Annotated in this window: 117 protein-coding genes and 1 riboswitch (2 of these 118 only partly in view); of the genes, 36 read left to right on the top strand and 81 right to left on the bottom strand. The window is 37.4% G+C overall.

All coding sequences use genetic code 11. From position 1 onward, the window contains the following. The 5 genes in view from AC4IFE_RS04905 to AC4IFE_RS04885 are tightly spaced (at most 25 nt apart) and all read left to right on the top strand, a layout consistent with a single transcriptional unit that may run on beyond the window. Positions 1-604, top strand: the 3' end of a protein-coding gene (locus AC4IFE_RS04905; protein ID WP_490755288.1) for a glycoside hydrolase family 3 protein. The gene continues 1,130 nt to the left of window position 1, outside the view; 604 of the gene's 1,734 nt are visible here — the last part of the coding sequence; its start codon lies beyond the left edge, outside the window; it ends in the stop codon at positions 602-604. A 4-nt stretch (positions 605-608) separates the two neighbouring features. Continuing rightward, complete coding sequence (gene bshA / locus AC4IFE_RS04900) at positions 609-1,757, top strand: N-acetyl-alpha-D-glucosaminyl L-malate synthase BshA (protein WP_490755286.1); 1,149 nt, start codon at positions 609-611, stop codon at positions 1,755-1,757. A 25-nt stretch (positions 1,758-1,782) separates the two neighbouring features. Next, positions 1,783-3,054, top strand: a complete 1,272-nt coding sequence (locus tag AC4IFE_RS04895; protein WP_490755285.1) for a DUF2851 family protein — start codon at positions 1,783-1,785, stop codon at positions 3,052-3,054. Continuing rightward, on the top strand, positions 3,047-3,268 hold the full coding sequence (locus tag AC4IFE_RS04890; RefSeq protein WP_034712816.1) for a PspC family transcriptional regulator: 222 nt from the start codon (positions 3,047-3,049) through the stop codon (positions 3,266-3,268). The genes AC4IFE_RS04895 and AC4IFE_RS04890 overlap by 8 nt, the downstream gene beginning before the upstream one ends. Before the next feature lie 2 nt (positions 3,269-3,270). After that, positions 3,271-3,783 (top strand): GNAT family N-acetyltransferase, encoded by a 513-nt coding sequence (locus AC4IFE_RS04885; protein ID WP_490755283.1) that lies wholly within the window; start codon positions 3,271-3,273, stop codon positions 3,781-3,783. A gap of 116 nt (positions 3,784-3,899) precedes the next feature. On the opposite strand, the gene AC4IFE_RS04880 is transcribed toward AC4IFE_RS04885, so the two are convergent. From AC4IFE_RS04880 to AC4IFE_RS04865, 4 genes are all read right to left on the bottom strand, one after another. Beyond that, positions 3,900-4,634: an SIMPL domain-containing protein gene (locus AC4IFE_RS04880; RefSeq protein WP_490755282.1), complete on the bottom strand. Its 735-nt coding sequence runs from the start codon at positions 4,632-4,634 to the stop codon at positions 3,900-3,902. Positions 4,635-4,707: 73 nt separating this feature from the next. After that, positions 4,708-5,523 (bottom strand): carboxypeptidase regulatory-like domain-containing protein, encoded by an 816-nt coding sequence (locus AC4IFE_RS04875; protein ID WP_490755281.1) that lies wholly within the window; start codon positions 5,521-5,523, stop codon positions 4,708-4,710. Between the two features lie 9 nt (positions 5,524-5,532). Beyond that, positions 5,533-6,339 (bottom strand): hypothetical protein, encoded by an 807-nt coding sequence (locus tag AC4IFE_RS04870; protein ID WP_490755279.1) that lies wholly within the window; start codon positions 6,337-6,339, stop codon positions 5,533-5,535. A gap of 6 nt (positions 6,340-6,345) precedes the next feature. Further along, on the bottom strand, positions 6,346-7,092 hold the full coding sequence (locus tag AC4IFE_RS04865) for a carboxypeptidase-like regulatory domain-containing protein (protein WP_490755277.1): 747 nt from the start codon (positions 7,090-7,092) through the stop codon (positions 6,346-6,348). Between the two features lie 168 nt (positions 7,093-7,260). Between AC4IFE_RS04865 and AC4IFE_RS04860 the strand changes: the two genes are divergently transcribed. Further along, positions 7,261-10,416, top strand: coding sequence for a UvrD-helicase domain-containing protein (locus AC4IFE_RS04860; protein WP_490755430.1), 3,156 nt, complete (start codon positions 7,261-7,263; stop codon positions 10,414-10,416). Between the two features lie 229 nt (positions 10,417-10,645). Here the strand turns inward: AC4IFE_RS04860 and AC4IFE_RS04855 are convergent, their stop codons facing one another. From AC4IFE_RS04855 to folE, 8 genes are all read right to left on the bottom strand, one after another. Next, positions 10,646-11,155 (bottom strand): ferritin, encoded by a 510-nt coding sequence (locus AC4IFE_RS04855; protein ID WP_034725863.1) that lies wholly within the window; start codon positions 11,153-11,155, stop codon positions 10,646-10,648. A 126-nt stretch (positions 11,156-11,281) separates the two neighbouring features. Next, the gene (locus tag AC4IFE_RS04850; RefSeq protein ID WP_490755276.1) at positions 11,282-11,734 is read right to left on the bottom strand and encodes a DUF4890 domain-containing protein; all 453 of its coding nucleotides are present in this window, start codon (positions 11,732-11,734) and stop codon (positions 11,282-11,284) included. A 186-nt stretch (positions 11,735-11,920) separates the two neighbouring features. Next, positions 11,921-12,904: a hypothetical protein gene (locus AC4IFE_RS04845; RefSeq protein ID WP_490755275.1), complete on the bottom strand. Its 984-nt coding sequence runs from the start codon at positions 12,902-12,904 to the stop codon at positions 11,921-11,923. 139 nt (positions 12,905-13,043) lie between these two features. Then, positions 13,044-15,698 carry a 4-alpha-glucanotransferase gene (locus AC4IFE_RS04840; protein ID WP_490755273.1) on the bottom strand — a complete coding sequence of 885 codons (2,655 nt, stop codon included), beginning with the start codon at positions 15,696-15,698 and terminating at the stop codon, positions 13,044-13,046. Between the two features lie 149 nt (positions 15,699-15,847). Then, positions 15,848-17,014 carry a T9SS type A sorting domain-containing protein gene (locus AC4IFE_RS04835; RefSeq protein ID WP_490755272.1) on the bottom strand — a complete coding sequence of 389 codons (1,167 nt, stop codon included), beginning with the start codon at positions 17,012-17,014 and terminating at the stop codon, positions 15,848-15,850. 485 nt (positions 17,015-17,499) lie between these two features. Continuing rightward, entirely contained in the window at positions 17,500-18,966 is a 1,467-nt protein-coding gene (gene cysS, locus AC4IFE_RS04830; RefSeq protein ID WP_490755270.1) for a cysteine--tRNA ligase, read from the bottom strand. A 121-nt stretch (positions 18,967-19,087) separates the two neighbouring features. Continuing rightward, complete coding sequence (locus tag AC4IFE_RS04825; RefSeq protein ID WP_490755269.1) at positions 19,088-19,519, bottom strand: DinB family protein; 432 nt, start codon at positions 19,517-19,519, stop codon at positions 19,088-19,090. A gap of 7 nt (positions 19,520-19,526) precedes the next feature. Beyond that, entirely contained in the window at positions 19,527-20,195 is a 669-nt protein-coding gene (gene folE / locus AC4IFE_RS04820) for a GTP cyclohydrolase I FolE (RefSeq protein ID WP_034725871.1), read from the bottom strand. 90 nt (positions 20,196-20,285) lie between these two features. Between folE and AC4IFE_RS04815 the strand changes: the two genes are divergently transcribed. Further along, positions 20,286-21,440: a hypothetical protein gene (locus tag AC4IFE_RS04815; protein WP_490755268.1), complete on the top strand. Its 1,155-nt coding sequence runs from the start codon at positions 20,286-20,288 to the stop codon at positions 21,438-21,440. A gap of 50 nt (positions 21,441-21,490) precedes the next feature. On the opposite strand, the gene metF is transcribed toward AC4IFE_RS04815, so the two are convergent. The 7 genes from metF to AC4IFE_RS04780 all read right to left on the bottom strand — a co-directional run bounded on the left by metF (position 21,491) and on the right by AC4IFE_RS04780 (position 31,162). Then, positions 21,491-22,450 (bottom strand): methylenetetrahydrofolate reductase [NAD(P)H], encoded by a 960-nt coding sequence (metF, locus tag AC4IFE_RS04810; protein ID WP_490755267.1) that lies wholly within the window; start codon positions 22,448-22,450, stop codon positions 21,491-21,493. A 49-nt stretch (positions 22,451-22,499) separates the two neighbouring features. Next, positions 22,500-25,160: a methionine synthase gene (gene metH, locus AC4IFE_RS04805; RefSeq protein WP_490755265.1), complete on the bottom strand. Its 2,661-nt coding sequence runs from the start codon at positions 25,158-25,160 to the stop codon at positions 22,500-22,502. Positions 25,161-25,166: 6 nt separating this feature from the next. After that, positions 25,167-26,192: a fatty acid desaturase family protein gene (locus AC4IFE_RS04800; RefSeq protein WP_490755264.1), complete on the bottom strand. Its 1,026-nt coding sequence runs from the start codon at positions 26,190-26,192 to the stop codon at positions 25,167-25,169. Positions 26,193-26,341: 149 nt separating this feature from the next. Next, complete coding sequence (locus AC4IFE_RS04795) at positions 26,342-27,352, bottom strand: homocysteine S-methyltransferase family protein (RefSeq protein WP_490755262.1); 1,011 nt, start codon at positions 27,350-27,352, stop codon at positions 26,342-26,344. Positions 27,353-27,430: 78 nt separating this feature from the next. Continuing rightward, positions 27,431-28,591, bottom strand: coding sequence for an O-succinylhomoserine sulfhydrylase (locus AC4IFE_RS04790; RefSeq protein WP_490755260.1), 1,161 nt, complete (start codon positions 28,589-28,591; stop codon positions 27,431-27,433). A 92-nt stretch (positions 28,592-28,683) separates the two neighbouring features. Beyond that, positions 28,684-30,222 carry an ACT domain-containing protein gene (locus AC4IFE_RS04785; RefSeq protein ID WP_490755259.1) on the bottom strand — a complete coding sequence of 513 codons (1,539 nt, stop codon included), beginning with the start codon at positions 30,220-30,222 and terminating at the stop codon, positions 28,684-28,686. A 1-nt stretch (position 30,223) separates the two neighbouring features. Further along, positions 30,224-31,162, bottom strand: coding sequence for an alpha/beta fold hydrolase (locus AC4IFE_RS04780; protein WP_490755258.1), 939 nt, complete (start codon positions 31,160-31,162; stop codon positions 30,224-30,226). Positions 31,163-31,220: 58 nt separating this feature from the next. Next, positions 31,221-31,327: riboswitch (SAM riboswitch) on the bottom strand. Positions 31,328-31,514: 187 nt separating this feature from the next. Between AC4IFE_RS04780 and AC4IFE_RS04775 the strand changes: the two genes are divergently transcribed. Then, on the top strand, positions 31,515-34,130 hold the full coding sequence (locus tag AC4IFE_RS04775; RefSeq protein WP_490755257.1) for an MGH1-like glycoside hydrolase domain-containing protein: 2,616 nt from the start codon (positions 31,515-31,517) through the stop codon (positions 34,128-34,130). A 50-nt stretch (positions 34,131-34,180) separates the two neighbouring features. Here AC4IFE_RS04775 and AC4IFE_RS04770 read toward each other — a convergent pair whose 3' ends face one another. The 7 genes from AC4IFE_RS04770 to AC4IFE_RS04740 all read right to left on the bottom strand — a co-directional run bounded on the left by AC4IFE_RS04770 (position 34,181) and on the right by AC4IFE_RS04740 (position 41,124). After that, positions 34,181-34,600: an OsmC family protein gene (locus tag AC4IFE_RS04770; RefSeq protein WP_490755256.1), complete on the bottom strand. Its 420-nt coding sequence runs from the start codon at positions 34,598-34,600 to the stop codon at positions 34,181-34,183. 70 nt (positions 34,601-34,670) lie between these two features. Further along, positions 34,671-35,993: a DUF58 domain-containing protein gene (locus tag AC4IFE_RS04765; protein WP_490755255.1), complete on the bottom strand. Its 1,323-nt coding sequence runs from the start codon at positions 35,991-35,993 to the stop codon at positions 34,671-34,673. 99 nt (positions 35,994-36,092) lie between these two features. Further along, positions 36,093-37,124, bottom strand: coding sequence for an AAA family ATPase (locus AC4IFE_RS04760; RefSeq protein ID WP_490755254.1), 1,032 nt, complete (start codon positions 37,122-37,124; stop codon positions 36,093-36,095). Between the two features lie 108 nt (positions 37,125-37,232). Beyond that, positions 37,233-38,390, bottom strand: coding sequence for a DUF4350 family protein (locus AC4IFE_RS04755; protein WP_490755253.1), 1,158 nt, complete (start codon positions 38,388-38,390; stop codon positions 37,233-37,235). Positions 38,391-38,404: 14 nt separating this feature from the next. Further along, entirely contained in the window at positions 38,405-39,202 is a 798-nt protein-coding gene (locus AC4IFE_RS04750) for a DUF4129 domain-containing protein (protein WP_490755252.1), read from the bottom strand. Next, entirely contained in the window at positions 39,195-40,157 is a 963-nt protein-coding gene (locus tag AC4IFE_RS04745; protein WP_490755250.1) for a DUF4013 domain-containing protein, read from the bottom strand. The genes AC4IFE_RS04750 and AC4IFE_RS04745 overlap by 8 nt, the downstream gene beginning before the upstream one ends. After that, positions 40,141-41,124: a stage II sporulation protein M gene (locus tag AC4IFE_RS04740; protein WP_490755249.1), complete on the bottom strand. Its 984-nt coding sequence runs from the start codon at positions 41,122-41,124 to the stop codon at positions 40,141-40,143. Before AC4IFE_RS04740 ends, AC4IFE_RS04745 begins: the two co-directional genes overlap by 17 nt. Positions 41,125-41,151: 27 nt before the next feature. Between AC4IFE_RS04740 and AC4IFE_RS04735 the strand changes: the two genes are divergently transcribed. Both AC4IFE_RS04735 and AC4IFE_RS04730 read left to right on the top strand, forming a co-directional pair. Then, positions 41,152-41,901, top strand: a complete 750-nt coding sequence (locus AC4IFE_RS04735; protein WP_490755248.1) for an RDD family protein — start codon at positions 41,152-41,154, stop codon at positions 41,899-41,901. Between the two features lie 237 nt (positions 41,902-42,138). Then, positions 42,139-42,429, top strand: a complete 291-nt coding sequence (locus tag AC4IFE_RS04730; protein WP_490755247.1) for a GNAT family N-acetyltransferase — start codon at positions 42,139-42,141, stop codon at positions 42,427-42,429. Here AC4IFE_RS04730 and AC4IFE_RS04725 read toward each other — a convergent pair. From AC4IFE_RS04725 to smpB, 5 genes are all read right to left on the bottom strand, one after another. Then, positions 42,418-43,389: a glycosyltransferase family protein gene (locus tag AC4IFE_RS04725; RefSeq protein ID WP_490755246.1), complete on the bottom strand. Its 972-nt coding sequence runs from the start codon at positions 43,387-43,389 to the stop codon at positions 42,418-42,420. The two genes, AC4IFE_RS04730 and AC4IFE_RS04725, sit on opposite strands and share 12 nt — an antisense overlap. After that, positions 43,390-44,214 carry a UDP-2,3-diacylglucosamine diphosphatase gene (locus AC4IFE_RS04720; RefSeq protein WP_490755245.1) on the bottom strand — a complete coding sequence of 275 codons (825 nt, stop codon included), beginning with the start codon at positions 44,212-44,214 and terminating at the stop codon, positions 43,390-43,392. A 56-nt stretch (positions 44,215-44,270) separates the two neighbouring features. Beyond that, positions 44,271-45,011 carry a YebC/PmpR family DNA-binding transcriptional regulator gene (locus AC4IFE_RS04715; RefSeq protein WP_490755244.1) on the bottom strand — a complete coding sequence of 247 codons (741 nt, stop codon included), beginning with the start codon at positions 45,009-45,011 and terminating at the stop codon, positions 44,271-44,273. A 93-nt stretch (positions 45,012-45,104) separates the two neighbouring features. Then, positions 45,105-46,592: an OmpA family protein gene (locus AC4IFE_RS04710; RefSeq protein WP_490755243.1), complete on the bottom strand. Its 1,488-nt coding sequence runs from the start codon at positions 46,590-46,592 to the stop codon at positions 45,105-45,107. A 77-nt stretch (positions 46,593-46,669) separates the two neighbouring features. Then, positions 46,670-47,128 (bottom strand): SsrA-binding protein SmpB, encoded by a 459-nt coding sequence (smpB, locus tag AC4IFE_RS04705; protein ID WP_111957158.1) that lies wholly within the window; start codon positions 47,126-47,128, stop codon positions 46,670-46,672. 190 nt (positions 47,129-47,318) lie between these two features. On the opposite strand from smpB, the gene AC4IFE_RS04700 reads away from it, so the two are divergent. Continuing rightward, positions 47,319-48,941: an ABC-F family ATP-binding cassette domain-containing protein gene (locus tag AC4IFE_RS04700; RefSeq protein ID WP_111957156.1), complete on the top strand. Its 1,623-nt coding sequence runs from the start codon at positions 47,319-47,321 to the stop codon at positions 48,939-48,941. 88 nt (positions 48,942-49,029) lie between these two features. Here the strand turns inward: AC4IFE_RS04700 and AC4IFE_RS04695 are convergent, their stop codons facing one another. Beyond that, positions 49,030-49,842, bottom strand: a complete 813-nt coding sequence (locus AC4IFE_RS04695) for a M48 family metallopeptidase (protein WP_436807389.1) — start codon at positions 49,840-49,842, stop codon at positions 49,030-49,032. A gap of 108 nt (positions 49,843-49,950) precedes the next feature. Between AC4IFE_RS04695 and recJ the strand changes: the two genes are divergently transcribed. From recJ to AC4IFE_RS04655, 8 genes are all read left to right on the top strand, one after another. After that, the gene (gene recJ, locus AC4IFE_RS04690; protein ID WP_490755241.1) at positions 49,951-51,663 is read left to right on the top strand and encodes a single-stranded-DNA-specific exonuclease RecJ; all 1,713 of its coding nucleotides are present in this window, start codon (positions 49,951-49,953) and stop codon (positions 51,661-51,663) included. 25 nt (positions 51,664-51,688) lie between these two features. Next, entirely contained in the window at positions 51,689-52,054 is a 366-nt protein-coding gene (locus AC4IFE_RS04685; RefSeq protein ID WP_490755239.1) for a four helix bundle protein, read from the top strand. 26 nt (positions 52,055-52,080) lie between these two features. Then, complete coding sequence (gene nadD / locus AC4IFE_RS04680) at positions 52,081-52,665, top strand: nicotinate (nicotinamide) nucleotide adenylyltransferase (protein WP_490755237.1); 585 nt, start codon at positions 52,081-52,083, stop codon at positions 52,663-52,665. A gap of 5 nt (positions 52,666-52,670) precedes the next feature. Next, complete coding sequence (locus AC4IFE_RS04675; protein WP_490755235.1) at positions 52,671-53,474, top strand: hypothetical protein; 804 nt, start codon at positions 52,671-52,673, stop codon at positions 53,472-53,474. 5 nt (positions 53,475-53,479) lie between these two features. Further along, the gene (locus AC4IFE_RS04670; protein WP_490755234.1) at positions 53,480-53,818 is read left to right on the top strand and encodes a DUF3817 domain-containing protein; all 339 of its coding nucleotides are present in this window, start codon (positions 53,480-53,482) and stop codon (positions 53,816-53,818) included. A 246-nt stretch (positions 53,819-54,064) separates the two neighbouring features. Continuing rightward, entirely contained in the window at positions 54,065-56,296 is a 2,232-nt protein-coding gene (locus AC4IFE_RS04665; RefSeq protein WP_490755232.1) for a TonB-dependent receptor domain-containing protein, read from the top strand. Between the two features lie 64 nt (positions 56,297-56,360). Beyond that, entirely contained in the window at positions 56,361-58,661 is a 2,301-nt protein-coding gene (locus AC4IFE_RS04660; RefSeq protein WP_490755231.1) for a TonB-dependent receptor domain-containing protein, read from the top strand. A gap of 78 nt (positions 58,662-58,739) precedes the next feature. After that, positions 58,740-59,618 carry an alpha/beta hydrolase fold domain-containing protein gene (locus tag AC4IFE_RS04655; RefSeq protein ID WP_490755229.1) on the top strand — a complete coding sequence of 293 codons (879 nt, stop codon included), beginning with the start codon at positions 58,740-58,742 and terminating at the stop codon, positions 59,616-59,618. A 31-nt stretch (positions 59,619-59,649) separates the two neighbouring features. On the opposite strand, the gene AC4IFE_RS04650 is transcribed toward AC4IFE_RS04655, so the two are convergent. From AC4IFE_RS04650 to AC4IFE_RS04635, 4 genes are all read right to left on the bottom strand, one after another. Further along, positions 59,650-61,410 carry a discoidin domain-containing protein gene (locus AC4IFE_RS04650; protein WP_490755227.1) on the bottom strand — a complete coding sequence of 587 codons (1,761 nt, stop codon included), beginning with the start codon at positions 61,408-61,410 and terminating at the stop codon, positions 59,650-59,652. 134 nt (positions 61,411-61,544) lie between these two features. Continuing rightward, positions 61,545-62,468, bottom strand: coding sequence for a citrulline utilization hydrolase CtlX (gene ctlX / locus AC4IFE_RS04645; RefSeq protein ID WP_490755225.1), 924 nt, complete (start codon positions 62,466-62,468; stop codon positions 61,545-61,547). A 77-nt stretch (positions 62,469-62,545) separates the two neighbouring features. Continuing rightward, positions 62,546-62,926, bottom strand: coding sequence for a four helix bundle protein (locus AC4IFE_RS04640; RefSeq protein WP_490755224.1), 381 nt, complete (start codon positions 62,924-62,926; stop codon positions 62,546-62,548). A gap of 65 nt (positions 62,927-62,991) precedes the next feature. Further along, positions 62,992-63,906 carry a dimethylarginine dimethylaminohydrolase family protein gene (locus AC4IFE_RS04635; protein ID WP_490755223.1) on the bottom strand — a complete coding sequence of 305 codons (915 nt, stop codon included), beginning with the start codon at positions 63,904-63,906 and terminating at the stop codon, positions 62,992-62,994. 314 nt (positions 63,907-64,220) lie between these two features. Between AC4IFE_RS04635 and AC4IFE_RS04630 the strand changes: the two genes are divergently transcribed. Beyond that, entirely contained in the window at positions 64,221-64,382 is a 162-nt protein-coding gene (locus tag AC4IFE_RS04630; RefSeq protein ID WP_157967949.1) for a hypothetical protein, read from the top strand. Positions 64,383-64,422: 40 nt separating this feature from the next. On the opposite strand, the gene AC4IFE_RS04625 is transcribed toward AC4IFE_RS04630, so the two are convergent. From AC4IFE_RS04625 to AC4IFE_RS04595, 7 genes are all read right to left on the bottom strand, one after another. Continuing rightward, entirely contained in the window at positions 64,423-66,786 is a 2,364-nt protein-coding gene (locus tag AC4IFE_RS04625; RefSeq protein WP_490755221.1) for a TonB-dependent receptor domain-containing protein, read from the bottom strand. An 80-nt stretch (positions 66,787-66,866) separates the two neighbouring features. Further along, positions 66,867-67,928: a helix-turn-helix domain-containing protein gene (locus AC4IFE_RS04620; RefSeq protein WP_490755219.1), complete on the bottom strand. Its 1,062-nt coding sequence runs from the start codon at positions 67,926-67,928 to the stop codon at positions 66,867-66,869. A gap of 181 nt (positions 67,929-68,109) precedes the next feature. Beyond that, positions 68,110-69,396, bottom strand: a complete 1,287-nt coding sequence (locus AC4IFE_RS04615; RefSeq protein ID WP_111957117.1) for a citrate synthase — start codon at positions 69,394-69,396, stop codon at positions 68,110-68,112. Positions 69,397-69,478: 82 nt separating this feature from the next. Then, positions 69,479-70,771 (bottom strand): phosphopyruvate hydratase, encoded by a 1,293-nt coding sequence (gene eno / locus AC4IFE_RS04610; RefSeq protein ID WP_490755217.1) that lies wholly within the window; start codon positions 70,769-70,771, stop codon positions 69,479-69,481. 282 nt (positions 70,772-71,053) lie between these two features. After that, entirely contained in the window at positions 71,054-71,830 is a 777-nt protein-coding gene (locus AC4IFE_RS04605) for a sensor histidine kinase (RefSeq protein WP_490755215.1), read from the bottom strand. 611 nt (positions 71,831-72,441) lie between these two features. Continuing rightward, positions 72,442-73,257 (bottom strand): hypothetical protein, encoded by an 816-nt coding sequence (locus AC4IFE_RS04600; RefSeq protein WP_490755213.1) that lies wholly within the window; start codon positions 73,255-73,257, stop codon positions 72,442-72,444. A gap of 5 nt (positions 73,258-73,262) precedes the next feature. Beyond that, a complete protein-coding gene (locus AC4IFE_RS04595; RefSeq protein WP_490755212.1) occupies positions 73,263-73,895 on the bottom strand; it encodes a response regulator in 633 nt (210 codons plus the stop codon). A gap of 175 nt (positions 73,896-74,070) precedes the next feature. Here AC4IFE_RS04595 and AC4IFE_RS04590 point away from each other — a divergent pair, with 175 nt between their 5' ends. Further along, the gene (locus AC4IFE_RS04590) at positions 74,071-74,505 is read left to right on the top strand and encodes a hypothetical protein (RefSeq protein ID WP_490755210.1); all 435 of its coding nucleotides are present in this window, start codon (positions 74,071-74,073) and stop codon (positions 74,503-74,505) included. Positions 74,506-74,685: 180 nt separating this feature from the next. Here the strand turns inward: AC4IFE_RS04590 and rplQ are convergent, their stop codons facing one another. The 29 genes from rplQ to AC4IFE_RS04445 all read right to left on the bottom strand — a co-directional run bounded on the left by rplQ (position 74,686) and on the right by AC4IFE_RS04445 (position 89,558). Further along, complete coding sequence (gene rplQ, locus AC4IFE_RS04585; RefSeq protein ID WP_490755209.1) at positions 74,686-75,213, bottom strand: 50S ribosomal protein L17; 528 nt, start codon at positions 75,211-75,213, stop codon at positions 74,686-74,688. A gap of 6 nt (positions 75,214-75,219) precedes the next feature. After that, positions 75,220-76,215, bottom strand: coding sequence for a DNA-directed RNA polymerase subunit alpha (locus AC4IFE_RS04580; protein WP_034725969.1), 996 nt, complete (start codon positions 76,213-76,215; stop codon positions 75,220-75,222). A gap of 33 nt (positions 76,216-76,248) precedes the next feature. Then, the gene (gene rpsD, locus AC4IFE_RS04575) at positions 76,249-76,857 is read right to left on the bottom strand and encodes a 30S ribosomal protein S4 (protein ID WP_111957101.1); all 609 of its coding nucleotides are present in this window, start codon (positions 76,855-76,857) and stop codon (positions 76,249-76,251) included. A gap of 19 nt (positions 76,858-76,876) precedes the next feature. Next, positions 76,877-77,266 (bottom strand): 30S ribosomal protein S11, encoded by a 390-nt coding sequence (gene rpsK / locus AC4IFE_RS04570; protein WP_027387198.1) that lies wholly within the window; start codon positions 77,264-77,266, stop codon positions 76,877-76,879. Between the two features lie 12 nt (positions 77,267-77,278). After that, entirely contained in the window at positions 77,279-77,656 is a 378-nt protein-coding gene (rpsM, locus tag AC4IFE_RS04565; RefSeq protein WP_002983260.1) for a 30S ribosomal protein S13, read from the bottom strand. Between the two features lie 9 nt (positions 77,657-77,665). After that, complete coding sequence (gene rpmJ / locus AC4IFE_RS04560; protein ID WP_007839480.1) at positions 77,666-77,782, bottom strand: 50S ribosomal protein L36; 117 nt, start codon at positions 77,780-77,782, stop codon at positions 77,666-77,668. A gap of 109 nt (positions 77,783-77,891) precedes the next feature. Further along, the gene (gene infA / locus AC4IFE_RS04555) at positions 77,892-78,107 is read right to left on the bottom strand and encodes a translation initiation factor IF-1 (RefSeq protein ID WP_027381317.1); all 216 of its coding nucleotides are present in this window, start codon (positions 78,105-78,107) and stop codon (positions 77,892-77,894) included. 3 nt (positions 78,108-78,110) lie between these two features. Then, positions 78,111-79,490, bottom strand: coding sequence for a preprotein translocase subunit SecY (secY, locus tag AC4IFE_RS04550; protein ID WP_034725974.1), 1,380 nt, complete (start codon positions 79,488-79,490; stop codon positions 78,111-78,113). 9 nt (positions 79,491-79,499) lie between these two features. Then, a complete protein-coding gene (rplO, locus tag AC4IFE_RS04545; RefSeq protein ID WP_111957099.1) occupies positions 79,500-79,949 on the bottom strand; it encodes a 50S ribosomal protein L15 in 450 nt (149 codons plus the stop codon). A 21-nt stretch (positions 79,950-79,970) separates the two neighbouring features. After that, the gene (gene rpmD / locus AC4IFE_RS04540; protein WP_007839493.1) at positions 79,971-80,147 is read right to left on the bottom strand and encodes a 50S ribosomal protein L30; all 177 of its coding nucleotides are present in this window, start codon (positions 80,145-80,147) and stop codon (positions 79,971-79,973) included. A 10-nt stretch (positions 80,148-80,157) separates the two neighbouring features. Continuing rightward, positions 80,158-80,679 (bottom strand): 30S ribosomal protein S5, encoded by a 522-nt coding sequence (rpsE, locus tag AC4IFE_RS04535; protein WP_034703137.1) that lies wholly within the window; start codon positions 80,677-80,679, stop codon positions 80,158-80,160. Between the two features lie 19 nt (positions 80,680-80,698). Next, on the bottom strand, positions 80,699-81,052 hold the full coding sequence (gene rplR / locus AC4IFE_RS04530) for a 50S ribosomal protein L18 (RefSeq protein WP_034725976.1): 354 nt from the start codon (positions 81,050-81,052) through the stop codon (positions 80,699-80,701). A gap of 15 nt (positions 81,053-81,067) precedes the next feature. After that, positions 81,068-81,613, bottom strand: coding sequence for a 50S ribosomal protein L6 (gene rplF / locus AC4IFE_RS04525; RefSeq protein ID WP_111957095.1), 546 nt, complete (start codon positions 81,611-81,613; stop codon positions 81,068-81,070). Positions 81,614-81,630: 17 nt separating this feature from the next. Further along, positions 81,631-82,029 (bottom strand): 30S ribosomal protein S8, encoded by a 399-nt coding sequence (gene rpsH / locus AC4IFE_RS04520; RefSeq protein WP_111957093.1) that lies wholly within the window; start codon positions 82,027-82,029, stop codon positions 81,631-81,633. Positions 82,030-82,173: 144 nt separating this feature from the next. Beyond that, on the bottom strand, positions 82,174-82,443 hold the full coding sequence (rpsN, locus tag AC4IFE_RS04515; protein WP_047376574.1) for a 30S ribosomal protein S14: 270 nt from the start codon (positions 82,441-82,443) through the stop codon (positions 82,174-82,176). A 3-nt stretch (positions 82,444-82,446) separates the two neighbouring features. Next, on the bottom strand, positions 82,447-82,998 hold the full coding sequence (gene rplE / locus AC4IFE_RS04510; RefSeq protein WP_034702867.1) for a 50S ribosomal protein L5: 552 nt from the start codon (positions 82,996-82,998) through the stop codon (positions 82,447-82,449). A gap of 13 nt (positions 82,999-83,011) precedes the next feature. Beyond that, complete coding sequence (gene rplX / locus AC4IFE_RS04505; RefSeq protein ID WP_111957089.1) at positions 83,012-83,338, bottom strand: 50S ribosomal protein L24; 327 nt, start codon at positions 83,336-83,338, stop codon at positions 83,012-83,014. Positions 83,339-83,360: 22 nt separating this feature from the next. After that, the gene (gene rplN / locus AC4IFE_RS04500) at positions 83,361-83,729 is read right to left on the bottom strand and encodes a 50S ribosomal protein L14 (RefSeq protein ID WP_007839504.1); all 369 of its coding nucleotides are present in this window, start codon (positions 83,727-83,729) and stop codon (positions 83,361-83,363) included. Between the two features lie 2 nt (positions 83,730-83,731). Beyond that, the gene (gene rpsQ / locus AC4IFE_RS04495) at positions 83,732-83,989 is read right to left on the bottom strand and encodes a 30S ribosomal protein S17 (protein WP_053073319.1); all 258 of its coding nucleotides are present in this window, start codon (positions 83,987-83,989) and stop codon (positions 83,732-83,734) included. An 11-nt stretch (positions 83,990-84,000) separates the two neighbouring features. After that, entirely contained in the window at positions 84,001-84,189 is a 189-nt protein-coding gene (gene rpmC, locus AC4IFE_RS04490; protein ID WP_034725985.1) for a 50S ribosomal protein L29, read from the bottom strand. Between the two features lie 11 nt (positions 84,190-84,200). Further along, positions 84,201-84,626 carry a 50S ribosomal protein L16 gene (rplP, locus tag AC4IFE_RS04485; protein ID WP_034738777.1) on the bottom strand — a complete coding sequence of 142 codons (426 nt, stop codon included), beginning with the start codon at positions 84,624-84,626 and terminating at the stop codon, positions 84,201-84,203. A gap of 98 nt (positions 84,627-84,724) precedes the next feature. Beyond that, positions 84,725-85,471 carry a 30S ribosomal protein S3 gene (gene rpsC / locus AC4IFE_RS04480; protein WP_490755205.1) on the bottom strand — a complete coding sequence of 249 codons (747 nt, stop codon included), beginning with the start codon at positions 85,469-85,471 and terminating at the stop codon, positions 84,725-84,727. A gap of 7 nt (positions 85,472-85,478) precedes the next feature. Continuing rightward, a complete protein-coding gene (gene rplV / locus AC4IFE_RS04475; protein ID WP_111957085.1) occupies positions 85,479-85,877 on the bottom strand; it encodes a 50S ribosomal protein L22 in 399 nt (132 codons plus the stop codon). A gap of 2 nt (positions 85,878-85,879) precedes the next feature. After that, positions 85,880-86,158, bottom strand: coding sequence for a 30S ribosomal protein S19 (gene rpsS, locus AC4IFE_RS04470; RefSeq protein ID WP_034702850.1), 279 nt, complete (start codon positions 86,156-86,158; stop codon positions 85,880-85,882). Positions 86,159-86,160: 2 nt separating this feature from the next. After that, the gene (rplB, locus tag AC4IFE_RS04465; RefSeq protein ID WP_111957083.1) at positions 86,161-86,982 is read right to left on the bottom strand and encodes a 50S ribosomal protein L2; all 822 of its coding nucleotides are present in this window, start codon (positions 86,980-86,982) and stop codon (positions 86,161-86,163) included. Positions 86,983-87,004: 22 nt separating this feature from the next. After that, a complete protein-coding gene (rplW, locus tag AC4IFE_RS04460) occupies positions 87,005-87,295 on the bottom strand; it encodes a 50S ribosomal protein L23 (protein WP_490755203.1) in 291 nt (96 codons plus the stop codon). 3 nt (positions 87,296-87,298) lie between these two features. After that, positions 87,299-87,928: a 50S ribosomal protein L4 gene (gene rplD, locus AC4IFE_RS04455; protein ID WP_111957081.1), complete on the bottom strand. Its 630-nt coding sequence runs from the start codon at positions 87,926-87,928 to the stop codon at positions 87,299-87,301. After that, positions 87,919-88,545, bottom strand: a complete 627-nt coding sequence (gene rplC, locus AC4IFE_RS04450) for a 50S ribosomal protein L3 (protein ID WP_034678007.1) — start codon at positions 88,543-88,545, stop codon at positions 87,919-87,921. The genes rplD and rplC overlap by 10 nt, the downstream gene beginning before the upstream one ends. A gap of 248 nt (positions 88,546-88,793) precedes the next feature. Then, on the bottom strand, positions 88,794-89,558 hold the full coding sequence (locus AC4IFE_RS04445) for a DeoR/GlpR family DNA-binding transcription regulator (RefSeq protein WP_490755201.1): 765 nt from the start codon (positions 89,556-89,558) through the stop codon (positions 88,794-88,796). Between the two features lie 117 nt (positions 89,559-89,675). Here AC4IFE_RS04445 and AC4IFE_RS04440 point away from each other — a divergent pair, with 117 nt between their 5' ends. From AC4IFE_RS04440 to AC4IFE_RS04410, 7 genes are all read left to right on the top strand, one after another. Continuing rightward, entirely contained in the window at positions 89,676-91,274 is a 1,599-nt protein-coding gene (locus AC4IFE_RS04440) for a glycerol-3-phosphate dehydrogenase/oxidase (RefSeq protein ID WP_490755199.1), read from the top strand. 10 nt (positions 91,275-91,284) lie between these two features. Then, the gene (glpK, locus tag AC4IFE_RS04435) at positions 91,285-92,781 is read left to right on the top strand and encodes a glycerol kinase GlpK (protein ID WP_490755198.1); all 1,497 of its coding nucleotides are present in this window, start codon (positions 91,285-91,287) and stop codon (positions 92,779-92,781) included. Between the two features lie 23 nt (positions 92,782-92,804). Continuing rightward, complete coding sequence (locus AC4IFE_RS04430) at positions 92,805-93,536, top strand: MIP/aquaporin family protein (RefSeq protein ID WP_490755197.1); 732 nt, start codon at positions 92,805-92,807, stop codon at positions 93,534-93,536. Between the two features lie 9 nt (positions 93,537-93,545). Beyond that, on the top strand, positions 93,546-94,346 hold the full coding sequence (locus tag AC4IFE_RS04425; RefSeq protein WP_490755196.1) for a hypothetical protein: 801 nt from the start codon (positions 93,546-93,548) through the stop codon (positions 94,344-94,346). Between the two features lie 281 nt (positions 94,347-94,627). Further along, positions 94,628-95,047, top strand: coding sequence for a hypothetical protein (locus AC4IFE_RS04420; RefSeq protein WP_490755194.1), 420 nt, complete (start codon positions 94,628-94,630; stop codon positions 95,045-95,047). After that, complete coding sequence (locus AC4IFE_RS04415) at positions 95,044-96,015, top strand: hypothetical protein (protein ID WP_490755193.1); 972 nt, start codon at positions 95,044-95,046, stop codon at positions 96,013-96,015. The genes AC4IFE_RS04420 and AC4IFE_RS04415 overlap by 4 nt, the downstream gene beginning before the upstream one ends. 121 nt (positions 96,016-96,136) lie before the next feature. Further along, the gene (locus AC4IFE_RS04410; RefSeq protein ID WP_490755191.1) at positions 96,137-98,863 is read left to right on the top strand and encodes a hypothetical protein; all 2,727 of its coding nucleotides are present in this window, start codon (positions 96,137-96,139) and stop codon (positions 98,861-98,863) included. 34 nt (positions 98,864-98,897) lie between these two features. Here the strand turns inward: AC4IFE_RS04410 and AC4IFE_RS04405 are convergent, their stop codons facing one another. The 8 genes from AC4IFE_RS04405 to AC4IFE_RS04370 form a co-directional block, all read right to left on the bottom strand. Next, positions 98,898-99,395, bottom strand: a complete 498-nt coding sequence (locus AC4IFE_RS04405) for a low affinity iron permease family protein (RefSeq protein ID WP_490755189.1) — start codon at positions 99,393-99,395, stop codon at positions 98,898-98,900. Between the two features lie 232 nt (positions 99,396-99,627). Beyond that, positions 99,628-99,906 carry a hypothetical protein gene (locus tag AC4IFE_RS04400; RefSeq protein WP_490755188.1) on the bottom strand — a complete coding sequence of 93 codons (279 nt, stop codon included), beginning with the start codon at positions 99,904-99,906 and terminating at the stop codon, positions 99,628-99,630. Positions 99,907-99,910: 4 nt separating this feature from the next. After that, complete coding sequence (locus AC4IFE_RS04395) at positions 99,911-102,172, bottom strand: TonB-dependent siderophore receptor (protein ID WP_490755187.1); 2,262 nt, start codon at positions 102,170-102,172, stop codon at positions 99,911-99,913. A gap of 327 nt (positions 102,173-102,499) precedes the next feature. Further along, complete coding sequence (gene rpsJ, locus AC4IFE_RS04390) at positions 102,500-102,805, bottom strand: 30S ribosomal protein S10 (protein WP_002661363.1); 306 nt, start codon at positions 102,803-102,805, stop codon at positions 102,500-102,502. Between the two features lie 17 nt (positions 102,806-102,822). Further along, on the bottom strand, positions 102,823-104,940 hold the full coding sequence (gene fusA / locus AC4IFE_RS04385; protein WP_111957054.1) for an elongation factor G: 2,118 nt from the start codon (positions 104,938-104,940) through the stop codon (positions 102,823-102,825). Positions 104,941-104,946: 6 nt separating this feature from the next. Beyond that, positions 104,947-105,423 (bottom strand): 30S ribosomal protein S7, encoded by a 477-nt coding sequence (gene rpsG / locus AC4IFE_RS04380; RefSeq protein ID WP_007839548.1) that lies wholly within the window; start codon positions 105,421-105,423, stop codon positions 104,947-104,949. A gap of 23 nt (positions 105,424-105,446) precedes the next feature. Continuing rightward, complete coding sequence (rpsL, locus tag AC4IFE_RS04375; RefSeq protein ID WP_002983146.1) at positions 105,447-105,860, bottom strand: 30S ribosomal protein S12; 414 nt, start codon at positions 105,858-105,860, stop codon at positions 105,447-105,449. A 109-nt stretch (positions 105,861-105,969) separates the two neighbouring features. Beyond that, positions 105,970-107,493 (bottom strand): DUF8728 domain-containing protein, encoded by a 1,524-nt coding sequence (locus AC4IFE_RS04370; protein WP_490755186.1) that lies wholly within the window; start codon positions 107,491-107,493, stop codon positions 105,970-105,972. A 173-nt stretch (positions 107,494-107,666) separates the two neighbouring features. Here AC4IFE_RS04370 and AC4IFE_RS04365 point away from each other — a divergent pair, with 173 nt between their 5' ends. From AC4IFE_RS04365 to AC4IFE_RS04335, 7 genes are all read left to right on the top strand, one after another. After that, the gene (locus AC4IFE_RS04365) at positions 107,667-108,143 is read left to right on the top strand and encodes a Dps family protein (protein WP_490755185.1); all 477 of its coding nucleotides are present in this window, start codon (positions 107,667-107,669) and stop codon (positions 108,141-108,143) included. A gap of 91 nt (positions 108,144-108,234) precedes the next feature. Continuing rightward, entirely contained in the window at positions 108,235-109,413 is a 1,179-nt protein-coding gene (gene pncB / locus AC4IFE_RS04360) for a nicotinate phosphoribosyltransferase (protein ID WP_490755183.1), read from the top strand. Positions 109,414-109,466: 53 nt separating this feature from the next. Beyond that, positions 109,467-109,937, top strand: coding sequence for a YciI family protein (locus AC4IFE_RS04355; RefSeq protein ID WP_490755182.1), 471 nt, complete (start codon positions 109,467-109,469; stop codon positions 109,935-109,937). A 127-nt stretch (positions 109,938-110,064) separates the two neighbouring features. After that, entirely contained in the window at positions 110,065-110,301 is a 237-nt protein-coding gene (locus AC4IFE_RS04350) for a hypothetical protein (RefSeq protein WP_490755180.1), read from the top strand. Positions 110,302-110,381: 80 nt separating this feature from the next. Continuing rightward, on the top strand, positions 110,382-111,059 hold the full coding sequence (locus tag AC4IFE_RS04345; protein WP_490755179.1) for a hypothetical protein: 678 nt from the start codon (positions 110,382-110,384) through the stop codon (positions 111,057-111,059). A gap of 77 nt (positions 111,060-111,136) precedes the next feature. Beyond that, a complete protein-coding gene (locus AC4IFE_RS04340; RefSeq protein ID WP_490755178.1) occupies positions 111,137-112,669 on the top strand; it encodes a DNA recombination protein RmuC in 1,533 nt (510 codons plus the stop codon). 77 nt (positions 112,670-112,746) lie between these two features. Continuing rightward, positions 112,747-113,514, top strand: a complete 768-nt coding sequence (locus AC4IFE_RS04335; protein WP_490755177.1) for a TrmH family RNA methyltransferase — start codon at positions 112,747-112,749, stop codon at positions 113,512-113,514. A gap of 146 nt (positions 113,515-113,660) precedes the next feature. On the opposite strand, the gene AC4IFE_RS04330 is transcribed toward AC4IFE_RS04335, so the two are convergent. After that, positions 113,661-114,002 carry a hypothetical protein gene (locus tag AC4IFE_RS04330; RefSeq protein ID WP_490755176.1) on the bottom strand — a complete coding sequence of 114 codons (342 nt, stop codon included), beginning with the start codon at positions 114,000-114,002 and terminating at the stop codon, positions 113,661-113,663. A 181-nt stretch (positions 114,003-114,183) separates the two neighbouring features. Between AC4IFE_RS04330 and AC4IFE_RS04325 the strand changes: the two genes are divergently transcribed. Beyond that, a protein-coding gene (locus AC4IFE_RS04325; RefSeq protein WP_490755175.1) for a hypothetical protein crosses the window boundary here: on the top strand, positions 114,184-115,343 show its 5' portion. The gene runs 19 nt beyond the window's last position; the window shows 1,160 of its 1,179 coding nt (coding positions 1-1,160); it begins with the start codon at positions 114,184-114,186; its stop codon lies beyond the right edge, outside the window.

Here is a 115,343-nt window from a genome sequence, read left to right as displayed (position 1 = left end):
AAATCCCGAAAACATCAATAACGACCTGAACAATGATTCTCACAAAACATTGGTGCAGAATCTTTATGCCAATGCACTGACCCTGTTAAAAGATGATCAAAAACTGCTTCCTGTTAGTGGAAAACAGATTTATTACGTTCCTCTGGAAGAAGCTCCTTATCAGACTTTCGCGAATCAGCTGGGATCAAATGTCATAATTAAAAAAGCAAATGAGATCAATACAATTCCTGCAGGTTCTACCGTAATCGTAGGATTCCACAAGGATAATTCAACAGCATACAAACCTTATAAAATTTCGGCAGAGTCTAAGAAAGTTCTTGCTGATCTTACCAAAAATCAAAAAGTTATTTTAAGTGTTTTCGGAAGTGCTTATGCTTTAAAAGACATTGATATTACAAAAGTATCTACCGTTCTTGTCGCTTATGAAAATAATGATGACTCTATGACGGCAGCAGCCAATGCTCTGAACGGAAAGACAAAAATATGGGGCAGACTACCTGTTCTGGTTAATGATCAGCTGAAGGCAGGTATGGGAGTCGACAGTGTTCCGCCATCTGCTTCAAATATGAATACAACAGTTTTTACAACATCAAAACAACAATAATCTAATGAAAATAGGCATACTTTGCTATCCAACATACGGCGGAAGCGGAATTGTAGCAACAGAGTTGGGAATGTCTCTGGCCAATAAAGGCTATGAAGTCCATTTTATAAGTTCTGCACTCCCCGCAAGACTAGACATTACCAACCCGAACATTTTCTTTCACAGAGTGAATGTACAGACCTATCCGCTTTTCCAGTATCAGCCTTATGATATTGCACTAAGCTCGATGATCTATCGTGTAGTAAATCTTTATAAGCTTGACCTGTTACACGCTCATTATGCCATTCCTTATGCCTACGCTGCATTTACAGCCAAACAGATGCTGAAAGAGGATCATAATGACATCCCATTGGTCACTACGCTGCACGGAACAGATATTACCCTTGTAGGACAGCACCCGAGCTATAAACATGCTGTAGAATTTTCCATCAACCAGTCGGACGCGATTACTTCAGTTTCTGAGAGTCTGAAAAAGGATACGCTGCAGTTTTTCAATATCAAAAAGGAAATACAGGTGATTACCAATTTCATCGACAATTCTGAATTTGATGACTGCACAGAATGCCAGAGAACCCAGTTTGCCAATCCTGACGAGAAAATTCTGATCCATGTTTCCAACCTTCGTCCTGTAAAACGTGTAGAGGAAGTATTGCAGATATTCAAGAGTGTTGAGAAAAAGGTAAAATCAAAACTGATCATCATCGGTGAAGGGCCGGATATGGAAAAAGTGAATCAGTTTCTGGAAGAAAATCCTGAGCTTATTTCAAAAATCCGCTTATTAGGAAAAGTCAATGATCTGTACAAGATCCTGCAGCTGTCTGATGTGTTTTTACTTCCATCCGAGCAGGAAAGCTTCGGTCTGGCAGCTCTTGAGGCTATGGCCGCTTATACTCCTGTCATCAGCTCTAATGCAGGCGGAATTCCTGAAGTAAATATCCAGGGAGAAACAGGATTTTTAGCTGAAATTGGAAATGTGGAGGCTATGAGCAATTACACCATCAAGCTGCTAAGCAATGATGAGCTTTTAACCAAAATGAAAAAAAATGCGAAAGATCAGGCTATAAAATTCGATTTAAAAAACATTCTTCCTATATACGAGGAAATGTATAGAACGACTATAGAAAATTTCAAAAAAGAGCCGGCGAAAGTATAATATTTCTATTATATTTATCGTCACTATGACGGAAAAACTGCTTCAATATCTTTGGAACTATAAGGTTTTCAAACATTTTGACTTCAGGGATATTGAAGGGCATTCCGTTGAGATCATCAGCTTTGGGAAGTGGAATACGAATGCAGGCCCTGATTTTCTCGATGCAAAGATTAAAACGAAAGGCCTGGTTATTGCCGGAAATATCGAGCTGCACCTGCGTGCCTCCGACTGGGTATTCCATAACCATTCACAGGATCCTAATTACAACAACATTATCCTTCACGTCGTGTATCAGAATGATGCTGAGATCGACGACCTTGCCTCAAAAAATGTTCCTACTCTGGAACTGAAAGATCATATTGACCAGAATATTCTCTGGAAATATGAAAAAATGATCAACGGAACTCAGTTTATTCCCTGCGAAAATATTTTTGACCCCAATAAAATCCCTCTTAATTTTCACGAAAGCAATGTCCTTAAAAAGCTGGATGAAAAGTCTCAGGAACTGGAAAAAAGCTTAGAAAAACATAAAAACAATTTTGAGGCGGTACTTTTTCACAGTCTGGCCTATTCTTTCGGATTAAAAGTAAATGCCCACATGTTCAGACAGATTGCTGAGTCCATAGATTTCAGTATTGTTAACAAAATCCGCCAGAATGAATCGCAGCTGGAAGCTTTATTATTTGGTATTTCAGGGTGGCTAAACCATCCAAAGGATGAAAGAACAGCAATGTGGAAAAGGGAATTTGAATTCATCAGGAAGAAATTCAGCATCCCGGATCTGACATTGCACCCGAAGTTTTTAAGGCTTCGTCCGCCCAACTTTCCCACCATTCGTCTTTCCCAGTTGGCAGATCTTTATTACAGGCATCAGAATCTGTTTTCAAAGATCATTAAAGCTGATAACATAAACAAACTGTACGAAGTTTTTGAACCGGTAAAAGCTTCAGAATATTGGGATTTTCATTTCAATTTCGGAACCGTTTCAACATTTCAGCCTAAAATATTAAGCAGGAATTTCATTGAACTGGTGATCTTAAATACGGTGCTTCCTTTAAAATATACCTATCACAAATATCATAATGAGGAAATTGCAGATGAGATCCTGGAACTGTATAAAAACATTAGTCCTGAAAAAAATTCCGTAACCTCCGGATGGAACAATCTTGGGCTGAAGGTTAGCAATGCGCTGGAAAGCCAGAGCCTTATTTTTCATCATAAAACCTCGTGTGAAGAAAAAAATTGCTTAAATTGCAGTATTGGATTTAAACTTTTAAAAGAATCTTCAAATGTTTGATAATATCCGCCACAAAATGGAAAGAGAATGGTTTGGTGTTCTTACGAGAATGGGCGCTAAACTGGGAATCCCTGTATCCAAATTAAGGGTTTTCTTCATCTATTCTACTTTTGCAACTGCCGGCTTTTTCTTTCTGATCTATCTGGGGCTTGCATTCACGCTTTGGATCAAAGATATTTTTATCACAAGAAGACCTAGCGTTTTTGATTTATAATTATGGAATTTTTACCGATTACTTCTGCCGAAGACTATAGAGTCCAGGACATCTATACGTCTTATTCCAGCACTTTTCCCGCAGATGAGCAAAGGGACTGGAAACAATTTACTGCTTTATTTTCAAATCCTCATGTCAAAGTAATTTCTGTACTTCATGAATCCCAGGCTATTGGCTATCTTATTATCTGGGAACTGAGTTCTTATGTTTTTGTAGAGCATTTTGAGGTTTTTGAGGCATTCAGAAGCCAGAAACTGGGATCACATATTACAGGATATCTGTTTAAAAATTATCCCAGAATCATTTTGGAAATAGAACCTGATCATTTGGGTGATGATGCCAAAAGACGTTATTCTTTCTATCAGAAAAACGGGTTTACACTGATTGATAAAATGTATGTACAGCCAAGTTATGGTGAAGGAAAAAAACCTCTTGATCTTTGGCTTCTGGCCAATTATACACCTGAAGATCTGAAACGCGTAAAAGACGAAATTTATGATGTTGTGTATCATTAAAATATAAAAACCGCCGGAGATTTTCCGGCGGTTTATTTTTTTGTCCACCCCGTCAGATCTTCGATCTGCCACCCTCCGTAGGAGAGGAATAGATAGACGGCTATTTACAGAGGTTTTTAGTTAACTTCGTATTCCAGTTTTATAGTAATATTGGCTTCTTTTTCTTTGGAAGAAGTATTGAATGTTCCGCCGTAAGAATAATCTTCATTGGAATTGGGTTCTGTAATCTGGATCACTCCCATTGTGGCCTTTTTAAGATTTCCAAGGCTGCTTCCTGAGTTTTCCGCAATTTTCTCTGCCCTTTCTTTAGCATCTTTGGTTGCGCTGGCGATCATTTCCTGTTTGACCGTGGCCAGCTTGGTGTAAAAATAAGATGGTGCCGAAGAAGTAAATTCAATACCGCGGTTAATGATCTCTGTAATGTTTCTGGAAAGATTTTCAATTTTCACAACCTCTTTGCTTTCGATAGATACTTTTTGGGTAAGGTTGTAGCCTGAAAATTCACCCTGAACATAGTTTCCGTTAGCATCATTATAGCTTCTGAACTGCTTTTGAATATCTACAGAGGAAAACACAATCTCGCTCTGTTTGATCCCTTTTGAAACAAGATAATCGTTGATTACTTTTCTGTCTACAGCCAGCTCATCATAAGCTGCTTTTAAATCAGAATTATTTTTGGAAAAACTTCCGGACCAGGTGATCAGATCGGAAGTAAACTGCTTGGTACCCAATCCGGTTACGGAAATGGTATTCTCAGATTTATTTCTGTTTTTAATAGCATTTCCTAAAAAGGTAAGCCCAAGAACGAATCCCAGTGCTCCGACTGCTACCGCCATAATATTTTTATTCATAGAAAATTGTGATTGATTTATTTAAACAAATGGTACATCAATTTCTATTCCGAATTTTAAGAATTTTTTAACATTATTGCTGTATTTTTTTCAGCTTCAATCTTTCAAGGTAAACTGGCATGGTTTCTTCCATTCTCAATAATACTCCGGATAAGTTTTTTGCTTTTACATATGTGCGTACCTGGGGCTTAGCCTCAAAAGAATACTGTATAAATTCTGAGATTCTTTCTTCCGGGATTCCCGCCTGAGTAAAGTATTCATTATCCACTCTATTCCGTACCCATGCAATATGTTCCTGCAGATCATCATACCTGTACTGCCTTTTCTGGCGCCTTGCTTTTCCGCTTATAAGATCATAAGCTCCCTGCACATCCAGGCTTCCTAAAAGTATCGGAAGAAGTACCTGTTTCACTTCCGCCGGCTTTTCCCGCATCTTTCCAACAGGCTGGGGTAAGCCTACAGCCTGTCGTACCATCTCGCCTTTATCCACTTTTGAGGCCAGCCTTGAATCTGTTTCAAGGTCTCCGGTTGGTTTTTTAACCACTTTTACCTCTTCTATTTCTTTTGGTATCGGAATCAGAACAACCAAAAGCTCGGAACTGAATCCGTTAGCCGGAACTATAGCAGAAACCCTTCTGAAATCTGCTTTTACAAACCTCAGCTCATCATTTTGGTAAGCTTCAATAGAGAACTGTCCCATAGCATTGGAATAGGTTCTTTGATCACTGGACATATTGATAATGGTTACTGAACTGAGACTTTCACTACTATCATCGGTAATACGGCCCGTAACCGTCTGCTGTGAGAAGAAACTATTAAAGACAAACACAAGAAGAAACGACACTTTCTTCCAGTTATCAATGTTCATATTTGCAACCCTGAAGTTCATACTGTCGGGTTAAACATTATCCAGTTTATGAGTTTTTTTGTATTCCGCAAAGGCTACTTTTAATTCATACTCTACAATATCTGCCTTAAAGTTTTTTCTGTATTTTTTTGCCATCATTCGGGTATCATTGGCATAGACTAAAAAATAATCTATCTGGTCTTCATTCATACCATATTTCCTCAGGAACTGTAAGTCTATTTCTTCTTTCACTCTTTTGATAAAATCCTGTGTTTCTGTATAATTAGCTTTGGTAATTTTAAGTTCTGTCGCTTTTTTGAACAAACCTACAGCAGCATCCAAAACTCCTAAAATGCTTACCTGCCCGGCATTATAATCCGGTTTAAATGTTTTTGAAACGGTATTATCCGGTAAAGCTTCATTCAGTGGGCTTTTCATATACTCATTCAGCTCTGATCTTAAAGAAACCACTTTTCTGGATTCATTAAGATGGTTGTTGTCCCGTTCCAAATTACCTGTGGGTTTATATGTGATCTTTACTTCAGGAATTTCTATTTCAGTTTTGTCAAGGTTTATCATTAAAGGGGAAGTGAAATCTTCCTTCTTCATCTTTTTATCAAAACGGTAATATCCTTCTTTTACAAATCTAATTTCATCATTTTCCGACGCTTCTATCGTAAAGTTCCCTGCAGTATCACTCAATGTACTTTTCCTGTTGGAAACATTGATAATTAAAACCGGGTTTATATTTTTTTTGCTGTTATCTGTCACTGTTCCGGTTATCTGCTGTTGGGAAAAAATTTCTGCAGAAACAAAAAGAGGAATTACGTAAAGGCTTTGTTTAATATAAGTTCTCATGTATGTTTATCTTTGAGTCTGTGGAGCGCGGTAAGAGGAAATTCTCGTCAGTACAAAACGTTGAAATCTATAAAGATCAGCATCACTGCAGAAACCATATTTCAGAATAGCTTTCCTTTCAAAGCCACCTGCCAGAACATAGCTTATAAAATGATCTATCTGAGACTTTTCAATTTTTAAATCCGTGAAGTATTCCTCACCAAGAGCTGTTTTCAGATAACTGCCGAGATCAATATCATCCCACTTGTTTTTCACTTTCCCAATAGAAAATCCCTGCCCTTTTGGCTGTACAAATTCTCCGGGTTTCGCCGCCAGTATTCTTGGGTCTGATTTCTGTGCAATATACCCGTCAATATCTTTGATCAGCTTTTCTACCTTTTTAGGTCTGTTCAGGTTTTTTGCATCAATTTTAAGATCACCAGTAATTCCCTGCCTGATTTCTACTTCGGGAATCAATATGGTGGCTCTTTCTAAAGTAATATTAATGGGAGATTCTATATTTTCTCTGGAAACTTTTTTAACGAGCCGCTCATAACCTGCCTTTACAAAACGAAGTTCATCACCTACCCTTCCGGAAACCATAAAGTGGCCGTCGCGGTTCGTAACCGTTCTTTCATCAGTTCTGATATTAATTACAGTTACATCCGGAATTTCCGAGCTGTCTTCAGAAGTCACTTTTCCAAAAATGTAATTCTGGGCATGAGCATTAACGAAAAGAAGGGTGGTAAAAAAAAAGAGTAGTTTAAATTTCACGGACAGTTTTTTATTAAGCAAATCTAAAATTATTTTTAAAGTAAATACCAAGTTTAACCACAGTTAACGTGTTTTAGGATTTCTTTTTGATTTTTGCTTGATAAACTGTTAAATCACCACTCTGAATTGTTAAAATTTCACTTAAAAATTAGCTAACTTGCAGTCTCAATTCTAAATTCAGCAATGCAAAATTCTTATACAGTGATCAATGCTTCAGCCGGGTCGGGGAAAACATATGCCCTTGTCCAGAGGCTTCTGATGATCTGTCTCCGCTATCCCAACCAGCAACAGTCGATCCGGAATATTCTCGCGCTTACATTTACGAACAAAGCTGCCAATGAGATGAAGGAGAGAATTTTAACCTGGCTTGGAGATTTTTCAGCGGACAATTTTGCGGAAAACAGTGATCTGAAAAACATTCAGAAATCATTTGAGGCTGATGGTTTGAGAATCACAATCGATGAGCTCCACAGCCGTTCCAAAAAACTGCTGGATTATGTGCTTCACAACTATTCAACACTGAACATCGGAACCATTGACCGTTTTAATTCAAGGCTGGTAAGAAGCTTTTCATACGAATTGGGTCTGGCTAAAAATTTTAACCTTGAAATTGAAGCCGAGCCTTATCTGATCGAAGCTGTGGATAAAATGCTTGACCAGATCGGTGAAAATGAAAGCATCTCGAATTCATTTATGGATTATGTGGATTACAGCCTGGAAAACAATGAGAGAATTAACCTCAATAAGAACCTTTACGATTCTGCAAAAGAGTTTGTAAAAGATATCCACTACGAACATCTGAAAAGCAACAAAAGCTTTGATGACACGAATTACGAGACGATAAAAAATACGCTCAGAAAAGAAATCGTTCAAAATAAAAAACGGTCTGCTGAACTTGCGACCCAATCCATTGAGCTGTTCCGGTCCAGAAATATTGAGATCGAAGATTTTGCCCAGGGAAAAAACGGAATCGGAGGATTTTTCACCAAGGTTCAGGATTTTTACAATCAGAAAAGACCGGGGTTCCCCTTTCCCACAACACTTGAGGAGTCAGTTGTCAGCAATTACAGAAAAGGAGCATCTTCAAAATCCAAGAGCAAGGAACCTGAGATCTTTGAGATCCTGGACCAGCTTCTTGATCACAGAATGCAGCTGATCCTTCTGTATATTGAAACTCAAAAGAAGGAAAAGATTCTGTCTGCACTTCTTCCGTTGAAAGTGAATAAAGACATTCAGGATGAATTAAGAAAAATTGAGGAAGAGAATGATCTCGTTCTCCTATCAAAATTTAATATTCTTATCAATGAAAATCTGAAGAATGAGCCGTCAGCCTTTATTTATGAAAAGGTAGGCTCACAGTTTCAGCATTATTTCTTTGATGAATTTCAGGACACATCGGAACTGCAGTGGCAGAATTTTGTTCCGCTGCGTGATCATAGTGTTTCTACGGAAAATACTTCTTTTACTCTGGTAGGAGATCCGAAACAGAGTATCTACAGATTCCGGGGTGGAGAAAGTAAGCTGATGCTGGATATTATCAACAAGAAGGAATTTTCTCCAAAAGAAGCATCTCTTCTTGTGCTGAAAGATAACTGGCGGAGCGCTAAAAATATTGTGCAGTTCAATAATGAGCTGTACCGGTATCATTCGGAAGGATTGGAAGACGAGCACCGGAATATTTTCGGGGAAGATGCCGAACAAAGCTCTAAATCCCAGATCGAAGGACGTGTAAAAGTAAGCCTGATCGAAAATATGACGAATGAAGATTTTTATAATGATACTTCGGAAAGAATGCGGAAGGACATTCAGGAAAGCCTGGATAATGGCTTTAAATTTTCTGATATTACGATCTTATGCCGTGGCAATTTTGATATTTTCAGCTATTCTCAAAAACTGGGAAATCTGAAAGTGAACTACCGGGGGGAAGAAACCAATATCAAAACAATTTCCGATAAGGGTCTGACGCTGGAACTATCCAATACTTTAAAGGCGGTTATTGAATTTCTTCGATGGGAAATTAACCCTAAGAATAAGCCCAATCTGATCATGATGATGTATTACCTGAATGCTTTGGGAAGGATTCAGATGACAGATTTCACCTTCGAAATGAAGGAAATCCTGGATATAGAAACCCATGAAGAGATTCTTCAGTTCATCGGTAAAACCTATTCCCTGAAGCTGAAACAGGAAAATTTCCCAAGATTCAACCTGTATAATTTTGTGGAATATTACATCAATGAATTTGCTGTGGAAAATAAGGAAACGGATTTTCTTCTGAATTTCCTTGAAATGCTTTTCAACTTTACACAGAATGCCGGAGCCAGCACAAAAGAATTTTTGAAGTACTGGGATGAAGAGGCTTCTGCATATACTATCCAGGCTTCGGAAAATATTGATGCCGTACAGATCATGACCATTCATAAATCGAAAGGACTGGAATTCCCGATTGTATTTATCCCGATGATGAATAAAAACCGGGACAGTGAATTCACTAACTGGTTTGATACGAATAATGACGATGCTTTGAAATCAGTCAACATCAATCAGTTCAGTAAAAACCTTGAAGTTTATGATGAAGAAATAGAGGCATTTAACAAAAAGAATTCCTATAAAAACTTTATCGACAGGCTCTGTCTTCAGTATGTAGCCACTACCCGTCCTGTTGAGCAGCTGTTTTTCTATCTCCAGAAGGCAAATAAAACGGCCAATAATCTTGAGTTGCTGGAATTCTTTAACGAAAAGAACAAAGAGAACGCCGATGAATTCGATCTGTATGAAGTGCATCCGGAAATGCTGAAAAAGCATTCTAAAGACAAAACATCGTTATTTAAGACCAAGGATATTGAGAACCTTAAAAATATTAATGAAAACAGAGCGTCCATAAAGATTGCGACTCCTTCCAAAAATTACCAGGTACGGAATGAAAAGGTAAGGATCGGGCTTTTTGTCCATGAATTACTTTCGAAAATCAATACGGAGAAAGATACGGCCAAGGTTCTTGAAAGCTATGTTCTGGACGGACAGATCACATTGGAAGAGAAAAATGAGATCCAGGAAACTTTAGTTCAGATTATCAGAAAATACGCTGAATTTTTTGACGAAAAATGGGAAGTGATCAATGAAAAGGATATTATGATCTCAGAAAGAGGGCAAAGCCATATTTTCAGACCTGACCGTATCCTGAAGAGTGAAGAAGGCTATGTAATTGTAGATTTTAAAACGGGTGAAGAAACGGAAAAGAATAAGCAACAAATTGAGAATTATAAACGTATTCTGGAAAGTCTGGGAAGAAAAGTGCTAAAGACACAGCTTATTTATCTATAGCGGGAATCTCTACTATCATTTTCCACAAAGTTTTCCACATTAGGATGTTGATAAGTTTAAAACAAGACATCAAAATACTGATTATCAAAAGAGTATAAGAAATTAAAAAAAATAATATTATTCACAATCTAAATTACATCTTTCACATAATTGTGGATAACTTTATAAACTAAAGAAAATCGCCCCGCCGTTCTCCGAACGGCGGGGCGATTTCTACAATATATAGTAATTAAGCTGTTGTCGCAGGTACAAAAACCCTCTGAGACAATTCCTGATCGAAAAGATAGAGTGCAGACGGATTGTCGCACACCATCTTGATTTTTGTAACATATTGTGAAGCGCTAGCCTCTTCTTCTACCTGCTCGTTGATGAACCACTGCATAAAAGATGTTGTTGCAAAATCTCCTTCATCATTAGCATTTTTCACAATATTGAAAATACTTCTGGTTACTTTTTTCTCGTGTTCCAATGCTTTTTCGAAAATATCAGTAGCATTTTCGAATTCATGCGGAGGTTTTGCAATCTCTCCGATAATGATTTCGCCGCCTACGTCATTTAAAAAATCAAACATTTTATCTGCATGCATCAATTCTTCTTTGCTCTGAACTCTGAAGTAATTCGCAATCCCGTCAAGGTCTTTTCCTGAAAACCAGGCAGACATTGAAAGATAATATTGTGCGGCATATTGTTCGTGAGCTATCTGTTCGTTAATTAACGTTGCAATTTTTTCGCTGATCATAAGTATAAATTTATAGTCAAAAATAAGCAATAAAAGCCCGACATCAAAGGTTTTAATGAAAATTAATACAAAAAGGACGGGAGAAAACCCGTCCTTCATACATTAAAAAATCAAAATTATGAACTGTTATTTTGCTTCCTGAACCGCAGTATTCATAGGCTTTTTCATCATTTTCCTATCCTTCATTGTCACTCTTCTCTGCTCCATTTTTGCTTTTCTGTCGGCCTGCCATTTATCATATTGATCAGGCGTCAGAATCTTCTTCATATCTGCATCCATCTGAGCTCTTTTAGCTTTCATATCCTCCATTTTAGCCTGTCTTGTTTCTTTATTTTTGTCAAAGTCGGCTTTCATTTCAGACTTTCTTTTTTCATGAAGGCTTTTAATCTGTGCTACCTGAGACTCGTTCAGATTAAGATCTTTCTGCATCTGATCAAGGTGCTCCTGTTCTCTTTGCTGCATTTTTTGCTGCATCTCTGCTCTTCTGGCCTGTTTGTCCTGTGGAGTTGTTGTGGTCTGTTGTGCCATTGCAAAACCTCCTATTCCGATAAATGCTATTGCTAAAACTAATTTTTTCATCTTAAAAAATATTTAATTAATTGTTATACATCTTTTTGATTATTAGTTAAAACATAAGTTAAATCAAAATATTCATAAAAAATGTTAAATTTTAATATTAAAATAATAAATGAAAAATAAAAAAAAGGACAGATCCTAAAACCTGTCCTTCACACCACTTAAATATAATATATGAAAATTATTATTTTATCTGTTTACCAGTCTCCCTCTGAAACCACCACCCCTGTTTTCACTGCCGCGGTTGTTCTGTGGTCTCGGTGAATTTTCTGATCTGAAACCTCCACTGTTTCCTCTAAATCCTCCACCGTTATTTTCTCTTTGTGGAGCTCTTTCTCTATTCGTTTCATTATTTCCTCTAAAGCCGCCATTACCGCCATTATTTCCAAATCCGCCGCGTGTTCCGTTATTTTCAGAATTCCCTCTGAATCCTCCGTTATTTCTTACTCCATTATTTTCATTGCGGAAACCATTGTTATGATCAGCCTGCTTACGGAAACCTCCGGAATTATCATCTCTGGATCCTCTGAATCCATTATCAGATCTGCTGCTTCTTCTGATCACATTGAAAGTAGGATTATCCATTCTTCGGAAGTGTGATCGGTCTACTCTATATATATTGATATTTACATTCCTGTACCTCGGCATTACTGCATATCTTGGTGCATAATACGTTCTTCTGTAATTCTGGAAGTAAACAATAGGGCTGGCTCCGCGGTAATAATTGTTTTGAAAAACAACAAACACTCTTGGCCCTAAAATCCTCTCCAATGCATAGAATCTGTCATAATACCATCTGTCCGGATTGTATCTGTAAAAATTATTCCATGTAGAAAAATTTACATACAGGTTATTTAAACTTAGGATCTGGTCAATCTGCCAACGGTTCAGCCTGTTATCTCTGAAGAATACATTCCAGTTGATATTTACAATACTGTTCCTGTAATCATTATAGTATCCCTGATAGTAATCGCTTGGATAATAATCCTGAGGATAGTTGTAATAATAATCATCCGGGAAATAATTTCTGTCATCCTCATCATTATAATATCCGTCTCCATTCCCATTCTGATAATATCCGTCATCTCCCCATCCGTTATTGTTATTTGGATACTGCTGGGCGGAAGACAAAGCTGCCAGTCCCAAGGCAAATCCCAAAAATATCTTTTTCATCTCTATAGTCGTTAATTGGTTAATATATAGCAGAATATCTCTATTCTATCTTTTGGATATAAATAAAAAAAAGAAGTTAAATCCTAAGATTAAACTTCTTTTAATTTATAGTTAAATAACTGATAATCAAATGTTAAATTTACGCCCTTCCACTATCTTTTATCCAATAGGCAACTTTTTCATTGAAGGATTTTTTATCTTTTAAATCTTCAAGTTTCAAATGCATCCTGTAACGCCAGTAGTGAGGAAACACCGCCGGATTATTGATTCTTTCGTTATCCATATTCGGATTGGTCAGTTCAGGGTCAGTAGCCAGAAACTCCTGGATTGGGAAAACAGCTAACATTGCCTCAGTGTAAAGGTGCTGCTTCATAATGATCTCAGCAAGATGAGAGTCCATTTGATCCGGAGCTTTTCCATATTGAACCAGCTGTTGGTTAAAATATTTCTGTATCAGTGCCGGGTCCTCTTTCCACCATTGTCTCAGTGTTGAGCTGTCGTGCGAAGAGGCGGTTACCACATTCATATAATCAGCTTTTTTAGGATTATAAAACGGAATATTGTCTGATGGCATCCTCTGTACTTTTAAAGCAATGATAGCCAGCTCATCCATTACAACAGGTACACAGGCAGGAACCATTCCCAGGTCTTCCCCACAAATCAGCATTTTTGTTGCATTAAGAATAACCGGAAGTTTTTCCATCGCTTTCTCATACCACAGATGATCCTGTCTTCTGAAGAAATAATCATGGTACAGGTCATAAATCGCCTTCCTTTCCCATTCTGAAAGATAGGTATAGGAATCGGTATTGTATACATTAAATCTTGGGTGATACACCGTTTCACCGTTTCTTTCTTCGGTAAGGAACAATACATTGGCACATAAAGAGATCAGCTTTTCTTCTATAGAGCCTTTCGGGTTCTTTTTGAAAAATTCCGCCAGCTTTCTCTGGGTATCAAATTCTTCTTTGAATGAGTAGGTACCGTCATTATTGCTGTTAATAAATTCAAAAACTTTACTGCTGTCTTCGCCGAAATATTTCCACAGGATTCTTTCATTGATAAAAGGCTTACAATATCTGTTGAAATCAAAAGGAATATGCCTTGCTTTAAATTCGTCCAGAACAATTGGAACAGCAGGATAAAAGTATCCTAAGATTCCCTGTGTAGCGGAAATCGGCATCCTCCAGATCCTGAAAAACCCTAAAATATGGTCGATTCTCATGGCATCGAAATACTGTTCAAGCGCTTTAAACCTGTTTTTCCACCAGCGGTAATCGTCTTCCTTCATGGCTTCCCAATTGTATGTTGGAAATTCCCAGTTCTGTCCCAGCTCTGTAAACTGATCGGGCGGTGCTCCGGCCTGGAAATCCATTCCGAAAAGCTCAGGTTCCGTCCACGCTTCCACAGAATGCCTGTAAATACCGATCGGAAGATCTCCTTTTAAGGAAACACCCAAACTGTGAATATAATCTACGGCATCTTTGAGTTGTAAATGAAGCTGATACTGCACCCAGGCATGAAGCATGGAAGCATCATAATCTTTACTTTTTGTAGTGAAAAACTGTGAAATTTTTCCTGCAATATATTTCTTGTGGGTTTTCCAGTCGTTGAAATTCGGTGTTTTATATTTATCCCTAAGCACGCAGAAAGCAGCATAAGGAGTCAGCCAGTAATCGTTATCTTTTATAAATTTTTTAAAGTTCCTGTCTTTATAGATTTTCTCTTTCTTCGCATTGAAAACTGCTGTTAAGAATTTCCATTTTCCTGCGATCATTTTTTCATAATCAATCAGATCAAGAGCATTCAATGCCTCTTTTTCAGACTGATATTCAGAAACTAATTCTTCCGGTAAAGCAAAATCAAGATTTTCCAGGGAAATATACTGCGGATGCAGAGCATAAACCGAAACTGCCGCGTAAGGATAGGAATCTGTCCAAGAATAATTGGCGGTAGTATCATTAATCGGAAGAATCTGGATAATACCCAGGTTGGTCTCTTTCGTCCAGTCGGCCAGCTTTTTAAGATCGGAAAATTCTCCCACTCCAAAACCACTTTCACTTCTTAAAGAAAATACGGGAACTGCCACACCCGCATCATGGTACATCTGGTAAGACTTAAATTTAAAATAATGATTTGAAACAATCTGCAGTACATCCTTAAGCGGATTGGCAAGTGTAAATCTGTTTTCACCCGTTTCAACATCAATAATTTTCCCTTCTTTTTTGCTGTAGAGGCAATATTTAAACTGGATAAATTCGTTCTCCGGAATTTCAACGGATGCTTCCCAGATTCCAAAGTCTGTCTGCGAAAGACGGATCGCTTTATCATAATTCCAGTTTCCCAGAGAAGCTGTACTTCCAAAGAGAGCAATTTCCCAGTCCGGATTGTAAACCGGTGCTTCAATTCTGAATAAATGGGTATGCTTTTTTAACACTGCAGCTTTTTCAGGAACAAACTGATTAAGCTTATTATAAAGGATTTTATTGTTTAAATAATTCTCCGGAAAATTCTTATTATTCCATTCATCAAAAATAACAAACTCTTTGTAGTTATGAGGGAAATTAAGATTGTGCAACACAAATTCCTCTCTAAGAATATTTCCCTTTTCATCCGCAAGCTGATATTTATATGAGATTGATTTCGAGAAATAATCCACTTCACATTTCCAGATGCCGTTTTCTGAATAAAACAGGGTATGAGTCTGGACAACAGCACCTTCCTCATCTACAATGAGGAGCTGTAGATTTTGTCCGGCCTTTGCATTATATCCTACATTAAAGTATAGCTTCATCTATATTTTTTTTATAAAAATACATTTTAATATCGAAAAACAAAACTTATTGAAGATCAAATAATCATTAAAAAACCTTTCCAAAATAACTTGAAAAGGCTTTATATTTTATTAGAGTTAAAAGGAATTTATATCAATAATCTAAGCTTTTATTCTGTAACAATAATTTTTTTACTTAATAATACTTTACCGGATTCATTTGCAATGCTTATAATATAACCTCCATTGACTAAACTTTTGAGATAGACCTGCTGATTGAGTGAGCCATCTTTTAGAGAAAGATTCTGTTCCATCACATTTTTCCCGGAAATGTCAAAAACACTAAGCTTCAGATTTCCTTTTACATTTTTATCATTTACATCAACGTTGATAAAGTGATTATTTACTCTGGTCGGATAGATCTCAATATTAGCTGATGTATTTACTGAAGAAATTCTGTCATTGGCAAAATATCGGCTTGCTAGATCATAAATATGTGGTTTTTCTGAACCAGGAAGAGCTTTTGCCTGCAGAGTCAACAGATCTACTTCATATAAATTATCTCCTTTAGCGCTTGCTATAATTACTTTTCCTTTTGCATTAACAGCAGAACCGTTCACAGAATAATTTTCAGGAATACCGGAGATCTTGCCCATAAATTTTGCCTTCAGTTCTTTTGTAGATACCTTAAAAACATTTCCCGAAGCTGAAAAAACATAAAAATTGTTTTCAGCATCCGCTATCATATCGCCTCCGAAACCCGTTTCAATAGCCGTAAATAAATTTTTTCCATTGGAAGCATCATCTTTAATAATCCCAAGGTCACTGACTGTATACTGACTTCCTTTTCTGCTGATCTGAAGCAATTGTGTTCCTGCATTATTAAGAGCGTAAATATTTCCGTCGTATCCTGTAGCCATCCTTGTTATGTGGGAATTGATATCACAGGAAGTTACTTTTGAAACCGTATTTTCTACCAGAGTAATTTCTTTAGTCCTGGCATCCAAAATATAAATATTGGAGGAAAACATCGGCATATACACCAGATTATTGTTGGATGGATCATAAGCCAGAGCCGCCATGGTAACTGCCTGGGAATGACTGTAAGAATTTTTGTCTTCCGACACAATGCCTTTCCTGTCCTGAGAAAATACTTTTGCCGCGGTATCCGCCGAAAACAGTTTTTCTCCGGAAGCACCGTTTGTCGCATCCACAACACGGAAATCACTAAAAACTATGCTGGAAGTATCTTTTCCGGCAATAGCAAAAATATCCTGCTGTGCCTGGACATTAGCACCGAACACCAGCAGGAAAAGAGGGAATAAATGTTTCTTCATACAATGTAGAATTTAGATTCGTGATCATTTTAGTATAACTAAGTTACACAATTTACCAATTGAATCATAAAAAAATAGCAGTATTTACATAACATTTACAATCATTTAACGCAAATGTTAATATTTCGATAAATCATTATTTTTTTAAACACAAATGGAACAAATTTTTTCACAAATATTACTAGTGAAAGACAGCAATATTGTATTATCTGTGAAAAAAGATTAGTGGAATTCGTGTTTTTTTTAAACGCAAAGGTTTATTAATTGAACTGTATAACTTAAAGGAGCAAAGATTGCCCGCACCGCCAACATGAGTAAGGTTTTCGGATTAAATATGCTGTATCTGCTACATCTGCGAGAGATGATAAGAAATTACTACATGAGCATAAAAAAACTCCCACAGATCGCACGGATTACAACAGATTTTTATGATATGTCTGCAGAATCCACACGAGCTGCGGGAGCTGTGTTACTTATTTTAGAGTTTAGTTCAGAACATACGTTGTTCCGTCTCTTCCGTCTTTTAATTCGATGCCTTCAGCAAGCAGCTTGTCTCTGATCTGGTCTGAAAGGTCGAAGTTCTTTGATTTTCTTGCCTGATTTCTCAGCTCTATTAAAACTTTTAAAGTCTGATCAAGCTTCTCGTTATTATTTTCTTCAATATTCTGAAGTCCCAGCACATCAAATATAAAGGCATGTAACGTTGACTTTAAATTTTCAAGATCTTCAGCTGAGATGGTCTCTTTACCATCATTTAAAGCAAAAATATATTTTACAGCTTCAAATAAATGAGCAATCAGGATCGGAGAATTGAAATCATCATTTAAAGCATCATAACATTTCTCTTTCCATTCTCTAAGATTGAATTCAGATTGTTTTTCTTGATCCGGAGTGATAGAGTTCAGTACTTTAACAGCCTCCATTAATCTGATAAAACCTTTTTCACTCGCAATCATCGCATCATTGGAAATATCCAGGACACTTCTGTAATGTGCCTGTAAGAAACAGAAACGTACAATAGTAGGATGGAAAGGTTTTTCAAAGAAGTCGTTTTCTCCTGTAACCAACTGCATCGGAAGGATATAATTCCCTGTAGATTTACTCATACGCTGAGAATTCATCGTCAGCATATTGGCGTGCATCCAGTAATTAACCGGAGCTATATCATTGCAGGCTTTTCCCTGTGCAATTTCACATTCGTGGTGCGGGAATTTCAGGTCCATTCCACCGCCGTGAATATCAAATTTTTCACCTAAATATTTCGTGCTCATGGCAGTACATTCCAGGTGCCATCCCGGGAAACCTTCACCCCAGGGAGAATTCCATCTCATAATGTGTGCAGGGGACGCTTTTTTCCACAGTGCAAAATCCTGTGGGTTTTTCTTTTCGCCCTGTCCGTCAAGATCACGGGTATTGGCAAAAAGCTCTTCGATATTACGTTTTGAAAGTTCACCGTAGTTCAGTCCTCTTCTATTGTATTCCAGAACATCAAAATAGACGGAACCATTGCTTTCATACGCGAAACCTCTTTCGATAAGCTTTTGCGTCAGCTCAATCTGTTCTACAATGTGACCTGTCGCTGTAGGTTCAATATTGGGAGGAAGAAGGTTGAACATTTCCAGCACTTTATGAAAATCTACGGTATATTTCTGTACGATCTCCATAGGCTCCAGCTTTTCCAGACGGGTCTGCTTTACGAACCTGTCGTTCTCTACATTTCCATCGTCTGTAAGGTGTCCTGCATCGGTGATGTTTCTTACGTATCTTACTTTATACCCCAAATGCAGCAGGGTACGGTAGATAAAATCGAAGGAAAGGAAGGTTCTTACATTTCCCAGATGTACATTGCTGTACACGGTAGGTCCGCAGACATACATTCCGATATTTCCCTCTAAAATAGGTTTAAATATTTCTTTCTCTCCTGTAAGGGAGTTATATAGTTTTAATTGCATTTTTTTTAATTAAAAGATTCAATGATTAAAGGAATTAAAAATTAGTTAAAATAATTCTAACCACAACAAATAATTGTTGTGAGAAAAATTTTATTGGAAACTTTTTTAAATATAACCATTATTAAATTGCTTTTAAATGATACTGCAGATGATCAATATAATCCTGAATAATATACTCTAATGTGAAAGTCTGAGGAACTGTTTTTGTGGTATCACAGGTTCTCTGCAAAGCTTCATCAGGAATATTTTCTACAGTATGAACGATCTGAAAATTCAAAGATTTCCAAAGAATAATCACTTCTGAAACCGGAACATTCTGATAATTCTGTGCTTTTACCCAGAAATCCTGATCATAAACAATATTATCGTTCTGCTTATATTGTGTAACCACAAATCTACGGATATTCGTCAGTGCACTGTCGCAAAGATGACCTAAAATTTCTTTTTTAGACCATTTTTCCGGTGAAATTTTATAGGACCATTCTTCTTCTGAAATTGTTTCAAATCTCTGAAGCTCGATATCCACAATGTTTTTTAGAATTTGATAGTCCATTTATTTATTAATAATCTAGTTTCGCATGACTTCCCACATAATGCAGGAATTCCTGTCTGGTGATCGGGTTGGTTCTGAAAATACCGCTCAATTCTGCCGTAATGGTAGAACTTGCTGTATCTTTTATTCCTCTGCAGTTGACGCATAAATGTTTGGCATCGATAATACATGCTACATCTTTTGTACCCAATGCTTCTTTCAGAGCATCTACGATCTGCATCGTCAGCCTTTCCTGAACCTGCGGTCTTTTTGCATAATAATCCACAATTCTGTTGATCTTGGAAAGACCGATCACTTCACCGTTTGAAATGTAGGCAACGTGCGCTCTTCCGATAATCGGCAGAAAATGGTGTTCGCAGAAAGAATATACCGTGATATCCTTTTCCACCAGCATCTGGCGGTATTTATATTTATTGGAGAACGTGGAAATTCCCGGTTTGTTTTCAGGAAGAAGTCCTCCAAAAATTTCATTCACATACATTTTGGCAACACGCTTTGGTGAATCCTTTAAAGAATCATCCGTCATATCCATCCCCAGTGTTTCCATAATTTCACCGAAAAGTTCGGTAATTTTTTCTATTTTTTCCTGTGGCGATTTATCAAAAGCATCTTTCCTAATAGGCGTATGTTCTTTTCCTGTGAAAATATCATCGTCGTTATCGGTAAAATCAACCATTTTTATTTAATTTGCAGCAAAAATACGGATAAAATCTGTTCATTAATTTCATTTTGAACGAAAAACATTATCCTTTCTCAATTTAGCCTTATGATTGTTGTCGAAGAAGTACATAACAAAAACCAGAAAAAGAAATTTTTAGAATTTCCTGCCCATCTTTACCGGCACGACAAAAACTATATAAGGCCCAGAAATCAGGACATTGAAGAGATTTTTGATCCTGAAAAGAATAAGTCTTTTCAGGATGGAGAGTGTGCCCGATTCTTATTTAAAAACAAAGAGAATGAAACGGTAGGAAAAGTAGCCGTGTTCATCTCCAATCTCTATAAGCAGAACCAGCCTACCGGAGGAATCGGTTTTTTCGACTGTATCAATGATCAGAAAACAGCAGATTTTATTTTTGACCACTGTAAAAACTGGCTTCAGGAAAGAGGCATGGAAGCAATGGACGGCCCGATCAATTTCGGGGAACGGGATAAATTCTGGGGACTCCTGACGGAGGGTTTCGATGAACCGCTTTTCGGAATGAATTACAATTTTCCTTATTATAAGGAACTGTTTGAAAACTACGGTTTCAAAATGTATTTTGAACAGCTCTGTTTTTCGAGACCAATTTTCGCGGAAGTTTCAAGGATTTTTACCTTAATGCATACCAAGCACAGCAGAAATCCGGCCATATCCGCAAGGCCCATGAAAAAAAATGACCTTCCCAAATTTGCAAAAGATTTTACTGAAATCTATAATCAGGCATGGGCTGCCCATGGTGAAGGCAAACAGCTGGAAGAAGCAAAGGTCCTCAAAATGTTCAAAACCATGAAGCCGATCATCAATGAGCATATTTCCTGGTTTGTGTATGAGAATGGAAAGCCGATTGCGATGTGGATGAATCTTCCGGATGTGAACCAGTGGTTCAAATATCTGGACGGTAAATTCGGAATTATAGAAAAACTCAGATTTTTGTGGATAAAGCAGTTTAAAAAGAATGAAAAAATGGTGGGACTGGTATTCGGTGTTATTCCGGAATGGCAGAAAAAAGGGATCGACGGCTATATGATCTGGGAAGGAACGCAGCATCTGAGAAAGCATACGGATTTTAAAACCACGGAGCTTCAGTGGATCGGTGATTTTAATCCTAAAATGATAAAGATAGCGGAAAGCCTGGATACTACTGTGACCAGAAAACTGACGACGTACCGGTATTTATTTGACCGCGAAAAAGAGTTTGAAAGGCATCCTATCCTTTAAATAAAAAACCCTGCCATTGAATGACAGGGCTCCTTTCATTTTGAACTCTATTAGAATAGCTCTCCGGCTACTTTTTTAATATTATCGCTTTTCCCCATGGAGTAAAAATGCAGCACAGGAACTCCAAAATCAAGCAATTCCTTGCATTGGGCAATAGCCCACTCTACGCCGATCTGTTTTACCGCTTCATTATTTTTAGCATTTTCCACTTCGTTGATCAGCTCTTCAGGAAGGTCTATTTTGAAAACCTGTGGAAGGATCTTCAGGTGCTTTTTGGTGGCAATAGGCTTAATTCCCGGGATAATTGGAACGGTAATTCCCATCTCTCTGGCTTTCGTCACAAATTCAATAAATCTTTTGTTATCAAAAAACATTTGGGTAACGATATAATCTGCTCCGGCATCTACTTTCTCCTTCAGCCATTTCAGGTCATAATTCATAGAGGGTGCCTCCATATGTTTTTCCGGATAGCCAGCTACTCCTATGCAGAATTTATTAAGTTCATCACAAGCCTTCTCGTCGTTATGAAGGTATTTCCCTCTTCCCAGATCATTAATCTGATGGACGAGATCCATAGCACTGGCATGACCTCCGGGTGTAGGTTCAAAGTACTGATGCCCTTTCATGGCATCTCCTCTTAAAGCCATTATATTGTCTATTCCCAGGTACATACAGTCTACCAGAAGATATTCGGTTTCTTCTTTGGTGAAGCCTCCGCAAAGAAGGTGTGGAACGGTATCTACATTATATTTGTGCTGGATAGCGGCACAAATACCTAAGGTTCCGGGACGCATTCTGGTGATCCGGCGTTCCATCAGCCCATTTCCTTTATCAATATAAATATATTCTTCTCTTGAGGTTGTAACATCTATAAAAGGGGGCTTAAACTCCATAAGCGGATCTATGTTGGTATACAGATCTTCAATCCCGATTCCTTTTTGGGGCGGAATGACTTCTAAGGAGAATAAAGTCTTGCCATTTGCATTTTTAATATGTTCAGTGATCTTCATTTTATAGTTTAGTTATTATTTTAGCTTTAAAGTGCCTGTTGATATATTATTAATCTGCTAGATTGGGTGACAACCACTTTCTTGCTTCCTGGATGCTACAGCCTCTTCTCTCTGCATAATCTTTAAGCTGGTCTTCTGTGATTTTCCCAAGTCCGAAATATTTGGCATGCGGGCTTCCGAAATAATACCCCGAAACGGATGCTGTCGGGAACATCGCCAGACTTTCGGTAAGGAAAACGCCGGTGTTCTCTTCTACTTTTAAAAGATCCCAGATGGTTTTCTTTTCTAGGTGGTCCGGACATGCCGGATATCCCGGTGCGGGGCGGATCCCTTTGTATTTTTCTGCGATCAGATCTTCATTGCTTAAATTTTCCTGGTTGGCATAGCCCCAATATTCTGTTCTTACTTTTTTATGTAAAAATTCCGCAAAAGCTTCTGCGAATCTGTCAGCCAAAGCTTTTACCATGATGGCATTGTAGTCATCATTGGCTTTTTCATATTCTCCTGCAAGCTCGTCTGTTCCAAATCCTGTAGTGACACAGAAAGCGCCTACGTAATCTGTTTTGCCGGAAGCCTGCGGCGCAATAAAGTCACTTAATGCCAGATATTCTTTTCCTTTTGAACGCTGAGCCTGCTGTCTTAAAGTCAGAAACCTGGCTTGCTCTTCATTATTTTCGTTAAAGAGTAAAATATCATCTGTTTCATTGGAATTGGCTTTAAAAATTCCGAAGATGGCTTTTGCTTTCAGCAGTTTTTCATCAAGGATTCTTTTTAAAATGACCTGTGCATCTTTAAACAGTTCTTTAGCCTGGGCTCCTACAACCTCATCTTCTAAAATATTCGGGTATTTCCCGTGAAGATCCCAGCTTCTGAAGAATGGTGACCAGTCAACAAACGGAAGCAGTTCATTCAGGTCCTGATCTTCTATTACGGCTACACCTAAATTATTCGGTGTGAAAATTTCTTCGTTTTCCCAGTCGATGCTGAAATGGCTTTTTCTGGCTTCTTCTATGGAAACATAATCTTTATCGATCTGCCTGTTCAGAAACTTTTCACGGAAGTCGGAATATTCGTCTTTCAGCTCTGAAACATAGTCTTTATTCCTGTCTCCCAATAAGGAACTTACTACGTTTACCGCCCTCGAGGCATCATTAACGTGAACTACCGCATTTTTATATTTTAAATCGATTTTCACAGCGGTATGGGCTTTCGAAGTGGTTGCACCGCCGATCAACAGAGGGAAATTAAGATTTTGTCTTTCCAATTCTGAGGCAATGTATACCATCTCATCCAGACTTGGTGTAATCAGTCCGCTTAACCCGATAACATCAACCTTATGCTCTATGGCAGCCTGAATAATTTTTTCAGCTGGAACCATTACTCCAAGATCAACGATTTCATAATTATTACAGCCCAATACAACACTCACAATATTTTTTCCAATATCATGAACATCACCTTTTACCGTTGCCATCAGAATTTTTCCGTTAGCCGGTCTTGTGCCGTCTTTTTCCGCTTCAATAAAAGGTTGAAGATAAGCCACTGCTCTTTTCATTACCCTTGCAGATTTTACCACCTGAGGCAGGAACATTTTCCCGCTTCCAAACAAATCTCCTACAACACCCATTCCGGTCATAAGATTAATTTCAATAACATGCAGTGGTTTTGCGGCCTGTTTTCTGGCTTCTTCCACATCTTCTTCGATAAAACGGTCAATTCCTTTTACCAAAGAATGCGTAATTCTCTCCTGCAGAGGTCTAGTCCGCCATTCAAGTTCTTCTACTATCTCTTTTTTAACAGATTTATTCTTTTCAGAATATTCCAGAAGTCTTTCTGTAGCATCCTCCCTTTTATCAAGGATTACGTCTTCTACAAGCTCTAGGAGTTCTTTATTGATCTCATCATACACTTCCAGCATGGAAGGGTTCACAATTCCGATATTCATTCCGGCCTGAATGGCATGATAAAGGAATACGGAGTGCATGGCTTCTCTTACGGTATCATTTCCACGGAACGAAAACGAAACATTACTCACACCACCACTCACGGAGGCATAAGGAAGATTCTGTCTTACCCATCTTGTGGCTTCGATGAAATCAATGGCATTTCTTCTGTGCTCTTCCATTCCGGTTGCCACAGGGAAAATATTCAGGTCAAAAATAATGTCTTCAGCAGGGAAGCCAACCTGATTAACCAGGATATCATACGACCGTTTTGAAATCTCAAGTCTGCGATCATAATTGTCTGCCTGACCTGTTTCGTCAAATGCCATTACGATAACAGCAGCACCGTATCTTTTGACCGCTTTAGCCTGCTTGATAAATTCTTCCTCCCCACCCTTGAGGCTGATGGAATTGACAACGCATTTACCCTGCGCCACCTGAAGCCCTGCTTCCAGAATCTCCCATTTCGAAGAGTCTATCATAATGGGAATTCTCGATATATCCGGCTCTGAAGCAATTAAATTCAGAAATTTGATCATGGAAGCTTTTCCATCGATCAATCCGTCATCGAAATTAACATCAAGGATCTGTGCGCCCCCTTCTACCTGATGGCGCGCAATATCGAGTGCTTCAGAGAATTTCTCCTCTTTGATCAGTCTTAAAAATTTTTTGGAACCGGCAACATTGGTTCTCTCACCAACATTGATAAAATTACTTTCCGGCGTTATAATAAGAGGCTCAAGGCCCGATAATCTTAAATATTTCATTAATTTTTATTCTTCTAAAATATAATAGGCATTGTTTGCATTCTGCCGCAGCAGGTCTACATGCTTGCCTAAAGCAGTAAAAATTGGAAATCTTTTATATTCCAAGCCATGTTCTTTTGCAAATTCTTCGATCTCTTCTGTGATCTCGTTATAATACATATAGCTGTAATTCGGAAAAAGATGATGGGCTACATGAAAATTAAAATTTCCTAAAATATTTCTCACCAGCCAGTTATTTTCTTTTAAATCATTGGTTACTTCAAACTGGTGACGGAGCCAGCTGAACGGAAGCCCGTTTTTTGTATCCAGTTTTGGGAAAGCATTATCCGGAAGCGGATGCAAAGGCAATAATACAAACAATGCAAAAATGCTCGCTGCAATGATCTGAAGACCCCATGCTCCCAGAGCCAGGCCTATGGATACTTTAAAGAACAGGATAGGCACTATAATCTGATAAAAGAAATAGAACAGTTTGTAAATAACCATTTTTATTTTTTCAATAAAAGGAATTGCACCCTGTGTCTTTAAAATCACTCTTTCTTTATCAAAAAAGTCTCTGAAATCCCTGATAAACATCCAGTTGAAAAGGTAAAGAGGATACACCATGAAGAAAAATCTGTGTTGATATTTCTGAATCCCTTTGGCCTTAACCCACGGAATAATTAAAAGCAGACCGCTCTGCTCAATATCCGTATCCCATCCGTCCACATTCGGGTAGGCATGATGGCTGGCAATATGTCTTTTTTTCCAGATGTATGAATTGGCTCCTACAAAGTCAAAAATATGCAGTACCAGCGAGTTCAGTCTTTTACTTTTATAAATGTTATTGTGAGCTGCTTCATGGATCAGGTTTAAATAAATCAGCACCAAGGAGATTCCCATTAAAACAAAGCTTCCGATATATATCCATGGTTTGTCGGCATTAAATAAAGCAAAGAAATACAACGCAAAATAGACCAAAGGCAGGATAACCGCTTTGATCTGAATATAAACATCCCTGTTTTCGGGAATTTGTTCTAAACGCTGATTCACTTTTTTTCTTAGTTCATTAAAAAGTCTTATATCCTCTGAATTTTTCAAGTAACTTGGCTTTTCCATAATGTTAAATTTTGTGACTTATTTAAAGATAACATTTATAATCAAGCACTTACTCCTTATTTTAATTAAAAAAATCTATTAAATCAGACAAATTTTTTCAATTTTCTTGGAGCATATTCTGCTACCAGATCTGCAATAGCCCTGATGTGATCCGGCGTTGTTCCGCAGCATCCGCCTATGATATTGATCAATCCTTTCTCTACATATTCTTTGATCTGTCTTGCCATATCTTCCGGTGTCTCATCATATTTTCCAAAAGCATTCGGAAGCCCGGCATTTGGATAGGCCGAAACATAAAATTCTGAATTATGGGCTAATGTTTCCAGATACGGTGTCAGCTGATCCGCACCAAGCGCACAGTTGAAACCTACACTCAGTAAGTTGAGATGTGATACTGAGATCAGGAATGCCTCTGCAGTCTGTCCGCTTAAAGTTCTTCCTGAAGCATCTGTGATGGTCCCTGAAACCATAATGGGAATTTTTATATTTCTTTCTTCCTGAATCTCATCAATAGCAAAAAGAGCTGCTTTTGCATTCAGGGTATCGAAGATGGTTTCTACCAGAAGAATGTCCGAACCACCATCAAGCAAAGCTTCACACTGCTGTTTGTAGGCTAGTCTTAATTCTTCAAAAGTAATTGCTCTGTAGCCCGGATCATTGACATCCGGACTTAAGCTTGCCGTTCTGTTGGTAGGTCCTATGGAACCGGCAACAAACCTGGGTTTCTTCGGGTTTTTAGCTGTAAATTCATCACATGCTTTCCTGGCAATTTTTGCTGACTCATAGTTCAGGTCGTACACCAGATCTTCCATATGATAATCTGCCATTGCAATAGTGGTACCGGAGAATGTATTGGTTTCTATAATGTCTGCTCCTGCCTCCAGGTATTTTTTATGAACCTCTTCAATCGCCTGAGGCTGGGTCAAAGAAAGCAGATCATTATTTCCTTTTACCGGATGTTCCCAGTCTTTGAAACGTTCTCCACGATAATCTTCTTCTTCAAACTTGTAACGCTGAAGCATGGTTCCCATAGCTCCGTCAAGAATTAATATTCTCTCGGATATTGCCTGGTATAGTTGTTCTGAATTTTTCATTTTTAAATTATCTTTTGATCGCTAATTGTTATTAATAGGACTGTCATCCTGTGGCAGGTAAAGCCAGTTCCTGTTGAGTTAATCTAGGGCCTGCTTCAGATCCGCTATCACATCATCTACATGTTCAAGACCTACGGAACAGCGTACCAGCCCTGCGGTAATACCTACTTCATTTCTTTCCTCATCGGTCAGTTTTGAGTGGGTAGTTGATGCGGGATGAGTTACGATGGTTCTTGTATCTCCTAAATTGGCAGAAAGTGAGCACAGTTTTATTTTATCCAGGAAGTTTCTTCCCCCTTCTATTCCTCCTTTAATTTCAAAAGCTACGATATTTCCGCCCAATTTCATCTGTTTTTTAGCAATTTCATAACTAGGGTGGGATTTTAGGAAAGGATATTTTACAAGCTCTACATTGGAGTGGTTTTCTAAAAATTCAGCTACTTTTAAGGCATTTTCACAATGCTTTTCAACACGGATAGCCAATGTTTCAAGACTTTTTGATAATACCCAAGCGTTGAAAGGCGACATTGCAGGTCCTGTATTTCTTGCAAAAAGATAAATCTCTCTGATCAGATCGGCTTTTCCTACGGCTACTCCACCTAATACCCTTCCCTGACCGTCAATAAGTTTCGTTGCAGAATGTACAACAATGTCTGCACCATATTTAATGGGCTGCTGCAGATATGGTGTTGCAAAACAGTTATCTACAATAAAGATAAGGTTATGCTTCTTCGCAATCTGTCCGAAAAACTCAAGATCCAGAATCTCAATAGCCGGATTGGTAGGCGTTTCCAGGTACAGGATCTTTGTATTGGGCTTAATATACTGCTCTACATTTTCCGCATCTCCAGCTTTAAAGTAAGTGGTTTCAATATTCCATTTCGGGAAATATTTTGTAAACAAGGTATGTGTAGATCCGAACACCGACTGGCAGCTGACGATATGATCGCCTGCATCCAATAAAGCCGCAAATGTTGAGTAAATGGCAGCCATTCCCGTTGCAAACGCATATCCCGCCTCTGCACCTTCCATTATTACAATTTTATCCGTGAATTCTGTCACGTTCGGGTTTGAAAAACGGCTGTATAAGTTTTTAGGCTTTTCTTCAGCAAAGCTTGCTCTCATATCTTCTGCATCCTGAAATATAAAGCTGGATGTAAGATATAATGGTGTTGTATGTTCGTCAAACTGCGTTCTTTCAGTTTGTGTTCTTATCGCTGATGTTTCAAAATTCTCCATATAGTTTTAAAATGTAGCAATGTATCAGTTTAACAGTGTAACAATAAGATCATTGGTAAATTAGTACATTGTTAAATTGTTATATTAAATTATTATTTCGTTTCACTTACTCTTAAAATATCTCCGAAAACTCCTCTTGCTGTTACCTGGGCTCCGGCTCCGGCTCCCATGATTACGATTGGGTTCTCACCATAACTTTCGGTATAGATCTCAAAAATAGAATCTGAACCTTTCAGCTGACCTAATGCAGAGGTGCCGGGTACAGAAACCAGTTTCACATCGAGCTGTCCTTTGTCTTTCTGAAGGTCACCATGAAGATCGCCTACATAACGAAGCACATGTCCGGGCTCCTGACCTTCTTTAATTTTCCGGTATTCTTCATCCAGCTCATCCAGCCTTGAGATAAATTCGTTTTTATCTACAGACAGAAGATTTTCAGGAATTAAATTTTGAATATCAATATCCTGGAATTCATTGATCAGATCTAATTCTCTTGCCAGAATGAGAAGTTTTCTTGCCACATCGTTTCCGGAAAGGTCTTCACGCGGATCAGGTTCTGTATACCCTTTTTCCATTGCTTCTCCGATAATCGTTGAGAATTTATCATTTCTTACAGAGAAATTATTAAAGATATAGCTTAATGATCCTGAGAAAACCCCTTTTATTCTGGTAATATTTTCTCCTGAAAGATGGAGTAATTTTATGGTATCAATCAATGGCAAACCTGCTCCCACATTAGTTTCATAGAGATAGCGTCTGTTATTTTTACTCAACGTATATCTTAGTTTACGATATTCCTCTATGGGAAGTGTATTGAAAATTTTATTGGACGAAACCAGGTCAAAACCGTTTTCAGCGAGTGCATGATAGTTTTTTACAAAATCTTTGCTTGCTGTATTGTCTACTACAATCAGGTTTTCCAGCTGATTTTCTTTTGAAAAATTAATCAGCTCTTCAACATTTGAGGGATGATGTGCTGTCAAGACCTCATCATTCCAGTCCGCATTGAAACCTTTTTTATTGAATGCAATCTTTCTTGAATTGGCAACTGCAACCACTTTAAGATCTATCTTTTTACGTCTTCTTATTTCTTCAGACGACTGTAACACCTGCTCTATTAATGTTTTCCCAACGTTTCCGTGACCAATGATCGCCAGGTGAACAGTTTTAGGCTTTTTGAAAATTTCGGATTCAATGATATTTTTCGTTTTCTCATCCTGGGAAGAGGTAACGACAATATTGACTCTTTTTTCGGCCGCCACCTGGTTGAGAAGAAGTGGAAAGACATTATTTCTGGCTAATTCTGCTAGAACTTTATTAAAATCTTCCGCTACAAATCCAAGTACGGAAACATTATTGATGCTGTAAATCTGTGAAACCTTTCCTGATTTTCTTTCTGCTTCAAATTCGTCGATCAGGCAGGTAACTGCTTTTTCTGCATCGGCTTCATTGACCAGAATGGATATTCCGTTTTCAATGGCCTGTTGGGAGATCACTCCTACACTGATGCGCGCCAAAGTAAGCGCCTTAAAAATTCTTCCGTCGATCCCGATTTCACCCAGGAAATCTTCTCCTTCAAACTTGATGATTGATCTGTTTCTTAAAAACTTTATTTCGTTGGCATTTCTCATTCTACAAAATATTTTTTATGATAGTATTTAATTGTTCGTATTCCATTAGGAAGGCATCATGCCCGTGAATTGACTGTATTTCATGATAGAAAACCTCTTTGTTTTTCTCTTTCAGCTGTTCAAAGCACATTCGGATTTCCGAAGCAGGGAAAAATAAATCTGTGTCCACTGCGATAAGGTGCATTCGGGCACCGATTTTTTCCAACTTTTCTTCTTCGGCATTAATATTCATCAGCAGATGGTTCATGAGCTTATATGATTTTAAACTAAATCTTTCGTTCAATGAATTTCCGTGATAAACCAGCCAGTCTTCTGACTTTAACCGCTGTTTTTTATAGTCGTATCTGTTTTGAAATCTGTCATTTAAGGATTGAGGGGTTCTGTAACACAGCATCGCATGGATTCTTGCTTTCTGCAGGGGTTCATCATTTCCATTCAGCAGAAATTTCTGAACCAGGCACTGCGCGTGAAGCCAGTCGTGGGTTTTAAAATCACAGGCAATGGGAATAAAAATCTCTGCCAACTGTGGTTGTTTGGCAAGCATTTCCCACGCAATCCCTCCTCCGAGAGAACCTCCGATAATGGCGTATAATTTTTTGATGTGTAAAGCTTCGAGGCCTTTCAGAAATATTTCAGCAATATCTGATGGCGTGAAGTCTTCGTATTCGTCAATTAAAAAATGATCATATCCGTTTCCGGGAATATTGAAACACAGAACTGTATATTGAGTCGTATCAATAACCTCATTTTCACCGATCAGCTTTTTCCACCATCCTTTTTCTCCGGAAACATTTGAATTTCCGGTTAAGGCATGATTTACCAATATAACAGGTGCTGTAAACAGGTCTTTCCCGAAGACCTGATAAGTCAACGGGATATTGTATTCCTTTTGGGAATGGGTACGATACGAAAGATTAATATAGTTTAGTTCTGTTTTCAATTCTATTATTTTAATACAATTGAAAATGCCACAGGAAATGGCTGAAAAGAACTTCAGTAAGTTATCTGTCCAAAATAAATTGGTAGAACGTAGCACCTTCTCTGCTTGCACAAAGGGTTGCTAAGGTTTCATAGGGTCTAATCCCTCAACCTTTCTTGATAACATTTTCAATATTTGAATGAACGCTCTGCAAAGATAAGTCTTTTCTTTTAAAATTAAAAAGAAAAAATATTTAATATTTAAAAACACTGTAATAATAAGCGTTTCAGGGCTATGTTAATAATTCTTCAGGTGAGAGGAATTGGAATTATTTTTCAAAAAAACTAACTTCGTATTGAAAAAGTGATGAAATATGACTGTTGAGAAAGAAAGATTACAAGATTCTAAATGGAAAAACTGGGGTCCATACGTCAGTAACCGGCAATGGGGAAATGTACGTGAAGACTACAGCCCGAACGGAAATGCCTGGCATTACGCCAACCATAATAATGCAGAAAGTTATGCCTACCGATGGGGGGAAGAAGGGATCGCCGGGATTTCTGATGTAAAGCAGATTTTCTGTTTTGCCTTTTCCTTCTGGAATAAAAAAGATAAAATCGTAAAAGAACGTTTTTTTGGCTTAAGCAATCCTCAGGGTAACCACGGAGAGGATATCAAAGAAATTTTTTACTACTTAGATAATACACCTACCCACAGCTATATGAAAATGGTGTATAAATATCCTATCAATCCGTTTCCTTATGATGATCTTGTTGCCGAAAACGGAAGACGAAGCAAAAAGGAACCTGAATATGAACTATTTGATACCGGAATTTTTAATAATGATGAATATTTTGATATTTTCATTGAATACTGTAAAGCAGACCACAATGATATTCTTGCAAGGGTAACCATCCATAACCGGAGCCTGCAGGATGCTCCCATCGTTATAGCTCCTACTGCATGGTTCCGAAATAACTGGAAATGGGGCTATAATACTTATAAAGCCCAGATGAATGCGTCATATGACGGATGCATTGATATTAATCATGACAGCATTTCGATTAAAAAGCTTTATTCAAGAAATCTGGCTGCTAAAAGTGCTTTCTGCGAAAATGAAACAAATACTCCGAAATTATACGGAGCACCTTATCCTGGAAACACCTATTTTAAAGACGGAATAAATGATCATATCATCTATGGAAGCAATACGGTAAATCCGGAAAAGAGAGGCACCAAAGCCTCCTTCATTATCGATGAAATGATTGGGGCCGGACAATCCAAAACTTTTGATTTCAGGTTGTGCCCTGATGAAACGGATGAACCCTTTGATAAGTTTGACGAAATTTTCAGTACAAGAATTGCCGAAGCAGATGAGTTTTACAATGACATCCAGAGTGAAACAACTAATGAAGACGAAAGGAATGTCCAGCGTCAGGCTTTTGCAGGACTTCTCTGGAATAAACAGTTCTATCATTATAATGTAGGGAAATGGCTGAAAGGTGACCCTAATCATAAGGCTCCCAGAAATTTTAATGAGTATGTAAGAAATACAGAATGGAATCATCTTCACAATAAGGATATCATTTCCATGCCTGATAAATGGGAATATCCATGGTATGCAACGTGGGACCTGGCATTTCACTGCGTTCCTTTTTCTATTATTGACGGTGAATTTGCAAAAGGGCAGCTTCTGCTTTTGACAAAGGAATGGTATATGCATCCGAATGGCCAGCTTCCTGCCTATGAATGGAACCTGAGCGACGTAAATCCACCGGTACACGCATGGTCCTGTTTCCGGGTTTTCAAAATTGATGAAAAGCAAAACGGTAAACCTGATCTTTTATTTCTCGAAAAAGTTTTCCAGAAACTGCTCCTGAACTTTACATGGTGGGTCAACCGAAAGGATAAAAGCGGTAACAATATTTTTGGAGGAGGTTTCCTTGGTCTGGACAATATTGGTGCTTTTGACCGTAATATGGAACTGAAAGACGGACAACACCTTGAACAGGCCGACGGAACAAGCTGGATGGCGATGTACGCTCTTAATATGATGCGGATTGCTATGGAACTTGCCCAATACTACCAGGTTTACGAAGATATGGCGATCAAGTTTTTTGAACATTATCTGTATATCGCTGAAGCCATGGAAAATCTGGGTGACGGTAAGGAAGGTTTATGGAATGAGGAGGATGGATTTTTCTATGATGTACTGCAGCTCGGTAACGGGGACAGTGTTTCCTTGAAATTAAGAAGCATCGTAGGATTGATCCCGATGTTTGCCGTGGAAATTGTAGACCATAAATTACTGGAGAAAATGCCTAATTTCCAGGCAAGAATGGATTGGGTATTAAAAAACAAGCCGGAACTTACAAAGCTTGTTTCTCACTGGGATGAGGAAGGACAGGGAAGAAAACATCTGATGAGCATTTTGCGCAAAAACAGGCTGACAAAGGTTTTGAGAAGGATGCTTGATGAAAACGAATTTCTAAGTTCTTACGGGATCCGCGCCATGTCAAAAGTGTATGAAGAAAACCCGTTTGTATTCTCTGTTCATGGGACAGAAAATATAGTGTATTATACTCCTGCAGAAAGCGACAGCCGGATGTTCGGTGGTAACAGCAACTGGAGAGGCCCTATCTGGTTTCCTATCAACTTCCTGATTGTGGAAAGCTTACAGCGTTTCCATTTTTACTATGGCAACAGCTTAAAGGTAGAATTCCCTACCGGAAGCGGAGAGAAGAAAAACCTGGATGAAGTCGCCCAGAATATCAGCAAAAGATTATGCTCTTTATTTTTAAAGGATGAAGACGGGCAGAGGCCTTTCAACGGAGGCAATGCCAAATTTAATTATGATGAACATTTTAAGGATTATATTACTTTCTTTGAATATTTCCATGGAGACAATGGCCGTGGTGTAGGAGCTTCCCATCAGACAGGATGGACTGCAACGGTTGCCAAGCTTATGAAACCCAGATTAACGATATAAAAGCGGCCGGCCCAAATGGGCCGGCCGCTTTTATATTCAATTAAAAATAACTAAACTACCTCTCCATTCACCAAAACTTCATACCCGATTTCTACATTAGGCTCTAAAGTTTTTGATACGGAACAGTATTTCTCAAAAGACAGTTGGGCTGCTTTCAATGCTTTTTTAGGATCAATATTTCCTTCTAAAAGAAATTTCACTTTGATAGATTTAAATGGCTTTGCATCTTCTACAGGAACTCTTTCCCCTTCTACTTCTGCCCTGAAACCTGTGATTTCCTGACGTTGTTTTTTCAGAATAGCCACCACATCTATTCCACTGCATCCGGCTACGGCCATGAGTACACTTTCCATAGGAGAAACGCCTTTAGCTCCCGGCTGTGAGGTATTGTCCAAAAGGATCGAATTCCCCTGGGAATTGGTACATTCAAATAAAAAATCGTCGTTGAGTCTGTTGAGTGTTATTTTCATTTTTAATTTTTAAAGATTCCTCGACTTCATTCAGAATGACTGAAGCCTTTAGATTTATATTAAAGCAAAATTATAAAATTCCCCGCGCTTTTATTTCCAAATATTTATTGATAACGTCAATATTTAAGTTTTCAGGCAGTGTGTATACGGTGTAAATCCCATATTTCCTCAGTTCCTGAATGATCAGTTTCTTTTCAAATTCAAATTTTTCAGCGATAATCTCGTCATAAATTTCCTGCATGCTTTCTGGATTTTTATGGATAAGGGTCTGTAATTCTGAATTTTTAAAAAATACAACAACCAACAAATGGTTTTTGGCAATACCACGGAGGTATTTCAGTTGCCGGTTTAATCCGTCAAGAGTTTCAAAATTGGTAAAAAGCAAAACAAGGCTCCTCTGGTTCAGAGAATATTTTACATCCTGGTACAGACGATTAAAATCACTCTCAAAAAAATCGGTTTTAATATTGTACAGTGCTTCTGAGATCTTTTTCAGCTGTCCCGATTTGTTTTCGGCCGCAATTTTATTCTCGGTCTTTTTAGAGAAGGTCATCATTCCGGCCCGGTCGCCTTTCTTCAGAATGATGTGGGAAAGAGCCATAGCTGCATTGATTGAATAATCCAGCAAGCTCAACCCATTGAAAGGCATTTTCATTGTCCTTCCTTTATCAATCAGAATAAAGATGCGCTGAGATTTTTCATCCTGAAACTGATTGACCATCAGGCGGTTCGTTTTAGAAGTAGCTTTCCAGTTAATCGTTCTGATATCATCTCCGGGAACATATTCTTTGATCTGTTCAAATTCCATGGTATGCCCCAGTTTTCTGATCTTTTTGATTCCTCCCAACATAAATTCGCTTTGCAGTGCCATCAGTTCATATTTTCTGAGATGAACAAAAGACGGATAGGCAGGCAGCATAGCATCTTTCTGGAAATTAAATCTTCTGGCAACAAATCCTAATGGTGAAGAAGCATAGACATTCAGATTTCCGAAACTGTATTCTCCTCTTTCTTTAGGCTCCAGACTGTACTGAAAATAAGTATTCTTACCTGATTCAATATCTTTTGTAATCAAAAAGTCCCGTTTCTGGAACTGAAAAGGAATTTCATCAATGATCTTTGTGCTGATCTTAAAACCGTAATTATTTTTAATATCGATTTTTACAAAATTTTCATCCCCGTTGGACAGCTTCTCCGGCAGTATTCTTTGGGCAAGCACAGCATTTTTCTGATTAAACAGTAAAAGATAATCTACCATTGCCGCTAGAAAACATAGCAGTAATAGAATATGGGCCGCCCACATCAGAACCGGAAAGAAAAAAGCGAGGACATACACTATCCCTACTCCGATGAGCGAAAAGAAAAATCGTGTATTGATGTATAGGTTTTTCATTTTTTTCAGGGATTAGGGGATAGGTTTTAGGGATTAGGGACTTAACGGCGATTAATAATTACCTGTTAGACCTAATCCCTAAAACCTAATCCCTACAATCTATCTCGGAATTTCTATTCCTTCTAAAATCTGACGTATGATTTCATCTGCGGTAAGACCTTCCATCTCTCTTTCCGGAGAAACGATTACCCTGTGTCTTAATACGGCGTAGCTTGCCTCTTTAATATCTTCAGGTGTTACGAAATCTCTTCCTCTGAGTGCAGCGAAAGATTTGGAAGCCGTAAGAAGAGCCAGTGAAGCTCTTGGAGAAGCTCCCAGATACAGGAACTGGTTCTCTCTTGTATTGACAATAATTTTGGCAATATATTCCATGAGCTGAGATTCTACGATGATCTCTTTTACCAGGTGCTGATAGCTTTTCAGCTGCTCAGCAGTAATAACACGGTTGATGCCATCAGTTTTGTCTTCTTTTTTACTTTCGTGCTGGTTTCTGATAATGGCTATTTCCTGTTCAAGATTCGGATATCCCACATTGATTTTGAACAGAAAACGGTCCAGCTGGGCTTCGGGAAGCCTGTAGGTTCCTTCATGCTCTATAGGGTTCTGGGTAGCCACTACCAGGAATGGCTCATCCATTATATAACGGGTCCCGTCCATGGTGATCTGTCTTTCTTCCATTACCTCGAACAATGCCGCCTGGGTTTTCGCCGGCGATCTGTTGATCTCATCAATTAATATAAAGCTGGAAAAGATAGGCCCTTTTTTAAATTCAAATTCAGAGTTTTTTACACTGAAAACAGAGGTTCCCAGAATATCGGAAGGCATAAGATCGGGCGTAAACTGGATTCTGCTGAAACCTACGTCAATAGTTTTCGCCAGAAGCTTGGCTGTAATGGTTTTTGCCACTCCCGGAACACCTTCAATCAATACATGCCCGTTGGATAAAAGGGCTGCAATAAGATGCTCGACCATGCTTTCCTGTCCAACGATAACTTTGGCTATTTCGGATTTCACTTTATCTAAACTGGCGCGTAACTCAATCATATCAATCCGCGACTGAAACTGATCTTCTTTTTTATTTAGATTGATAGAACTTTGATTCTCTACATTCTGGTTTTCAAAATTTTCCATAATTATATTTTTTCAATATACAATGTAACCGTTTAACAATACAGCACCCGATATTTCTGCTTATCCTCTACTCTCTTGTTACATTATTACATTACTAGATTGTTATATTTATTTAAGTATTTCATCAAGAAGTTTATTCATTCTCACAAGGTCTTCTTTCATCACACTTGCATAAGGATCCTGCCCTTTTCTGATCAAAGCTATAGCTTCATCAATCATTTCCATTGGCTTCCCGGTTTTTAAATGAAGCTTTTTTGCAAATTCTCCATCCAGATTCTGAGTATCAATCAGCAGATCCATTCTTATTTTATTCAGAAAATACTGGGCTTTTTTAGCCATCATATCATGAAAGTTTCCTTCCTGAAGATAGAGATTTCCAATGCTTTTTACAAAATCTACCGAAGTATTTCTCAGTGGTTCCAAAACAGGGACTATCCGCTGTTTTCTTTTTGCATTAAAGAAAATAAACAGTACAAGCCCGCCTAAAAAGATCCACCAGGCATACTTCAATGCAGGATTGGACAAGACGAATCTCATGAAGAAACGTGAAACCTTGGTGTCGTTATCCACAAACCAGATGGTTTCCCTATCCTGAAGATACGAAAAAACATCCTGTGTATATTTTAAGCTTCCAGGTTTTAAAAGATAATAATTGGTCAGAAAAAGCGGTTCACTATGCACATAGATCGTTCCTTTTCCAAAGCTGGTCTTAATAAAATTTGCCTGGTCCGAATTGTTCTTTTCCACTGTTTTACCCAGGACTTCCACCTTAGGTTTAATATATGAAAATCCTCTGCCCGACGGAAACTTATCTAATTTAATAAAATCATTCTGATATTTTGTATCTGTAAGTTTCAGTACATTTTCTTCTTCAAAAGAAATATCTGAGCTATGATAGCCAATACTGTCTGAAATATCTTTTGAAATCCGGCTCATCAGAATCATCGCATCTGAACCGTTTGATACCTGGTCCAGAATTTTTTTCCAGGATTCTGTATCCAGATCTTTTTCTATGACAATGATATTATGCGGGGCTTTTTTTCTCTGGTTATAGTAATCGTAAGGGGTTTCTTCTGTCCTCTTTAGGTTATTCTTAAACAAAGCTTTGGCTTCATTATTAAAAACAAATAGGCCGAACGGAGATTTTTCGTTGATGTTAAAATTTTTACGCCAGTCTGTTGTTTCTTTTTTATTGACTTCAAGCAACGCCAGAATAAGCATCACAACGATGAATATCACAGCATATATTTTGAAGGTTTTTTTCATGGTTAATGGTTTAATTACGGTTTAAATGCCTGGTATTGATCTTTAAATTTCAGGTAAGCGTGTTCATCAATGGTGAACTCACCATACCAAACATAATCAAAGATATAAGACAGTCCGGAAAAATCATTTTTCAGATATTCTGTTTTAAGCTCCATCAGATAATCTTTATTGGTCTTTTCAGGATTCCAGTTTATATGCTTTTTATCACTCAGCTTTTTCAGGGTAAACAGAAACTGGTAACGAACCGCTGAACGGTAATCACCTTCCCTTTCAAATTTTGCAATACTTTCAGGAAAATTGATCTCATGGATATTCTCATGAAGCTCTTGTGCATTAATATCCACTTTTTTATTTTTTTTGCCGAAGAAAAAGTTTCCGTCTTTGCCCATTAAATATTTAATGATAAAATAAAGTAAAAATCCTACCAGAATAATTGCAAAAAGACGGATAAGAATGGTGGTTATTTTTGCAGAATTGGTAAAAACAGTTTCTCCAAAAATACTTTGCAGAATCTTATCTATTTTCCTCATCAGTTTCTGGAAGAAAGATTCTTTTGGCTTCGAAACCGAATAATCAAATTCTTTTCCTTTATATCTTGACTGAATATTCTCTTTGAACTTCTTTGGGTAAATCTGGTTCTCTGAAACTGGTTTTCTGATGAGTACAGAATCTGCCCGGAGCATATTTCTGTAATGCCCGGTTCCCAGAGAATCTACCATATAGTCTTCTACCGTTGCAGGTTCATGGTCATCCTGTGCATGAACAGGACCAATGGAGAAAAAAAGCAGCAGAAAAAAAAGAAATTTATTCATTAATGCCTATGGTTTCTATTTCTTCAAGTTCAACTTTCTGGTGAAGATCCGTTCTGCTGTCATAATACATCAGTCCGGCATTGATATACATCAGATTGGAAAGGAGTAACGATACAAGCATTGAAATTCCATAGAATATAAAGAAAATGATTCCTACTGCTCCTGTAAAGGGATTTTCTTCAAAATTTCCATTTGGAGCGGATGTCAGAAGTGATCCGTAAACAAAGAACATCGGAATAAATGTAAATACAGAAGTTATCATGTACATGATAATGAACATGATAATGGATGCTCCCCAATATTTCCAGTATGGGGATTTTTCGTTTCCGTTAGGGTAAGAAAACTGAGATCTTATGGAATAACTCAAACTTTCTATAAAGCCTCTTTTCGTATTAAAATAATCATACATCAGAAATGCTGAAACATTGAATGCGGTAGGATAAACAAGCAGCATCAGGAAAAAGCCAATGATAATCAGCATCAATACATAAGAGAACCCTACCAGGATCATCATTATGGGAAGCACAATAAAGAGCATTCCTATGCACATTTTAACAATTCTTCCCGCATTTTGTTTAAAATCGCCCAGGATTTCGTCTGTTTTTATCTTTTGGGCTCCTTCAGTAATCCTTTTCAGGTAGAAAACCGGATACAGATAATTAACGATTCCCAAAAGGACAAAAAGTATAAAAACCAGTATTCCGGCAATGATCAGCATTCCGGCATTTTCCGAAAAATACCTTTCAAAATAGTAACTTTCTCCACTGATATTGGACCCTACAAGCTGTCCGAAAATTTCTCTAAAGCCAAAAATTACCACTGCAACTGTTAAGATTAGCAGCAGTCCGTTGATCAGGATATAGTTTTTGAAATAGTTTTTTCCATATACTTTGAAAAAATTAAAGCTGTCACTGATGAAAGCTCCAAATTCTCTTTTTTTATAAAATTGCATCATGGGTGTGATTATTAATTTTTTTATAAACTACCGAAGGATAAACAAAGTAGTAAAATCCTATAATAGCAAGTGAACTGATTATTATGGTAAGGTTTACCGCCAGCGGCATTTTCAAAGCATGTCTGGTTACATAACCTTCGATAATTCCTGCACAAATGGTAAACGGAATGGTACTGAGAAAGATCTTAAAAGAATCTTTAAATCCTTTTTTAAAGGAATTGAATCTTGAAAATGTTCTCGGGAACAGAATGCTCGCTCCCAGAATCAGTCCACACATGGCTTCTACAACCATTGCAAAGATCTCGAAAACACCGTGAAGCCAGATTCCTCTCGCACTGTCTTTCAAAGCACCGTAATCATAGAAAAAATATTGAAAAGATCCCAGCATAACACTGTTGGAAAGCAGAGCAAACAATGTCCCTACTCCTCCCGCAATGCCATAAATATATAATTTCGCCCCTACTCCGATGTTGTTGAAAATGATCCCAATGGTGCTTCCCCAGGTAGAACCACTCTGGTAAACCCCTACAGCATTTCCTTTTTTAATATTTTCTATGGTCTCATTAACATAATTTTCTCCAAGAATGATATTCGCAAAGTCTTTATCATACGCTCCTGAAAGTACACCGATTGAGGTAAACAGAATAAAAAACAGAAAAGCATACATAAGGTATCTTCTGTAATGGTGTACCAGCAGGGGAACTTCTGTCCTGAAGAAATAGATGAATCTGTTCTCTTCTACCCTTTTGGTTTTATAGATTTTCTGGAATATCTGCGAAGACAGATGATTCAGATATACTGTGGTATTGCTTTTAGGATAATAGGTCTGTGCAAATGAAAGATCATTGATCAGGTTGATATACAGCGAAGACAGGTCATCAGGATTTTTTTTTATTTTCCCTTGAATAACCTGTTCAATTCCCAACCATTTTTCTTTATTTTGTTTAATGAAATAAACTTCTCTCATAATTGTAAGGCTAAAATAATAAAAATTATGTCTCAAATTGCGATAAATACCTCACAAAATGTAAATATTAATTTTAATATTGCCAGTGTTGGAGAAAGAATGCTTGCCTTCATTATCGATCTTTTGATAAAGGTTGCTTATGTCGTTATTGTATTCTATCTTTTCTTCAATGTTTTTGATCTAGGGTATTTATTGGCAGGACTGGATCAATGGTCTGTTATGGCGGTTTATATTGTTCTTACATTTCCTGTTTATATTTATCCCGTTGTTTTAGAAAGCCTGATGGAAGGACAGACTCCCGGGAAAAAACTGATGAAAATCCGGGTAGTAAAAATCGACGGTTACCAGGCGAGCTTTGGTGATTATCTGATCCGCTGGGTTTTCAGACTGATCGATACTTCAGCGGCCGGTGTTGTAGGCCTGATCTCCATGATTGTTTCTAAAAATAACCAACGCCTGGGTGATATTGCTTCCGGCACTGCCGTGATCTCTTTAAAGAATACTATCAATATTTCCCATACTATCTTAGAAAATATTCATGAAGACTATGTACCCTCATTTCCTCAGGTCATTGCATTAAGCGATAATGATATGCGGATCATTAAAGATAATTATACCAAAGCCCTGAAAGTAGATGACCGCCAAATCATCAGCCGGCTTTCTGATAAGATCAAAAGCATTTTAAAACTGGAAATAGATCCGAAGAAGATGACGGAGAGACAGTTTATTAATGTGGTGATCAAGGACTATAATTACTATACGGGAAAGGATAATTGATGATGAAAATGTCAATGGTCAATTTGCTTCGCAAGTAAATAGTCAATTTTTAAACGCAGAAAATAAATTATTTGGCGAATTGATGATAAAAATATGATTGGTTTTTATACAGGTTAAATTGACTGCGAAGCACATTAACGATTGACTGTTCACAATCAACCATTACCAATTACTTATCATTCAGTCATAATATTTCGTCGGTGCAATTTTTGCATCTTTAAAACAAAGATTTGAATTATGAAATTTGAAAATAACAAATCAGGAAACGGTGGCGTTCTAACGCTGAACAATGAAATAAAAGAAGTCGGAAGACTTACGTATACTATTTTCCCGGAAGAAAGTAAATTTATAATTTCTTTCGTATTGGTACATCCTGAATTTGAAGGTCGCGGAATGGGAAAATATCTGGTAGAGGAAGCAATAAAATTTGCCAGAGAAAACAGCTGGAAAGTATACCCTCACTGTTCCTATGCAAGAGCTGTAATGACAAGAATGAGCGATGTGGATGATGTCTTTTTAAAGAACTAAAACTTCATTGACCAGAATCTCCTCAATATCATCCGGATAATCTACTTTTAAGTGATGATCTGCAGCTACCCATTCCATAATCTCCTGAAGATTTAGAACTTTAGAATTAGAGATTCCCATAAGATGTAAAGCACTGGCATTACATTCCTGTTCGTATTGGTTATGAATAGGAATCACAAACAGTTTTTTATCCAGGAAAAGTGCTTCTGCCGGAGTTTCAAAACCTGCATTACATAAGATACCATCGCAGCTTTCAAAGTATTTCAGATACTGAACTTCATCAATAGGGAAAACTTCTATATTTTTTATTTTAACCTGTGCTTTGCTGTATTTAGAAAATACTTTCCATTGTACCGGAATCTGTTTTAAAACCCTGATGATATTTTCATCTGCAAAGCTGGGAAGATAAACAAGATAATATCCTTTTTTGTCAGGATTGAGATTCCGAATTTTATGCCTGATTACCGGTTTTTTTATTTGAGGATGGTAATTTTCAAAATGAAAACCTATTTTTCTTTCACTGGGAACGTAATATTTCAGGATCAGTTCACCCAGAAAATCTTTCTTTTCAGGTTTTGGTGTTTCAGCGAAACTCATGGAAGCCTGATGACTCAGTTCAATCATTGGAAGCTTCTTCAGTTTACTGGCCCAACCAGTCAGGGGCTCGTAATCATTAATGATCAGATCGTATTGAGAAAGGTCCAGTTCCCGGATTGTTTTTACGGCTTCAAGAAATTTATTTTCAGTAAACGTTTTGCGATAGGATAAACCGCCTGTTTTGTTATAAAGCAGGGAAATGCCCTTATGCTTAAAGTTAACGTCAAAATCAGCCTTTAGCTGAGACTGATGACCACTGATCAATGTATCAACTGAAGCATATTTTTTGAGAATGGGAATTATTTCCTGAGCTCTGGCAATATGTCCGTTCCCTGTTCCTTGAAATGCATACAGTACTTTCATTTAAGAAAAATTAGTTACTATTTTCAGAAGCTCGGAACTGTCCATATCCTGGATTTCTTCTACTTCGTCGTCTTTAAGCGAATCTTTATGGTCGTCATAATAAAATATTTTCCATTCTTTATCATGATATTCAAGTGCGGAGAGATTTTCGATCCAGTCTCCGGAGTTAAGATAAGTACACGCTCCTTTTTTAGTAATGACTTCACGGATCTGAGGCTGATGGATATGTCCACAGATCACATAATCATAATGATTGTCAATGGCCAGTTCGGAAGCAGTCAATTCAAAGTCACCAATATATTTAACTGCTTTTTTTACATTATTTTTGATCTTCTTGGAAAACGAATATTTCTCTCTGCCCATTTTCTCTAAAAACCAGTTGATAATATTATTGATGACAATCAGGAGATCATAGCCTTTTCCGCCAAGCTTCGCGATCCATTTGGAATGCTGAACAGAGGCATCAAAAACATCTCCGTGAAAAATCCAGGTCTTCTTCTGATCAATATCAAGACAAATTTTGTTACAAACCTTTAGTTTTCCCAATTCAAAATCGGTAAACTTACGGAACATCTCATCATGGTTGCCTGTAATATAGTAGACCTGTGTATTTTTAGTAGCCAATGAAAGGATCTTTTTGATCACTTTCAAATGGGGTTTAGGGAAGTAAGACTTTTTAAACTGCCAGATATCAATGATATCACCATTCAAAACTAACGTTTTAGGCTGGATAGAATTCAGATAACGCAACAGTTCTTTAGCCTTACATCCATAAGTTCCCAAATGAACATCCGATATGACAACTAGCTCAACGTTTCTTTTCATAGTTTTATACAAAGAAACTAATTGAAAGTTAACTGTATATGAATGCTATATTATTTTTACAGTGAGTTCATCAGATCATCTGTGATTTCCATATTATGGTAAACGTTCTGCACATCATCATCATCTTCGAAGCGCTCAAGCATTTTCATATTGGCCTTGAACTGCTCTTCATTCACTTCTTTGGTATTGTTCGGAATTCTCTGAAGTTCCGCACTTTTTGCTTCGATCCCCAATTCGTCTAATTTATGTGACAATGAACCGAAATCTTCAAATGCTGTAGTAATCATCACTTCATCCTCATCTTTTTCTACATCTTCGGCACCTCCATCAATCATTTCCATTTCAAAATCGTCCCAATCCATCTTAATCTGAGCAAGATCCAGACTGAAAATTCCTTTTCTGTCGAAGATAAATGCTAATTCTCCATTCTTACCCAGGTTACCATCAAACTTGTTGAAAATTGCCCTTACATTGGCAACAGTTCTGGTTGTATTGTTGGTCGTGCATTCAACAAAGAAAGCAACGCCACCCTGTCCGTATCCTTCGTAAGTAACTTCTTCGTAGTTTTCAGCATCAGCACCACTCGCTTTTTTGATGGCTCTTTCTACGTTATCTTTGGGCATATTTGCACCCTTCGCATTCTGGATACATCTTCTTAAAGCAGGGTTGGCTTCAGGATCTGTTCCTCCGGCTTTTACTGCCAGTGCAATATCTTTACCGATCTTAGAGAATGTTTTGGCCATTTTATCCCATCTGGCCATTTTAGAAGCTTTTCTATATTCAAATGCTCTTCCCATTTTAATTTTTAAATTTCAACAAAATTAACTAAAAGTCAACAAAAAAAAAATACCCCCAAAAAATTGGAGGTATTTATTATTTAGAAAAATTAATTATTTTTTCTTTTTAACTACTTTTTTCTTAGTAGTTTTTTTCTTAGCTACCGCTTTTTTCACTGGAGCATCTTCGTAATCTTTCTTAGAGATTGCATTCCACTCGTTAGCATCTTCGATAGCAGTTACAATAACTTTTCTATCAGCTTGTCTTTCAGCATCAGAAGCTTTTTCAGAAACTGTAGCTTTAGTTTCACCAACTCCGATTGATTTAAGAGCTGCAGTATCTACTCCTCTAGCTTCTAAAGCAGAAACTACTGAAGCAGCTCTTTGTCTAGAAAGTTTCAAGTTGTATTCAGCAGCACCTTTAGCATCAGTTTGACCTTCAACTAGGTAGTTACCACCGTCAGTTTTGATGATTTTAGCAGCATTATCTAGTTTAGCGCTAGATTCTGGTCTGATAGTCGCTTTATTGAAGTCAAAGAAGATACCTTTAAGAGCTTCTGTAGTTTCAATAGCAGTTTGTTTCTTAGGCTTAGGACATCCGTTGTATTCTGGAAGACCTGGAACTGTAGGACAAGCGTCATCTTTATCCAAGATTCCGTCATTGTCAGTATCTGGCCAAGGACAACCGTTGTTTTCAGCAGGACCTGCTACTGTAGGACAAGCATCATCTTTATCGATAACACCGTCACCATCTGTATCTGGCCAAGGACAACCGTTGTTTTCAACTGGACCAGCTACTTCTGGACATTGATCGTCTTTATCTGGAACTCCGTCACCGTCAGTATCAGGACATCCTTGGAATTCTGGTAAACCAGGAGTATCTGGACAAAGATCATCTTTATCTAGGATACCATCCTTATCTCTATCTCTGTTACCAAATCTGAATAAGATTGATGCAGAAGCTTGCCAGAAGTTAGCAACTGTAGATTTATCACCTGGAGTTGATACATAATCACCCTGAACACCAAGACCGAAGTTCTTAGTTACCCAGAAGTTAGCACCAGCACCTGTAGAAACTGTAAAGTGGTTAGCTTTACCGTTTTCGTTACCACCATCTCCGTTAGAAACAGCTTCACCTTTGTAATCGTTTCTTGGGAAAGTAAGAGCAGTATAATCATGTCTCAGGTAGTTAGCACCAACTCTCAAATATGGATCGAACCAAGATTCTTCATTCCATAGAAGACCCGCTGCTTTAGCCTGGAAACCAAGACCTGTCATTAGGAAAAATTCTTTTCCCATGTTAAATCTCTTGTTATCTACATTACCTACAGAAGTCTGCCAGTCGATAACTAAACCTTTACCGATGTTTCTAGCAACTGTCAATTTAGATAATGGAGGTGTAATAGAGAAGTTGTTCATATTGAACATCGTCTTCGTTAAATTATTAGCAGAGAACGTATTACTGAATTTTGACTGTGCTGCCTTATGGTTTTCCGCATGAGCACCAACTCCGATTAACCACGGATTATTGGTAGTCTGGGCAAAGACAGTAGAGGCAACAGTAAGCGCCAATGCTGAAATTCCTAATTTTAGATTTTTCATAGAATTAAATGATTAAATAATTGATAATGCAAAATAAATATAATTTTTCTTTATATACAAAGTTTTTTGAATGATTTTTAACTTTTCTTTAATATTCTGTCCAGGTTACGTTTATTTTCTCTATCTTTTATCGCCTCCCTTTTATCAAAGAGTTTTTTCCCTCTAGCAAGCGCAATGAGCACCTTTGCTTTACCCTTGTCTGTGATATATAGCTTAAGAGGTATAATTGTGTTACCAGCATCCTTTAACTTTTTTTCAAGTTTCTGCAATTCTTTTTTGTGCAAGAGCAATTTCCGTTCCCTTTTTGTTTTGTGATTGTAAAAAGTTCCCAATTTATACTCATCAATCATCATATTGATAATGTATAACTCCCCATCAATAAACTGACAGAAAGATTCTGTAATGGATGCTTTGGATGAGCGTAAAGATTTTATTTCCGTACCCGTAAGCACCATCCCTGCTTCAAATTCTTCAAGGATTTCATACTCAAAACGGGCTCGTCTGTTTAATATGCTTACTGTTTTTTCGATCTTCATTATAAAAAATTCGTGATTATACTGATTGGGTTCGTTCAATCTTTCATTAAATCGCCCCTTCGGGACTTCCCTCTGTTTATTTCGTTAGTGAAATATAGAAAAAATACGCCATATTTAAAAACTTGACTATTACATTATTACGAAATACCCAAATTCTTTTCGTAATTTTGCGCCAAATTTACAAAACTATATGTTAACAGTATCTAACTTATCTTTACAATTCGGGAAAAGAGTTCTTTTTGACGAGGTAAATATTATGTTTACCAAAGGAAACTGCTACGGGATTATCGGAGCAAACGGTGCGGGGAAATCTACATTCCTTAAAATATTAACAGGAAAGCAGGATCCTACTACAGGGCATGTATCTTTGGAGCCGGGGAAAAGAATGTCAGTTTTGGAGCAGGATCACTTTGCTTATGATCAGTTTACTGTTCTTGAGGCTGTTTTAAGAGGAAATAAGAAATTATACGAAATAAAAGAAGAAATGGATTCTTTATATGCTAAAGAAGACTTTTCTGATGAAGACGGAATCAAAGCAGGTGAACTGGGTGTAATATACGATGAAATGGGAGGATGGACTGCAGAGTCTGATGCACAGACCATGCTTTCAAATGTTGGGATTAAAGATGATATGCACTGGCAGATGATGAGCGAACTTGAGAACAAGGACAAGGTAAAGGTTCTTTTGGCTCAGGCTCTTTTTGGAAATCCGGATGTACTGATCCTGGATGAACCTACGAATGACCTTGACATTGATACGATCTCTTGGTTGGAAGATTTCCTTGCTGATTATGAAAACACGGTAATCGTTGTTTCTCACGACCGTCACTTCCTGGATACAGTTTGTACGCACATCGGAGATTTGGATTATGCAAAACTTAACCTTTATACAGGTAACTATACTTTCTGGTACCAGGCTTCTCAGCTTGCCACAAGACAAAGAGCTCAGGCTAATAAGAAAGCAGAAGAAAAGAAGAAAGAACTTCAGGACTTCATCGCAAGATTCAGCTCGAACGTTGCAAAGGCAAAACAGGCTACAGCCAGAAAGAAAATGATTGATAAACTGAACATCGATGATATCAAACCTTCTTCAAGAAGATACCCGGCCATTATTTTCGAAATGGAAAGAGAGGCAGGAGATCAGATTCTAGATGTAAAAGGTCTTGAAAAAACAAAAGACGGAGAACTTTTATTCTCAAACATTGATTTAAACCTTAAGAAAGGTGATAAAGTTGCTGTGTTGTCTAAAAACTCTTTAGCGATCACAGAATTTTTTGAGATCCTGGCAGGAAATGTTCAGGCAGATAAAGGAACAGTAGCCTGGGGAGTTACCACAAACCAGTCTCACATGCCTTTAGATAACACTAATTTCTTCCAGGAAGATTTAAGCCTGGTTGACTGGTTAAGACAATTCACCAAAAATGATGAAGAGCGTCATGAAGAATTTGTAAGAGGATTCTTGGGAAGAATGCTCTTCTCCGGTGATGAAGCTTTAAAATCCTGTAAAGTACTTTCAGGAGGTGAAAAAATGAGATGCATGTTCAGCAGAATGATGCTTCAGAAAGCCAATGTTTTATTATTGGACGAACCTACCAACCACCTGGATCTTGAAAGTATCACAACTTTGAACAACTCATTGTCCAACTTCAAAGGAAACCTTTTATTAGCGTCTCATGACCACGAAATGCTTCAAACAGTTTGTAACCGAATCATTGAACTGACCCCATCAGGAATCATTGACAGAGAAATGACTTACGATGAATATCTTGCAGACAAAAAAGTAAAAGAAATCAGAGAAAAAATGTATTCTTAATTTTTCAGGACACATTAAAACTGAATACAAGTAAAATTCCTCAAAGATAACTTTGAGGAATTTTTATTTTAAATGAAGATTGAATTAATTATTTGGTCAGCTTCGTTTTAGGAATAGCAATCGTTCCCGGATCTTTCCACAAACCATCCTTCTCAGCTCTCTTCTTAATTGCCTGCGCTCTTTTTTCACTGTCAGGGTGAGAGTTGAACATTTTTTGAAAACCAGTCTGAGTGCTTCCTTCCGAAAGCAAGGCCAGCTTTTTGAATGCAGAATACGCCCCTACTACGTTATAGTTATTAGCTTTCATAAAATCATAAGAGTAAGTATCTGCCTCTGATTCCTGTTTTTTGCTGTGTGAAGCATCCAGAAAAGCATTAGCCATCTGCCCTATCTGACTATCATTTAACGTTGCTACAGCTCCTGATGCTGATGATGCCGCATCCAGTGCCGCTGCCTTCAGGTAAGCAGATTTAATGGCGTCTTTGGTGTCCTGATTCTTTACGTGCCCGATTTCATGCCCGATTACTGCTAATAATTCATCATCCGTCATGATATCCATTAATGAAGAAAATACCCGAACGCTTCCGTCTGCACATGCAAAAGCATTAATATCCTTCACTTTATAAACTTTATAGTTCAAAGCAAGCCCGTCCTGAGATTTGTGTTTGCCGAAAAGTTTGTTCAGTCTTACTGTATAAGGATCTTTAGGTCCTGCGACAGGATTGTTCTTGTCCATCCAGTCAACAGATTCTTTTGACAGTTTCACAGCATCTTCATTGGTAAAAGTAAGGGCTTTTGCTCCTTTAGAAACAACGCCTGCAGCTTTTCCAAGATTAATTTTCTGTGCCGATACAGCATTCATAGCGCCTAAGAATAAAAGGCAGAGTGTAATTTTTTTCATGATTATTTTAATTTGGACCGCGAAGATAGATATTTTTTTCAACAACCGGTCAGTTAAGTTCAACCTGAATCATTTCAAAATGCTATTTTTTTTCCTTATTTTTGTGAAATGAGTCAGAAATGGATTTACAAGCCCGAACCCGATGAGGAAGTTGTGGACAGATTAAGTTCGTCACTTGGTTTTGGTACTTTTGAATCTAAGCTCCTCGTTCTAAGGGGAATTGACAATTATCAAAAGGCCAGAGAATTCTTTAAACCCAACCTCACCGATATACACAGCCCGTTTTTAATGGCAGATATGCAGAAAGCCGTAGAACGTATCGCAACTGCAATTGAAAATGGCGAGAAAATACTGGTTTATGGAGATTACGATGTAGACGGAACTACAGCTGTTGCTTTGATGTACCTTTACCTCAGCAAAATTGTTGAGAAAAAATATTTAGATTATTATATTCCCGACAGGAATTCTGAAGGATACGGAATTTCTACCGAAGGGATTGATTTTGCCAAAGAAAACGGTTTTTCGCTGATCATTGCTCTAGACTGCGGGATAAAGGCGACCGACATGGTACAATATGCCCAGGACAAGGGTATTGATTTTATTATCTGCGACCATCACCTTCCGGGTGAAGAGATTCCTAATGCGGTAGCTGTTCTGGATCCGAAAAGAAACGACTGCAGATATCCTTTTAAAGAACTTTCAGGATGTGGTGTAGGCTTTAAGCTCTGCCAGGGACTGAATACCATCTATAAAATCCCTGAAGCCGAATTGTTTGAGCTGACTGATCTTCTGGCTATTTCCATAGCAGCAGATATTGTCTCAATGACCGGAGAAAACAGGGTTTTGGCTAAAATGGGATTAAAAGTTCTCAGAAAAACAAGAAATCTTGGATTAAGATTATTAATTCCTGAAGATAAACTTTCTCATTTCGAAATTTCAAATATTGTTTTTGAAATTGCTCCAAAAATAAATGCTGCAGGAAGAATTTCCCAGGGAAAGGCTGCAGTAGAGCTCATGGTTTCTGATAACCTGAAACACGCCAACCAGATCGTCAGCGATATTATGGATCTTAATGACGAAAGACGGGAGCTTGATATGAATTCCACGCTTTCTGCGTTGAATCAGATTGTTGAATCCCAGCAGCAAACAAAGTATTCTACCATTGTTTATCATCCTGAATGGAATAAAGGTGTGATTGGTATTGTAGCATCAAGACTTATTGAGACTTATTACAAGCCGACTCTGGTATTTACTGACGGCAATAACGGGGAAATGGTGGCTTCTGCGAGATCGGTTTCTGATTTTGATGTGCATGAGGCACTTGATATGTGCTCTGAATATTTCCTTAAATTCGGCGGGCATCATGCAGCTGCAGGACTTTCGATGGAAAAGGATAAATTTGAGGCTTTCAAAATAAAATTTGAGAAAATAGTTTCTGAAAAGATTCAGGAACACCAGCAGGAACCTTCTATCACGATTGATTCTGAGATTAAAGTGGATGAAATTAATAGAGAATTTATCAATTTCCATAGAAAGCTGGCTCCATTCGGTCCTCATAATATGAAACCTATTCTTACCCTGACTGACCAAAAACTGTCCGGTTATGTAAAAACAATGGGCAAAGACAACAATCACCTGAAGTTTTACATTAAGCAGGAATCTACGGGCAGAAATATAGAATGTGTAGGCTTTAAGCTTGGGCAATATGTGGAAGATTTTAAAAATAAAAAGTTTGATCTTGCCTTTACCTTAGAAGAAAACCACTGGAAAGGAAATGTAACCCATTATTTGAATATAAAGGATGTAAAATTCAGGGACTAGGAATCAGTAAATAGGTATTAGGCTAATGGGGAATTATAAAGAATTATTGGTATGGCAAAAATCAGTACATCTTGTAACTGAAATTTATACCTGCACCAAAGTTTTTCCCAAAGAAGAAATTTATGCTCTTACCAGCCAGATCCGACGGTCTCCGGTTTCTATACCATCCAATATCGCAGAGGGGCATTCACGAAGATCAACCCTGGATTATATCCAATTTTTAAAAATTGCCCGGGGAAGCTGTGCAGAGCTGGAGACGCAGCTCATTATTTCAAGAAACTTAAATTACTTAAGGCTTGAAGATTTTCAAAAATTAAGTGAAATAACATCTGAAATAGCAAAAATGCTCAACGCTATTATTACAAAATTACAATCCATCCCTAATCCCTAATCCCTTAAACCTAGGCCCTGGCACCTATGAAAAAAATCGGCTTATTTTTTGGTTCTTTTAATCCGATCCATATCGGACATTTAATTCTGGCTAATTATATTCTGGAAAATTCCGACATGGATGAACTGTGGTTTGTTGTAAGTCCACAGAACCCTTTTAAAGATAAAAAATCTCTACTGAAAGATCATAACAGACTGGATATGGTACAGCTTGCCGTAAAAAGCTATCCTAAAATGAGAGCTTCAAATGTAGAGTTTTCACTTCCTAAGCCAAGTTATACTATTGATACGCTTACCTATCTTCATGAAAAGTATCCTGATTATTCCTTCAGCCTGATTATGGGAGAAGATAATCTGGACAGTCTTCATAAATGGAAAAATTCCGATATTTTGATTAAGAATCACCATATTATCGTGTATCCGCGGGTTTTCGAAGGGGAAAAGAAAGATTCTGAATATCTTCAGCATGAAAATATTTCTGTTATTAAGGCTCCGGTCATTGAGCTTTCGGCCACAGAAATCAGAAAGATGATTAAGGACGGAAAAAATGTACGTCCGATGCTTCCGCCGGAAGTCTTTGAATATTTGGACGGAAGCAGTTTTTATAAATAATTAAGATGAAGTTCTATTTATTTATACTTTTTTTCTTTTTCCAAGCTTTTGCTTTGGGGCAAGCTACCTCTAATGAAGATTCTATCAGTAAGCAAAAAAACTTGGAAGAGCGAATAAGAATTTCTAAAGAATCTATGAAAATCTATAATGAACTTTGTCATCAAGATTCTCTTAGAGCTAGCATTGATTCTAAAATACAAAATAAATATTTTCTTTATAATATAGCTCCCGTCGGAAGTGATTTCCCTGCGAAAGAAGAGTTTAAAACTATTTTAGAAAAACATAATATTATTTGGGGAGGAATGGGTATGAGTAGTGATATACCCCATATTTATACTCCTGATAAATGTTATAATATTTTCATGAACACTTTTACAGAACAGAAGTTTGGTGAAAATTTCATGCAAAATCTTGTACAAAAATCTCTTATAGAATACATTTATAAAAATCCCGCAATTATTTTTGAGCACAATGATCATCTTGATTGGATTTATGAAAATAACGATGCTATTGCAGATTCATTAATTAATAAGCTTTTCTTTAAAAGCTTTACTTATCCAACAGGTTATAAAACTTTAGCTCAAACAGAACAATCTTTTACTGAAGTAAATTTAGAATTAAATGAAACAACATACATTCTAAAACTTGAAAGTTTTAAGCATCGTATTAATAATAATCATAACGAAAAATTCATCCCTTATTTTGAAAAAGAGATCAGTAAATTTATTAAATCTCATAACTTTGTACTCTCAAAAAGAGAGGTTTTACACAATGGTGTAAAAACGTCCTTTAAAATATACTATAAATAATTGTAATGAATTTCATCGAAAAATTTTTCTCAAAATATCCTCAGGAAAAAGTCATCAAATGGTTTAAGCAAATCTGTTTGGCTGAAGCTGTTTCGTGGTTTTTGCTGTTCATAGCAATGACCTGGATTCGCATGGATCCGGAAGGTATTTTCCCTATTGTATATATTAGTACTATTGGTAGCATCCACGGATTATTCTTTACACTTTACCTCATCTTTCTACCTGCCATCAGAAAAATATACATTTGGGATGATGAAGACAGTGTCTTCGCTTTAATTGCTGCGTTTTTCCCTTTTGCAACCATTTGGGTCGATAAAAAGCTGGCCCGATTCGACCGGGAATAATATTATTTTTTTATAAATTTTCTGTTTTGCTGTAACAAAATTCTTGTTACAGTTGTCTTATTGTGTAGAAACTCAAAAGTATCTGAAATTTAATTTAAAATTTTTAACCCTGTAAATCAGCATGTTAAATTCATATTAAAAATATTTTAAGTACTTTGTATTGCATGATACTATTTTTATTATATATCTTTGCTATGTTAAATAATAACAGATACAAGCTATTAAACCACAAAAAAAATAATGACCATGAAAACTCATATTCTAATTGCCGCCTTATTCTTCAGCGGACTGGCAGCTGCCCAGCAGTCAAAGGATACCCTGAAAGTAAAAAACATTGAAGCTGTCAATATCAAGAAGCAGGTTTTCAAAAAACAAAGTGACCGTTTCGTATATGATGTAGCTTCCTCTCCTATTGCAAAGGGAACCAATACATTCAATCTTCTGAAACAAACTCCGATGATCTCAAGCATTGACGGAAAATCTCTTAAGATTATGGGAAAATCTGATGTGGTGATCTACATCAACAATAAAAAATCCAATATGGATGCTGAGGCTCTGATCGAAATGCTGAAGGGAACTCCATCTGAAGATATTCAGAAAATTGAAGTGATCACAACTCCCGGAAGTGAATTTCAGGTAGAATCGAATGAAGGGGTGATCAATATTGTGATGAAAAAGAAAAAAAATGACGGCTACAACGGAACCTTGAAGATGAATAACGAACAGGCTTATTATAATAATCCTTCTGCAGGTGCTTCATTCAATTTCAGAAAAAACAAATGGTCTGTGAATTCAAACTTCAATGTGGGAAGCTGGACTGACAGAGAAAGATATACGCTATCTAACGGGGATTCCACTTTCAGAAATGAATCTTTGGGATACAATGATGATCCCAATAAGAATGTGGGAGGAAGTCTGAATATCGATTATGAGCTCAATAAGAATCACAGTTTAGGGTTTACCTACAACATGAGATACAATAAAAGTTTCAATTCAATTCTTGATGTGACGAACTGGCAAAACGGCACACTTGTCAACAGAACCGTTAATAATGAGAACGCACAGACGAGAAATCATTCTTTCAATCTGAATTATGAAATAAAAACAGATTCTATCGGAAGTAAGCTTACCTCTAATATTTCTTATTTATGGTTCAACAGGGATAAAATGAGTATGAATGAAAGCTTTCCGCTCAATACTGATAAGAAAAATATATACAGTGCACTGCAGCAGTCGGTTCCTCAGATCATTAATAATTATGCCGCGAACATCGATTATCTGAAAAAAACGGCTAAAGGCAGTACATGGCTGATGGGACTAAGCTATAACCACACGAATACGGATAATGACACAAGACAGGATGATATTGAAAATGGAGTGATCATCAATAATGTGAATCAGACCAATCATTTCATTTATAAAGAAAGAATCCTGGGTGCCTATCTTACGTATGAAAGAAAGCTAAGCGAAAAATTATCAGGAAAAATAGGAACCCGTTATGAAATGACCCGAAGTAGCGGCGAGATTATTGGTAAAACAAGTTTTGACAGGAACTACAACAACCTGCTTCCTTATCTTAATTTAAATTATGCCATCAGTTCAGATCATAATCTTACCTATAGTTTTTCGAGCAGGATCAGAAGGCCAAGGTTTTGGGAACTGAATCCATCAAGAACGTATTTTACACCTAATAATTATACACAGAACAATCCTTTCGTACTGGCTTCTAAATTTTACAATCAGGAACTCAGCTATATGTACAAAAATGCTTTTTTTGCCAACCTGAGCTTCAATTATGTAAAAGATGCTTCCAACCAAATACCACTACAGGGAACTGTAACCGGGCCTGAAAAGGATGAAAATGGAAACACGGTAGTTGTTACGAAAAGGTTTCTAAGATATATAAGAACGAACTATGGGGACAACAAACAGTTTGGACTGACTTTAGGAATGAACAAATCCTGGTTCCAGGAAATCTGGACAACCAATTATTCAGTGAACCTGGGATATAACATCTATAAAGGCTCGGTAACGGAAGATCCTACCTCGGTTCCGGTTGCAGGCCAGACAGAAGTTGTTGAACCTTATGTAATCAATTTCAAGAACTTCAACATATCCGGTAATATCAATAATACGGTGCGTCTTTCTTCGAATAAAGACTGGTTCCTGGGAGTTAATTATTACTACGGCAGCAAAGTAAAAATTGAAAGCGGAACATTAGGCGTAAGACAGAGCTTTGATGTGAGCTTAAAAAAGATCATGGGCAACTGGACCTTTGTAGCGGAAGTGTATGATCTGTTTAACCAAAACTATAACAGCATACAGGGAATACAGCCTAACGGAAGCTATAATAATGTTGTCAATTTCGAATATCCAAGAATCCTGAATATCGGGGTGACCTACAACTTCGGAAATCAGAAGCTGAAAAAGGCAAGAGAAATGAAATCGGCCAACGATGCTATAAAATCAAGAACTTAAGTTTTATAAAAATTACAACCACCACAACTACTCCCTATCACAACGTCATCTAAATAGAAGAATCATGAACAAGATCATTATACTGGCAGCAGCTATCTCAGGAAGCGTAGTTTTTGCGCAGGAAAAAAAATCCGACACGGTAAAAACAAAGTCCATAGAAGGCATTACACTTACGAAACAGGTCTTTAAAAAACAGAGCGACCGTTTTGTGTATGATGTTGCAGCATCTCCGGTTGCCAAAGGAAACACCACTTTTGATCTATTGAAGCAGACTCCGCTTCTGTCGTCAACGGATGATAAAACATTAAAGATCGCAGGAAAAAATAATGCGCTGATCTATATCAACGGCAGAAAAACGAATATGGATGCTGAATCTCTGGTACAGTTTCTGAAAAATACACCGGCTGAAAATATTCAGAAAATAGAAGTGATTACTGTTCCCGGAAGTGAATTTCAGGTGGAATCTTCAGACGGAATCATCAATATCGTTTTAAAGAAAAAAATGAGCGACGGCTTGAGCGGAAATATGAGGATGGCCAATTCACAAAATAAATACAATGCAAGCTCAGCAGCCTTTTCCATAAATTATAGGAAAGATAAACTGGGAATCAGCGCCAACCTTAACGGCGGTGAAAATATAGAGACTCAAACCTATACTTTAAGAAACGGAAACAGCCTTTCTTCCAACGAATCTAAAGGAGACATCAATGATCCGAATAAAAATTTAGGCGGTTACCTCAACATGGATTATCAGCTTACAGAAAACAGCAATCTGGCACTAACATGGAATACCTGGGCCAACAGAAGCTATAATTCTACTGTAAATCTGTACAATACCGTTCGCTCCTATGATGCAGACAGCAAAGATTATATTTTTAATTACAGCAATTCAAAAAATAACGAGAATGCCCGTTCTTATAACAATTCATTAAATCTGAACTATGAGCTTAAAACAGATTCTTTGGGAAGTAAGTTAAACCTTAATGCAGCCTATCTGAATTACAAGAGATTCCAGTATACTGATAACAGGACTCTTCTTCCAGATGCTTCCGGAAATTATTCTTTGCCGAGCAAGCAGGTGATCCAGGATCTGCCTCAGATTATTAATAACTTTTCGGGAATGGCCGATTATATTCAAAAGTTCAAAAATGATTTCACTGTATCTGTGGGAGGAAATTATAACAAAACCAAAACAGACAACGATACTAAAAATTATACCTACGAATTCGATAAAAAAGGTCAGCTGGTAAAACAAAAACCTGAACCGAATCATTTTATCTATGATGAAAGTATTTACGGGGTTTATCTGACACTTGAAAAAAAGTTCTCTGATAAGTTTTCGGGAAAAGTAGGAACCAGATATGAAATCACACACAGTTTAGGAACTTCTGATAATGCTCCTACTGCCGATCTGCAAAGAATTGAGAGAAACTACAACAACCTTTTACCTTATCTGAGCCTGAATTATGCCATCAATGATAAAAACAATATTTCCTATGCATTTTCAAGCAGAATGAGAAGACCGAGCTTCTGGGAAATAAACCCGGTAAGGAATATTTTGACTGATGATAATTATACACAGAACAATCCTTTTGTAAAAGCCTCTTCCACTTACAACCAGGAACTTACGTATATGTATAAAAATTCATACTTTCTGATTTTAAATCATTCCTTCTTTAAAGATGTGATTACACAGGTTCCTTTGCAAAGAGACATTCTGAAACCGAGGATTGATGCACAGGGAAATCCTGTCCCTGGTCCAGATGGACAGCCCATTATGGATCCCCACACTCAATTGAGGTACATCCGTACCAATTTTGGAGACAAGCAGGAGATGTCTGCAATGGTAGGAATACAAAAATCCCTTTTCAAACAATACTGGACGACCAATTTTAATATTGGCGTACAGCATAATATTAACAACGGAAGTTTAAGTATAGATCCTACTTCGGGAGATGTTTTTCCAACTTATGAAAACAAAAGAAGGTCAACGAGCATTGTTATCCAAACCAACAACACCATCCGTCTGGATAAAAAGAAAACATGGTTTGCCGGAGTTAATTATTTCTTTGTAGACAAGCAGCAGATCGAGCTTGGAGTATTGCGAAATCTTATGAGCCTGGATTTGAGCCTTAAAAAAATCTGGAACGACTGGACATTTGCCCTGAATGTAAATGATGTCTTAAAAACAAATATCATTGAAATTGAAGATTACCAGGACAACGGAAACTATAACTATATCCACCAGAACAGATACAACAGAGGCATGACGCTAAGTATAACTTACAATTTCGGAAATCAGAAAGTGAAAAAAGTAAGGGACATAGAGGGCGCATCAGATGCCATCAAGAGCAGAACAAGATAAAGACATCTTTCTTCATATTCAATTATTTTTGTGGTAAGACCCGTCGGAAATTCCGGCGGGTTTTCTATCTTTATGAGTATGAATAAAAGTATTGTAACATTTCTATACTTTCTTTTAACATGCTCCCTCTGGACAGGGTGTAAAGAAAAAACCGTCAATCTTGGAGAAAATGTTTCTTTTGATTTAGAGGAAAACGTTTCCTACGGAAATAATGCTGAACAAAAAATGGATCTTTATACTCCTAAAAACAGAGATTCAATAAAAGGAATCTTTGTGATCATTCATGGAGGAGGCTGGAGAGGCGGTGACAAATCGAATCTGACGTTTTTTGCGCTTTCAATAATGAAGAAGTTTCCTGATTATGTTTTTGCCAATATGAATTACAGGCTGGCAACTGATCATTCTTTTATTCTTCCCAATCAGACCAATGACATTGACAGTGCTTTAGATGTATTGGTTAAAAAATCTGCAGAAATGAAGTTCAAACCTGAATTTATTTTGCTTGGAAACAGTGCCGGCGCACATTTATCAATGTTATACGGATACAACAGAATTTTTGACGGTAAACACAGAACAAAGGTAAAGGCAATTGTAAATATTGTAGGACCTGCAGATTTAAACAGCAGTGATTTCAGGAAATATTCCGACTATTCTTTTGTTGAAAAACATATGATTGATTCCTCAAAACCAACTCCGACAGACATTACAAATCTGGATATCCCTAATCCTGTTTTCTGGATCAGTGAAACCTCTCCACCTACCATTTCTTATTATGGGAACAGAGATCAGGTTATTCCTTTATCCCAAATGAAAAAGCTGGATTCTACCTTGATTCAGAATAAAGTTAAGCACGAAACGTATGAATTCAACGGCGGTCATCTGGATTGGGATAAAGCCCCGAATGATGAGTTCCTGATCAATAAAATTGCCGCTTTCCTTCAAGCTGATAAAAAATAAACGCTTTGAAATTCTCAAAGCGTTTTATTTTCTATTCAGATTTTACAATCTCCGTTCTTTCCGAAACTCCATTCGCATTGAAAGCTTCAATCTGGAAATAATAAGAATCAGTCCGGTCGGCGCCGGTGAAGAAATATTCATTCTTTCCATACACCATGATGCTTCCGTATAATTTATCCGGAGTTTTTCCCCAATAGATCACATATCCGTCTGCGTCCTGGTTTTGCTGCCATTTCATCCAGATGCTTCTCCTTTCACCGTATTTTTTAGGGTCGGCTCTTAAAGGGACAAATCCTTCCACTTTCTTTGGCTTTTCTCCATCTCCTTTTCCAAATACCCTGAAACCGCTCAAAGCAAATTTCCCGGTAGGCATTTTCAGATTTTCCATTTTCAGGAACCTTGCCCTTACAGGTTTTTCAAGCTCTACATAATCGTGGGGAACATCCTTGATATTTTTACTTTTATCTACAACAACATTCCACTTCTTTCCGTCATTTGAGCCGTAGATCTTATATTGATGCATTTTTCCAAGCGTTTTCCCCAAAAATTCGACATCCTGATCCGCATAATTGATCTGGATCGCAGTGATTGTTGATACCTCGCCAAGGTCTGTCTGGAACCATTCTCCGGAATTGCCTGTTTTTGCACTCCAGTAGGTCTTAATATCTTCATCTACCGCTGCATTCGGCTGATAACCTCCCAAAGTAGAGGAAACCTGGACAGGTTTGTTATAATTGAGCAGCATCCAGCCCGCAAAAAGACCTTTTGAAAAATCCTTTCCCTGTGCATATTGCGGAAGATAAGTAGGATAATCTCCGTAAGCGGTATTGGTGTACATCACATCATCCTTGTCAAATCCTGCCGGCCAGATTCCCAGCCTTCTTTCAAAATTATTTTTAGTGGAAATAAAGATTGTTGATACATGCCACCAGTTTTTGTAATTGTCTTCAAAAGTGGCTCCGTGTCCTGCTCCTCTTGCAAAACCTCCGGGTTTATAGGAAAAAGGATTGTGCTGTTGGTATTCAAAACCTTCCAGAGGATTCTTGCTGACATAAACTCCATCAGAATATCCGCTGAATTCTGTGGCCGGAGCTCCGTACTGCATATAATATTTTCCGTTGTGCCTGGTCATCCATGCGCCCTCCACAAAAGGCTGAAGGAAAACATTGTCATTATATTCCCCAAACCTTTCCCAACCGTGATCTTCAGGCTTCAGCTTTATAATAGGTTTTACAAAGCCTTCCGACTGCAGATTTTTAACCTTCACTTCGGTTCCCAGAAGTGGCCATTCATTGCTGGATCCCCAGTAGAGGTACAGCTTATTTTTATCCTCATCGTAATGGAATGCAGGATCCCAGGCCCCCACTTTTAAAGTATCCACCGCAATTTTCCAGTCGTCTTTGGTAGGATTGGTACTTTTCCAGATCGGGAAATCCTGTTCCCAGGTAGACCCGTAAACGTAAAGGGTATCTTTCATTGCCCAAACTGCCGGAGCATTCAGGTCATGAATATATTTATTATCTCTCAGAAATTTTCTCTTCACAAACTTCCAGTCCAGCATATCATCGCTGTACCAGTATCCCTCCTGGTTGGTAGAAAAAAGGAATAACTTATTCTTGAAATTAACGATTACCGGATCGGCGGTAGCACGGTGTTTTCCCTGTTTTGAAAAAGCTTCGAACGGTGTATAGCCATAATCAATGTTAATCGGGTTACAGAATGTTTTCTGCTGGGCACCAACAAATATTCCCAACAAAACAGCGAATGATAAAAAGTACTGCTGTATCTTCATAGTTTTTTGCTTAAAGAACAAATTTAGGTAACTTTTTTGTCTTTTGTCTCAAATTGAAAGAATGAAACCGATCAAAAAAATTCCGGCCCTGAAACAAGCCGGAAGAATATTTAAATAAAATCTTATTAAAACTGTTATTTTTTCGGAAGGAAAACCTCAGCAAGCATACATCTCGCACTTCCTCCTCCATTTACTTCGATGGTATTCAAATCTGAATAAATGATCTCACAGTATTTTTCTATGGCAGCCACCTGTTCAGATGTTAAGGACTGATAGGCGGTCTGGCTCATCACTAAAAATTTCTGCCCGTCTTTATTCTGAACCTGAAGCATATTCCCTGCAAACTGCTGCATCTGCTCTTCTGAAATTTCTACAATTTCTTTTCCTGAATTTTTGATCGTTTCAATTACCTTTTCTCTTTCCAGTTCATCATCGATGCAGTCAAGACAGATTACTACAAATTGATCTGCCACACACATCATAACATTGGTATGGTAAATTGGAAGTCTCTCCGTTCCTACAGTCTGGTAAGAATGGAAAATAATGGGTGTAAAGCCGTACTTTTCACAGAATTCTCTGAATAAGTTTTCGTCAAGTCTTAGAGAAACCGAGCCATAGGCGATTTTATTATCGTGATCAAAGATCATACTTCCGGTTCCTTCCAGGAAGTGACCCTGTGTTTCAGGAAATGACCAGTCATCGATTTCAGCAACTTCAAATCCCTGATTTTCGATGCTTTCAATAATATCCTCCCTTCTTTCCACTCTTCTGTTCGAAGCGAACATTGGGTATAAGACTACTTTTCCGTCTTTATGGAAACTTACCCAGTTATTCGGGAAAATAGAATCCGGAGTATGTGGATCCAAGGTATCTTTTATTGTGATCACATTCACGCCTTTGCTTCTCAGTTTTCCAACAAAAGTGTTGAATTCTGCCAAAGCTTTAGACTGAATATCAGAACCTTTCTGTTCTACCTGAAAGTAATTGTTTTCTGCGGTCTCTGCGTTATAGCCGAATGCAATCGGCTCTATCATTAATACTGTATCTGTTGTTTGCATTTTATCTGAGTTTTTTGAGTTGGAGCGTTTGAGAGTCGGAGTGTATTTGAGTTTAAGAGTTTCTCTGATATGTTTTCCTAAGAAAATGTACACCACATTTCCGACTGATTTATCATATTCACCAACATTCCTATTATTTGATTGTATTGACTATTTAAATTATTAAACTGCTCTTCACTAATATATTGACAGGCAAAAGCAAATTGAAGCCATGTCTGGGTTTCTCTTGCCTCACCTTCAGAATCAGTTAATTTTGCTATAAAAGATTTCTCATATTTTCTTTTTCCCCAGCCTTCGCTGATATTAGCAGAAACTGATCTTGATGATCTTCTGATTTGATCTGTAAGAGAATAGAGTTCTTCTTTAGGAAAGAATTTTGAGAGCTCATAAATCTGCATAGCCATTTCAAAAGACTTTTGAAAAACTTTTAAATCCTGATGAAACTTAACTGTTGGCATAAGTATAATTTATTTTTAAGTAAACAAAACTCCCACGCTCCTACTCTAAGACTCTAAAAACACTCTTACTCTCTCACCAATGGCATTGTAGAGCAACGTAAAAGCCCCCCCATTTTGGAGATCTCTCTGTAAGGAATTTCTTCTACGGTCATTCCCCACACGTTTCTCAGATGATTGTTCATTCTTGTGAATGTTTTGTCTGACACAACTACTTCGGGAGAGATGGAAAAGATATTCGGGAACATTTCAAACATTTCTTCATCATTGAGATGGAAACAGTTTTCCTCTCCGAAAATATCAATGATCAGGCGGTAATCGCTTTCGTCTACAAATCCTTTTTTATAGATAAGACATTTATCTTTTCCAACCGGATTGAATGTGCAGTCCAAGTGCAAAATCCCTTCAAAGGGAACTTTATCATTTTTCTTTAATTCCAGGTCGATGATTCTTTTCTTGGGAAAATATTCTTTCAGAATTTCAATAGCATATTCGTTGGTTCTTGCTGTTTTATAGTTTCTGTAATCTTCGCTGAAACATGTTCCTATAAAAAGAAAATCGTCCCAGACAATAACATCACCACCTTCTATATGGGCAGTTTCCGGAAGATTGATGATCTTTCTCCACGCTACTTTTTCAAAAACTTTCTTGTAAGCGTCCTGCTCGTCGGCTCTGTCAGCGATCACGTTTGAGATGATCATTTTATCGTCAATCACAAAAGCCACATCTCTTGCGAAAACCTGGTTATAATCTTTGATAATGCTTGGGCGAAGTACTTCCACATCATATTTTTTCAATACGGCTTCAAAAGCATTCATTTCGCTGATAATATCCTCTTCTTTAGGATACATATTATGTTCGATGGAGTAATATGACTTGGCGTCATAACTTTCCTCCAGTGTGGGAACGGGTCCCATTGAATTAGGCTGTCCTAGAACAACTGATTTCAGCCTGCCCGTTTCGTTTTTAATGTTTAGTTTCATAAAGATTTATGCAATACTACAAATATAAGTAAAGGTCTCTATCTGGAAAACTTTTGATTTGTTTTATGCATCAAATTTGATCTTATTGATGCCTATCTTCAAGAATATACCTTTATATTTCATTCTTATTGGGTTTACTTTTCAAGGCATCACATTAAATCTAATGCCATAATAAATCTACAACTGACTATTTTTCATCTACATAAGAAATAAAAAATAAGATATTTTATAAAATAAATTCATATCTTAGTGATATAATTTCAATGGAGTTATAAAATTAAAACTTAACTATTAACATCAAAAAAATCAAGATCATGAACAAGAAAAACCCGGTGCTTAAAAATGCACAAAAATTAGGAAGAAACGAGCAGAAATTAATTACAGGAGGGGGAATAAACAGACCCAGATACTGCTGTGAGTGGGACGACAACGGAAACTGTACCATTTGGACGTGTGGTAACTGTGTTTGTCCATAATTAAAATAACAAACCTGCTTTTGATAAGCAGGTTTTCTTTTTATCTTGCTCTATTTTCTTCTTCTGTTTTCTGAAGTTCTTTGGCTTGATATTTTGAGCTTCCGAAGCTATATCCTATAGAAAGGATCAGGCGGCTGGTATCCCACCAATGTGTAAAACGGTTGTCCATGATCTGTTTATGCCTGAATTCCAGACGCTGATCATAAGAATCAAAAATATTATTGTAGCTGATCTTTGTATTCAACATGTTATCAAACCATGATTTCTGCACAGACAGGTCAACTGTATATCTTGGTTTGATAATGTACAGGCTGTTTCCGGTTCTGGATTCATAATTTACAAAGAGATTAACGGTATATCCTTTAGGCAAAGTAAAAACCTGGTTTACCCGTATTTCATAATTATACACTTTCAAAGCATACACCTCTCCCAGGTACGGTCTGAACTCATCGTTATAGTATCCGGCGATCTGGCCAGTAATGGTCCACCATTTTGTCATTTTAACGGGAAAACTGGTTTCGACAGAGGCAAATTTCCGGTATGGAAGATTGGTCCCAAGATATTCCAGGACATTGGTTTTGGGATTGTAAAGGGGATAGCGGGTCATTACATCTTTTTCCTTTCCCGCTATAAAGCTGGTCACCCAATTTTTATAACGATACGTAAGTTTGATCTGGCTGGTGAAAGAGGGCTGGAGATAAGGATTCCCGATCCAGTAATTCAGCGGGCTGAAATAAACACGGAACGGATTAAGCTGGGAAAATACTGGTCGCGTTATTTTTCTGCTATACGAAAGTGATAGTTCACTGGATTTACTGAACATATAGGTTGTACTGAAAGACGGCAGCCATTCGAGATAATTTCTTGAGACTACAGAATCTCTGGTAACAGCATCCGAAATACTCTGCGTATTTTCAAACCTCAGTCCTGCATTCATCTGAAGCTTTCCAAACTTCTGCCTGTATGAAATATAACCTGCCCATATTTTCTCTTTGTACGAAAACATATTGCTGCGCTCCGGATCAAAGATAAAAAGGTCATTTACAGACAGGGTATCATATCGGATATTATTATGGGTATCGGAATGGCTGTATTTCATTCCCGCCTCCAGGTCTGCATTCCCTATCTTTTGAGAAATATCGATTTGCGCGGTCTGGATATCAATTTTATTAAGCAGGTCAGACTTCCAGTAGGATAAGAGTTGAGAGGTAGATTTATCTTTATTGATAAAATCATCCTTCTGCCTATTTTTGACGGAAAGATAGTTGCCTAAAAAATTCAGTTTAAAATTTTTATTTTGAAGCGAATAATCCGCAGTTATCCCATAATTTTCCTGAGTATAATCTGTTGGGTTTTCACTTTCGGTGTTAAAGATCAGCTGTGAACCTTCTTTATTGGTGGTATACAGTGAACCCAAGCGAATCCTGTCACTGGTTCTGAAATTCCCTCTTAAACCGATGCCTAATCTGTTCTTATCATTGATCCTGAAATCTGCCCCGGTCTGAATGCCGTACACCTTCCCCTCATCCTCCTGGTACGTATTGGTTCGCATGACATTGGTATTGGCAAGTTTCTGTAGTGCATTATAGCGATAAGTAGAAATACCGTTATTATAACTGGCCTGCAAGCTGTATGCTGTCTTTTCTGTATTATAAGAAAGGTTTAAAGAGTTTTCCCTGTAGCTGAACTTATTGGCATAGGTATTTCCGCTATAATTCCCTTTCCAGCCGAGGTTTCCGTTTCTTTTCAGCTTGATATCGATAATTCCTTTAAACTCTGCATCAAATTTGGAAGAAGGATTGGCATTCACTTCAACAGATTCTACCATTTCCGGCGGTAACGAACGAAGATAGGCCTGCAGTTCCTGGCTGCTCATGGTAACTGGTTTCCCGTCAATAAATATGGCAGGAGTAATTCTTCCGCCAATAAAAATGCCGCCTTCCTGGTCTATGGAAACGCCCGGTGTCTTTCTTAAAACCTCAAGAAGATTCGCAGAGGTTTTGAAATCTTTATTTCCGGAAACACTCATTACCACGTTTCCGTCATTGAGCCTGATATTTCTGGTCGCTGAACGGATCACTACTTCAGAAATATTTTCAGGAGCAGGCTTCAATTCGATCAAAGAAAGATCTTCTACAGCATTAAATTCTTTTGTTTCATATTTATTTTTCCGGACTACAAAGTAAGCATCAGGAACTATATTATCCAGCTGGAAAAAACCTGAGGAATCCGTCTGAACTTTTTGAATGATGCTCCGGTCTGATTTATTTAACATAGAAACTTCAGCCTGAGAAACCACTGTCCTGGTTTCTGAATCCAAAATTTTTCCCCGTATTGTTTCCTGAGCTTTTCCAAAGAAGGAAAGGAATAGTAGCAACAGAAAAAACCATAATCTGATATTCATAAATTTTAATTTTTATGAAATCAAAAGTAGCAGGCTACAGAAAAAATAAGGTTTTGAAGTTTAAATTCCGCAGTACGAAATTATAATTCTGAACTCTGAAACCTGGCTTCAGAAGGGATTTGCGACTGCTTGTACAAAAGCGGTGTAGTATTTTTAATTTTTTTGAATGTGGAAAAGAAGGTAGATTTAGAATTAAACCCTACTTCATAGCCAATCTCTTCGATCTTGAGGAAGGAACCGCTTTCTATTTTCTCACAGGCTTCGCTGATCCTGTATTCATTGATGTATGTTGAAAAGCTTTTACCGAGATTATCATTCAGCAATTGGGAAAGCTGATGGGCAGACATGTTCATCTTTGCTGCCAGATCACTTAATTTCAGATTTGGATTTTTGTATAATTCTTCTGAATTCATCAGCCGTTCAAGTTTTGAAACAAAACTGTCTGCAAGTTCTTCTGAAATCTTTTTATTGGTGTATTTAGGACTCTCTTTTGCAGGATCTTCATTATTCTTTTTACTGAAGAGAATTAAAAAATTCGCGTACAGCACAAATGAAAATACCAGACTTCCGCCCGCACAATACACCTGTACCCATCCTGTAGAAATTAACTGATACGCCAGGAAAATGATCACATTGCTAATGAGTACCGGAAGAATAAATTTATTGGGATTTCTCACCGCCTGTCGTGTAAAAGTATAATACTGATACACCGCAAGCAGGACAAACACTGACCAAACTGTATAAATAAAGGTTCCGAAATATTTGTCCCATGTAACCGGAAAGAACAAATACAGCAACCCGACACCTCCAAGAACCAATGTTAACACTCCGAAAAATGATCTGCATTGCTTTAAATCAAATTCTTCTCTCTGGAATGATGATCTGATGTAATAATATAAGGCCGGCCCTGTGAAAAACAGCGCCGACATCCCGAGGTGCGGAATGATTCGCGGCCAGTCCGGATAGAAATAGATGCAAACCGAAATCCCGACTCTGATGCTTAAAGTCAATAAAATCAGGCCTAAAAAGAGATCCGGAATGTTTTTAAGTTTTTTGACAAACAGAAGATAGATTCCGAGCAGCAACCCATTAAAGGCCCCTACCGCACTGAAGAAAAATAACATCTGCTGTCCGAAAGTCATTGTATTGATTTTTTTAATAAAGTCCTTTCATTGCTGTTTAAACCAAACCAATTGAAAGTGATTACTTTATGAAGGTAAATTTAATAAAATTATCCATCCCAATTTTATAAAAAATGCAACTCCTTAAAATAAAAAATCCCAAAGCAAGCTTTGGGATTTTGTTTATGATAAAAACAGAGGTTTATCTGTTTGTAATATCGATGTAATCTCTTTTTTGAGCACCCTGGTAAACCTGTCTCGGTCTTCCGATAGGATCTCCTTTCAGCCTCATTTCTTTCCACTGAGAAATCCATCCCGGAAGTCTTCCCAAAGCAAACATTACCGTGAACATTTCTGTAGGGATTCCCAATGCTCTGTAGATAATACCTGAATAGAAGTCTACGTTCGGATATAGTTTTCTTTCTACGAAGTACTCATCTTCAAGAGCTACTTTTTCTAACTGCATCGCAATGTCAAGAGCTTTATCCTGAATACCTAATGCATTAAGGATGTCATCAGCAGCTTTTTTAATGATTTTTGCTCTTGGATCAAAGTTTTTGTACACTCTGTGTCCAAAGCCCATTAGACGGAAGCTGTCATTTTTATCTTTTGCTTTTGCTACCCACTTATTAACATCACCACCATCTTTGTCGATCAGCTCAAGCATTTCGATAACCGCCTGGTTAGCCCCTCCGTGAAGAGGTCCCCAAAGTGCAGAAACTCCTGCAGAAATAGAAGCGAAAAGACCTGTATGAGCGGAACCTACCATTCTTACTGTAGAAGTGGAGCAGTTTTGTTCGTGGTCAGCGTGAAGGATTAATAATTTATCAAGCGCGTCAACAATTACCGGATTTACTTCAAATTCTTCGTTAGGTAATCTGAACGCCATTTTGTAGAAGTTTTCTACATAGTTCAGGCTGTTATCTCCGTGGTTAAGCGGAAGACCCTGAGTTTTTCTGTAGGTCCATGCGCAAAGGTGAGAGAATTTAGCAATCATCAGTTCTGCGGCGTGGTCCATTTCTTCTTTAGAGTTTACGTTAACGGCTTTAGGATTAAAAGCTGTCAAAGCGGAAGTTAAAGAAGATAAAACTCCCATAGGGTGAGCAGAACGAGGAAAAACATCAATGATCTTTTTCATTTCATCTGCTATAAAGTTATATTTTTTAATATTATTGTTGAAGGAAACAAATTGGTCCTGAGTAGGTAATTCACCATGTAATAAAAGGTACATTACCTCTGAAAAGTTAGATTTCTCAGCAATCTGCTCGATTGGATAACCTCTGTAGAATAATTCTCCTTTATCTCCGTCTAAGTAAGTGATGTCGCTAATGGTAGCTCCTGTATTTTTGTACCCTAAATCCAGAGTGATTAAACCTGTCTGGTCTCTTAATTTTGAAATATCAATTCCTCTGTCTCCGATAGTACTATCCACAATTGGATATTCATATGAATTACCGTCATAATTCAATATTACTTTGTTGTCTGACATTTATTTATTTTTTTTTAAATATACTACTTATTACAAAATACGGCAAACAAAAATTATCGCTTGCCGTTATTTATAAATTCAATTATCTTTTAATTTTAAATGCGTCTAAACCTGGGAAAAAAGCTGTATCGCCCAATGCTTCTTCAATTCTTAAAAGCTGATTATACTTCGCCATTCTGTCTGATCTTGAAGCAGATCCGGTTTTGATCTGTCCGCAGTTCATAGCTACTGCCAAATCAGCAATTGTGGAATCTTCTGTTTCTCCTGATCTGTGAGACATTACTGAAGTGAATTTGTTATTCTGAGCCATTTGTACAGCATCCATTGTTTCGGAAAGAGAACCGATCTGGTTTACTTTTACAAGGATTGAGTTGGCAATACCTTCTTTTACTCCTCTTGACAATCTTTCTACGTTGGTTACGAATAAATCGTCACCTACCAGCTGTACTCTGTCCCCGATCTTATCGGTAAGCATTTTCCATCCTTCCCAGTCATTTTCCTGCATTCCGTCTTCGATGGAGATGATAGGATATTTAGCTGCTAATTCAGCAAGGTAAGAAACCTGCTCGCTGCTGGAGAACTGAGCGGCATCCGGAGTCTGGAATTTTCTGTAGTCGTAAATTCCGTCTTTGTAAAATTCTGAAGCGGCGCAGTCAAGTGCTAACATGATGTCGTCACCTGGCTTATAACCTGCTTTTTCGATAGCCTGAAGTAATGTATCCAAAGCATCTTCAGTTCCTTTGAACGTAGGTGCAAAACCTCCTTCGTCCCCTACTGCTGTAGAAAGACCTCTTGAATGAAGAATGGATTTCAGGTTGTGGAAAATTTCAGTTCCTTTTCTCAAAGCGTGAGAGAAAGAGTCTGCTTTTACCGGCATTACCATAAATTCTTGGAACGCGATAGGAGCATCGGAGTGTGATCCTCCATTGATGACATTCATCATCGGAACAGGAAGTGTATTGGCATTAACACCGCCTACATATTTGTATAAAGGTATTCTTAATTCAGCGGCAGCAGCCCTGGCTACGGCTAAAGAAACGCCTAAAATTGCATTCGCTCCAAGGTTTCCCTTGTTTGGAGTTCCGTCAAGATCGATCATAATCTGATCAATAAAGTTCTGCTCAAAAACCGGCTGCCCGATTAAGTTTTCTGCAATTACTTCTTTTACATTTTCAACAGCTTTCAGGACTCCCTTACCCATATAATCTGAACCACCGTCACGTAATTCCACTGCTTCATGTTCACCTGTAGATGCTCCGGATGGTACTGCAGCACGCCCCATGGCCCCGCTTTCCGTAAATACATCTACTTCAATGGTAGGATTACCTCTGGAATCCAAAATTTGTCTCGCTTCTATGAAAGAAATTGCACTCATATTGTTTAGTTTTAAACCATCCGCAAAAGCTTCAAGTTGTTTATTATTAAAATTATACTTGATCACAAATTTAATGAAAAAACTAACCTGATGAAAAAAGTAAGCTTTAATATTTAGCAATACATAAAAATTCTCCAGTGTTTTTTATGACATTGAAGAATTATGGTTTAATTTTCCATTTAAATAAGATTTTACTTGCCTGATAATGTCTTTTCTTTATGCCGTAAGGAAATATTTTTTTGCTTTTTTGAAGGCGTAACTCTATAAATATTTTCCGGGGTATTATACTGTAGTTCTAAAAAGTATCTGTGTCCCTGATCCTTCAGATAAAATCTGACATTCGCCGTTCTGTTCCTGCATCCGCCGTTTCATATTCCTCAGCCCGTTTCCCTCCGTATTTTCATGAATGATCCCGACTCCGTTATCAGAGATTTTCATGATGAATTCTTTATCTTTTTGAATAAAAGAAAGTTTCAGCTGATCGGACTGGCTGTGTTTATAAGCGTTATTCAGAGCCTCTTTTAAGCATAAAAACATATTCCGCCTCAGTTCTGTGGAAATAGGCGTTTCTGATATGATATCTTCGCTTTCTGACATAAGTTTAATTTTTGTTCTTTTCAGAAAGTTGCCGGTATATTGTATGGAATAATCTATAAAACTTCCCAGAGTATCATTTCCTGAGTTCAGGCTCCAGAGCATTTCGCGCATGGAAAGATTCATTTCTTCTGAGGTTTTCAGCAGCTCATCGATATCATTCTGCAGATCTCCGTCTTCCGCTTTCTGCTTGAGGAATTCTGCCTGAAGCTTCAATGCTGAAATCCCGGCTCCGAGATCGTCGTGCATATCATGGGAAATACGTTCCCGCTCCTGTTCTATGGATTTTTGCTTTTCAAGCTCCTTTTGAAGAAGCTGATTTTGATATTCTGCTTCTTTAAGCTGTTGTTCTTTAAGGTACAAAAGCTGTTTTTTATTATACATTAAAACAACGAAAATAATGAAAGCAATGAATAGCATTATTACAATAACTGCAATAATGTAAGTGAGTTTTATTCTATCCAAATCATTCATTTTCTATCTTAATTAAATGCTGAACGCTTATTTTCTGCAAAAAATACCTCTCAGGAATAATACATAGCAAAAAATAGTAATTCCCTGATAAAAATAATTTATACCTTGAAAAAAAACACTGTCTTTTTCGGCAAAAAATAATGACGGGATTATTCGCATTAAAAAAACAGTACTCCACAATAAAAGTCCGGCACAAAACCAGAATTTCTGTTTATTGTAGATCGAAATTTCATTAGGGTTTTTAATTTGCCACATCATCCATTCCAAGCTAAGAAAAACATAGACAGAACTTTGTATTACCGGCAATAAATTTTCATCTCCAATACTATGTTTTATAAGCAGGCAGCTACTGACTATCAATAAAAGAATATATCTATTATAATGTAATGTAAAAAGTTCTTTAAAATAAAATATAAAAAAAAGAATATAAAAAATCTTAGTGTACTTATAAATGCCACCATCAAATATTCCCATGAAGATCAGAATTTCTGATAAAAAAACAATCAAAAAATATAAATACAGGAATCTTTGTCTTGCTTCTTTATTTATAACTGAAAAAGCAAGACAAAGAAAGGTCAGAATTAAATAGAATATATACATATTTAACAGCCTGGCGGCTTTAAGCAAAAGTCATCAGAAAAAACTATTGGAGGATTTCTAAGAGCTTTGGTAGGACTTAATTCCATCAAGCACATGATTAATGTTAAATGATGCATTTTACTTTTATTTTTACTGTTAACGGTGTTATTCGTTAATACCCCTGGTAAAAAAGATAAAGTATGTTTTGTTGGCTCATATTGGCTAAAGTCAGCATACGGTATTAATATTTCAGTAGTATTACCATACGTTTTATCACCTGAATGTTCGGAGTCTACCAAACTTGTCTTAGCTTTTGTCATTTCATCATAAATACCGGTTTTAAAGACATTATCCATTTCTTTAAATGCTTTCTCATCAACCTGCTTGATAGCATCTTCTGTAATAATGTATTTATTATTATTTGAGTCGGCAAAAAGAATTTCCAAATGATTTTCTCTTGTGGTAAGGATTAGCCGTATCGAGTCATTATTTTTCACCATCTTTTTCATTTCCTCTCCTACACTTGGAGCTATATCAAAAGAATATGGATATTTTTTCCCCAATCCTAGATGTGGTTTATATGTAGCTGAATACTTCCCATAATACTTATCTACATCCGTATCCGGTATTGTTGTTAATATAGTATATAAGCTTAAATAATCATATTTCTTTATATAGATACTGTCTCCATTAGAATCAACAGGAGCAGCATTAGCTTTATGTTCCGCCCGGTCCAAAGTGCCATTTTTTATTTCTCCGGTCTTATCCTTCCTGCAGCTTATCAAAAACAACATTAAAGTTATCAGATAAATAATTCTCAGTAGTTTAATTGTTCTCATGTCTCTTAGTTTTTAAAATGGTTAAATTTATTTATTGCTTCTACTTTATTGCTTACGTGCAGCTTCCTGTAGATATTTCCTACATGTTTTTTCACAGTGTCTATACTGATGAACTTTCTGTCGGCAATTTCTTTGTAAAGGAGTCCCTGAGAAAGGAGCCCGAGAATTTCTTTTTCACGTTCTGTGAGGTCATCGTAATCTTTAATTTCGGGAAGTTTTTTTTCAAAATGGCTCAAAACTCTCCGGGCGATGGACAGGCTCATGGGTGCGCCGCCATTATACACATCGCGGATGGAAGAAAGGATTTTGTCCATGCTTTCCCCTTTGATGAGATATCCCATAGCACCTGCTTTTAATGAATTAAAGATCTTTTCATCATCTTCAAAACTGGTACACATGATGAACTGCGTCTTTGTCATTTCTTTTCTGAGCTTTTCAATGATTTCAATACCCAGCATATCCTGCAGCTGGATATCCATCATAACAACATCCGGAGAAATAGCGGGAAGATTTTTCAGGGCTTCCTTTCCATTAAAGAACTGGGCAGTTACCTGCATATCCTTCTGGTAATTGATGACCTTCTTCAACGCGTTGTTGTAGTTCTTTTCGTCTTCTACTATGGCGATAGAAATGCTCATTGTTTTTTGTTTAAGACAAATTTCGTAAGAAAACAAGGCGGAAACAATTACACTTTTGTGTAATTTAGTGACTTGAGTTCAGGGTTATTGGTTTGTTTTTTGTTTCTATTAAATTTAGTTAAAATTTCTATTACAATAGAAAAACAATTACCCTACACATTAAAAAATAAATATCATGAGAAAAAGCCTTTTAATAGCAGCTTCAGCTGTGGCATTATTATTCACCAGCTGCAAGAAAAGTGAAAGCGGAAACAAAAGCGTAATCAAAACTGACAGTTCAGAAACGGTGATCACCGACAACAATGGAAAAATTGATTCTGTAACCCAAAGTTCTTCAACAACTGAAGTGAACGGTCAGAAGACAGAGAAAACAGATTTCGTTTACAAGGCTACGGACGGAACATTAGTAAAAGTAGTATTCAAAAATGATCCCAAGGAAAGTAATGTAGCGATCACCAGCAACAAAAAGACATTTACATTACCAAAAACAGACACAAAAGACGGTGAGGTTATCTACAAAAAAGATGATATGACTGCCAGGGTAAAAGGTGATAGCCTTCATCTGGAACAAGGTAAGAATGTGATTGAATTGAAGAGAACGAAAATTTAATCGGGATAAATTTCGGAACCGAAATTTTAAAAATAATGGTGAATGTGAATACTGAATTGTCAATAGTGAATTCTGAATTCACTTCATTGGTGAAGTAAAATTTACGGTTCTTCGCAAAAGCCGGCCAATAAAAAAGCCATCCAGATTCTGGATGGCTTTTCAATTATATCTGAATGAATATTATTCTTCAGTTTTCTCTTCTGCAGAGTCAGCTGCTTCAGCCTTAGGCTCTTCAACTTTCTCCTCTGCTTTTGGAGCTTCAGCTACTACAGCTTCAGCTTTTTTTGCAGTTGCAGATCTTCTGCTTCTTCTTGTAGCTTTTTTCTCCTCAGCATTAGGATTGTAAAGTTCGTTGAAATCAACAAGCTCGATAAGAGCCATGTCAGCAGCATCACCTTGTCTGAAACCAGTCTTGATGATTCTTGTGTACCCGCCGTTTCTTTCTGCGATTTTAGGAGCTACTGATCTGAAAAGTTCAGTAACTGCCTCTTTACTTTGAAGATATGAAAAAACAATTCTTCTATTGTGTGTAGTATCTTCTTTTGCCTTTGTTAATAGAGGTTCAACATATACTCTTAAAGCTTTTGCTTTAGCTACAGTAGTGTTGATTCTTTTATGCTCAATTAGAGAACAAGCCATATTAGAAAGTAAAGCACTTCTATGAGAAGCTGTTCTTCCTAAGTGATTGAATTTTTTACCGTGTCTCATTATTAATTATTTATCAGCGTCTAACTTATATTTTGCAACGTCGAAACCGAAGTTAAGACCTTTTGAATGCACTAATTCTTCTAGTTCTGTCAAAGATTTTTTACCAAAATTTCTGAATTTCATCAAATCAGACTTACTGTAAGAAACCAGTTCTCCAAGAGTTTCTACTTCAGCTGCTTTCAGACAGTTAAGGGCTCTTACAGAAAGATCCATATCTGCTAATTTAGACTTAAGTAATTGTCTTGTATGAAGTGTTTCTTCGTCATATTGGATAGATGCTTTCACAGCTTCTGTTTCAAGGGTGATTCTCTCATCAGAGAACAACATGAAGTGATAAATTAATATCTTAGAAGCTTCAGTTAAAGCATTTTGAGGACTGATGGAACCATCAGTTTCTATATCTAATACAAGTTTTTCGTAGTCTGTTTTTTGCTCTACACGATAATTTTCAATGCTGTATTGTACTTTCTTAATTGGCGTGAAAATAGAGTCAATAGCAATAGTACCTACCGGTGCATTGTTTGACTTATTCTGTTCTGAAGGAACATACCCTCTTCCTTTTTCTATATTGAAAGTAATTTCGAAAGTTACATCACTGTTTAGGTTGCAGATCAAAAGATCCGGGTTCAGCACCTCAAATCCGTTGATAGACTTCCCTAAATCACCAGCAGTAATAACTGTTTGACCTGAAACTTTAGCAATTACCTGCTCGTTGGCCTGGCCTTCTGCTGAAGCTTTTAATCTTACCTGCTTAAGGTTAAGAATAATTTCGGTAACGTCTTCGATTACTCCTGGAATAGTTGAAAATTCGTGCTCTACACCTTCTATTTTGATAGATGAAATAGCATATCCTTCCAGAGAAGAAAGCAACACTCTTCTCAAAGCATTACCGATTGTAAGCCCGAAACCTGGTTCTAATGGTCTGAATTCGAATTGACCTTTAAATTCATCAGAGTTAAGTAAAATTACTTTATCGGGTTTTATGAATTGTAAAATTGCCATATTATTGGGTTGAGCAAAAATTTGATTAAAAAATTATTTAGAGTAAAGTTCGACGATAAGCTGTTCCTTGATGTCCTCCGGAATCTGGATTCTTTCAGGAGCAGAAACGAAAGTACCTTCTTTCTTCTCATCGTTGAATTGTAACCACTCATAATTAGCTTTAGAAGCTAATGAATCAGTAACAACCTCAAGAGATTTAGATTTCTCTCTTACAGCGATCACATCACCTGCTTTTACTAAATAAGAAGGAATGTTAAGGATTTCCCCATTCACAGTGATGTGTCTGTGAGAAGTTAACTGTCTAGCAGCAGATCTTGTTTTAGCAAAACCTAATCTGAATACTACGTTATCCAATCTTGATTCACAAAGCTGTAATAGAACTTCACCTGTTACACCTTTACTTCTGTGTGCTTTTTCAAATAAGTTAGCAAACTGCTTTTCTAAAATACCGTAAGTATATTTAGCTTTTTGCTTTTCAGCCAGCTGAATTGCATATTCAGATTTTTTAGCACCTCTTCTTTTGTTAGGACCGTGTTGTCCTGGCGGTTGGTTTTTTCTTCTTTCGAAGTTTTTGTCATCTCCGTAGATTGCAGCACCAAACTTTCTAGCAATCTTAGTTTTAGGTCCAATATATCTTGCCATAATGGGTAAATTCTAAAAATTAAACTCTTCTTCTTTTCGGTGGTCTACATCCATTGTGCGGCATAGGAGTCACATCAATGATTTCGCTAACTTCAATACCTGAATTGTGGATAGTTCTGATTGCAGATTCTCTACCTGCACCAGGACCTTTCACATACACCTTTACTCTTCTTAGTCCAGCTTCGTGAGCAACATTAGAGCAATTTTCAGCCGCCATTTGAGCAGCAAATGGAGTATTCTTTTTAGAACCTCTGAAACCCATTTTACCGGCAGAAGCCCAAGAGATAACTTCTCCGCTTTTATTTGTTAAAGAAATGATGATGTTATTGAAAGAAGCCTGAATGTGCGCTTCACCAATAGCTTCAACTTTTACTTTTCTTTTTTTAACTACTTTAGTTTGTTTTGCCATAATTCCTAACGATTATTTACTTGCTTTTTTCTTGTTAGCAACTGTTTTTCTCTTTCCTTTACGGGTTCTAGAGTTGTTTTTCGTTCTCTGGCCTCTTAAAGGTAGTCCTAGTCTGTGACGTATTCCTCGTTGGCATCCTATGTCCATCAATCTCTTGATGTTCAATTGCACTTCAGATCTTAATTCTCCTTCTACTTTTACGTTTTCAGAGATATATGTTCTGATTGCAGCCAATTCATCGTCATTCCATTCGTTGACTTTCTTGTCTTCGCTGATACCGGCAGCTTTAAGGATTTCGGAAGAAGTACTTCTTCCAACTCCGTAGATGTAAGTTAAACCGATAACACCTCTTTTGTTTTTTGGTAAATCAATACCTGCAATTCTCGCCATAATTTAATGTTAGCCTTGTCTTTGTTTAAATTTTGGGTTCTTCTTGTTGATTACGAACAGTACACCTTTTCTGCGTACGATTTTGCAATCAGCACTTCTTTTTTTAATTGATGCTCTAACTTTCATTTGAAATATTTATTTTTTTTACTGACCAATGGAAACTTGCGATTTCATTTTGATAGTATTCATTTTCAACAAGAGCCAAATGGAACATACATTCCATTTGGCGTTTGTATTAATATCTAAATGTGATTCTCCCTTTAGATAAATCATAGGGAGACATTTCTAGTTTTACCTTGTCTCCAGGTAAAAGTTTAATATAATGCATTCTCATTTTACCGGAAATATGAGCGATAAGTATATGCCCATTCTCCAGCTCTACACGGAACTGGGCGTTCGAAAGTGCTTCCGTGATAACGCCGTCTTGTTCAATATGTTTTTGTTTTGCCATAAATTAATATCCAGTCGTTCTTGACAATTTAGACTGCATTAAGCCATCATAATGATGGTTCAGCAGATATGTATTAATCTGTTGAACGGTATCTAAAATAACTCCAACCATAATCAATAGTGATGTTCCCCCGAAAAATAGGGCGAACGCATCTGTCTGAACAAAGCTTCCATGCACTATTGCCGGAAGGACTGCAAAGATAGACAAAAATATTGCACCTGGCAAGGTAATTTTTGATAAAATATCATCTAAATAATCAGCTGTTTCTTTACCGGGTCTTACTTTCGGTACTAAACCTCCATTTCTCTTCAAATCATCAGCCATTTGGTTTACCGGAATTGTAATTGCAGTATAGAAGAATGAGAAGATAATAATTAATAGCGCGAACAATACATTGTACTGCCAGCTAAAAACATTCTTGAAACCTGCAAGAAAGGTATTGGACTCATCGAACTTAGTCAATAATCCTGGTACGAACATCAATGCCTGAGCAAAGATAATCGGCATTACACCAGCAGCATTTACTTTCAATGGGATCCACTGTCTTGCTCCCTGCATAAGATTTCTGTTTACACCTCCTCTTGCTTGAGCTCTGCTTACATACTGAATTGGAATTTTTCTGACAGCAACAGATAATACTACTGCTAAAAGAACTACCAGCATCCAGAATATTACTTCTATAAGGATCATGATAGATCCCATTCCTCCTTTTCCGTTCTGCACGGCCATTTCCTGTACGAATGCTTCAGGTAATCTGGATAGGATCCCCACCATAATAAGGATGGAAATACCGTTTCCGATACCTTTGTCGGTGATTTTCTCACCTAACCACATTGCGAATACTGAACCGGCAACCAAAATAACAATACTTGGTAACCAGAACATGATAGAATTTGGCTCTACATAATATGCAGAAGAGAACTGAGCATACGGTAAGAATAATTGAGTAATAGACGTTAAATAAGAAGGGGCCTGTACAAGACAAACACCAATCGTTAACCATCTAGTAATTTGATTCAATGTATTTCTACCAGACTCTCCATCCTTCTGAAGTTTCTGAAGATAAGGAATAGCCATTCCCATCAACTGAACAATAATAGAAGCAGAAATATAAGGCATGATTCCCAACGCCATTACGGAAGCGTGGCTGAAAGCTCCCCCCGTAAACGACGAAAGCAAGCCAAGGAGACCTGCTCCTTGCTTGTTACCGCCTTGATTTTTATAATGCTCTAAGAGATCTCCCACTTCTGCAAGGTTAATTGCGGGAAGCGAGATATAAGATGCGAATCTATACACAAGGATAATACCTAACGTAAAGAGAATTTTATCTCTTAATTCCTTTAGGCTCCAGATATTTTTAAGGGTTTGTATAAATTCTTTCATTAGTAAGTATTATAAGGTAATTGCTTTTCCACCTGCTTTAGCAATAAGCTCTTCAGCAGATTTAGTGAACTTGTCAGCAGAGATTGAAACCGCAGATTTCAATTCTCCTCTACCCATAATTTTCACTAATTCGTTTTTAGAAACTAAACCGTTTTCAACTAAAACTTCTTTCGTGATATCTCCAGTGATGGATTTGTTCTCGATTAAAATTTGGATAGTATCAAGGTTTACTCCTCTAAACTCTTTTCTGTTTACGTTTTTGAAACCGAATTTAGGTAATCTCCTTTGTAAAGGCATCTGTCCACCTTCGAAACCGATTTTCTGAGAATACCCAGCTCTAGCTTTCTGACCTTTATGACCTTTCGTAGCAGTACCTCCTTTTCCTGTACCCTGACCTCTACCAATTCTTTTTGAATTGAAAGTAGATCCTGCAGCAGGTTTTATGTTATTTAAATTCATTTTAATTTCTTTTGTTAAAAATTATTTTTGAACTTCAAGTAAATGACTAACTGCAGCTATCATTCCTAAGATAGAAGGAGTAGCTTCGTGTTCTACAACTTGGTGAAGTTTCTTAAATCCTAATGCTTCAAGCGTTCTCTTTTGGGTTTTTGTTCTTCCAATAGCGCTTCTTACTTGCTTTACTTTGATTGTTGCCATTGTTCTAATATTAACCGTTAAACACTTTACTTAGAGAAACTCCTCTCATTCTAGCGATCTCTTCAGGTCTTCTGATATCCAATAACGCTTTGAAAGTAGCTTTCACCACGTTGTGAGGGTTAGAAGATCCTTTAGATTTTGAAAGGATATCGTGAATACCAGCAGACTCCAATACTGCTCTTACCGCACCACCGGCGATAAGTCCTGTACCGTGAGAAGCAGGTCTTAAGAAGATATCTGCACCACCGTATCTGGCAGTAGTCTGGTGAGGAATTGTGTGGTTCATTACAGGAACTTTCACAAGGTTTTTCTTAGCATCTTCAACAGCTTTAGCAATTGCAGAAGCTACTTCTTTAGATTTTCCAAGACCATGACCGATTACTCCGTCTTCATTTCCTACTACAACGATAGCAGAAAATCCGAAAGCTCTACCTCCTTTGGTTACTTTTGTTACTCTGTTAACAGCTACGAGACGATCTTTTAATTCTAATCCTCCCGGTTTTACTCTTTCTATATTATCTAGTCCTAACATATTTTCCGAAATTTTATGATTAGAATTTAAGTCCTCCTTCTCTCGCTCCATCAGCAAGAGCTTTCACTCTTCCGTGGTAAACGAAACCGTTTCTGTCAAATACAATACTTTCGATTCCTGCAGCGATAGCTTTGGCAGCGATAGCTTTACCAACAGCAGCAGAAACTTCAGTCTTAGTACCATTAGCGTCAACACCTTTCTCTCTTGAAGAAGCGGAAACTAAAGTTGTACCATTTTTATCATCGATTAACTGAGCGTAAATTTCCTTATTACTTTTATATACAGATAATCTTGGCAATTCAGAAGATCCAGAGATTTTCCCTCTTACTCTTCTTTTGATTCTTATTCTTTTTTCTAATTTACTTAATGCCATAATACTTATAATTTATTAAGCAGATTTACCAGCTTTACGTCTAACAATTTCTCCAAGGAATCTTACACCTTTTCCTTTGTAAGGCTCAGGCTTTCTGAAAGAACGGATCTTTGCAGCTACCATTCCTAGAAGTTGGTTGTCATGAGACGCTAAAGTAATAATTGGGTTTTTACCTTTTTCAGTCAATGTATCTACTTTTACTTCGCTTGGAAGCTCTAATACGATACCGTGAGAGAATCCTAAAGCTAACTCAAGTTTTTGACCTGTGTGTGAAGCTCTATATCCTACCCCTACTAGTTCCAGTTTCTTTTCGAAACCTGTATTAACACCAGTGATCATGTTGTTGATCAACGCTCTGTATAGACCGTGAAGTGCTTTATGTTGTTTAGACTCAGATGGTCTGTTAACGTTAAGTTCACCATCTTTCTGTTCTAAAGTAATTCCTGCTGTAAGCTCCTGGGAAAGTTCTCCTTTAGGACCTTTAACTGTTACAACACCGTTATTTTCAGTGACAGTAACTCCAGCTGGAATTGTTATAATTGCTTTACCAATTCTTGACATTTTCCTCTGATTAAAAATTAATAAACATAGCAGATTACTTCACCGCCTACTTTTTCTTCTCTAGCCTTCTTGTCAGTCATTACTCCTTTAGAAGTAGAGATAACAGCTATACCCAAACCGTTCAGTACTCTTGGAAGTTCAGTAGAACCTTTGTACTGTCTTAAACCTGGTCTAGAAGCTCTCTGAATAGACTTGATAGCCGGTTTGTTAGTTTGCTTGTCATACTTTAAAGCGATTTTGATCACTCCTTGAACAGCGTTATCTTCAAACTTGTAGTTTAAGATATACCCTTGGTCAAATAAGATCTTAGTAATCTCCTTTTTGATTTTCGATGCAGGAATTTCCACCACTTTGTGGCCTGCGCTTTGTGCGTTCCTTACTCTTGTTAGGAAATCTGAAATTGGATCTGTTACCATTTTTCTATTTTAAATTATTGGTTAAAGACAATCAGTATTGAAAGGACTTGAAGATTAAAATATCAGACTTCAGAAAATCTTGGGTCTGATATTTTTATTCTTTAGTATCCAGACAACTTAATTGTCCCGATTAATTAGTAATTATTACCAACTGGCTTTTCTTACTCCCGGGATAAGACCGTTGTTTGCCATTTCTCTGAAAGTTACTCTGGAAATACCAAACGTTCTCATGTATCCTCTAGGTCTACCTGTTAGTTTACATCTGTTGTGTAATCTTACAGGAGAAGCATTTTTAGGTAATTTCTGAAGTCCTTCATAATCACCAGCTTCTTTTAAAGCTTTTCTTTTGTCAGCGTATTTAGCAACTAGTGCTTCTCTTTTGCGCTCACGCGCTTTCATTGATTCTTTAGCCATTTCTTAGTTCTTTTTAAATGGTAAACCGAAGTGAGTTAATAAAGCTTTCGCTTCTTTATCCGTTTTCGCAGTTGTAACGAAAGTGATGTCCATTCCCTGGATTTTTTTCACTTTGTCAATTACGATTTCAGGGAAGATAATCTGCTCAGTAATACCTAAGTTGTAATTACCTCTACCATCGAACCCGTCTGCCTTGATACCAGAGAAATCTCTGATACGTGGTAAAGCAGAAGAAGTAAGTCTGTCTAAGAATTCATACATTTTATGAGCTCTCAATGTTACCTTAGCACCTACAGGCATACCTTTTCTCAATTTGAAAGCCGCTTCGTCTTTCTTAGAGATAGTACCTACTGCTTTCTGGCCAGTAATCATTGTTAATTCTTCTACAGCATAATCAATGATTTTCTTGTCTGCAGTGGCATCACCTAATCCTTGAGACAGGATGATTTTTTCCAATCTAGGTACCTGCATTACAGATTTGTACCCAAATTCTTCCATCATTGCAGGAACAATTTTCTCTCTGTATATATTTTTGGGTCTTGCTATAAATTCCATGTGTTAATTCAAATTATAAAGTTTCACCCGTTTTTCTATCGATTCTTACTTTCTTATCTCCATCGATTTTATAACCGATTTTGATAGCTTTTCCGTCTTTACCAACTAGGGCTACGTTTGAGATATGAATAGAAGCTTCCTTTTCAGTAATCCCACCTTGAGGGTTAGAAGCTGAAGGCTTAACGTGTTTTTTAACGATGTTAAGTCCTGCAACGATTACTCTAGGGTCTTTTCCTTCTTTCTTGATCACTTCAATAACTTCACCAGTCTTACCTTTGATATCTTTCTTACCAGTAGTAATGATGACGTTATCTCCTCTTTTTATTTTTAACTTTGACATTTTCTTTTAAAAATTTTAAAAATTAAAGTACTTCAGGAGCTAATGAAATGATTTTCATATATTCTTTGTCTCTCAACTCACGAGCAACCGGTCCGAAAACACGTGTTCCTCTCATTTCTCCCGCTGCGTTTAGTAATACACAAGCATTGTCTTCGAATTTGATGTATGAACCATCTTTTCTTCTCACTGCTTTTTTAGTTCTTACTACTACAGCTTTAGATACCTGACCTTTTTTAGCGTTTCCTGATGGTGTAGAATCCTTGATAGTAACAACGATTTTATCACCAACTGAAGCATATCTTCTTCTGGTTCCTCCCAGAACTCTGATAACTAGTACTTCTTTTGCACCTGTGTTATCAGCAACTTTTAATCTTGATTCTGTTTGTAACATTATTACTTAGCTTTTTCAATGATTCTTACTAATCTCCATCTCTTGCTCTTGCTCAAAGGTCTAGTTTCCTGGATAAGAACTGTATCACCTTCTGTGCATTCGTTGTTTTCGTCGTGTGCAGTATATTTTTTCGTTTTTAATACGAATTTACCGTACATCGGGTGTTTCACTCTCGTAGTCTCACTTACAACAATGGTCTTTTCCATTTTATTGCTGGAAACTATTCCGATTCTTTCTTTTCTTAAGTTTCTTTCCATAATGTATGAAAATCTTATTGTTGTTTAGTGGTTAACTCAGTGTTTAGTCTAGCGATCGATCTTCTCAAATCTCTGATTTGAATCGGGTTTTCAATTGGACTGATCTTGTGAGCCAATTTCAGTTTTGAATATTGAGTTTTCAATTCAGCAAGTTTTGCTTGAATATCACCCGCGCTTAAATTTTTAATATCAGCTTGTTTCATTGTATCAAAGATTATAGAGGTTTAACAAAATCGTTAGCAACTACGAATTTAGTAACTACCGGTAATTTCTGTGCAGCAAGTCTTAAAGCTTCCTTAGCGATTTCGTAAGATACTCCTCCGATTTCGAACATAATTTTACCTGGTTTTACTACAGCTACCCAATATTCCACGGCACCTTTACCTTTACCCATACGAACTTCGGCTGGTTTTTTAGTAATTGGTTTATCCGGGAAGATTTTGATCCATAGCTGACCTTCTCTCTTCATATATCTTGTCGCAGCGATACGAGCAGCTTCGATTTGTCTTGCAGTAATCCAAGCACCTTCTATAGCTTTGATTCCAAAAGTTCCGTAAGCCAGTTGATTACCTCTTTGAGCAATCCCCTTCATCTTCATCTTATGAACTCTACGGAATTTGGTTCTTTTTGGTTGTAACATAATTTCTAAATTTTAGATTTTAGATTTTAGATTTTAGATTTTTTATATTTTAAAAAAGTAACGGTAATTTAAAATTCAAAATTTCTAACCTAAAATTTTTAATTATTATTGTTATTATTGTTATTTTTTCTAGGTCTTCTGTTGTCTCTGTCTCCTCTGTTTCCGCCTCCTGAAGGACCTCCTTTTTTCTGTTGTCCCACTAGTGGAGAAAGATCTCTCTTACCGTAAACCTCCCCTTTCATGATCCAAACTTTCACTCCTAATCTACCATAAGTAGTATGAGCTTCAGCCCAGTGATAATCGATATCAGCTCTGAAAGTAGACAAAGGGATTCTTCCTTCTTTGAAAGATTCGCTTCTTGCCATTTCAGCTCCGTTCAATCTACCAGAGATTTGAACTTTGATACCTTCAGCACCCATTCTCATTGTACTGGCCATTGCCATTTTAACAGCTCTTCTGTAAGAAATTCTGTTTTCAATCTGCTTAGAGATGCTGTCAGCCACTAATACTGCATCAAGTTCAGGTCTTTTGATTTCGAAAATATTGATTTGAATATCCTTACCTGTAAGTTTCTTCAATTCTTCTTTCAATTTATCAACTTCCTGACCTCCTTTACCGATGATAAGTCCCGGTCTAGCAGTAGTGATTGTCACTGTTACTAATTTTAGTGTTCTTTCAATATAAATTTTTGAAATACCACCTTTAGATAATCTAGCCTCAAGGTATCTTCTGATTTTGTAGTCTTCCGCGATTCTGTCTCCATAATCGTTTCCGCCAAACCAGTTAGAATCCCATCCTCTGATGATACCTAATCTGTTACCAATTGGATTTGTCTTCTGTCCCATACCTTGATTAATTTTCTTTATTACCTAAGATTAATGTAACGTGGTTAGATCTTTTTCTGATTCTATACCCTCTACCTTGCGGCGCTGGTCTTAGTCTCTTCAATTGTCTTGCACTATCCACGAAGATTTCTTTAATGATAAGGTTTGCTTCTTCAATATCAGCACCTTCATTTTTAGTCTGCCAGTTTGCCATAGCAGAAAGAAGTAATTTCTCTAATTTGTTAGAGGCTTCTTTTTTAGAATATTTTAGGATATAAAGAGCTTTATCTACCTGCTCTCCTCTAATGATATCAGCAACTAATCTCATTTTTCTTGGAGATGATGGGCAGTCATTTAATGAAGCTTTTACAACGTCTTTGTTAGCTTCTTTTCTTGCGATTGAACTATCTTGTTTTCTTGATCCCATGATTATCTGCTTCCTTTATTTTTGTTACCACCATGACCTCTGAAAGATCTTGTTGGAGAAAATTCGCCTAACTTGTGACCTACCATGTTTTCTGTAACATAAACAGGGATAAAAGATTTCCCGTTGTGTACTGCAATAGTTTGTCCTACGAAGTCCGGAGAGATCATCGATGCTCTAGACCAAGTTTTAATAACTGTCTTCTTACCAGACTCTATGTTTGTCTGAACCTTCTTATCTAAAGTATGATGAATGAATGGTCCTTTTTTAAGTGATCTTGCCATAATTATTTTCTTTTAGATATGATATGACGGTTAGACGCTTTGTTTTTCTTTCTGGTTTTGTAACCTTTAGCCGGCATACCGTTTCTAGATCTTGGGTGACCTCCAGAAGAACGTCCTTCACCACCTCCCATTGGGTGATCTACAGGGTTCATTACTACCGGTCTAGTTCTAGGTCTTCTACCTAACCATCTGCTTCTACCAGCCTTACCTGAAACAGTTAACTGATGATCCGAGTTAGAAACAGATCCAATCATTGCATAACATTCAGTAAGGATCATTCTAGATTCTCCTGAAGGCAATTTGATGATTGCATATTTTCCGTCTCTTGAAGTTAATTGAGCTGAAGAACCAGCACTTCTTGCTAAAATAGCACCTTGACCAGGCTTCATTTCAACACAAGAAATTACAGTACCCAATGGAATGTTTTTCAATTTCATTGCGTTACCTACGTTTGGTTCAACGCTTTCTCCTGAAACTACTTTCTGATCTACTTTGATACCGTTTGGAGCGATGATGTATCTCTTCTCTCCATCTGCGTATTCTAATAAAGCAATAAATGCAGTTCTGTTTGGATCATATTCTACAGTTTTTACCGTTGCTTCAACATCATGCTTGTTTCTTTTGAAGTCGATAATTCTGTATTTCTTTTTGTGTCCACCTCCGGTGTAACGCATGGTCATTTTACCAGTTTGGTTACGTCCACCTGACTTACTAATACCAACTGTTAGAGATTTCTCTGGTTTGTTGGTAGTAATTTCCTCAAAATTGTTTACAATTCTGAATCTCTGTCCTGGGGTGATAGGTTTTAATTTTCTAACAGACATTACTATTATTTATAATTAATAATTAATTTACAGCAAAAATATCGATAACGTCACCTTCAACAAGCTTGATTACCGCCTTTTTCAATTTGTTTGTCTTTCCTACTTGAAGACCTTTTTTAGTGTATTTTGAAGAAACCTTCGGAGCATAAATCATTGTGTTAACGTCTGCTACTTTTACACCGTAAGCTGCTTCAACAGCTTTTTTAATCTGGATCTTATTAGCCTTAGGATCTACTAAGAAAGAATAAGAACCTCTTAAATCTGTAAGGTAATTAGCCTTTTCTGAGATAACTGGTTTAATAATAAGTGACATGATTTATTTCTTTAAATTTTCCTGGAATTTTTCAACTGCACCTTCTAAGAATACGATCTCACCTGCATTCATCAAGTCATATGAACTAATTTCGTTGAAGTTCATTACTTTAGTTTTAGGTAAGTTTCTTGAAGATAAATACACATTCTTGTTAGCTTCAGGAAGAACAAATAGAGATTTCTTATCGTTCAATGCCAATGCATTTAGGATAGTGATGAAATCTTTAGTTTTAGGAGCGTTTAAGCTCATATCCTCCATTACTCTGATGCTGTTGTCTCTCATTTTCTGAGATAAAACAGATTTTTTTGCTAATCTCTTAAGAGCTTTGTTCAATTTGAATCTGTAGTCTCTTGGTTTTGGTCCGAATACTCTACCTCCACCTCTGAAAGTTGGAGATTTGATATCACCATATCTAGCAGAACCAGATCCTTTTTGCTTCTTAAGTTTTTTAGTAGAAGCAGTAATTTCGCTTCTTTCTTTTGATTTATGAGTCCCTTGTCTCTGTGCTGCAAGGTACTGTTTAACTTCTAAGTAAACCGCGTGCTGATTTGGCTCAATTCCGAATACTGATTCGTCTAGAGTTACTTTTCTTCCGGTCTCTTTTCCTGATGTATTTAATACTACTAGTTCCATTTTCTGATAATTACATAAGAATTTTTAGCTCCCGGAACAGCACCTTTTACTACTAAAAGATTTTGTTCTTGATCCACTTTTAATACCTGAAGGTTTTGTACAGTTACCTGTTTACCTCCCATTCTACCCGCCATTCTCATTCCTTTGAATACTCTTGAAGGATCCGATCCAGCACCGATAGAACCTGGAGCTCTAAGTCTGTTGTGCTGACCATGAGTAGCTTGCATTACACCTCCAAAGCCATGTCTTTTAACAACACCCTGGAAACCTTTACCTTTTGAAGTTCCTGTTACGTCAACATACTCTCCTTCAGAGAATAAATCAACTTTTACTTCTTCTCCTACTTTTACTTCGTCTACGAATTCTCTGTAGAATTCTACCAACTTAGCTTTTGGAGCAGAACCAGCCTTTTTGAAATGGCCAGCTAACGCTTTACCTACGTTCTTTTCACTCTTGTCATCGAAACCTAACTGAACTGACTTATAGCCGTCCTTTTCTATGGTTCTGACCTGTAAAACCGAGCATGGACCAGCCTGAATAACTGTACAAGGAATATTCTTTCCTTCTTCGTTAAACAAAGACGTCATACCGATTTTTTTACCAATAATACCTGACATTGTTTATATTAAATAAAATTTATCTTTCTAATTTCCACATTTTTAGGAGGTCTGAAGCAATTTCTACTTTTGATATAGGCATACTACGCCCCTAAAATGGAGTGTGCAAATTTATGAATATTTTTATAACTGACAAATATTTAAGGTAAAATATTTTGATTTTTAATCAATTAGGTAATTTTGAAAAAATCCGGATGGATTTTCAGTGAAATTATTTTGGATTTTTTAAAAAATAATTTAGAAGAAGCTTATTTTACAATAACCGTAACCCCTATTTCTTCCAATGCCACTTTATCTTCGGCACAGATACCATTATCTGTGATCAGATAATCAACCTTATCCAGAGGAGCAATCTTACCGAACCCTTTTTTATTCAGCTTCGAAGAATCACCAAGAATGACCACTTTTTCGGAACATTCTATCATAAGCTGATTCAGATGAGCTTCTGCAGCGTTTGAAGTACTGATTCCAAAATCGATGTCAATTCCATCCACTCCCAGAAAAAGTTTATTACAGGAAAACTGCTTGAGAATCCCTTCAGAAATGGAACCTACAATGGAGGTCGAACTTTTCCGGACTTCGCCACCCAACTGTATAATATTAATATTAGGATTATTACACAGCTCAATAGCCACCCTTAAAGAAGAGGTTAAAACCGTAAGAGGTCCAAAGTTGACCAGCATTCTCGCCAAATAATGCATCGTAGTCCCTGAAGCTAAAATAACACAGTCATTTTCCTGAATAAGCTGCAAAGCTGCTTTAGCAATATTCTGCTTGGCTTCTACATTGATGTTTTCTTTTTCGTCTACATTCCTTTCGTAAGCATAGCGTACATGCTTGCTTGCCCCTCCATGGTTTCGGAAAAGCAATCCTAAGCTTTCGAGATAATTCAGATCCTTTCGGACCGTAACCGACGAAACATTGAACTTCTCGCACAGATCCTGTACAAGAACATGTCCTTTTTCATCCAGTTCCTTTAATATATCATCGTGCCTTGGTATTAACTTTTCCATTCTGATTCTTTCATCAAAAATACCATTTTTTTTCGAGACCAATAAAATTTCATTTATTTTCTTTTTAGTTTCATTTTTAATTTATACATTTGAAAACGAAACATAAACGAAACATTTATGAAACGAAACGAAGAAATTAATAAATTATCCAGTGTTCAGGAATGGGACTTCATCATCATCGGAGGTGGAGCCAGCGGATTGGGTTCAGCATTGGATGCAACCAGCAGAGGATTCAAAACCCTGCTCCTTGAATCGCACGATTTTGCCAAAGCAACATCCAGCCGAAGCACCAAGCTGGTGCATGGCGGCGTAAGATATCTTGCACAAGGAGATGTAGGACTTGTAAAAGAAGCCCTGAAAGAAAGAGGGCTTTTAGCCCAAAACGCGGCACACGTAGTCAAAAACCAGTCATTTATTATTCCTAACTACACCTGGTGGGGAGGTATTTACTATAAAATAGGATTGTCTATCTATGATTTCCTTGCAGGTAAGCTAAGTCTTGGAAAAACAAAATACATCAGCAAAGCTAAAACCATCGAAAAGCTGCCAACCATTGAACAGCATAACCTGGCAAGCGGTGTGGTATATCAGGACGGACAGTTTGATGATGCAAGACTAGCAATCAATTTAACCCAGACTCTTATCGAAAAAGGAGGAAGCGCTGTTAATTACATGAAAGTAACCGGTCTTTTGAAAAATGATTCCGGAAAAATAAACGGAGTCAAAGCAGAAGATCAGTTTTCAAACCAGCAGTATGAGCTTCGTGCGAAAGCGGTCATTAATGCCACAGGGGTCTTCACGAATGACATTCTGAATATGAACAACCCTAAGCACGGTAAATTTGTTGTGCCGAGCCAGGGTATCCATTTGGTATTGGATAAATCTTTCCTGAAAAGTGATGATGCCATCATGATCCCTAAAACATCAGACGGCAGGGTTCTTTTTGTTGTTCCATGGCATGACAGGGCATTGGTGGGAACTACAGATACGCTTCTGGAAAGCCCGAGCTTTGAGCCCCATGCTTTGGAATCTGAAATTAATTTTGTTTTAAATACTGCCAGACAATATTTAGCCAAGAAGCCTACCAGAGAAGATGTAAAATCTATGTTCGCCGGATTAAGACCTCTTGCCGCTCCAAAAGAAGGAGGCAAAAGCACCAAGGAAGTTTCCCGCAGCCACAAAGTCATTGCTTCCGATACTGGATTGGTCTCCATCATCGGTGGAAAATGGACCACTTACCGTAAGATGGCGGAAGATACTATTGATAAGGCTGTAGAGATACTACACCTAAACGGAGGACCTTCTCAAACAGAAAATATGTCTATTCATGGTAATATGGAAGCAGAACTGGTTGACCGTACCAGCCATCTGTATGTATACGGATCAGATATTCCAGCCATAAAATCATTGCAGAGCAGTGATCCTCAATATTCACAAAAGATCCATCCTGACCATGCTTTTACTATGGCAGAAGCAGTTTGGGCCATAAGATATGAAATGGCAGAAACCATTGAAGATATTCTCGCCAGAAGAGTACGTCTTTTATTTTTAGATGCAAGAGCCGCGATTGACAGCGCACATACTATTGCACAGCTTATTGCCAAAGAAAAAGGACATTCCCAGGAATGGGCCACTGAACAGGAAAAAGAATTCATTGAATTAGCAAAAGGATATTTATTAACACCTTACTCTCCCAAAACTATTACTCATAATTAAACTTTGAAGTATGAAGGAAAAACTGATTCTCGCTCTGGACCAGGGGACAACATCCTCCAGAGCCATTTTATTCAACCACAGCGGAGCTATAGAATACATCTCCCAGAAAAATTTCGAACAGATCTACCCTACTCCGGGATGGGTAGAGCATGATCCCAACGAAATATGGTCATCCCAGATATCTGTTGCCGCAGAAATCATTGCCAAAGCAGGCATTTCCGGACTGGAAGTAGCTGCAATTGGTATCACCAACCAACGTGAAACTACTGTTGTTTGGGATAAGGAAACCGGTGAACCTATTTATAATGCTATCGTATGGCAGGACAGAAGAACCTCCAAATACTGCGATGAATTAAAGGAACAGGGCCATGCCGAAGTTATTAAAGAAAAAACAGGACTTGTCCTGGATGCTTACTTTTCAGCAACCAAACTCAAATGGATCCTTGATAACGTAGAAGGAGCAAGAGAAAAAGCAGCAGAAGGAAAATTATGCTTTGGAACCGTTGATACCTGGCTCGTCTGGAAACTTACCCGTGGAAAAATGTTCATCACCGATGTTTCCAATGCCAGCAGAACGATGCTTCTGAACATTCATACTTTGGAATGGGACCAGGATCTTCTGGATTTATTTGACATTCCAAGATCTGTTCTTCCTGAGGTAAAGCAGAGCAGTGAAATCTACGGAGAAACTGCAACTACTCTATTTTCCACGAAAATACCAATTGCAGGAATTGCCGGAGACCAGCAGGCCGCTTTATTCGGACAGATGTGTATTACTCCCGGAATGGTAAAGAATACATATGGAACAGGATGCTTCCTATTAATGAATACAGGAAAAGAAGCCGTTTCTTCTAAAAACAATCTGCTAACTACAGTGGCATGGAAGATCAATGGGGAAGTAAATTATGCACTGGAAGGAAGTGTATTTGTAGGCGGAGCAGCCATACAGTGGCTGAGAGACGGATTGAAACTCATCCATTCATCAGAAGAGGTGAATGATCTTGCAGCAAGCGTTGAAGATAACGGAGGGGTTTATTTTGTTCCTGCACTGACAGGATTGGGCGCACCTTACTGGGATCAGTATGCCCGTGGAACGATTGTAGGGGTAACCCGAGGAACAACCAACGGCCATATTGCCAGAGCAACTCTGGAAGGAATAGCATTCCAGGTGTATGATATTGTAAAATCTATGGAAGCGGATTCAGGAAGACCGAGCCTTGAACTTAGAGTAGACGGGGGCGCTTCTGCAAGCGATCTTCTGATGCAGATACAGTCTGACCTTTTCGGCTTTAAGATCACCAGACCAAAAACACTTGAAACAACTGCTTTAGGAGCAGCCTATCTTGCAGGTTTAGCAGTAGGATACTGGAAAGACATCAACGAGATCCAATCCCAATGGGTGGTGGACGAAGATTTCCATCCTAAAGTGGACAAAGAAAAAGCAGATCATATGATCCACTTCTGGAACAAAGCAGTGAAGCGTTCTCAAAGCTGGATTGAAGATTAATCCTTAATATAAAAAAACTACTCATGACCCCATTTACCGCAGAACTTGTAGGAACAATGCTTCTTATATTATTAGGCAACGGCGTTGTAGCCAATGTTGTCTTAAAGGATACCAAAGGAAATAACTCAGGGTGGATTGTCATTACGACAGCCTGGGCGCTGGCAGTTTTCGTGGGTGTTACCGTTGCAGGACCTGCAAGCGGTGCCCATCTGAACCCGGCCGTAACGATTGGGCTAGCTGTTGCAGGAAAATTCTCCTGGGACCTTGTTCCCACTTATATTGCAGCACAGATGCTTGGCGGAATGCTTGGCGCTTTCCTGGTCTGGCTGTTTAATAAAGATCATTTCGCTATTACAGAGGATGAAGGTGGCAAACTTGCCTGTTTCAGTACCGGACCGGCCATCAGGAATACTTTTTCAAATCTCATCAGTGAGATCATCGGAACTTTTGTACTGGTATTTGTTATTTTTCATTTTTCAGATCCAAGCATTTCTCTGAATGCTGATCCAAGCGCTAAAGTAGGACTCGGTTCTGTAGGAGCACTTCCTGTTACCTTACTCGTTTGGGCAATAGGCTTATCATTAGGCGGAACCACAGGTTATGCCATCAATCCTGCAAGAGATTTAGCCCCAAGGATTATGCATGCTGTACTTCCCGTAAAAGGCAGCAGTGACTGGGGATATGCCTGGATTCCGGTTGCAGGCCCCATCCTGGGCGCTGTTATCGCGGCCGTTCTTTTTGGAATAATACATTAAAAATACCCGATGAAAATTTTAAAAATTGCATGCCTGATTATTTTAGGCACAGGAAAACTCTTCTCTCAGGAGAACGAAGAAGCAGTCAAAAGCAACAGACTGGATTTTACTGCCAATATTCAAAACAACCATTTGTGGAGAGGATTGATTATTACAGACAAGCCGGTTGTAATGGGAAATCTCTCTTATGCCTTAGATTCGGAAAAAAAATGGAAAATTGGTATTTGGGGCGCTTCGGCATTAGCTGATGATAAAGATGGCACCCATTATAAGGAGATCAACTATTACATCCAATACTCTCATAACCGTTTTTATATTGGATTGTGGGACTTGTATAATTCCAGAAACATTAATACTACTGTAGCTGCAGACGACATTTTCAGTTACTCACAAAGAAGAACTGCCCATATTATTGATCTTAGAACCAATTATACTTTCGGACCTTCATTCCCACTGAATATTGAAGCGGACATTATGTTGTACGGAGGAGCCAATGCGGGAGAAGTGGTTCTGGAATCTGATGGAAGCTATAAAAAGAATAAGTATTCTACCTATATTCAGGCGAGCTATCCGGTCATCGCCGGAGAGAAGGTAAATCTGGATGCTTTTGTTGGTGCCGGATTTGCCCTCAACGACAAGCATTTCCTTTATGGCAATGGTAAAAACAGTTTTGACATTGTTAATGTAGGTGTAAAAGCAGGCAAAACCATTAAAATTACCGAGCATTACAGTCTTCCGGTTTCTATGATGGCCATGTGGAATCCTTCCAATAAATATGCAAGAATACAACTGGCAGCAACTGTTTTCTAATCTGAATTTTAAATCAATTATAAAACCATTCCTATTTGGAGTGGTTTTTCTGTTTACTGATGAAAATTAAACCACAAAGGCCATAAAAGATTTTGATTCATTTATCCACTTAAGTGTATTTTATATACACAATGTATGTAACTTTAAAATAACTAAAGTATTTAAAAAACTTTTGTGCCTTTTGTGGTTAAAAAAAATTCATAACCGCCTCCACCAAGCAATCACCGGGTTTTTACGGTTTCATTTTTGCTTAAATATTTTTACTTTTGAAAAAAAAATATATGAAAAAGATTTTCAGCTTAGTGATCTTATGCATCAGCATTTTATCGTTTGCCCAGACAAAAGCACCATTTGTCGGGTACAGAAGTTTTAATATCATTGAAGGATTCAGCGGATCGGGAACGCCATCTTATTACCTGGATGTGAAGAAAAACGGCGACGTTTATTTCGGGTTTGTTCAGGTTAATCAGGCGGACAACACTGAAACTACCGAGGAAGTGAATGCAGGAAAATACAATCCAAAGGTAATGAAGGTAGATTTCAAAACATATGGTGAAAACTTTTATGTGAAATTCGATAAGGATACCATATACCTGACGGATAAAGAAGGAAATATCAGAAAATCCGAAGACTGCTGTTCAAGCATGGAAAGCGCAACACAGGATATCTGCACCTGCGAAAGCAAACTGTATAAACGATGAAAGTACTAAAGGCCCTCCTTGCCCTTTTTCTCATTGTTTCATGTAGCGGAAAAAAGAACCACCCCTATACTTTTTATTACTGGAAGACGCATCTTAAACTGGGCCAGGAAGAGAAAAAAGCATTGGATCAGGCTACAGTTCCTTATGTATACACAAGATTTTTCGATATAGACAAATCTGCCGGAAAGTTTCAGCCGGTTGCTGTGATAACCAAAGACGACAGTTTCCAGATAAACAGGCAGATTGTTCCTACCGTTTTTATCACGAACCAGTCGATGTACCGTATTTCAGCGGAAGAGATAAGCTTTCTTGCCAAAAACATTCACGAGCTGATTCAGAAAAAAGCCCAGGAATATAGTTTAAAAGTTAACAATGAAATTCAGATCGACTGTGACTGGACAGCCGGGACAAGAAATGATTATTTTAAATTTTTAAAGGAGCTGAAAAAGATTTCCGGAAAAGAGATCACCTGTACCCTGCGCCTTCATCAGGTTAAAGATAAAGGCCAGACCGGAGTACCACCCGTAGAAAAAGTCTACCTGATGTGCTACTCTACTTCTTCGCCACTGGAGAACTCCAATAAAAACTCTATCCTGGATGTGACGGTATTAAAGAGCTATCTTTCAAAACTGGAAGACTATCCCGTTAAAAAAATTGAAGTTGCACTGCCTATCTATTCCTGGGGAATTGTTACCAATCATCTTGAAAAGCATAAATTAATTAATGCCTTATCCATAAAAGATCTTGAAAACCCTGCGTTTAAAAAGATTTCGGATCATGAAGTTGAAATTATCAAAGACGGTTTCTATTTCGGAAGTTTCCTGAGCAAAGGCTTCAGGATAAAGGTCGAAGAAATATCAGAAGATCAGCTGCAGGATGTCATCCGTTTTCTGGAGAAAAAAATACCTGATTTTAATATAATTTATTATCAATTAGATAGTAAATTTGTAAATAACCGAACTTTTTAAAGTTTTTCATCTCATACAGATTAAGCCATTAAACAGATTTTAAAATCTTGCTAAAAATGAATGAAGGCTGTTAAGCCTTTTGAATTGTTTTGATCTTAAAAAAATAAACACCATCAACTATATGAAAAAGTATATTCTTTCACTGGCGGTTCTATCGCTTTTTTATACTAAATCTGACGCCTGCGCGTGGTCAGACCCCGATTATGAATATTTCAATCTGTTTACGCAGAGCATTATAAAGGATAAATCTTATCTTCCTTTCCTGCTTACCTATTCTAACAGATTCTATGGTGATTATAAAGGTATTCAGATTCCTGACGATAATATTGAGACCTGGAAAAAGTTTTTCAATAATCAGCTGAACTACGCAGAAACGGAAAACCTGGTATACAAGATCAGCATGAATGATCTTAATGCTTTGAAAAACGGAACACCCACCAATCCGCTGCTGCAGAAACTGGGAACCGGATTCTACCAAAAGTACCGGGAAGGAATTGATTATTTAATTGAAGCCAAATATCTGGAGCCTTATATGAGCATCAATTACGTTGAAAGCCCCGATTCTTTTTACAGCTATGGTCCTTCAAAAAAGGAAAATGCCACTTCTATTGATTATGCCAAAACAGTGAATGCACTGACTTCTTTATACAACGCTACCAGAAATCCGGAGATCAAGCAGCGTTACGGATATCAGCTGGTACGTTTTAATCATTACACCAGAAACTATGATGCTGCGCTGGAGGCTTTCAAAACTTATATAGAACCCATCAAGCAGAAAGGCACTGTATATTTTATGGCCCTTGACCAGCTTGCCGGTGCCCAGAGAGGAAAGGAAATGAACGCGGATGCGAACTGGAATTTCTTCCAGGTTTTCATGAACAGCAAAGACCGTAAGGAATCTGCTTTTGTCTCGATGAAACTTTCGGATACGGCTTCTTTCAGCAATATTATGAAGAGGGCGGGTACCAATGATGAAAAGAATATGGCTTACTTCTTATTGGGCTACGAAGGCTTTACGAATCCCATTCCTATCATGGAAAAGATGTATGACATTAATCCGGATTCTGAGATCCTGAAAGTAATGGCGGTAAGAAGCATCAACGAGCTGGAAAGAAGCTATCTGCCGATCTATTACTATACTTCGGATGCTTCTGACAATGTATACATGCAGAAAGGAAATGCTGATGATCATGCCACTACTACCAAGGATACCAAGGCTGATCCTGCTAAAGTAAAAAAAGAAGAAAAGCTTTCGTTCTGGCAGAAGATCGTAAGATTCTTTAAAAATCTTTTCGGAGGATCAAAATCTGACAGCGTGACCGGAGAAAAAAATGATCAGAGTGATGATGAACTGCTGAACAATCCGGACAGAATTCCTTTCTACACTAAATCCGGCTACGGCTATGATGAAAAAACGAAAGATTACCTGAACGATCTGGAAAAATTCACAGAGAAAACCAAGAAAGTATCTAAGGATGAATACTGGCAGATTGCGGATGCCTATCTTAAGTTTCTGAAAAAAGATTACGAAGGCAGCTCTGAGATTCTGGAGGAGATCAAAACAACAAATCCGGAATATCTTGAAGAAATAAAAAGAATGAAGGTTCTGAATGATATTGTTTCGCATCCAAAGATCGATGCGGAATTCGAAGATCACCTGATGAAAGACTATGCTGATTATTTCGTAAAAAAAGAAGTAAAAAAAGACACTGCCGCAGTTGCAGATTATGATTATTACGGTGAGACGCCATCTACGGCGGACTTCCTGAAAGATGTTCTTGCCAACCGCTACTTTCTGCAGGGGGAAGACGGAAAATCGTTCCTGATGAGCAATAAACTTTCGGATCTTCAGTATAACCCGAATTCCAGTCTGGTGAAAAGTGTTGAAGACTTTTACAAAAAACCGAATAAGACGCAGTTTGAGCAGCAGATCATCGCCAAAAACATGGACAATGTAGGCAATATAGATGCTTTCTTCAGCATGATCTACGGGGACAGAGCCATGAAGCAGGCAGATTTTGAAAAGGCTAAATCTTATTATGAAAAAGCCCAGGGATTTGCAGGAATTCCAAGAATGAATTACGACTGGACGGATAAAGGTGAAAAAATCACCCAAAAGCAATATGCAGCCGGCGAATATAATGGCTTCAGGGATATTTCGAGTCTTGTTTTCGGGCACAATGTATGGGAAAGTTTCGGAAGTCCTGAAACTGAAAGCATGGAAACCGAAGATTATTCTGCCTTCCCTTTCATTAAAGCCAGCATGAATAAACTGGAACTTGCCGATGCGCTGATCCAGCTTAAAAAGATTGGTAACGGGACAGATGAAAAGGCATCGAAAGCGAACCAGCTTATCGGGAACCTACTGTACAATACTTCCAGCTTAGGATATTACCGCCAGCTTTTTGTGATGGACATCGACAACACCAACGGTGGAAAGTATGATTTCTGGAATACGGACAGAAAGAATCCTTATAAGTATTATTATAAGAACTTCCTTTATACCACCTATGTGGAACCTGATAATTTTGATCTCGCAATCAATTATTACCAAAAGACCCTGAAACTGTCGAAAGACAAGGAACAAAGAGCAAGAGTCCTTTTCCAGATGGCCAGCGCAGAACAAGGGAAGTATTATCAGTATGAGGCGAAAAATGCAGCGAACATCAGCTATTCGGATCCTCAGTATTCTGAAAAGGAACAGGCACACCAGGCTGAACTCGATAATATCAGGAACCAGAAATACAGAACGTATTTTGCACAGCTGAAGTCCCAGTATGCAGATTCGGAAACCATGAAAGGACTTGCAGGCAGCTGCAGCTATTTCGGATATTTCCTGAAAAGATAATTTTTAACGTATACAAAAAAGAAAAAAGGAATCATTACGATTCCTTTTTTTCTTGCTGTTTCTGAAGCCATTCTTCATGCTTTGTTTTAAAGATATCATGCTTGTAATTCTGATTTCTTTTAGCTGCATCTATTGAGTGCGAGGTATGGATATCGTTATCTTCTTCCGCAAAATCGGCTAACTTTTCATAATAGCAGTGGAGCTGGTCCAGTTCTTTTTCCGTAAGGTCTTCTATATCCACAATTCTGTTGCTGGCTTTTTCATTAGCCGCAAGAAGCTCATTAAGCTTAATTTGTATGGCTTTGGAATCTTTATTCTGTGCTTTCTGAATTAAAAAGACCATTAAGAAAGTGATAATGGTAGTTCCGGTATTAATGACCAGCTGCCAGGTTTCAGAATAATCAAAAATAGGTCCTGAAGCTGCCCATACTATAACAATAAGTACGGCTCCGATAAATGCATATGAACTTCCTGTAAATTTGGTTGCCCAATCTGAAAACTTCTCAAAGAGATTATTGTTCTTATGACTCATAATATCAATTCTTTTAAATAATAAATTTATAGAATTAACTTGAATCGGAAGTAAAGAAAGTTGAGAAACAGTGGAAAAGAATGAAAAATTTAACCGGATTATTATCCTGCTTTACTTTTATTCTTTCCGGTGCCTTAAAAATAAGATGGAATGGCTTCATAAAGCAAAAACATTAAGACAGATGGACTGCCTTAATGTTTTCTAATTAAAATTTGATATGAATGAATGTTTATTATTTTTTTCCGAAAAGTATTTCTTCAGATGGATCAACTGTTTTTGTACTGCCTGAAGGCAAATCGTTTCCGAAGCGGGTCTTCTTTACACCAGGCATTCCATTATTCCAGGTGTTTTGCTGCCAGCTATTATTCATATGATTGGATTGATAAAAATCCCTGAATCCTTTTTCATTGATGTATTTAAGCTCCTCGTCGGAAAGCTCTGCTTCGGAACGGCATGATACGAATAATGTTCCTATAGCAAAGGCTAAAAATATTTTTTGTGTACTTTTCATAAGATTAGAATTTATAGTTTACCTGTACAGCAAAGTTTCTTGGCTGGATCTGATCAATATAACCACCTCTGAAGTACGAACTGTATCCTACAGAATCGAAAATGTTATTGAAGAATACTCTTAGTCCCAAACCGTTTTTAAGAGTGTATCCTGCCTGGGCATCTACTGTAGTATATTCCGGCATATCAAAAGGCTTATCCCCGGCTCTTACGCTGTTAAGATGACCTGCTGTAAATGTCTTCTGAGTCCACTCATCCACCGGTCTTTTCCCTACATAATAGATTCCCGCTCCCACATCAAGACCCGTTAACGCTCCTGTAATAAATTTGTAGTTCAACCACCCGTTTGCTGTATGCTTCGGAGCATTCATGGGCGCAGAACCGTTGATGTAAGCAGGACTCTCCTGATACTGTGCATCCAGATATGCCCATCCGGACATTACCTGCAGGTTGGGCAGAATTCTTCCGATCAGCTCAACCTCCATTCCTTTTCTTCTCAGATTACCGGCAAGCCCGTAAAGGATATTATTTTTATCATCTTTTATTGGCTGGTAGTTTTTATCAAGGATCTGGAATGAAAGATTATCTGTGTTAATATCGAATAAGGTAACATTAAATCTCAATCTTTCATTAAACCAGTCAGATTTAATGCCGGCTTCCCATTGTTTTGTATGCGAAGCTCCTACCCTTCCACCTGCCTGAAGGATATTATTAGAAGCCCTTAAAGAGGTAGTCGTGGTGTAGGATCCGAAAATATTGATATTCTGAATCGGTGAAACGATCAGTCCAAAAGACGGGTTCCAGGTATCTACAGTTTCATTGGAAGAGCCATTGAGCCTGCTGTACCTGATTCCCAGATGAGCTTTTACATACCCGCCGATTGACATTACATCCTGTGCCATAGCACCAATGCTTGGCGTGAGGACAGGGTTTGAACGTCCCAGGTTTTTATAAATTACATTGACAGGAACCTGGTTTGGTATTGTCCCGTTGACCACATCAAAAATATCGAGAGGATTGGCATCATACGTTATCGCTCCGATTTTTGTCGGGCGGGCAGTAATTAAGTCTTCAGGAGCAATGGAATTTTTATATGCCTCATAGGTAACAGCAGATGTTTCTGTTTCCCTCCAGTCAAATCCAACCTGGAATGTATGGTTAATAAAGCCTGTTTTTATCTGCTCCCCAATGAAATCCAGCTGCAGGACTTTATTGATATCTTCTCCCTGAGATTTACCAATGGTATGCTGCCTGATATTATAGTTCGTTTCGTTGGTCGGTAATGATATGGAAGAGGCTTCACTGTCTGAACTGCTTGTGGAATTGATAAAAGCGGCTCTTATCTTTAATTTATTATTAAGCTTACGAACCACTGTTGTGGCAAAATTGAAGGTCTCTGTTTTTGAATAGTCAGAAGTATATCCTAAGAATTTCCCTTTTGGCATATGGTATAGTGCTTCCACATCACCAGGTGCTGTATTAATAGTTCCTCTGTCAGGAGTACGGTTATCATGAAGATAATCCATCTCTACATTGATCTCCGTTTTATCGTCCGGGCGGTAAGACACGGATGGGTTGATATAAATTCTCTCTCCTTCTACATGAGACCTGAAAGAATTATTCTTCTGATAAGCCCCGTTGAATCTTACAGCTACTTTCCCCTGAGAATCCAAAACCCTCTGAAAATCTACCGTAGGCCTGTAAAAATCCCAGCTTCCGTAACGGAATCCCACATGGGTCTGGTCAATGAACTGTGGTCTTTTGGTCACCACATTTATCACACCTCCTGCTGAACCTAAACCATTCCCTATTCCCTGGCTCACAGCTGCAGATCCTTTAATCACCTGAATGTTTTCAACTCCCTGCATATCTGTGATCATTCCTGCCGTTCGGAAATCGGAATCCATCTGAACTCCGTTTTTCAATACCGGTACTCCACGATACCCTCTGATAGACATACTTTCGCTTCCTCCGCCGTAGCTCGAAAACAGAGTGACGCCCGGTACATTTTTCGCAACATCCGTTACTGTAAGAGCCCCAAGCTCTTCAATGGCCTTATGGGAGATCACGGAAATACTCTGGATCTGGTCTCTGGTTTTCAAGGGAAGCCTTGTAATAGCTTCTAAGCCTACAGGCTGTTTCTTTTTTTCACCAAATAATTCTACTTCATCAATCTCTTTTGATTTTTTAATAGAATCATTCACTTGCTGTGCGTTTACAAAAACCCCACCCAGTACAAGCAAAGAAAAGGATACTACTTTATTCATCTGATAATTTTTTACGAAATTATTATTTTTATTAATTCTAAATAAATAAATCAAGCTGACATATCTCATTGGACTTGAACTAAGCATTATCAGATTATAAATGAGCCTGTAGCTGTTATGGGGATATTTTAAGGATCCCGGAGCATCGTTAAAAGGTACATGGAAAAAGCAGACTTATCTCTATGAGAAGCGAAATGATAAAAAAGATGAATTTTGATGATCTGAATATAAGGTAAACGGTATTACATTTTACATTCGGTTTTTAAAATAAAAAAATCCGTTCCTAAAAAGGAACGGATTCTATAATCATTGCAAAGTATGCAATTATCACACTTTAATTTCAACGTCTACACCGCTTGGTAACTCTAATTTCATTAGAGCATCTACAGTTTTAGAAGAAGAAGAGTAGATATCCATCAGTCTCTTGTGAGCTGATAATTGGAACTGCTCTCTTGCTTTCTTGTTTACGTGTGGAGATCTCAACACCGTGAAGATTCTCTTATTTGTTGGCAATGGAATTGGCCCGTTTACAACAGCACCAGTAGCCTTTACCGTTTTTACGATTTTCTCAGCAGACTTGTCTACCAAGTTGTAATCGTAAGATTTTAGTTTTATTCTGATTCTTTGTGACATTTCTTTAGTTTAAAAAATTAACCTTTTGCTTTAGCAATGATTTCTTCAGCAACGTTTTGTGGAGTAGCCTGGTATTTCTCTAATTCCATAGAAGAAGTAGCTCTTCCTGATGAAAGTGTTCTTAGAGTAGTTACATATCCAAACATTTCAGAAAGTGGAACAGAACCTTTGATTACAACAGCTCCGTTTTTCTCTTCCTGACCACTGATGGTACCTCTTCTCTTGTTAAGGTCACCAATGATATTACCCATATATTCTTCCGGAGTTACAACCTCCAGTTTCATAATAGGCTCCATGATTACTGGCTTAGCAGCACGTCCCGCTTCTTTAAATCCTAATTTAGCAGCCATTTCAAAAGAAAGTGCATCAGAATCCACTGCGTGGAAAGATCCGTCTTTAAGAACTACTTTAATACCTTCAACTTCGAAACCAGCCAAAGGACCGTTTTTCATTGCAGCTTTAAAGCCTTTTTCAATAGCAGGAACAAATTCTCTAGGAACGTTACCACCTTTGATCTCGTTAATAAATTCTAAACCTATTTTACCTTCGTCAGCTGGTCCTAATTCAAATACGATATCCGCAAATTTACCTTTACCACCAGATTGTTTTTTGTAAACTTCTCTGTGCTGAGCAACTTTTGTAAGATTTTCTTTGTATTCTACCTGCGGCTGACCTTGGTTTACTTCTACTTTGAACTCTCTTCTCATACGATCTACGATGATATCAAGGTGAAGCTCACCCATACCAGAGATAATCGTTTGTCCTGAAGCCTCATCTGTTCTAACCGTAAATGTTGGATCCTCTTCAGCTAATTTAGCCAGAGCGTTACCCATTTTATCCTGGTCAGCTTTAGTTTTAGGCTCAACAGCGATACCAATTACCGGATCAGGGAAAACCATCGATTCAAGAACGATTGGGTTTTTCTCGTCACACATTGTATCACCTGTTTTGATAGATTTGAAACCTACTGCTGCACCAATATCTCCTGCTTCAATATATTCTACAGGATTTTGCTTGTTAGCGTGCATCTGATAGATTCTTGAGATTCTTTCTTTATCTCCTGAACGGGTGTTCAAGATATAAGAACCTGCATCCAGTCTTCCAGAGTATGCTCTGAAGAATGCTAATCTTCCCACGAACGGGTCAGTAGCAATCTTAAATGCTAAAGCCGAGAACGGCTCGTTTACGTCTGGTTTTCTTGTAATTTCAGCGTCAGTTCTAGGGTCAGTACCTTTGATATCATCTTTATCCAATGGAGAAGGCAGGTATTTACATACTGCATCCAACATAAACTGTACTCCTTTATTCTTGAATGAAGAACCACAAGTCATTGGGATAATAGATAAATCAATAGTAGCTTTTCTTAGAGCTTCGTTGATTTCGTCTTCAGAGATTGAATCCGGATCTTCGAAGAATTTCTCCATCAAAGTCTCATCGTAGTCAGCAACAGCTTCTACTAATTTCTCTCTGTATTCAAGAACTTCATCTTTCATGTCTTCCGGAATTGGAACTACCTCGAAAGTAGCACCTTGTCCAGCTTCATCCCAGATGATCGCTCTGTTTTTAATTAAGTCTACAACACCTTTGAAATCTTCTTCAGCACCGATTGGTAAAACGATTGGAACTGCATTAGATCCTAACATTTCTTTTACTTGTTTTACAACGTTCAAGAAGTCAGCACCCTGTCTGTCCATTTTGTTTACGAATCCCATTCTCGCTACTTTGTAGTTGTCAGCAAGTCTCCAGTTTGTTTCAGACTGAGGCTCTACTCCATCTACTGCAGAGAATAAGAATACCAATCCATCCAATACTCTCAAAGATCTGTTTACTTCTACAGTGAAGTCAACGTGTCCCGGTGTATCGATAATGTTGAAGTGGTAAGGTTTAGTTTCAGCTACAGGCTTCCCCTGATCAGTTGGAAAGTTCCAAGAACAAGTAGTTGCAGCAGAAGTAATGGTAATACCTCTTTCTGCTTCCTGCTCCATCCAGTCCATTGTAGAAGCACCATCGTGAACTTCACCAATTTTGTGGTTTACCCCTGTATAGAATAAAATCCTTTCTGTAGTGGTAGTTTTACCTGCATCAATGTGTGCGGCAATACCAATATTTCTTGTAAATTTAAGATCTCTACTCATTTCTAATTAGAATTTAAAGTGTGAGAAAGCCTTGTTAGCTTCCGCCATTTTGTGAGTATCAGATTTCTTTTTGTAAGCAGCACCTTCTTCTCTTGAAGCAGCTACTACTTCATTAGCCAATTTCAAAGCCATAGACTTATCATTTCTAGCTTTTGAATATTTGATTAACCATTTCATTGCCATAGAAATTTTTCTATCAGCTCTGATTGGCATAGGGATTTGGAAGTTAGCTCCACCTACTCTTCTAGAACGTACTTCTACGTGAGGCATTACATTAGTAAGTGCATCTTTCCAGATTTCAAGTGCAGTTTTTTCGTTATCTCCTTTTTTAGTTTCTACGATATCTAATGCATCATAGAAAATTTTGAATGCAATTGACTTTTTACCGTCAAGCATTAGGTTGTTTACGAATCTAGTTACCAATTGATCATTAAACTTCGGATCTGGTAACAACGGTCTTTTTTTCGCTTTTGTCTTTCTCATTGCTTCTGTACCTTATTTAATGATTATTTTTTCTTTCCTTTTGCTGGTGCAGCAGCTGCCTGACCTGGCTTAGGTCTCTTAGCTCCATACTTCGATCTTCTCTGTGTTCTTCCATTTACACCTGCAGTGTCTAAAGCACCTCTTACGATGTGGTAACGTACTCCCGGTAGGTCTTTCACCCTTCCGCCTCTTACCAATACTATCGAGTGCTCTTGAAGATTATGTCCTTCGCCCGGGATGTAGGCGTTGACTTCTTTCCCGTTAGAAAGTCTTACCCTTGCAACTTTTCTAAGTGCAGAGTTAGGTTTCTTAGGAGTGGTAGTATATACTCTCGTACATACACCTCGTCTTTGTGGACAAGAATCAAGGGCAGCCGATTTGCTCTTCTTGGCAAGCGTGGCTCTTCCTTTTCTTACTAATTGTTGAATAGTAGGCATTTAATTGCTTTTTATTTTAGGGTGCAAAAATAGGAATATTTTTTTAATTAACAAACACTTGAGTATAAATAAAAGATCTTACTAAAAATTAATTAACAGCTAGTTACGTTTAATCCTTTAATACAACCGTTACATTCTTATCCCAGTTGTAATTCCTTATATTTTGCTGTAGCTGCTGAAAATTATCTCCATTAATAGAATATATAGATACCTGCAGCCTGGCCACAGTTACCTTGTTTTTAATCTTCAGCACGGCTGCTTTTTTCCAATTTTGGGGAATATGCCCCTGAAGCCATTCATCATATACTATTGCTATATCATATTTGTTTTCCAGACAGTAACGGGTAAGAAAACCTTCAAAATTAGGATCAAAAAATTTTCTGTTTTCATTAAAAACAATTGTCTCCTCAGAGCCCAAACCGACAATATCCAACAAATGAATATCTGTATAGTAACTAATCGCACCAATGTCATTAGCCACTATTTTAGAGCTGTTATAATAGGTATGTAAAAATCTCGCGGACTGTATCTGCTGTTCATAAATATTTTTCCCTCCATTATCAATTACCTTATGAGCGATCCAGCTTTTATAGGCCAGAAGGAGAACATTCATGACAGTCAGTATGCTGATGAGCATTTCTTTCCTGCCATACTTTTTAAAATCTGAGAAAAAATCTTTAACCTTTGGAATAAGCGCCATTGAAAATCCCACAAGAAGATAAGCTTCATAGCGAAAGAGTCCTCTAAAATCTGCAAACATGGAATGACAGATCGTCGTTAAAGAAAACACAATAAGAAAGAAATTATTCCCAACAGCCTCCCGGAACGTTTTACTTTTTAAATCTCTGCCGATAAAGATGGCACACAATAAAAGAGGAAACAGCCCTATTTTATAAAAGCTGATATTCAACAAAAAGTTATCGAATACAATAGTTTTAAGCTGGATCAGGAAATGTGAATCGAAACTCAGTTTTGTTCCTTTCACCACTACAGAATTGGGGAAGAAGTAGCCGGACTGCTGATTATTAAAGTAACAAAAAATAATAATCGGGATAAAGCCAGCCAGCAGTACCCCAACAGCGTCCTTCCATTTTTTAAGTAAGATCAGAACAAAAGCCATCACTGTAAAATAAAACATACTTTCAAAACGCGTAAGCCCCATCAGGAAAATGGTACCATAAAATCCAGCAAGTGCCCATTTATTTTTATCCCGTCTGTAAAAACAAAAAATATTTACTGCAAAAAGAAATACCTGAAAGATGTGCTCCATCCCGGCAAGCAGCTGTAAATGAAGAACAGCGAAGAATAATGTAAAGAGTACTGCTGAAACCGTCTTCTTTACATCATTAAAAATGTCTCCATAATATTGGGTAAGAAAATAAATAATCCCGACACTGAAAACAGCATTAAAATACAACGGAATCTGATCATTATTCCCAATTATTTTAATTAAAACACTGATGATAAATGTAAATAATGGTGAAGAAGAAGCAGAAGAAAATTTATATTCCGTAATTCCCCAGATATTGTGGAGCGCGAAATTTTTCGCCACAGCTAAATGAATATACGCATCATCCAGAAGATAAATATAATGGCCTCCTGTTTTTGAAACTGAGTTGATATAGTATAACAAGCACACCGTAAAAAAAACAGCAAACGAGATAAAAAAATTTCTTAGCCCCAAATTTCGGAATGACTGCATTTTTTAAGATCAATTATAAAAATATCAAAGATAAGTATCATCAATCGTAAACCTGTGTTTTCGGCATAATATTTTCTAAATTTGTTAGCATAAAAAATAAACATATGAAAAATGCAAGCATTATCGGCCTGAAAGAAGCTGACTGTAAGAATATTTCAGAAAAACTAAATGTTCTTCTAGCCAATTATTCAATATTTTATCAAAACACAAGAGGTTCACACTGGAATATAAAAGGAGACCAGTTCTTTACCCTCCATCCTAAATTTGAGGAACTGTACAACAGCCTTGTATTGAAGATCGATGAGATCGCAGAAAGAATCCTTACACTAGGTGCCACCCCTGCCCACAACTATTCAGACTATTTAAAAGTAGCTACCATCAAAGAAAGCAAGGAAGTAACGGATGCCAATAAAAGCGTTGAGCTTATCCTGAACTCTTTCAAAGTTGTCATCGATCTGCAGAGAGAACTTCTGGACATTACAGATGCCGCAGGAGATGAAGGAACCAATTCTCAGATGAGTGACTATATTACTGAACAGGAAAAAGAAGTATGGATGTACAATTCCTATTTAGGGAAGTAACTGACAAAAATCAACTGATTAAAAAAAATCGTCTTACATTTAGGCGATTTTTATTTTAAATAACTATATTTGCGTTAAAATTACACATATTATGTACGACGTTCGATTAAACTCTATTCTGGATAACGATTTCTATAAAATAACGATGCAAAATGCAGTGGTAAAATTATTCCCAAGCTCCATTGTAAAATATGAATTCATCAACAGAGGAAAACATCAGTTTCCGGAAGGTTTTGATGTTGCCTTAAAAGAAGCGGTCAATAAAATGGCAGAATTAAAGCTGACCAAGGAGGAAAAAAAATTCATGGCAAGAACCTGTCCATATATAGATCTTCCCTATCTGGATTTCTTAGAAGGCTATCATTATGATCCGTCTGAAGTAAAAATACGCCAGGAAGGCAGTGAGCTTTCCGTAACCGTTGAAGGGCTCTGGTACAGAACCATTCTTTGGGAAGTTCCCCTTCTTGCCCTGATCAGCGAGCTTCATTACGAAATGAATCATATGGAAAGAGATTCCAATGAGGTCGTTATGAACAGAACACTGGAAAAAGCGGACTCACTGGCGAGATTAGGGGTGAATTTTGCAGAATTCGGGACCAGAAGAAGACATTCTTATAAAGTACAGAATCTGGTTATGGAAGCTTTAACCCACAATAAAAAATCAACTTTTATCGGAAGCTCCAATGTTCATTTTGCCATGAAATATGGTGTAAAACCAATTGGTACCCACGCACACGAATGGTTTATGTTCCATGCTGCAGAATATGGATTTAAAATGGCCAATGAAATGGCTCTGGAGCATTGGGTAGATGTTTACAGAGGCGATCTTGGAGTTGCGCTTTCAGATACTTATACTACCGATGTTTTCTTTCAGCAGTTCGATAAAAAATTTGCCAAACTTTTTGACGGCGTACGTCATGACAGTGGTGATCCGTTGGAATTTGCAGATAAAACAATAGCCCACTATACCAATAACGGAATCAATCCTCTATTTAAATACATCATCTTTTCTGATGCTTTGAATCTGGAAAAAGTAGAAGAAATCACCAATTACTGCAGAGGAAAGATAGGCGTATCCTTCGGGATCGGAACCAATCTTACCAATGATGTAGGTTTAAAACCAATGAATATCGTCATGAAACTGATCGGAGTACAGGCACCAAACAAGGAATGGATTGCCACAGTAAAGCTTTCCGACGAGCACGGAAAATATACCGGTGATCCTAAAATGATTGAACTCGCCAAAGAGTTTTTAAGAATAAAAGATTAGTAGTAGATTTCAGACATCAGACGTCAGACATTAGACTTTTAAAAATAGATGATATGAGATTAAAAATTTATTTATCCCTTACCCTCTTGGCGGGAATTTTATCCTTTGCCCAGGAAAAGAAAGCAGAAAAACCAAAATTCAACCAGGAGCTGGCAACATCTCTCGGTGCTGATAAGTATGGAATGAAGCCCTATACGATCGTGATGCTCACTTCAGGCAGCACAAAAATCGATGATAAAGCCAAAATGGGCGAACTGATGAAAGGCCATATGGCAAACATCGGAAAGCTGGCTGACGAAGGAAAGATTGTGGTGGCCGGACCTTTCCTTGAACAAAACAAAGAAAACTACCGCGGTATGTTCATTTTCAATACAAAATCCAAAGAGGAAGCTGAACAATGGGTTAAAACCGATCCTGCGGTACAGGCCGGAGTCTTCAGCTATGAAATCTTCCCCTGGTACGGATCCGCTGCATTGCCTTTGTATTTAAAACATCACGGAGAAATATCTAAAGAGAATCCATAGAAAACATTCTTCCTTAAATATCAATCTAAAATAAATCATTATGTAACTTCATAGTGATTTATTTTTTTATTACCTTAGAGGTTCATTTTCAGATTCATACAAACTAAACCATCAAAAAATTAATTCCATGAAAAAAATGAACGTAACAAAACTTTCGAGAACAGAGCTGAAAAATGTATTCGGCGGAAATTTATATCCGGCACAATGCCCAGGAGGATGCCCTGGTGAAGCCATGATCAGATGCCCTGACGGCACCACCACTATGACAAATTATATATGTATGGGCGGAAGATGTGAAGTGGCCGCCATGTGCAAACCATTGGTTCTTGAACCTTTTCCAGATCCGATTACCATCACTCCATAATCTGATCAACAAATATAAAGTGAGTCTTCCGGCTCACTTTTTTATCATATTTAATAAGCAGAAACATTCTATCTCTCAAAATGAAAAGGAACCTTAGCATCTTGTTTTTATTTTATCTAAGTATTTTTTGTACAGCTCAAAATAAAAAATACCCTGAAATCATTAATTCAGGATATAAGGGAAAAATACGTTCAATTACAATCAAAATATACAGCGATTCCATAAAAGATAAACCTGCAGATTCCTTAATATCTGTGAAAACCCGTTATTATAATGAAGATGGAAATGCTACAAAAGAATCATATCAAAGCAATAAAGACCGGCAAATAACCGAGTATGAATTTAAAAACGGATTGAGAACAGGATATTCCCTAAGCAGAGATGGAGAAGTCAGGCTCAGAGCAAAAATTACTCATCAAAAGGGCGGATATCTCATCGACCTGTATGACTTACAGAACAGGCTGGTATCAAAAGATAAATATAGGTATAATGAACTTTTAAGAATAAAAAGCAACGAACGCATGATTTATGACAATCAGAGCGGTCAACTTAAAAGCCATTCATTTGTCGATTATTATTACAATGAAGAAGGATTTATTTCAGGGTATGATGTAAAAGATCTATTGACTGCCCAAACCATTGCTTACAGATTTCAGACATCTCATAAAGACAAGCACAAAAATCCCGATAAATTAATCTTATTAAAAAATAATCTGCCTTTCCAGATTCATATGATAGATATTGAATATTATAAATAATAACTACCACCCCATTCTACAAAATTTTAACGGTTTCCCGTAAAAGAAATCAATTTTTCTTTTTGTAATTTTGAAACATGGAGATGACATATTTAATTATTGGGTTTATTGCCGGCGGAATTCTGGGCGCCGTTATTTTGTATTTCGCGTTAAAATCGTCTACGGTTTCAAGAAATTCTTATGACGAACTGAATAATCTGCATATTAAAAATCATTCGGATCTTGAAAATCTTAATCTGAAAGTTCAGGAACTGGGCCAAAATATCAGCCAGGAAAAAGAACTGAACCAACAGCAGACCGATCTCCTGCATGATCTGAAAAATGAGTATGCAAAAATTTCTGCAGAACATGCCTCTTTAAATGCTCAATTTTTAGAACAGAAACAGCTTAACTCAAAACAAACTGCCCAAATAGAAAACCTTATCTCTGAGAAGCAGCATTTTTTTGCTAAAAACTCGGAGCTTACTGCTAAAAATGAAAGTCTGCAGCGGTCTCTTGATACTCAGAAAGAAGAAATCATTAAGATTCAGGAAGAATCTAAACTGCAGTTTGAAAACCTTGCCAATAAAATTTTAGAAGAAAAGTCAGAGAAATTTACAGAGCAAAATCAACTCAATATAAAAAACCTCTTAAATCCGCTTCAAGAGAAAATAAATAATTTTGAAAAAAAGGTAGAATCTACTCACAAAGAGAGTATTGACTATCATGCCGCTTTAAGAGAACAAATTATTGGATTAAAGGATTTGAATATCCAAATGAGTAAGGAAACCTTAAACTTAACTAAGGCATTGAAAGGAGATAGTAAGATACAAGGAAACTGGGGAGAATTGGTTCTGGAAAGAGTTTTAGAAAAATCGGGACTTGAAAAAGGACGCGAATATGAAATTCAAAAAAGCCATTTGACTGAAGAAGGAAATCGTGTCCTTCCAGACGTAATCATAAATCTTCCCGATGGAAAAAAAATGATAATAGATTCAAAAGTTTCTTTAGTTTCTTATGAAAAATATGTGAATGAAGAAAATGATGTAATAAAAATTCAATTTTTAAAAGAACATATTTCTTCGTTAAAAAGACACATTGAACAATTAGGAACAAAAAATTATCATAATCTATATGAAATGGAAAGTCCCGATTTCGTCCTGCTGTTTATTCCTATAGAACCAGCTTTTGCGATAGCATTGAATGATGACAATCAATTATATAATAGAGCTTTTGAAAAAAATATAGTTATTGTAACCCCCTCCACATTATTAGCAACTCTAAGAACCATTGACAGCATGTGGACCAATCAAAAGCAGCAGGATAATGCTATAGAAATAGCACGTCAGGCAGGGGCTTTATACGATAAGTTTGATGGTTTCGTCACTAATCTGCTTAAAGTCGGAAAAAAAATGGAAGAGGCAAAATCTGAATATGAAGGAGCAATGAATAAACTCATAGATGGACGAGGAAATCTGGTCGTAACGGTACAAAAGTTAAAATTAATGGGCGCAAGAGCAACAAAATCGCTTCCTGAAAATCTAGTTACACGAGCAAAAACAAATGAAGAAATTTCGACATTAAACATTATTGATGATTCACAAATAACACTTGAAACCCCAGAAGAATAATTAATTCGACGAGTCTCGGATTAGCTTTGGGACTTCTCATTTAATATTTAAAAATAAATTTTGCATAATTTTGCAGCATGTTGATAGAAAGTTTTCAAAACGATAAAATAAAAAACGTCACCAAACTTCTGGCTGACAACAGGTTCCGTAAAAAATCAAAGGTTTTTGTGGTTGAAGGGCAACAGGAAAATGAAAGAGCTTTACAATATGATTTTGAACCTAATGAATTTTTTATCTGCGAAAATATCTTTAAGGGAAAGCTTCCGGAAGGTAAAATCCATTTTGTAAGTGAAAAAGTATATGAAAAAATAGCCTACAGAGGAAGCTCTGAAGGAATTATAGGAATTTATAAAACCAAAGAAAATTTCCTTTCATCATTTATTCCCAAAGAAAATTCTACCATCATCATTGTAGAAGGTGTAGAAAAGCCCGGTAATCTGGGTGCTATCCTGAGAAGCTGCGAGGCTTTCGGAATTGATGCCCTTATTGTAGCGGACGGAAAAGCTGACTTCTATAACCCTAATGTGATACGGTCAAGTGTCGGATGCCTCTTCGGCATGGAAGTTTATGATGCTGAAAATGAAGAAACTTTTGAATTTCTTCAGAAAAACAATTTCAACATTTATACGACTCTTATGGATGAGACTGCTGAAGATCTTTATAAAAGAGATTTCAAACAGCGCTCTGCCGTATTGTTCGGAACCGAGCATTCAGGATTAAGTGATTTCTGGGTTGGAAAAGGAAAAAATACGCTGATTCCTATGGCAGGAAGTATTGACTCTTTGAACCTGAGCAATGCCGTAGCCATTACCTGCTATGAGTCTTTAAGGCAAAAGAAGGGATAAGGGAATCTGGACTTTGTTATTTAGCCCGATGAGATTGCTTCGCCTTTGGTTCGCAATGACAGAGAGGTTAAGGTCTAAAGTTTAAAGCATAAAAAAACCGTCTCACAGGGTGAAACGGTTCTTTTATTGTTAAGCTAATGCTAGAATTATTTCTTAGCAGCGTCTTTAACTTCTTTAGCAGCATCTTTTGCAGCACCTTTAGCAGCATCAGCAGCACCTTTAGCAGCGTCAGCAGCAGCTTCAGTTGTAGCTTTAGCAGCATCAGCACCAGCAGCAGTTGTAGCAGCAGCAGCATCTTTAGTAGCATCAACAGCAACGTTAGCAGCTGAATCAATTACTTTAGCAGCAGAATCAGTAACTACAGCAGCAGAATCAGCTACGTTAGCAGCAGCAGAATCAGCAGCACCTTCAGTAGAAGTAGCTTCAGTTTTTTTACAAGCAACTAGAGAGATTGCAGCGATAGCAGCTACGAATAACGACTTTTTCATAATAAATTAAATTTAATTTTGTTAATATTGTTTTTTATAAATTTCTTCTGTTCTGTTATTTGAACAAGACAAAGGTAGACCAGATACAAAAGTTGTTTATGAAAAATAATTGTAATACCTTTGTAAAATAGTTTTACAAAAAAACAATACTGATAATCAACAATTTAATTATTTAATAAAATTGACAGATTTAGATCTATTACATTTTGAACAGCTGAAAAAAGATGTTCAGACTGAATTTTTAAAAGAATCCAACTCTTCCCATGATGATATTTCAAAATGGAAAGGGATAGATATCATATATTTCCAGGAAGACCTTCGCAAAAAAGCCAAAGGCAACATCAGTGAAAAGTCATTTTACACTTATTTCAAAACTTCGCCGGTCACCAAATTACCCAGGATTGACATGCTCAATTTACTGAGTATTTATGCGGGATACGACTCATGGTACGACTTCAAGAAACAACATCTTTTTGCAGGAGAATTACTGCAGGAAAATGATGATCTTGAGCAGGAGGAAATCTTAGAATTAGAAAAAACAGTCTCTTCGGCTCCTGAACTTCCCAAAACAGAAATTCAGCCTCAAAAAACAGAACAAAAAATCCAGGAAAACGTTGATTTACAAAAATCAACATATGATAATCAATTAATTACAATAAATACAGCAACAGCCAAGCAAGCAGAAATACAACCTTCCCCCGTAAGAAAAAATCTGCTTAAAAAAAATGCGTGGGCTATTGTTACCTCTGTTTTAATTGCCATTACCGGAGTTCTTGGATTTAAGGATCAGATTTTCTCTAAAACTTACAAATACTGTTTTATTGATAAAGACCGTGGCGTTTCTGTCATCAACACTCTTGAAATAAGAATAATCAAAACCAATGAATCTCCCCTTCTTTATAAATTGAAGCCCGGAGAATGTTTTTACTATTCCACCAAGGATAAGAACATCAAAATGCAGATTACGGCACCTTTCTATGAATATCTGGAAGTCAACAGAAATCTGGAAAATGCCCCGGATGAAGAAATAATCGAGTTGAAACCGGATGATTACAAAATGGCAGCTTATTACTTCTCCATTAAAGATGTAAAAGGCGGCAATTCACAGGAACAGGTAGCCCTCATTAAGCAGAAAAGAAACGAACTGGAAAACCTGATCAGCAACAGTGCCGTTATTTACCAAGTGTATGATAATAATACTTATGGCATAGAAAGGCTTGACAAGCAAAAATACATTACACTGGTAACAACACCTACCACATCCCTGAAAAACCTAAGTGTAATTGAAATGAAAAAAGATAAGGGAAAAATAGTATCTATTAAATTTAAAATCGCATCCAC

It is taken from the genome of Chryseobacterium sp. UF-81, assembly GCF_058245105.1.
This window is presented reverse-complemented; position numbering and strand designations above follow the sequence as displayed.

Bases quoted from the DNA above. Each gene is read 5' to 3' on its own strand.
- bshA (WP_490755286.1), top strand. From the start codon at position 609: ATGAAAATAGGCATACTTTGCTATCCAACATACGGCGGAAGCGGAATT.
- AC4IFE_RS04895 (WP_490755285.1), top strand. From the start codon at position 1,783: ATGACGGAAAAACTGCTTCAATATCTTTGGAACTATAAGGTTTTCAAA.
- AC4IFE_RS04890 (WP_034712816.1), top strand. From the start codon at position 3,047: ATGTTTGATAATATCCGCCACAAAATGGAAAGAGAATGGTTTGGTGTT.
- AC4IFE_RS04885 (WP_490755283.1), top strand. From the start codon at position 3,271: ATGGAATTTTTACCGATTACTTCTGCCGAAGACTATAGAGTCCAGGAC.
- AC4IFE_RS04880 (WP_490755282.1), bottom strand. From the start codon at position 4,634: ATGAATAAAAATATTATGGCGGTAGCAGTCGGAGCACTGGGATTCGTT.
- AC4IFE_RS04875 (WP_490755281.1), bottom strand. From the start codon at position 5,523: ATGAACTTCAGGGTTGCAAATATGAACATTGATAACTGGAAGAAAGTG.
- AC4IFE_RS04870 (WP_490755279.1), bottom strand. From the start codon at position 6,339: ATGAGAACTTATATTAAACAAAGCCTTTACGTAATTCCTCTTTTTGTT.
- AC4IFE_RS04855 (WP_034725863.1), bottom strand. From the start codon at position 11,155: ATGATCAGCGAAAAAATTGCAACGTTAATTAACGAACAGATAGCTCAC.
- AC4IFE_RS04850 (WP_490755276.1), bottom strand. From the start codon at position 11,734: ATGAAAAAATTAGTTTTAGCAATAGCATTTATCGGAATAGGAGGTTTT.
- AC4IFE_RS04845 (WP_490755275.1), bottom strand. From the start codon at position 12,904: ATGAAAAAGATATTTTTGGGATTTGCCTTGGGACTGGCAGCTTTGTCT.
- AC4IFE_RS04840 (WP_490755273.1), bottom strand. From the start codon at position 15,698: ATGAAGCTATACTTTAATGTAGGATATAATGCAAAGGCCGGACAAAAT.
- AC4IFE_RS04835 (WP_490755272.1), bottom strand. From the start codon at position 17,014: ATGAAGAAACATTTATTCCCTCTTTTCCTGCTGGTGTTCGGTGCTAAT.
- cysS (WP_490755270.1), bottom strand. From the start codon at position 18,966: ATGCAATTAAAACTATATAACTCCCTTACAGGAGAGAAAGAAATATTT.
- AC4IFE_RS04825 (WP_490755269.1), bottom strand. From the start codon at position 19,519: ATGGACTATCAAATTCTAAAAAACATTGTGGATATCGAGCTTCAGAGA.
- folE (WP_034725871.1), bottom strand. From the start codon at position 20,195: ATGGTTGATTTTACCGATAACGACGATGATATTTTCACAGGAAAAGAA.
- AC4IFE_RS04815 (WP_490755268.1), top strand. From the start codon at position 20,286: ATGATTGTTGTCGAAGAAGTACATAACAAAAACCAGAAAAAGAAATTT.
- metF (WP_490755267.1), bottom strand. From the start codon at position 22,450: ATGAAGATCACTGAACATATTAAAAATGCAAATGGCAAGACTTTATTC.
- metH (WP_490755265.1), bottom strand. From the start codon at position 25,160: ATGAAATATTTAAGATTATCGGGCCTTGAGCCTCTTATTATAACGCCG.
- AC4IFE_RS04795 (WP_490755262.1), bottom strand. From the start codon at position 27,352: ATGAAAAATTCAGAACAACTATACCAGGCAATATCCGAGAGAATATTA.
- AC4IFE_RS04790 (WP_490755260.1), bottom strand. From the start codon at position 28,591: ATGGAGAATTTTGAAACATCAGCGATAAGAACACAAACTGAAAGAACG.
- AC4IFE_RS04785 (WP_490755259.1), bottom strand. From the start codon at position 30,222: ATGAGAAATGCCAACGAAATAAAGTTTTTAAGAAACAGATCAATCATC.
- AC4IFE_RS04775 (WP_490755257.1), top strand. From the start codon at position 31,515: ATGACTGTTGAGAAAGAAAGATTACAAGATTCTAAATGGAAAAACTGG.
- AC4IFE_RS04770 (WP_490755256.1), bottom strand. From the start codon at position 34,600: ATGAAAATAACACTCAACAGACTCAACGACGATTTTTTATTTGAATGT.
- AC4IFE_RS04765 (WP_490755255.1), bottom strand. From the start codon at position 35,993: ATGAAAAACCTATACATCAATACACGATTTTTCTTTTCGCTCATCGGA.
- AC4IFE_RS04760 (WP_490755254.1), bottom strand. From the start codon at position 37,124: ATGGAAAATTTTGAAAACCAGAATGTAGAGAATCAAAGTTCTATCAAT.
- AC4IFE_RS04755 (WP_490755253.1), bottom strand. From the start codon at position 38,390: ATGAAAAAAACCTTCAAAATATATGCTGTGATATTCATCGTTGTGATG.
- AC4IFE_RS04750 (WP_490755252.1), bottom strand. From the start codon at position 39,202: ATGAATAAATTTCTTTTTTTTCTGCTGCTTTTTTTCTCCATTGGTCCT.
- AC4IFE_RS04745 (WP_490755250.1), bottom strand. From the start codon at position 40,157: ATGATGCAATTTTATAAAAAAAGAGAATTTGGAGCTTTCATCAGTGAC.
- AC4IFE_RS04740 (WP_490755249.1), bottom strand. From the start codon at position 41,124: ATGAGAGAAGTTTATTTCATTAAACAAAATAAAGAAAAATGGTTGGGA.
- AC4IFE_RS04735 (WP_490755248.1), top strand. From the start codon at position 41,152: ATGTCTCAAATTGCGATAAATACCTCACAAAATGTAAATATTAATTTT.
- AC4IFE_RS04730 (WP_490755247.1), top strand. From the start codon at position 42,139: ATGAAATTTGAAAATAACAAATCAGGAAACGGTGGCGTTCTAACGCTG.
- AC4IFE_RS04725 (WP_490755246.1), bottom strand. From the start codon at position 43,389: ATGAAAGTACTGTATGCATTTCAAGGAACAGGGAACGGACATATTGCC.
- AC4IFE_RS04720 (WP_490755245.1), bottom strand. From the start codon at position 44,214: ATGAAAAGAAACGTTGAGCTAGTTGTCATATCGGATGTTCATTTGGGA.
- AC4IFE_RS04715 (WP_490755244.1), bottom strand. From the start codon at position 45,011: ATGGGAAGAGCATTTGAATATAGAAAAGCTTCTAAAATGGCCAGATGG.
- AC4IFE_RS04710 (WP_490755243.1), bottom strand. From the start codon at position 46,592: ATGAAAAATCTAAAATTAGGAATTTCAGCATTGGCGCTTACTGTTGCC.
- smpB (WP_111957158.1), bottom strand. From the start codon at position 47,128: ATGAAGATCGAAAAAACAGTAAGCATATTAAACAGACGAGCCCGTTTT.
- AC4IFE_RS04700 (WP_111957156.1), top strand. From the start codon at position 47,319: ATGTTAACAGTATCTAACTTATCTTTACAATTCGGGAAAAGAGTTCTT.
- AC4IFE_RS04695 (WP_436807389.1), bottom strand. From the start codon at position 49,842: ATGAAAAAAATTACACTCTGCCTTTTATTCTTAGGCGCTATGAATGCT.
- recJ (WP_490755241.1), top strand. From the start codon at position 49,951: ATGAGTCAGAAATGGATTTACAAGCCCGAACCCGATGAGGAAGTTGTG.
- AC4IFE_RS04685 (WP_490755239.1), top strand. From the start codon at position 51,689: ATGGGGAATTATAAAGAATTATTGGTATGGCAAAAATCAGTACATCTT.
- nadD (WP_490755237.1), top strand. From the start codon at position 52,081: ATGAAAAAAATCGGCTTATTTTTTGGTTCTTTTAATCCGATCCATATC.
- AC4IFE_RS04675 (WP_490755235.1), top strand. From the start codon at position 52,671: ATGAAGTTCTATTTATTTATACTTTTTTTCTTTTTCCAAGCTTTTGCT.
- AC4IFE_RS04670 (WP_490755234.1), top strand. From the start codon at position 53,480: ATGAATTTCATCGAAAAATTTTTCTCAAAATATCCTCAGGAAAAAGTC.
- AC4IFE_RS04665 (WP_490755232.1), top strand. From the start codon at position 54,065: ATGAAAACTCATATTCTAATTGCCGCCTTATTCTTCAGCGGACTGGCA.
- AC4IFE_RS04660 (WP_490755231.1), top strand. From the start codon at position 56,361: ATGAACAAGATCATTATACTGGCAGCAGCTATCTCAGGAAGCGTAGTT.
- AC4IFE_RS04655 (WP_490755229.1), top strand. From the start codon at position 58,740: ATGAATAAAAGTATTGTAACATTTCTATACTTTCTTTTAACATGCTCC.
- AC4IFE_RS04650 (WP_490755227.1), bottom strand. From the start codon at position 61,410: ATGAAGATACAGCAGTACTTTTTATCATTCGCTGTTTTGTTGGGAATA.
- ctlX (WP_490755225.1), bottom strand. From the start codon at position 62,468: ATGCAAACAACAGATACAGTATTAATGATAGAGCCGATTGCATTCGGC.
- AC4IFE_RS04640 (WP_490755224.1), bottom strand. From the start codon at position 62,926: ATGCCAACAGTTAAGTTTCATCAGGATTTAAAAGTTTTTCAAAAGTCT.
- AC4IFE_RS04635 (WP_490755223.1), bottom strand. From the start codon at position 63,906: ATGAAACTAAACATTAAAAACGAAACGGGCAGGCTGAAATCAGTTGTT.
- AC4IFE_RS04630 (WP_157967949.1), top strand. From the start codon at position 64,221: ATGAACAAGAAAAACCCGGTGCTTAAAAATGCACAAAAATTAGGAAGA.
- AC4IFE_RS04625 (WP_490755221.1), bottom strand. From the start codon at position 66,786: ATGAATATCAGATTATGGTTTTTTCTGTTGCTACTATTCCTTTCCTTC.
- AC4IFE_RS04620 (WP_490755219.1), bottom strand. From the start codon at position 67,928: ATGACTTTCGGACAGCAGATGTTATTTTTCTTCAGTGCGGTAGGGGCC.
- AC4IFE_RS04615 (WP_111957117.1), bottom strand. From the start codon at position 69,396: ATGTCAGACAACAAAGTAATATTGAATTATGACGGTAATTCATATGAA.
- eno (WP_490755217.1), bottom strand. From the start codon at position 70,771: ATGAGTGCAATTTCTTTCATAGAAGCGAGACAAATTTTGGATTCCAGA.
- AC4IFE_RS04600 (WP_490755213.1), bottom strand. From the start codon at position 73,257: ATGAGAACAATTAAACTACTGAGAATTATTTATCTGATAACTTTAATG.
- AC4IFE_RS04595 (WP_490755212.1), bottom strand. From the start codon at position 73,895: ATGAGCATTTCTATCGCCATAGTAGAAGACGAAAAGAACTACAACAAC.
- AC4IFE_RS04590 (WP_490755210.1), top strand. From the start codon at position 74,071: ATGAGAAAAAGCCTTTTAATAGCAGCTTCAGCTGTGGCATTATTATTC.
- rplQ (WP_490755209.1), bottom strand. From the start codon at position 75,213: ATGAGACACGGTAAAAAATTCAATCACTTAGGAAGAACAGCTTCTCAT.
- AC4IFE_RS04580 (WP_034725969.1), bottom strand. From the start codon at position 76,215: ATGGCAATTTTACAATTCATAAAACCCGATAAAGTAATTTTACTTAAC.
- rpsD (WP_111957101.1), bottom strand. From the start codon at position 76,857: ATGGCAAGATATATTGGACCTAAAACTAAGATTGCTAGAAAGTTTGGT.
- rpsK (WP_027387198.1), bottom strand. From the start codon at position 77,266: ATGGCAAAACAAACTAAAGTAGTTAAAAAAAGAAAAGTAAAAGTTGAA.
- rpsM (WP_002983260.1), bottom strand. From the start codon at position 77,656: ATGGCGAGAATTGCAGGTATTGATTTACCAAAAAACAAAAGAGGTGTT.
- rpmJ (WP_007839480.1), bottom strand. From the start codon at position 77,782: ATGAAAGTTAGAGCATCAATTAAAAAAAGAAGTGCTGATTGCAAAATC.
- infA (WP_027381317.1), bottom strand. From the start codon at position 78,107: ATGGCAAAACAAAAACATATTGAACAAGACGGCGTTATCACGGAAGCA.
- secY (WP_034725974.1), bottom strand. From the start codon at position 79,490: ATGAAAGAATTTATACAAACCCTTAAAAATATCTGGAGCCTAAAGGAA.
- rplO (WP_111957099.1), bottom strand. From the start codon at position 79,949: ATGAATTTAAATAACATAAAACCTGCTGCAGGATCTACTTTCAATTCA.
- rpmD (WP_007839493.1), bottom strand. From the start codon at position 80,147: ATGGCAACAATCAAAGTAAAGCAAGTAAGAAGCGCTATTGGAAGAACA.
- rpsE (WP_034703137.1), bottom strand. From the start codon at position 80,679: ATGTTAGGACTAGATAATATAGAAAGAGTAAAACCGGGAGGATTAGAA.
- rplR (WP_034725976.1), bottom strand. From the start codon at position 81,052: ATGGCATTAAGTAAATTAGAAAAAAGAATAAGAATCAAAAGAAGAGTA.
- rplF (WP_111957095.1), bottom strand. From the start codon at position 81,613: ATGTCAAGAATTGGTAAAGCAATTATAACAATTCCAGCTGGAGTTACT.
- rpsH (WP_111957093.1), bottom strand. From the start codon at position 82,029: ATGGTAACAGATCCAATTTCAGATTTCCTAACAAGAGTAAGGAACGCA.
- rpsN (WP_047376574.1), bottom strand. From the start codon at position 82,443: ATGGCTAAAGAATCAATGAAAGCGCGTGAGCGCAAAAGAGAAGCACTA.
- rplE (WP_034702867.1), bottom strand. From the start codon at position 82,998: ATGGAATTTATAGCAAGACCCAAAAATATATACAGAGAGAAAATTGTT.
- rplX (WP_111957089.1), bottom strand. From the start codon at position 83,338: ATGTCAAAGTTAAAAATAAAAAGAGGAGATAACGTCATCATTACTACT.
- rplN (WP_007839504.1), bottom strand. From the start codon at position 83,729: ATGTTACAAACAGAATCAAGATTAAAAGTTGCTGATAACACAGGTGCA.
- rpmC (WP_034725985.1), bottom strand. From the start codon at position 84,189: ATGAAACAAGCTGATATTAAAAATTTAAGCGCGGGTGATATTCAAGCA.
- rplP (WP_034738777.1), bottom strand. From the start codon at position 84,626: ATGTTACAACCAAAAAGAACCAAATTCCGTAGAGTTCATAAGATGAAG.
- rpsC (WP_490755205.1), bottom strand. From the start codon at position 85,471: ATGGGACAGAAGACAAATCCAATTGGTAACAGATTAGGTATCATCAGA.
- rplV (WP_111957085.1), bottom strand. From the start codon at position 85,877: ATGGGATCAAGAAAACAAGATAGTTCAATCGCAAGAAAAGAAGCTAAC.
- rpsS (WP_034702850.1), bottom strand. From the start codon at position 86,158: ATGGCAAGATCACTTAAAAAAGGACCATTCATTCATCATACTTTAGAT.
- rplB (WP_111957083.1), bottom strand. From the start codon at position 86,982: ATGTCTGTTAGAAAATTAAAACCTATCACCCCAGGACAGAGATTCAGA.
- rplW (WP_490755203.1), bottom strand. From the start codon at position 87,295: ATGTCACTTATTATTAAACCAGTTATCTCAGAAAAGGCTAATTACCTT.
- rplD (WP_111957081.1), bottom strand. From the start codon at position 87,928: ATGGAACTAGTAGTATTAAATACATCAGGAAAAGAGACCGGAAGAAAA.
- rplC (WP_034678007.1), bottom strand. From the start codon at position 88,545: ATGTCAGGTATTATTGGTAAAAAAATCGGTATGACGTCTTTGTTTAAC.
- AC4IFE_RS04445 (WP_490755201.1), bottom strand. From the start codon at position 89,558: ATGGAAAAGTTAATACCAAGGCACGATGATATATTAAAGGAACTGGAT.
- AC4IFE_RS04440 (WP_490755199.1), top strand. From the start codon at position 89,676: ATGAAACGAAACGAAGAAATTAATAAATTATCCAGTGTTCAGGAATGG.
- glpK (WP_490755198.1), top strand. From the start codon at position 91,285: ATGAAGGAAAAACTGATTCTCGCTCTGGACCAGGGGACAACATCCTCC.
- AC4IFE_RS04430 (WP_490755197.1), top strand. From the start codon at position 92,805: ATGACCCCATTTACCGCAGAACTTGTAGGAACAATGCTTCTTATATTA.
- AC4IFE_RS04425 (WP_490755196.1), top strand. From the start codon at position 93,546: ATGAAAATTTTAAAAATTGCATGCCTGATTATTTTAGGCACAGGAAAA.
- AC4IFE_RS04420 (WP_490755194.1), top strand. From the start codon at position 94,628: ATGAAAAAGATTTTCAGCTTAGTGATCTTATGCATCAGCATTTTATCG.
- AC4IFE_RS04415 (WP_490755193.1), top strand. From the start codon at position 95,044: ATGAAAGTACTAAAGGCCCTCCTTGCCCTTTTTCTCATTGTTTCATGT.
- AC4IFE_RS04410 (WP_490755191.1), top strand. From the start codon at position 96,137: ATGAAAAAGTATATTCTTTCACTGGCGGTTCTATCGCTTTTTTATACT.
- AC4IFE_RS04405 (WP_490755189.1), bottom strand. From the start codon at position 99,395: ATGAGTCATAAGAACAATAATCTCTTTGAGAAGTTTTCAGATTGGGCA.
- AC4IFE_RS04400 (WP_490755188.1), bottom strand. From the start codon at position 99,906: ATGAAAAGTACACAAAAAATATTTTTAGCCTTTGCTATAGGAACATTA.
- AC4IFE_RS04395 (WP_490755187.1), bottom strand. From the start codon at position 102,172: ATGAATAAAGTAGTATCCTTTTCTTTGCTTGTACTGGGTGGGGTTTTT.
- rpsJ (WP_002661363.1), bottom strand. From the start codon at position 102,805: ATGTCACAAAGAATCAGAATAAAACTAAAATCTTACGATTACAACTTG.
- fusA (WP_111957054.1), bottom strand. From the start codon at position 104,940: ATGAGTAGAGATCTTAAATTTACAAGAAATATTGGTATTGCCGCACAC.
- rpsG (WP_007839548.1), bottom strand. From the start codon at position 105,423: ATGAGAAAGACAAAAGCGAAAAAAAGACCGTTGTTACCAGATCCGAAG.
- rpsL (WP_002983146.1), bottom strand. From the start codon at position 105,860: ATGCCTACTATTCAACAATTAGTAAGAAAAGGAAGAGCCACGCTTGCC.
- AC4IFE_RS04365 (WP_490755185.1), top strand. From the start codon at position 107,667: ATGAAAAATGCAAGCATTATCGGCCTGAAAGAAGCTGACTGTAAGAAT.
- pncB (WP_490755183.1), top strand. From the start codon at position 108,235: ATGTACGACGTTCGATTAAACTCTATTCTGGATAACGATTTCTATAAA.
- AC4IFE_RS04355 (WP_490755182.1), top strand. From the start codon at position 109,467: ATGAGATTAAAAATTTATTTATCCCTTACCCTCTTGGCGGGAATTTTA.
- AC4IFE_RS04350 (WP_490755180.1), top strand. From the start codon at position 110,065: ATGAAAAAAATGAACGTAACAAAACTTTCGAGAACAGAGCTGAAAAAT.
- AC4IFE_RS04345 (WP_490755179.1), top strand. From the start codon at position 110,382: ATGAAAAGGAACCTTAGCATCTTGTTTTTATTTTATCTAAGTATTTTT.
- AC4IFE_RS04340 (WP_490755178.1), top strand. From the start codon at position 111,137: ATGGAGATGACATATTTAATTATTGGGTTTATTGCCGGCGGAATTCTG.
- AC4IFE_RS04335 (WP_490755177.1), top strand. From the start codon at position 112,747: ATGTTGATAGAAAGTTTTCAAAACGATAAAATAAAAAACGTCACCAAA.
- AC4IFE_RS04330 (WP_490755176.1), bottom strand. From the start codon at position 114,002: ATGAAAAAGTCGTTATTCGTAGCTGCTATCGCTGCAATCTCTCTAGTT.